Genomic DNA, 110158 nt, shown 5'->3' with positions numbered 1-110158 from the left:
GAAGCCCGTCAGGAAAGGCTGATGAAGTTGGCCGCCTGAGCTGCTAAGGCGTGTCCAAACAACCGGAGCCGGTACACTCGACGCTGCCGGAAGACCGCATTTGCGCGCCGCAACTCGAAGCAGCCGTCGCAGCGGTCATGGGATTGATGTCTGAGAAAGTCAACATCTTCGTTCAGACCGTGTCGCAAGACGAGGTCGACTTACACTTCGGTGTGTACGAAAGAATGCTCGCGGAGAAGTTCGGCACCATACCGCCGCTACAGTGACATAAGAGCGGATTTATGCCCGACCACACCGATTATTTCATTACGTTTATTGACTTGCTAACCAGGCGTTACTAAATTTTTTTCACGAAAGGCAGTAACGCCGCAACACCGTCGGACGGCTCATCGACTCAGTGGACGCAGCAGCTTGGGAAGGCAACACTGATATGGCCAGAACTCAGTCCGTTAGTAACCGCTCGTTACGGTTCAGGCGTGCATTCAACGAAGGGAATCGGTCCTCGGAGGCGCGAGGCGCCACTCAAGAACTTTATTGGAGGAACGGTTAGCGAGAGTGAAAGGGAAAACTGGTCGTCGAGGGCGTGACAGCGCCGACAAGCCGGTCGGCTAACTGCGATATCTTTCTTGAGCGTGAATCGGCGATATGGCCGAGGGAATTCCGGTACATACCGGTACGCAAAACGTACTGTCGCGTGGCCGCAGCATGCTGCGGCCTTCGCGTATTTACTGCCTCAAGAACCACCCGTAATGCTTAATCTTTGTTAAGGATACCTGCTCGTTTCATTTCGTCTTTGGGCCGCACGCACATGAACTCCTACGGGTATGCTTCGCTTACTGCGCGACACTTTGCTGTTGTCCTGCAATGTGAAGCGAGCAAGGCGGTTTGCGGCGACCGCTAATGCGAACGAGAAACGAGTCGGTCGTCTCTACACTCCGACTGTTGTCGGCGCTCTCGCCCCTTTCTCAGCCCGAGGAATGTCTAAGGTGGTGTGTTTCGGGTCGGCATGGTCTGCTACCCTCGTCGAGTCCAAATCGGTCGACTTTTGTACGCCCGCCTGCATAGCACAATGACGGTGTAGTGTATAGAATAAAAGCACGCGTACTGCTTTCAGCCTGCTTCCTAGAGCTAAACATGCAGGAGCCGTCCGAAATCTCTATCGTCGAGCGCACGCAGCGCGCGGGGGCGCTTATCACGTCGGAACTCGACTCCCGCTCTCGGCGCGCTCCCGACTACGCCGCTGAGAGCGCGGCGCTGCACGCACTGGCTAAAGCGTTTACTACGTCTCCCAGCGCGATGCTTCAGACGTTGGCCGACACCGCGCTTGCACTCTGTCGCGCCAGCAGCGCCGGAATCAGCCTTCGCGAACACCAGCCAGGTCAGCCGGAGAGTTTCCGTTGGATTGCCGTGTCCGGTCGATGCGCTCAGTTCGTCGGTCATGTCATCCCGACCGACGAGAGCCCCGCCGGCGTGGCACTTAGCTTAGGCGCACCTCAACTTATCGCTTTTCCGAAACAACATTTCCCGTGCCTCTCGGTCGTCGAGCCCGGCATATTCGAAGAACTCGTTGTACCTGTTCCCGGCGCGGCCGCCCCGCGCGGAGCGCTTTGGGTCATTTCTCATGATGCCGGCGTGCAGTTCGACAGCGAGCATCGTCGTATCCTGACGAGCCTGGCAGACTTCGCTTGCGCGGCATTGAGTGTCGCGGACGCGAAAGCCAGCGCAGAAGCGCGCGCCGACGAGGCCGAAGCGGCCAGAAGTTCGCTGTTGCAGGCCGAGGCGGACAAGGACAATTTCATCGCGACATTGGCTCATGAGCTACGTTGCCCCTTGGCACCCATAGACACGGCGCTGGAGGTGGCGCAGAAACTTGCGGCCGAAAATCCTGCAGTCCTTTCGGCCCTTGCCCTAGCGCACCGTCAGGTTCAGCAGATTAAACGTCTCGTGAGCGACTTGCTCGATGCATCGCGCGTCCGACACGGCAAGCTCTGTGTCAACCTCGATTACTGTCTGATTGGTGACATCGTCAAAGATGCCATCGCCGCTGTCGGCGAAGACGCGAGAAGGCGCAGACAACATTTGCGCGCGACCTTGCCGCCTTACCCCGTGACGGTGTATGCCGATTCGGCGCGGCTGACGCAGATTGTCTGCAACGTACTGTCGAATGCGGTGAAATATACCCCTCGGGGCGGCGAAATTAGTTTCCTCGTTGAGGCACCCGACCCAGACGTATTGGTCGGCGACGAGCTGTCGAGATGGGATGTAGTCATCTCGGTGACCGACACGGGTATCGGCATCGCACAGGACCTATTGCCGCAGGTTTTTGAGTTGTACGCGCAATCGCCCTACCTCGGGACGCGTGCTGACGGGGGCTTGGGTTTAGGTCTTTCAGTCGTTAAATATCTAGTCCAAGCACATCACGGAATCGTGACAATCGCGAGCGACGGTGAAGGCAAAGGAACCTGCGTCAAAATGCGCCTGCCCATCGTATGCAAGAGCGGCAACGGGCATTCTGCCCCGACCACACACGGCATTCCGCCTGCTCGAATCTTGCTCGTCGACGATAGCTGCGACGCGACCGAGGCGCTCTCGATGTTGTTGGCGCTCGATGGACATGAAGTGCGGCGCGCACAATGCGGCTCTGAGGCACTGGCCATTGTTGAGTCATTCACGCCGGACGTGGCATTGATTGACGTTCACATGCCGGGCATGGACGGTCCGACGCTCGCCGGTCTGCTCAAGCAGCATCCCCAATGTACGATGACTCGACTCGTGGCCCTTACCGGAGATACTGCCCCGACCGAGCGCCAAGACGCGGTGTTTGACTGCTACCTTGTCAAACCGCCGGCGCTGGAGGACCTGAAACATGTGTTGCAAGTCGAGCAGCCGCCGCGACCACCGGCTGACAGCACCTAATGGCCTTCTAAATTCGAACACGAGCGAGCGTTGCGACTAATCGGTTTGTAACGTACACCCGTCCTTGGCTAGCTTCTGGCAATGACGTAGGAGGTCGATGTTCGTGCGGTGCGCGATGAACCACGGGACGCCCGCGTACCGTAGTATCGGACGCCTTACGCGGAACTCGAACATCTTCGGGCCCACCTGCTTGAAGAGCACGGCGTCAGTCGCATGACCTACCGCATACTCGCCCGTGACCAGGCCGGTCTGCTGCGCCCCGCGCATCGTTAGCCTGCCATCAGCAGACAACTGGAAGCAGACACTCGAGAGGACGCAGTAGCCAATCGAAATGACGACAACGGGCTTTGCGACCACCTTCGCGTATTCTCGAACGGACTCGATTCGCCGTTTGGAGGCTAGTGCAGCGATGGGCATCACGGCGGTCACATAAGCGTTTACCTGCGACGGATATTACTCAACCGCTGAATCGGCCGCAATATTATCCGAACACCACCTACGGCTTTTTGATGCCTTGCAGTCAAATTGACCGACCAGCACCGCGGCGCACAACAACCGCCGTTAGCATTCTCATGAGACGACCTGCGGGCCGGGAGTCAGCGGCCCAAGAGCAGCCCATCGAGTCAGGTTGGGGCGCGGTCGCGAACCAACGAGCCGCAGCGCACGCGAGCCGTCTCTGAACGAGAGCCATTCGACTTCCATCCCCTCGCACGAATCGGCAGCATCGGCGAGGAGGCCGCGAAGTAAAGTGAATTCGAGTCCTCCCTCGCGTAGAAGGTCAAACGCCGAGACCAACCGTTCTGATTCGCCAGACTTCGCCTGCCAACGATTCAATAACGTCGCCGCTACTTCGGCGTCATGCACCATCTTCCTCTCCAAGTTCGTCCGCGGGGTGGCCCTCGCTGCAGGCCGCACGTATTGGGCATGGTAGCAAGTTTTGTGCAACGCAGCATGAGGTGCATCTACCTCCGGCTTCGGATTCGCCCGCGAGCGCTGGATACCGCACTTTTCGTGGCTGCCGCGTACCCCAGACCGGGACGAAGCCCACCTTGTCCGAGGGATAGCCGTTCCTGCACCTAACCATTCTCATGGCCGACGATGAGACGGAAATTCGGATGGTTCATTGCGCAGTTCTCACTGCACATGGCGACGACTTGTCTACAGCGATGGGGCGAAGCCGAGGCCCGGGCGAAACGGTCGCGTTTCGGAAAGGTTTGACACGCGCGTCTTTCGGGTTTCTTTAACTATGATTGGTACGACACCCAGGAGACGGGCATGGGGAGGCGAGCGGTTTTCCATAATCATCGGCTGGTTCAGCTTGACATGAACATAGCCATGACCGAGCGACTGATACATGAGCATCGGTCCCGAACCGCGCGTCGTCCCTCACACTGCTCCTCATCCCACGCAGCCTTAGCGGCTCTTCAAGATAGCCTTGATGCTCTCTTGTACTATAGAAACGTATTGCTGCAATTGAGTACCGCTGCAGAGCATGATGAAGGGTCTTGACCATCGATTCGACTGCTGCATTCAAATCCGTAGCCAAGAGCGCTGCGTCCTCTCGACGCTTCAACGGTGGTCCTCTTCCAATATTCGCCATGGAGCAAAAGCAGCAACGAGAGAACGCCCTTCAAAAGCCCATAACCAGCCAGGCCAAAGACGGCCGCGCCCAACAGGGTCAAAATTAGACCGGCAATCCGGTCGGCCATTGCCGTTTTCACGTATTCGCTCTCTTCTTTTCGCCGCATCAACGCGGAGCTTACGCCTCGCGTGCCGACTGAGCGATTTAGCGAATCGAGCATTGCCCCGTCCAGCGGCCGAAAGGCTAAGCGAAAAACGTGAGTTTGCACGGTGTCGCTTATTCGTCGGAACTTCCTCATTGAGCTTCTGGTGCGTAGCTGAAGCAATGCAGGTCGTCGTGCGCGACGGCACCGCGGCCCGTCGCTGCTGCTTTCCTCTCGACCTGCTCACGACTCCGCGTCTCCGCGCTTTCTTCGAACGGCCAACTCTATTGCATCGTTGAGCGCCGATACTGAAACAGGCTTGGTGACATGGGCATCAAATCCTGCATCCGCGGTTCTCTGCCTATCTTCCTCGAGTCCGAGGCCCGTTATAGCAACAATCGTTGCCTTCCTGCTTCTCGGTTTTGCCCTCAACAAAGCTATAGCTTCGTATCCTGACATTCCTGGCATCGACAGGTCGAGGAAAATTAGGTCGGGCTCTTGCGTTTCAGCGACCTCGACGCCGTCCTTGGCATTAAACGCCGTCGTCACCGAATGTCCGTCCACCTCTAGCAGTGCCGCTAGGCTCTGTGCTGACTCAGTGTTGTCATCAACAACGAGAATGCTCAAGGGGTGGACTCGGCCTAATGGCTGACAACTAACTGTGCAAGATTGCTGGACCACGGGTCCTGACAACAATGGGAGGTGAACTCTAAAAACGGTTCCTTGTCCCGGTCCGTCGCTCTCGGCGATGACGCTGCCACCGTGTAGGTCGAATATAGAGCGTGCGATTGTAAGACCGATACCCAGCCCGCTATCCTCCTCCTGGATAGTTCCGGGCTTTTGCTCCTGAAAGAAGAGCGCAAACACTGACTCGAGATTTTCTTTCGCAATGCCGCGTCCAGAGTCTGCGACGCTGAGCGTACACGAATGACGTTCAAGCGCCACTGATAGCTTTACCCTCGAACCAACCGAAGAAAACTTACTCGCGTTGTCCAAAAGGTTAAATACAGCTTGCGTCAGTCGCACCAAGTCTCCGGAGACCAGCAAAGGTGTATTTGGTAGCTCAACTACCAATGACTGACTTTTGGTATCAAGCATTGACACGACGTTCTCAGATGCGCGCTTCACGACCTCATGCAAGTCAAGCGGTTGCAAGTACACTCGAACTTTGCCCGTGGTCAGGCGCGCTACATCGAGTAGGTCATCGACCAGCCTGGTTAGATGCGACACCTGTGGTCCAAGCACACCTTTCGCATACTCGAAAATGTCTTTTGGTGGTAAATCAAAGCGCTCAAGCAAATTAACGATGTTTCGAATCGGTGCGAGCGGATTTCGAAGCTCGTGGCCTAACAGAGCAAGAAACTCGTACATGCGGTGGCGCGACGCCTCCAACTCCTCGAGCCGATGGCGCTCGGTCATGTCACGCGTCACCTTGGCGAAGCCAATAACCTTGCCGGTAGCATCTTTGACCACGGAAATTACTACGCTGGCCCAGAAGACGGAGCCGTCTTTGCGTACCCTCCAACCCTCTTCTAAGCAATGGCCCGACGCGCGTGCCTGAGCAAGGTTCGCCTCTGGAACGCCCTTTCGGACTTTGTCGTCTGGATAGAAAACCGAAAAATGCTTCCCAATAATCTCCTCGGCAGCGTAGCCTTTGAGGCGTTCGGCTCCTGTGTTCCAACTTGTAACGATGCCGTTCTGGTCCAGGCTGAAAATGGCGTAATCGACCACCGCGTCCACGAGCAGCGCAAACGTCACGCGCTCGGACGCAATATGGTCATGAGGCATCGCTGTATCATCTGAAGGAGAGTCTTTCGGCATCGCGGCGTCCTGCTGGTGCGCGTCGTCAACACCGCCGGAAGGCGTCACCATCCGGCACTAAAAACTACAGTCCAACCATATTGGCCAGCAATTTTTGTTCCGATTCGGCATCGGTTCGAGAACGGCGCCGGCGAACGTAGTCTCGCCTTGCCGGTTGGCTGATTGACCTATTGGTCCGCTGCCGCCGCCCCACACCCTGCTCCGGCTACGCACATGTGATGGACGCCACGCCCTGTATTGTGCGTACGAAAACTGCTGCCCAAGGGTTAGCCTGTCGTCGCTCTAGGTCGGTGCGGTATTTAAGTGCGGACCTCGCGGTGTGGGCGAACCAGACGGGGTGCCAGCCACGAATGCGCTGAGATGGAGGGTGAAATTGAAAAACATAAAAATCGAGCTACTTCGTCCGACACAGGTAACGCACGGACTACGCGAAATTCGTCAAAAGACGGAGGCCTATCTCAAGCTGCGAGGTCACGACTTGCAAATGGCTATTGCGGAGAAGCCGGTTCCCATCGTGATGGGTTCGGGAGACGTTCCGTATGCAATCGACCATCACCACGTTGCGACCGCTCTTTGGCTGGCGAAAGTAAAGAGCGTACCAGTGGTTCTCGTGAAAGACCTCTCGGCGCTTTCAACTGCCGACTTCTGGCTCACCTTGGAAAACAAACGCTGGACTCACCCGTACAACGCCCACGGCCAGCGTGTGCTCTTTTCTGACATGTCCAAACACATCTGGGACCTGGAAGACGACGAATTTCGCAGCCTGTCCGCCTCGGTTCGCGACGCCGGTGGATACGAAAAAACATCCGTTCCTCTCGAAGAGTTTAGATGGGCCGACTTCTTCCGACAGGCCTTACCCCCCCGAGAGCGACGCGGAGTTCGCATCGCTCGTCGAAAAGGCACTGAAAATGGCGAAGAGCAAACCTGCGATGGGACTTCCAGGTTATCTCGGGCCGACAGACTGAACGGCGGTCCCCACCCCGAGGAACGGTTTCGCTTATGCGTTCAGCCCACTGCGCATAGGGACATTCACACGCCGAGGAATGCAATTCGCGTCAACGATACCTCCTTGATGACGGTCGCGAATCACAGCTCGGGATTCAACAAATCGCCTCGCACTATGTCCTCGCCGAGTTTGACCGCGGCTTCTTTCGCCGCGTCTTTCGACGCATAGGGGCCAATGTCCTCTGCGCCCGAAAAGGGATAAAGCAGTCGAGCGTCTGCTTGGCGGATGACCTTCAGCGTGCCGATGAACCTACCTAGTGAAGGTCGATAAGACGCGTACACAGCGTAGTCGTCTCCACCCTTCTCGTTTTCTGAGGTGGCTTCAGACCATCGAAGGATGGCGCGTTTCGGGCGGTGCGACATTGTAAAAATGTGGTTCACATTTTGACGAGTCTTCCGCCCAAGCAATAACTATTCCAAACGTAAAGCCCAACCCTGCGAGCGCACCAACTTTGGGCATACATTTTGCTGACGAAACAAAGGGTAAGCTCACAAGGTTGCCCCTTCGCATTCCAGCAAATGGCAAGTTGCTCTCGGGTGGCTTGCCGGCACACATGGTAGGAGGCGTTATGGTGATTCACTTCATCAGATGCCAAAAGCTGTTCTACATGGACGGAGCCGTTTTCGAAGAACAGTGCCCTGTGTGCGGCTCTTCAGATGCCGCTCCAGTTTCATCAACTATTATTTTTGCTGCGCCGCCAAAACCTAGCCGCGCTATCCTTGAAACCGCAGACAGCCCAATCGTGGCAGACCCATGTCTGCAAGCAAGGCAAAGCATCGTCGGCCGCACGTGACCCGGCCGTGTTTCCGTGGGCGCCCATGTCTTTTTTTGGCCGCGGAAGGTCGCGATGTCGCCGAAGAATGCCCACGGTTGTACGTTCCTGCGCACGGTCAATCCCCGTCAAAGCAGCAGTCACTTCTAGAACGCGGCGCTTGCGGGACCCAACTCGTTTTATTTGGCGGTGGGACAGATAGCGTCGAGTTGTGTCGCCGGGGCGCTCGCTTCGAATGCTTCAGGCTACCGTAGGCGTTTCCGTGGCGTCGCCGACGTCGGCATGCTTCCAGGCTCGGGACCCGCGAGCTTCGCTCGCGAGATGCCCCCGACCCACGCAGTCGGTGAGCGTCCTTCACACGTCGTTAGCCCACTGCAACCGCCAAACATAAGTCAATCGCGTAAGATTGTTTGAGAAGTCTTTTGACGTGCACTGCGTAGGCAGACACACGCCCCATTCGCTCGGGAAACCGCCGCTTTACTGGTCTGGCTTGCTAATCTCATGACCCACGTCGTCAATGATGATTTGATAGAGTCGCTCTGGCGACAGCGGCTTTGTGCAGACTTCCGTAAATCCTTCGGCGATGAGTTTAGCCTGTGTATCGGTGCCGGAGGCGCCAGTCAGCGCAATCATCTTGGTCGCGCGAAGATTTGGACGAGTTCGAAGGTGCTGCAGCAGGTCTACGCCCGTCATTCCGGGCATACCGATGTCAATGAATGCAACCGCAGGGTCGAAGTTTTGCACAACCTGAAGCGCTGCGGGTCCGCTGAAAGCCGTACGTACTTCATGGCCGTCGAGCGTGAGTAACATCTCGAGCGCTTGCGCAGAGTCTGCGTCGTCATCGACGAGGAGAATCTGGGTGGGGGGAGCAACTCTCGATGCCACTGTAGTAGACGCCTCCACTGACACGGGCACCGATGGGAGAGTGACCCGAACCGTCGTACCTAGGCCCTCACCTGCGCTAGAGATAGTGACCGTCCCATCATGCCGCTCCACGAGATGTTTCACGACGGCGAGCCCGATGCCCAGGCCCCCATCGGCCTGTCGATGACGGTCCTCGGACTGCTTAAAAAGGTCGAACACGTGAGGCAGAACGCTTGAGTTGATGCCTACGCCTTCGTCTACCACCGTGATTGTGGCGGTCGAGGGAGCAACCGCGTTAGACGAGCCGTCCGAGCGCGGAGCCACTTCTACATTCAACGTTATCCCGCGCTCAGCAGGCGTGTACTTCACCGCGTTGGACAGAACATTGGCAATGACCTGCGTCAGCCTCGATGCATCTCCGAAGACCATGACAGGAGCATCGGGTTGATGCACAACGAGCCGTTGGCCGAGGCGCATAACGTCTGCTCGCACCGATGCGACGGCGTCTTCCACGATGGTGCCTAGATTTGCGTGCTCCTTTTTGACCGTAAGTTTTCCGTGACGAATCCGAGTCGTGTCCAGCAGGTCGTCGACAAGGCGCGACAAACGCCTCATCTGACGCTGTGCGACGCCGGTTGCGGCCAGCGCCGCCGTGTTACCCGTCGAAAGCCGTTCTATAGTCCGCAGGGCTGCATCAATGGGCGCCAACGGGTTGCGAAGTTCGTGGCTGAGCATCGCGATGAAGCTGTCCGTTCTCACCTCCGCCTCGTGAGCGAGCGTGACTTGGTGCTCTGCCGACTCGGCTCGCAACCCCAGTTCCTCGCGTGTCCGCTCGACTCTCAACGCTGAGCCAGCGACACTCGCCAAGGTCGCCAGAATTCGGCGGTCCTCCGCGTCGAAGTGATTCGTATCTCGTTGCGATACTACCCACAAGGTACCCAGCGGACCATTGACTCCCGGAATCGGGACGACAAGACTTTCGGTCGCGGCTGGGAATATATCGCTCAGCACCGGAAAGTACCGGTGTGGATAGCGGAAAAGTTGAGGCTTCCCTGATGCCAAGGTCATTCCGCACGGTGTATCAGCAACAGGTGAAGTCCGATTCGCCGCGTCGGCAAAGTGCCCCGCGGTTGCAACCAACTTGAAGACAACCGACTCTCCCGGAGCCGCCTCGAGAAGCGTGACGCCAGCGCAATCCGCACTGCACAAGTGCATGGCGTCTTTCGTGAGAAGAGTGAGTATCGAGGACTCACCGCGCGCCAGAGCGTCCGCGAGCTGTCTCAGGACATCAATTTCTTGTGCGAGGTCGGAAGGGCGACAGGCTCGGACCTCGAGCTCGGCGGTGATAATGGCATCTGCGTAGCGGGACCAGATGACCTCGGGTGTGGGAGGCGGGATGGTCATGTCGCGAATCAACGTCAAGGGAACCGGATTTGTCTTGCAACGGAATTTTGACCGCTTTTCGATGACAGAGCAATCATGGCCAACAGGCGGCATTCACGGCAACCCAGCGCGACATGAGTGGACTGATACCCACGTCCGCGTGCGCTCTGAACAGGCGAGGGTTCGCTAGCGACTCGACCGCGTGCGTTAGCCGAGCAAGCGACACAGGCTTTCTAAAGTACTGGGTCCACGGTGGATTGGGATGCTCCGGTTCGGGCCGGCCAGAGAGTAGGATAATCGGAACGCTTCGGAAGATAATCCTCTGGCGGAGCAGCGAACAAAACTCCACTCCGTCCATCAAGGGCATCTGCCAGTCGGTGACGATGACGTGCGGACAATGCGAGGCGAGCAACTCGAGCCCCTCTCGGCCGTTCGCCGCAGCAAGGACCGAATGCCCGGCATGCTCCAGCGCGACCTGCAAGCTCGGTAGGTTGGACTCGCTATCATCGAGCAGGAGGACGGTAGCCATGATTGAAATGAGGTTTGTCCACCCCACAGCAACGCTTGTGCCGAAGCGCCAGCGCATTTAACCGGCTTTGTGTTTGGGTGAGGTCCTTCCGCCTCCGGCGCTAACCGATAGCATCGCCGCCCCCCGAGCAGCGCCTCCGGTCCAAAATCATTCGGCCGCGGCTAGCCTTAGTCCACTTCTTGCGATTTACTCGTTGACCTCGCAATGCACCTTATTGCCGCCCAGCCTCTCTGCGCCTTACTCTTAGCTGTGAGCGCTGCAATATAACTACATTGAACGAAAGCTGGACAGCGCACGAACAATGTGACAAACAACGAGCGATGAGGACGCGAGTGAAGTGGCCGGCAAATTCTTATAACTGCTCTGGTTGGGAAGGCGAAATGGCGGAGCGTATCGCCGCCTTTGACTGGAGGGATACCGAGCTGGGTCCGATACAGCGTTGGTCGCATAGCCTGCAATCAGCGGTCAGATTCTTATTGGGCTCGCCGCTGCCCTTGGTCATGCTTTGGGGCAAGCGGGGGTCGATGATTTACAACGACGCGTACTCCCTATTCGCAGGCGGCCGACATCCATTCTTGCTGGGGAAGCCCGTCGAGGAAGGCTGGCCGGAGGTTGCGGAGTTCAACCGGAACGTCGTAGATACCTGCCTCGCTGGCGGAACGCTCTCATATAAAGATAAAGAACTCACTCTTCTGCGGAGCGGCGTCCCTGAGCAGGTATGGATGGATTTGCACTATTCGCCGGTGGCGGACGATGACGGCCGGCCAGCGGGCGTTATTGCAGTCGTCTTTGAGACCACCGAGAAAGTGCTGGCCGAGCGAGAGAGACGAGTTGCCGAAGAAAAGCTGCTGAAACTAACCCAAACGTTAGAAGAGCGCGTCGCTGAGGCGGTCACAGCACGCGTTGAAGCCGAGGAACGCTTCCGTCAAGTGCAGAAGCTGGAGGCCATAGGCAATTTGACCGGCGGAGTGGCACACGATTTCAACAACGTTCTGCAGATTCTGTCGTCGAACCTCGAACTCGTTCGACTGGCGACTCGACAAACGCCGAATCTCGAAGGCCGCTTTGGCGCCATGTCAGCCGCCATAGCTCGCGGCAGCAAGCTCGCCTCACAGATGCTCGCATTCGCGCGTCGGCAGCCGCTTAATCCAAGGACGACAAACCTCACCAAGTTGCTCGGGTCAATGTCAGAGCTGATGTTGCGAGCGCTTCCAGAGTCTATAACGTTGACTGTTGAAGTCGCGCCCGACGTCAACAACATCGACGTCGACCGAAATCAGCTTGAAAATGCGCTGCTGAATTTGGTCATCAACTCGAAAGACGCTATCGGCAAAGCCGGACGCATATTGGTCGATGTACGCAATTTCGCTGGGGGAAATCAACTGCCGGGCGGCCCCACCCTGCCCGTCGGCGATTATGTGAAGCTGTCCGTTACCGACAACGGCCAAGGGATGTCTGCGACTGTTCAAGCTCGCATGTTCGAGCCGTTCTATTCAACAAAGCCGGAGGGGCATGGAACTGGATTGGGACTGTCGATGGTGTTTGGTTTCGTCACGCAAAGCGCCGGGTTCATTGATGTAGAAACAGAGCTGGGGAAAGGAACAACGATTTCGCTCTATTTCCCGGCATGTGACGGCGACGAAAGCGTCGATGAGCGGGTCGCGAATCCGCACGCGCTGCATGGTGGAGAGACCATCCTTGTCGCAGAAGACGATTCGGCAGTGCGCCTCGCCGCCATCGACATGCTTGCGCAACTTGGCTACAAGGTCCTGTCGGCACACGATGGTGACTCTGCGCTTGCAGTGTTGCAAAAAGGTCCGCCCGTTGATTTGCTTTTCACCGACGTTGTAATGCCAGGAACAGTAAGGAGCAGCGAGCTCGCAGCCATCGCCAGCGCACCGCCGCATCGCGCCGCGGTCGTCTTCGCGTCCGGCTATTTACGCGACATCATTTCGCACGAGGGCAGGCTCGAGGAAGGCGTTACGCTACTGGCTAAACCCTACAGCCTCGATGAGCTCGCGAAGGCGGTACGGCTTGCACTCGACTCTCGCGACTGACTCGCGCCATGAACTGAAGCGGCACGCTCCATGCTCGTTCTCTGACACAGTGCGCTTTCGGGGGAAAGCGACTACGTGGGCACTGGTTCGCGCTGACACCATTGCTTATAAAACATCTAACCCGCGCCGTTCCTTTAAGATGCACGAAGACCACTACGCCATATGCAAATGACACGACCGGCCCATGAAGCTCGGAGATGGACCTCACGGACCTTCTTGGCTCGAGGCCGCTTACCGCGTATCCTTGTTGTCGATGACAACAGCAGTGGCGCCGACGCACTCGCTGCATACCTAGAGATGAGCAAGCATAAGGTAACTGCGGTGTATGGAAGCGCGGCCGCGATTGCAGCCGCGTGGGTATGGAAGCCGGACGTCGTTCTGCTCGATATTTCCATGCCGCGCATTGACGGCTTCGCCGTCGCTCGCGCCCTCAGAAGCAATCTGCGAACGACGGCTTCGGTGATTGTCGCTCTCACTGCACATGACGAGGGATTTGTGAGAAAGAGGTCGTCCCACGCGGACTTCGACGCATACTGCCAGAAGGGCCTGATGCTCGACTCGCTCTCAACCCTGCTCGCCAGCTTTATGCGAGACGTTCCTCCCTGAGCGGGAAACGCTGGGCATTTATAAACCACATCCCGGACACGGAACTGCATCCGAACTACGTTGGCCCCTCAGTCTTATAACGGCAAAAAAAGGCGACCCGGAAGTCATCGGAATGCGCGCATCAGATTGATTCTCGAAGTCTCGATAAGATATTACTACGGCAGGTTGAAATCGTTGGCGGCTAACCTGGAGGCACGCTTCCGCTAAAAGGCTCCGTTCGCTTGGTTTATTAAAGAAGCCCTATATCACGGAGTGAACTCTTTTCAAAGATATAGGGACGTCGTTTATACGTTTGCTTCGCTGGCTTTAGGAAACCGCCGTCGGTTCTATACTCCCCGGCTTTTCCATCCCTTGCTCGCGCCTCAAGGCCCGTTCCGTTTTCAACGGACCTTCTTTCTCGTAATCACTGAGCCAGCCTCGAGGGGCCAATTGCTAGCCCTTGAAGAGTGCAACGTTGCTTATCCACCGGACGTCAGTGCAGCAATCGGTCGTTCAAGGGTTGTATGACTGGGTGGTGCTCTTCTCGACCGATGCAATCCCTGTCCGGTTTGCCTACGGGAATGCCCGGTGGCGTATTTCAACTCGTGTGCGCTCCTTTGCCACTTCTTGTCGGAGGGAAATGCTCGCCTTCGACGCGCGTGCCCCAAAGATTCGTCCGCCGTCTTCATAAGCGACCAGATAGATGCTGGACTTCTTTTACTAACTCGCCTGGCTTATCAGCAGTATCGCCCGCATCGTTCTCTCTACAGGTGAACAGGACCGACGCCTGAAAAATCTTGTCGCGCACGGGAGCTGGTAGCCTATCAAAGTTCAGGGTCTTGCAAGTCGGCCTCAACAATTTCGCCGCCGAGCTTTGCTGCCGCCGCCTTCGCAGCGTCTTTCGATGGAAATGGGCCGATGTCGTCCGCCCCGTCGAACGGATAAAGCAGTCGGCTATCCGTTTGTCTGACGACCTTCAAGGTCCCGAAGAAGTTTCCAATATGCGGACGGTACGATGCGTAAATCATGTAATCTTCTTCGCTTTTCCCTGCCTTCGCCTCACGCATCGGCTTGCCTAAAAAAAGAACAAGTTTGGCTTTTCGGGAGACAGTATTTGGCATGATGCAGCGAGAAGAACTGACGCGGGTATTGCGAAGCGTTGTAGCAATCGGTATGCCAAGCCGCCAGTCGGCCAGTATGTGCAGGCGGAGCAATATGAACTTGGAGCCTTCCTCCTTTCCGGTCTCACGACGGCTCTCCACGCAGGGGAGCTGCCCTGCTAGCAATCAATCCGGCGCCAGTGCAGTGCACGACTTTCCGATGAGGCGCATTCCAAAGTGCATCGAAGAATCGAGAGCGATTGACATTTGAAGCCGCCCACGTTATCGCGCGCGGAGAATTGCGGGCAATCGGCATACATCGATTTGAGGATGTGAAAGTCGAGGCATTTCCACGTTTGTTCGCACAACCATCTCGGGTGTCGGTTCAGGTTGAACCAACTTTCTCGGCATGCGAGCTTCTCGGTAACTCGCTTGTCTTGTGCCGAGCAACCGCGGGCCTGCTGACTCCCCTGTAGTGGCTTAACGCTCGTGGCCTTTCACTTTGAGACAGGGAACGCATCCGCATGTCCATCTACGGCCATGCGGCTAATCAGATATTCAAGCACCTGCCGGATTTTAGGCAATGCTTCGCCAGAACAGTCTGGGATAATGAACTTGCCCGCGCAATCTCTGCGGACTTCAATTCCCTCAGCATCATACTCACTACTGCCGGGAAACAAGTCTGGATACTCGTTCACATGCTGGTCGATGGAGGGCCAACAACTACCGAGGTCGTCAGCTGGGTGAATCCACTGAAAATTCTCCTCGAGCGCCGAAAGTTTGAACACGAACTGCGAACTAAGAATATCCAGCGGGTCATCGGTGCTTTGCTCGAGAAAAGTCGGACTGCGCATGCTCTCACCTTCGTCAAACTGTCGCTCTGTAGGCACCTTGAGCATATCGAAGGCGAATGCTTTTCTCAACGAAACGCGTCGTCGAGCCATTACGACAGATGGTTAGGCACCTGGAGCCGCAGAGAAGTCGTGCGCTGTAATAGTAACCTTCATGACGGAACCAGAGCTAAGGGCTTTGGCTTACCTCAGCACCGTTTGGGCCAGGATGGCTAGTCGGCTGAATCCGTAGACTCAGCGTCGTCTGCGCCGGGCGCAGGCTTCGAAAGGTCGTCCTTGGGCGTCACGGCGGATTCATCACCGGGCAGAAGCCGAACGTCCGGATTCGGGCTCAACCGGCGCGCCAGTTCGAGCGCCGCACGTCGGTCGCTAACCCCGTCACGAAGGTTCTGCCTCCCCTGCGCGGAATTTCGATACGCCAGCCACCGCCGTTGTCCGGACGAATGGTGACTTCGGCGTCGTCCGCGCCTTCAGCTGTCAACATTGCACCTGCCCTCGTCTGGTCCAAGACTACAAGGCTCCCTCGTCAGCGACGTCATTGTGCCACCACGCGTCTGGCCAGCAACCGCTCGGGGCCGACGGCAGGATGACCACATGTCCTGCGTAAGCCTCAGCTTGAAATCTGTGGGAAGTTTTGCATTGTCTTGTCGTTTGTCGGTCCACTGGAGCGGCTCCGAAAATTCGCACCGCGAGAGCATTCAGCGAACGCGAGTGATTAGCGAAGTCCGCACCACGCCTTGCTACGTCCCCATTCGCTTGTAACTTTCGGGCGATAATCCTAAGACCGTGGCAACCTACCCTTCACATTTCGTTCTTGACCAAAGGGCAGCGGCAGGCCATAGGGCACGACGCTTGCGATTTTCGAGCATCGAAACAAGGGAACCAAAATGGTTGCGCGCAAAGCAGCGTCTTCCTCTCCCCTGCAGCGCTATCAAGAGAAGCGGAACTTCGAAGCCACTTCCGAGCCGTCTGCGCCCGCTCGCGCGAGAGCGCGCCGCGGCGCGAAGCTATTTGTCGTGCAGAAACACTGGGCCAGTCGGCTTCACTATGACTTTCGGCTCGAATTGGACGGCGTCTTGCTGTCATGGGCGGTACCAAAGGGGCCGTGCTACGACCCGGCAAAGAAGCAAATGGCGGTGCGCGTCGAGGACCATCCTGTCGACTATGCTGATTTCGAAGGGACGATTCCGCCCAAGCAATATGGCGCAGGCAAGGTCATCGTCTGGGACCGTGGGACCTGGGAACCAGTTGGCGACGCTGCCAAAGGAACGGAAGCGGGGAAGCTCGTTTTCAAGCTGCACGGTGAGAAACTCGCCGGGCTATGGGAGCTGGAGCGAATATCGAAGCCCGGCGACAAGCAACAGGCCTGGATGTTGTTCAAGAAGCGAGACGAATGGGCGCGCCCACTTGCCGAGTACGATGTCATCAAAGCGCTACCAGACAGTGTCGTCGCGCATCCCCTTGGGCTTATTGAACAGCGCGAGCGTCGAACCCGACCGACTCCACGCGCCAGTGCATCTGAGCTTGACTTGGCTGCCGCCGTCACCGCGCCATTGCCTGCAAAGCTTGAGCCCCAGCTTGCGACGCTCGCGAGCTCGTTGCCGACAAGTGGGAACTGGACAACCGAAGCGAAGCTCGATGGTTACCGACTGCTCGCTCAGGTCGACAAGAAGCGAGTGAAGTTGCTGACCCGCAATGGACACGATTGGACATATCGCTTCCCTCTGCTCGTAGGCGAGCTCAACCACCTGCCGCTCTCGAGCGCGTGGCTGGATGGCGAAATTGTTGTGCTGAAAGACGGCATTCCAAGTTTCTCTGCTCTTCAAAATGCTATTGACGGACGAGGAAACAAGGACATCGTGTTTTTCCTCTTTGACCTGATGTACCTCGATGGCAGAGACCTCCGGCAAGTGCCGCTGTCGACAAGGCGCGCGCTGCTCGCACCGCTTCTGGAGACTGCCGGAGAGCGTCTGATGTACAGCCAGGATTTTGACGTACCACCGGCGCAGCTATTCGAAGCTGCAACCGGGCTGGGTCTCGAAGGACTGATGCTCAAGCGACGCGACGCGCCCTACGAGTCGGGACGGACGCAGACTTGGTTGAAAGCAAAGGCAAGGTTGAGACAAGAGCTAGTTATTTGTGGCATGACCGCCCGCGCTGGTATTACTGGTGAAGTTGGCAGCCTGCTACTCGGTTATTACGACGGAAACAAGCTGAACGATGCTGGAAGTGTCGGCACCGGTTGGGATTCGAGAACCGCACGAGACCTCTGGAAGCGCCTCCTGCCGCTTGAAATCGACGCAGCGCCGTTCGACACGCCGCTCAAGAAGCCCGGTCGATGGTCGAGGCGCGCGGCCGGGAGCGAACGCTGGGTTCGACCAACTCTGGTGGCAGAGGTCGAGTTTGCAGAATGGACGGCCGACGATGTTGTTCGACAAGCGTCGTTTGTAGGTTTGCGTCTAGACAAGGACGCTCGCAGCGTCGTCCGCGAAGCGGGCACAACACAAGCCCCCGAAGCCGAACCACGACTGAAGATAAGCCACCCGGAGCGCGTCATTGACGCGTCAGCGTCGATTACGAAAGCAGACCTGGTTCGATACTATGCAAGCGTTGCGCAGTGGATGTTGCCTCATCTGAAAAATAGACCACTCGCCTTGTTGCGCGCACCTGAGGGCATTGGTGGTCAACTATTTTTCCAGAAACACGCCGAACGAACAGCAATGCCCGGCCTCACCGCTCACGACCGCGAACTGTGGCCCGGGCATCCTCCGTTGTTGACCGTAGACACGGCGGACGCTCTGTTGTCTGCAGCGCAGATGAACACCGTCGAGTTCCACACGTGGAACTCGACGGTGCCTCATGTGAGCAAACCCGATAGAATCATCTTCGACCTCGACCCCGGCGAGGGTGTGAAATGGTCACACGTTCAAGAGGCAGCTGTTTTAGTTCGCACCTTGCTGTCGGAGCTCGACCTGCAAGCATGGCTGAAAACTAGCGGTGGTAAAGGCCTGCATGTGGTCGTGCCGCTGGCCCCGCGCCTTGAGTACGCGACGGTGAAGTCGTTCTCTCAGTCTTTCGTTCGCCATCTTGCCCGCACAATTCCGGAGCGATTCTCCGCGGTATCAGGACCAGCCAATCGTGTAGGCAAGGTCTACGTCGACTACCTACGCAATGGGAAGGGGCAAACGACGGCTGCTGCATTCTCGGCGCGCGCCCGCCCGGGGATGGGTGTATCGATGCCAATCGCTTGGGAGCAGCTTTTCGACCTCAAGAGCGGTGCCCAATCGAACGTTCAGACCGCGCGTGAATATCTCAGTTTTCAGTCGCGCGACCCGTGGACAGAATTCTGGACTTCTGGTCATTCGCTTGCTGCGGCAATCAAGCGTCTGCCATAAGTGCCTCGACGATGCAGTCAGCGCTAACGTGAGCGAATCGTCGATTTCTAGGCGCCGGGCGCAAAGCCGTTGAGTTCGCCACAACCTACTGCATCAACGACTATTCCGATTTCTCGGTCGAACTCAAACGTATGTGCTGCCCGCTGCGGGTAACGCAATCGACCGTCTCCGATGCACGGTTTTGCCTTCGTTACGTAATAGCGCACTGCGCGCCTGGCTCGTGGAATAAGGTAAGCATGCGCAATTTCGGAAACAGAGAGGCAATGCAAACCAGCGCACTGGGCTGCAAGCACGACAACCTACCTCTGGCTCGGTGGAAGTTTGTCTGCAGTGAGCCCATCGAACGCGTCCCGCGCTGCCTGCAATTCGGACATCGCAGCGGTCAGTCTTGCCAACATCAATGCGGGTGCCGCACCGCCCGTATCTTGGAAGTGCCCCTCAAGTGCGGTCGAAGCAAGCTGAACCGCGCGAGCGGCGTCCGCGATACGCGAAACCGCCACGGCCTCTTCATCCCGTTTTTGGATTGGTTCCATGTGTTCTGTCTGCAATTTCGCCGGCAGGCGCCGAGCGACGCGTCCCGTAAATGCTACGCCACGCTGGGCGCCGTTGCTCGAAGAGGAACCGCAGCATAGAACTGCGTGCGCGGGCCGAAAGTTGGATGGCGCGCAAGTTCGAGCGAAATACGGCCAGACGTTTGAAATGACCTCGGGTGCGCCTTCCCAACATCGGACATCAGTGGGTGACCGGGCGGCCCGGCGGATAAACGGCGATGCTTACAAGGACGCATGGACCAATTCGACAACTACACGAAACTCGACTGCCGGTGCCAAAGCGCAATGACCTCGAAGGTCAGCCAGCTCCTCGAATTTTTAATCGCTGACGCGATGACCGATATTGAGGTGGTCGCAAAAGAGCTCGGCTTGGAAGATGAGATGCGCGACCGACTTCGGCGGTCGCTCGACGAATTGGCTTGCGCGCAGACCGTTGTCGAAGCCATGCGCATTGGATTCGCTGTGGATGCGCCCGACGACGGCAGTCGCGAGGAGGTCAACCCGATGGAGAGCATCTTGCGAGCGATGATAACGCTCGCAACCAGGTGGCCTCAAAACTACGGTGCCGACGCTGTCGAATGGCTCGTGCTCGGCGAGCTCCACTATTGAATCGCAATGCCCGCGAGCTTGAGACCTTCCGCCCCGCCTGCCTCCGAGAGATGAACCCCTCTCGGACCACGTCACCCGACCGCTTTCCCGCAAGACTAAGGTACAAGCGTTGTTTTTGGAGAAAAGAATGCGAGAAGTGCCTTGTTTTAAGACCCTTTCCAATTGCGCATTGCGAAACCGGCTGCTACGCTAGCCGCCAGCTTACGACGACGCATGTGCCGCGCGCTCGACGCCGGGGTGCTTCGTCTTAAGCAGCGTTTAATCTCTAGGAGAGCCTCAATGGCAACGAAGAAAGCTGCTGCTACGAAAACTGCTGCACCGGCTAAGAAAGCCGTAGTCGCGAAGAAGGTCGTGGCTGCAAAGAAAGCCTCCGCGCCCAAGAAGGTCGCTGCAACCAAGACCGCTCCGGCGAAGAAGGCTGTTGCGGGCACCACGCTCAAGCCGGTGAAAGACACGTTCACCAAGGCGTCGCTCGTCACTCATGTTGCTACGCAAGCAGGCGTCGAGCCGAAGCAGGCGAAGGCCGTGTTGGCAGCGCTCGAAGACACGATTCTGGGTGCTGTGAACAAGAAGGGCTTGGGCGAGTTTACGCTATCCGGCCTGCTCAAAATCAACGCGCAAAAAGTGGAAGCAAAGAAGCGTCGCTTCGGCAAGGACCCGTTCACGGGTCAGGAGCGTTGGTTTGACGCCAAGCCGGCGACCGTGAAGCTGAAGGTGCGTGCTCTCAAGAAGTTGAAGGACGCGGCTGCCTAAACGCCCACTTTTCGTGTTGTTCAGAAGCCCGCTTCGTGCGGGCTTCTTCGCATCTATTGCGACCTCGACTGTCTCAGCCAACAGCACGTGAGCAAGGCAAGCGCCAAGGACGGCAGAATTCGCGGCTACTCTCATCGCCTAGTACATAACTCACGACACCCATCACTACAAACGCCGAGAGACCGACGCATGACCGCTTTCCTTTACGAAGAGAAGAACGCCAGTTCGCCCGCAGCCTTGCAGCGCGTCGCGCTGTCTTCAACGACTGGACACAACGAGCGCTGGCTGCAGGAACGAATATTCGAGTTGCCGTCGTTGCTACCAATGACGGAGATGTTCGGCCAAGGCGAGAGCTTCGTACCGCTCTGTCGGGAGCTTCCTCTACGATACGGGTCCTCGAGTGTATTCCTCGACGTCTTGGGTGTCTCGTCCACGGGTAGGCTGGTGCTCGTGGAGTGCAAGCTCTGGCGCAACCCGGAAGCGCGACGCGAGGTAATCGCACAACTCTTCGAGTATGCATCGCTGCTTTCGGAGTGGACATATTCCGACCTGGAAGCTCGACTAAAGAAGGCACGTGGATTGGCCGGAGAAAATCCAATCTTCGCCGCGGTGAAAGCTGCACATCCTCAACTTGATGAGTCGACCTTCGTTGATTCCGTAAATCAGTCGCTCGAGCGCGGCGACTTTCTCTGCGCGATTGTAGGAGATGGTATCCGCAGCGACTTGCAGGCTTTACGGCGGCTGCTTGCCACACAAGCTGGCCTCCTGTCTCGACTTGCACTCGTTGAAATAAGGACATACACGGATGCCGAGAAGAGGACATTGCTTGTTCCTGCAGTTCCACTGCAGACGGAAGTCTTCAGGCGCGAGGTGCTGGTGCGCCAGGACGGGGCACCTTTTGAGCGCACGACCGTTGGCGATGAGGCAAACGCACAACAAGAGGCCGCTGCTCTACCCAAGGCGGCGAACGGTGCCCGGCTGGAAGCAAAGCTTGAAAACCGCGCGTTCTGGGATAGGTTTATTCAATCAGCGAGATTCGACCATCCGGACCAGGCGCCGCCTCGGCACGGCGGCAACAATTTCATCCGTCTGGACCTACCCGGGCCGGTTCAGGGACTTGTCGCATTCAGAGCGTTGCCTGCTACTGCTGGGCTCTTCGTCAAGTTCGTCGGAGCGGAAGGGCGCGAGGCGTTGCAAGCTCTTGTAGAAGACCAAGCGGCGCTCGAGCAGGAAGTCGGTGAACCTATTCGTTTCGAGATTGGAGACTGGAATGAATCGGAAAAAATCGCGGGAAGTCTTTCAGTTGAGTTGAAATCCGAGGGCAATCTTGAGATTCGGATTGACACACAGCTCGCCTGGCTACTACGTACTTCGAACGCGCTTGTGAATGCTTTGCGGCTTCGGCTCGGAGGGAGTGAGACGTAGACGCTAGGGCCACGCAGCAGTCGACCGAAATAGTGAACACAATATCGGGTTGAACCAAGGGAGTTCGGTCGACTCCGTTCGGGCGCTGCCAGAATGAGTCGTTCAGCGTCGAAGCTGGATGTTCGGCCCGCTTGTGGTCAGTCTCACATCGGCGCTAACAGCTAAGGGTTGGCCGAGAACTTCATGGTGCGAGGAACGCGCGAAGAGTTAAGCGAAAAATACCGCTTATCGAGTTCCATCTGTTCAATCCGAACGTGTGGTGCCATCTCGCGAACGATTGTCGTAACCTCATTTTTCCGGTCCATTGACATCTCCGCACCAAGACACACTACCCGGATTGCCGACGACTCAAACTCGTACTGCCCTGGACCGCCTTCCGACGCCAACACATTCGCTATCGCATCGGCCGACTGCGGGTCCTCTGCAAGCAGTTGTCGATAGTATTCCTTCTCGTCATCTGAAACTGGACGCTTGACAGCCCTCCATTCACGCTCATATTTCCAATGTGTCGACTTTGTCAACAGCGCGATTTGAACAAGTTGTTCATCATCGCTTCGATGGTCGTCGGAGATTGCGACGCGCTGCTCGGAGTATGAAACTTTGCGTGCGGTATCGAACGGCTCCGCTCCTGAATCGAAGCCGACGCAAACGCCTCGATGGTTCCCAGCGTAATGAGCCCACATCAGCACGTCGTCCTTCTTGTCGGTCAGACATAACACACCAAGTGACTCAATAAAATCCCGCTCGAGCGCGGCGGGCGCAGATGCTTGCATCCGCCGGAGATACGCGCGATATACCGTCCGGTGACTTGACGGTGAAGGCAGCGCGTCGGCGATTCCCACTTGAGAAAGGAAGGATTCGAAACCGGGGACAGTCAACGGAGCTCTTAGTGCGCTCATCTCGAAAGGGTCATTGAAATTCGCGGGAGATGAGAAGTAGATATGCCCCGTCAGAATCCGTCTGAACCGCGTCACATGCTCGTCTGATGCAATCGGAAGGTATTTGTAGAGCGTCTGCTGCAATTCACGGTCCATGCGTGAGGGAACCGCCGAGCATACCGCGGTTCGCTGCCTAGTTGGACTCAAGACGACAGAGCCACCGTGCCTTTATGGCTTGTAATCAAGTTGACAATACGCCGCATTACCTTTCATGTGAGGCTCGCTTCACATGAAATTCCTGTCTGGCCGTCGCGATTTCCAGGTCAACTCCAACGAGAAGTTGCTCAAAGTCTCCCTCAAACCGACAAGTCCGTGCGTTGGTCACAGGCCAGCGCAACTGGACGCCGCTGACGAGGCGCCTCGCGCGAAGGATGCGCCTGGTAGTCCTCCCGTCAGCTTGGAGCAGCCACCATGTTTCGCATCCGTCGGTCCTGTCAGTTCGATGAACAAGGAAAGGCCGTTGGTCAAGAAGAAGTTGTCGAACTTGTTCAAGGGTCATTGCGCGGATTAAGAAGGCGAAACATGGTCTTTTGCACCAGAAACATATCAGGGACTCACGACCTAGGTTAGAACAGCGTCCGCGAGCCCCGGAAAGACAGCGTTCCCGGGACGAATCGACGTAGCCGCCGTCCCCCCAATTTTTTACATTCAATGCCGTCAAGGCGACCCAAAGTAGACCAGTCTTACGCTCTTGCAACAGCGCCCGAACCGTCAGTTCGGCCCGCACCGGCATCGACCAACGCACCGGCCACAATAATCGGCTGGTCATCCTCCTTTGCCTTCTCCACAAGCGCTGCAGCCAAGGTTTTCGTCGGTTTAACGCCCAATTCACGAAGCATCTCGGCCTGTCGAATCGCATTTCCCCTACCGGATACCAGCTTGCCGCGCGCTGCCTCAAATGAAGACTGAGCCTGCTTGAGGCGATTACCCAAGCTTTCGAAATCTTCGACGAAGCCACAGAGCTTGTCATACAGCTCGGCTCCCCGACGCGCGATATCCTGAGCGTTGCGATTCTGCGCCTCTTGTCTCCAAAGATGCGCGACCGTGCGGACGACGAACAATAAGGTGGACGGACTCACAAGCAAAACATTGCGATTCAAGGCTTCCATGAAAATGTCTTTGTCGTTCGTGATAGCCAACATGAACGCCGGCTCAATGGGCACGAACGCGAGGACGAAGTCAAGCGACTTGCCATAGAGCGCGTGATATTGCTTTTCCGACAGAGACTTAATATGGCTACGAATCGAATCCACATGCTGCCGGAGGCTGATGGAGCGCTGCTCTTCGGACTCGGCCGATGCGTATGCTTCGTAGGCGACCAACGAAACCTTCGAGTCGACCACGAGCTTGCGCTCTTCCGGCAAAAGAATCACAACGTCCGGTTGAGCTCGGCTGCCGTCTTCGCGAGTCTGACTATCTTGCACAAGGTACTCGTGTCCCTTTCGAAGACCAGACGATTCAAGAACGCGCTCGAGAATCAGCTCGCCCCAGTTGCCTTGGGTCTTCGACGAACCCTTGAGTGCCGAAGTCAGGTTCTTCGCGTCTTCGCTCAGGGCTTGATTCAGTGCGTGCAATTGCTTGACTTGCTCGGCGAGCGCAGTGCGGTCCTTGCCCTCCTGAACATAAACTTCTTCGACCTTACCTTGGAACTCCTTGAGTCGAGTCTTCAGGGGTTCCAGCAACTGGTCGAGGTTCGACTTGTTTTGCTCCGTGAAACGCTTTGACTTCTCTTCAAGAATCTCGCTCGCAAGGGTCTTGAACTGCGCGCTCAATTCCTCCTTCGCGCGGGTCAGCAAAAGGAGCTTTTCTTCAGCGTGCTTCTGCTCCGCTTCGGAGCTTGTGCGGAGCTCAGTCAATTCGGAACTCAAGCGCGCTACCTCGCCTTCCGCTAGCACCCGAGCGTCAGTCTCGGCTGTACGCTGTTCGCGGGCTAACGCGTGCGCGCCCTGCTCAGCTGCAAGTTCTGCTGTCAACTTGCCGTTGGAGCGCCCGCTAGACTCTCTCAAGTCGCTAAGCTGCTTGCTAGTTTCCTCTAACTGGGTTTCTGTTGCTCCGAGCTTATCTTCAAGTGTCGGAATCAGTGCCGCTTGCTCTTCCAATGCAGCCTTTCGCTCGTTAGCTTCATTCAGCGCGTGTCTGCATTGAGATGCTTCTCTGCCCAGTCCCTCAACATCTTTAGCAAGTTCCGCGACTTTGGCGTCAAGGGAGGTTGCCAGTTGTCGCTGCTGCGCCTCACTTGTAGCGAGAGCGCGGCTCTCGTCTTCGCCCTCTTGAACTCGTTCAAGTAATCGCTTCAAGTCTGCCTCAAGCTGAGGGACGCGAGATGACCTCTCAGACAAACGCGCCTGGTCATTTCGACTCTGGTCCAGTTCAGAGCGAAGGTCACTGAATTCCTTCGCTGCAAGGTCTCGCGCGACCCGTAGTTTCGCGATTTCCTCGAGCGTCGCCCTGAGCCGCTCCTCTTTTTGTGCGAAGTCTATTTGCGATGCACTTTGTGTCTGAACCACTGCTGCTTGGACTTGAAGCTGAATGCGCCCACGCATCAACAGCCATGAGATTACTGCGCCAACCATAACCCCGACAGCGAGGAAGCCGATATATACGAAAGAATTCATTCCATCCCCGCGAAAACACGAAGTTTTTGGAGCTTTGTACAAGTTCGAGACGTCTCGACCTACCTCAAGGGCTCACTGGCTGACCGCCGGCGGCTTAGCCATCGTTCCCATACCGGCCACGCAAATCGGAGACTCTGGCGTCAAAGGCGTTTGTCAGGCACGGCATATCCGAACAGCTCTTCACGACCTGCTCAAGCCATTTTTCCTGTTCAATTCGCACACCGACGTCTTTCCCTCCAATTCGGGCCTGCGCCGACTCATACTCCCTGACTTCGAGGTCATAGGCGGCCGCCAGAGTACCGCTTCTGCAAACATTGGCGCCAAAAAACGACCCATCATCGACACATCCCACGCTTGAACCACGCATTCGCGGTTTCGTGTCGCGGGACTGCGCCGAGGCCACGCTCTGAGGAGCACTCGCGACTATCTGCGCGTCGACCGAAGCCACCACACGTTCATTCGACCCGAGGGTCACGCCACTGTCGTTCTTTTGCGCCGCCGCAGGCGCGGGGTCCAATTGAACTAACTCGCTAGATGCGGGCAAAGCTTCACTGGCGAGCGCCGGCCGGGACGGGGCGACTCCAACAGCGCTTGCTGACGATGTGGGTTGTTCGGACGGAGTGGACAAACTTAATGCCGCTGACCCGACAATACAGATACCAATGCCGTACAAGACGCGTTTCGCGGAACGTCTGAAATCACGGGTGTCAGGCTCGTTGTTTCGGTATCCGGTCTTGAACCGACGGTCAACCTTTCTGGTGTCGAAGAATCCGCCAAAACCCACTAAGCCCATCAAAATTCCAACCAAAAATAACCCGCCCCCAAGCATTCTCATCTTTTTCGCAACGACAATTAAGTCGGCGCGCCCCGGTATTTGATTATGATTGTTCGTATCGCTCGAGCTAGTTAGCCGAGGCCACGAATCGCTGTCCGCTTCGGTCATTCGCGCTCGTCGCCGCACCATTCGGCTGCCTTCACCTGACGACTCGTTTTGGCACTATCTTCCTTGACGTCACGAAGACAAAAAACTTTAGCCGTCCGGCGAAACTATTTTTCTTTGCTTACCGAAGTGATGACAGACGCGTCGCTGCGAAGCCTTCGAAACACTGAAAACGTTCCTGCGAAATCAATGGGTACTTTCCGCACTCGTCGCCTACAGATTGCTCGTACGCCTGCTCCGAAGTCGCGAGTTCAGGTGCAGCAGTTGGCCCGCCTGCCGCTTTTAGTCGTTTCAGATAGAGGCCGTGCTCCGCAGCCTGCGCACTTCCACGCTTGAACTCGCTCGAAGGATTGAGCTTTGACAAGGACGACACAATTCTTTGCGCCCCAGCGAGCGATTCGTCGTCGGTCGCCGCACAGTAGAGCAGGGTCGTTGGACGGTTCGCCGCCAGAAGAAAGGCGTACACACACGACCGCATCGTGGCCGACGGTGACTGAAATATCCCCGCCGCAGCGCCCCGGATAGCGAGTGCACCGGAGAGCTGCATCGGCGTGAGCAGCGCCGCGTTAGTGAATCCTGCTTTCGTGACCGAGTTGGCGTCGCCCCCTAATTGACGAATAACGTCGTCTGACTGCAACGCCCGGAGAAATTGAAGCGTGTTGTCAAACCACGACACCGGAACAAACCGGTCTCGCTGCGTAACGACACGAATTTGCCACGCACTGTCGCCCTCAGCGACCGCAGATTGACAGATTCCGACTTCGTCATCGGCCGGCCCTGGCATCGTGCAAGACGCGCTGTCGCGCGCCAACGGAAGCGTTGCTTTGAGATGCAACGGGCCGAAACCTAACGTTTGCGTCTTCCAAACCATCTCAGGTGCGGGTTTTGTCTCGGTCAATTGCGGTGCTGACGCGACTGGTGCGCTCGGACTCTCTAGAGACGAAGTTCCGCCTGACGGAGTGCTTCTGTTAGCCCCGGATATGAGAACGCCCGCCGCAACAGCGACCGCTAAGCTGAAATACGCTGGTGCTTTACTTGCGGACATGATTCTACGATTATTATCATCTTAAGATGAATACTAACGCGCGGTTCTGAGGTTAGCCAGCACCGCACAGCGAGAAGACCATGAGTGAACACAACGACTTCGCCACCCAGGTGGCTTTTGGCACGGACAACTTCGCGGAGAACCCGGAACAAAGGTGTCCGTGCGTACTGGTACTCGACCGGTCCGGCTCGATGAGTGGCGAACCGATTTCTGCACTGAACGCAGGTCTCGTAACGTTCAAAGACGAGCTCGCGGCAGACTCGCTGGCGATGAAGCGCGTCGACACCGCAATCGTCACGTTCGGCCCGGCAACCCTCGAAATGCCGTTTCATACGGCCCCGAATTTTTATCCGCCGACGTTGACCCCTCAAGGTGACACGCCGATGGGCTCGGCCATCAACCTGGCACTCGACACTCTCGAAGCCCGCAAAGCCGAGTACAAAGCGAACGGCATCTCCTATTACCGGCCATGGGTGTTCCTTATCACTGATGGAGGTCCGACGGACGCTTGGCAGTCCGCTGCCGCCCGTGTGCGTGAAGGTGAAGCGTCGAAGAAATTCGCATTCTTCGCTGTCGGAGTAGAAGGTGCCAACATGGACACGTTGGCGCAGATTTCGACGAGACAGCCGCTCTCGTTGAAGGGCCTGAAATTTCGAGAACTCTTCCAGTGGCTTTCCGCGTCGATGGCTGCGGTCTCGCGCTCTACCCCTGGGACAGAGGTACCGCTCGCTGCTCCGACTGGCTGGGCGTCGGTGTGAGCTGGAAGGTCATTGGAGCGTCTGCAGTAGGCACCTCGCACACTTCGAACTCGTCGCCCTGCCAAGACAGCTGCTTCTATCACGTTGCGTCAGACGCGACGGGAGCGAGCCTTTTGGTTGCTCTTGTTTCTGATGGAGCGGGAAGCGCACAGTTCGGCGAGGTCGGTTCCGAGCTTGCGTGTGAGGCCGCCGGAAAAATGCTTCTCGAAATCGCCGAAACGACTGGAGAAGACGGGTTGAAAGCGCACCTCGCGAGCGAACTGCTCGAGGTCGTCAGAGCGCGGATAAGCGAGGCTGCGCAAGCGCGAAGTGTCACCATGCGCGCGCTTGCCTGTACCTTGCTCGGCGCGGTTATTGGGCCGACCCGGGCGTTCTACTTCCAAGTCGGCGACGGCGCAATCGTGGCGCGCGACGCAGGAGCACTGGCGCCCGTTTTTTGGCCTGAATCGGGCGAGTACGCCAACATGACGTATTTCGTCACAGATGCGAACGCTGCAGAACATCTGAGAGTCGAGATTCGCGACACGTCGGACGAAGTATCGCTTTTCAGCGATGGAATCCAGCGGTTGGCCTTAGTGTTTGCTTCCGAGACCGCGTACGAGCCTTTCTTCGAGCCAATGTTCAAGGCGTTACGTGCGTCGTCGGACGACCAGACGGACTCGCTTTGTGCAGCCCTTGAGCGCTTCCTAAATAGCGATGCAATCAATGACCGAACCGACGACGACAAGACGTTGATTCTCGCAACGCGTTCGCTGGGGGAAAGCAGTGTCAGTAGCGTTTGATGAACTCGGAAATCAGCTCCAGCTGGGCAAGAAGCTAGGTGAAGGTGGTGAGGGCGCCGTATTCGATACAACGCACAACGGCGAAAACGTCGCCGCCAAAATTTACGCGCACGCTCTCCCACCTGAACGACAAGCGAAGCTACGGGCAATGGCGCAGGTAGGTGATACCTACCTCAAGGAAATCGCTGCATGGCCCATCAGTGTGTTACTGACAAAGCGACCAGGGCCCGTCGCCGGCTTCACCATGCCGAAGTTCTCCGGTTATCACGCGGTACACGAACTCTACGGTGTAGGCAGTCGTCGTCAGACTTTCCCGAAAGCGGATTTTGCCTTCTTGGTGGGAACCGCACGAAATATCGCAGCTGCATTTGATGCCATACATGCGCACGGCCACGCCATCGGTGACGTCAATGAGAACAACATCATTGTCAGTCGTCAAGGAACGGTTAAGTTGCTTGACTGCGATTCATTCCATGTCAACACTTCGGCCGCCAGCTTTCCGTGCACGGTGGGTGTGCCGCACTACACACCTCCCGAACTACAAGGGCTGGGTTCTTTCCACGGCGTCACGCGGACGGCAAATCACGACAACTTTGGGCTGGCCGTTCTCGTCTTTCAATTGTTGTTCATGGCAAGGCACCCGTTCTCCGGAATCCCGAAGACCACCGGAGATTTGCCATTGGAGCGCTCTATCAAGGAGTTCCGATTCGCCTATGGAGCGGACCGCCTCACGCGACTGATTGATATGCCGCCGAAGGCCTTGGGCCTGGATTACCTACCCGCCGGTTTCGGAGACCTGTTCTGGCGCGCGTTCACCGAAACGGGTGTAAAACACGGCCGACCCAAGGCAAAGGAATGGGTTGCCGCCCTAGACGGTCTCCTTCGTTCGTTGCGTTCGTGCAGCGCCGAACCACGACATAAATTTCCAGGCCAGCTACACACCTGTATTTGGTGCGAGCGCGACAAGCAAGGAACGCCCTACTTCACTCCAGCTTCCGCGACCGGACCAACCATAAACTTTCAGGCTGCGAGTGCGAATATCGCTGCGCTCTGGTCACAAATTCAGGCGCTCAGCGCAGTACCACAGATGCCTGCGTTCGCGGCCCCGTCCTTAGCTTTGTCGGGACGCCCCGCCCCCGCGTCTACCGGCCTATCCGTGACCAAGATGCGCTTGATGTATGCCGGCATCTGCTTCGTCGCTTTCTTGTTGTCAATTGGTGAGCCCAAACTCTGGTGGCTATGGCTAACGGTTGGGGGCTTTGCCACGCATGCCGTAAAGGCGGAATCGCCTGTCGAATTGAATACGCGCAAAAGCGCGGTTGCCGTCGCACAGCGCGGCTACGATGCCGCACTTTCCGAATATGACAGGGTGCGCGGGGAGCACCCAGTTTCCGATGCGTTCCGCAATCTTGGGCAAATCAAAGCTCAGCTGGACGACCTTCCTCAAGTCCTTGCGCTCGAGATGAAGCAACTGCAAGCCACGCTAGTCGCGCGTCAAATGCACGATTTCCTCGACCGGCACTTCATTCACGACGCGAAGATTTCTGGTGTCGGGGCGCAACGCAAGCAGACCCTGGCGTCCTTCGGCATCGAAACCGCCGCAGATATCACGTCCTCGGCAATCGGCGCCGTCCCCGGTTTCGGTGAGGGTCTCACAAACAACCTTCTGTCTTGGAAGAGGTCTATCGAGCGAAAGTTCGTGCCGTCCGCCAACATTACTCCCTCCCCTCAAGACGTCAACTCGGTGAACGCGCGGGTCGCATCGATGCGAGCAAAGCTTGAGCAGCAACTTCGGGATGGAGCGACATATCTTCAGACCGTGAGAAACGAGTTTATGCTCCGCCAGAACAAGGCGAAGGGAGCACTGGAAGCGGCTCATCACCATCTGGCCCAAGCACAAGCCGACTTTGCCGTTATGCAGAGGAAGCCGTGACAAGACTTCCCCAAATTCCTTCAACGGCGGTCCTCACGGGTTGCTTCGCTATTATCTTGGGCAGTCTCTCGATGTCAGGTCACGCGCAGGAAGCGCCGAATCCGGTGGGAGAATTTCTCAATGCCTTTCGAGGTAAGCCTGTGGGGCCCGTAGCCCCCCCTCTGTCTAGCTCTGCTCAAACTGTCAGCGGTCTATCGTCCGCCATGGTGAATGCGCCTCTGACGTCAACGACAGTTCCTCCAGCACCCGTGCCGGCGAGTGTGCCCTCCTGCCCTCCGGGTGTCGACCGACTAGGTTGCCCACGGCCGCTTCGTCAGCAGTCGCAAAGCAATTGCCCAGCGGGCATGACCGCCGGTCCAACGGGCTGTGTTCCGATGGCGATGCCTCCAAATGCCCACCGAGTCTCCACAGACGGGCAATGGCAGTGCGACGATGGCTACATGAGGTTCGGTGCTGTCTGCATGGCACTTCAATCGACCCCCGCCAACGCACACCTAATTGGCACTGGTGCCGACTGGGAGTGTAATTCGGGATTCAGACGGGTTGGAAACACATGCGAAGCCGTAAGCCTTCCACCCAATGCTCATCTGGCCAATACGGGGGACGGGTGGGAATGCGACGCCGGATTCCGGATGGTCGGTAACTTCTGCGTAGGACACTGAAGAGAGTCTAGGGAACATGGGGCTGAGCTATAGGAAGTCGATTTCCGCAGGACCGTTTCGCTTCAATGTTTCAGGGAGCGGCATTGGAGTTTCAGTGGGTGTCCCAGGATTTCGTGTCGGAACTGGTCCACGCGGGAACTACGTCTCGATATCGAAAGCTGGGTTCACCTATCGTGCGACCCTACCGTCCCCCGGAGGTAAGCCACAGGCTTACTCGCAGCCTCCGTCCAATCCGGCGGCAGTTCGCCCAGTGATTACTTCTCCTGGAACTGCAACGGTTGGCCCTATGACCAGCGTTGCCTCGGCGACCGCTCCCCAGCTAGCGTCGTCCTCCGCCGACTCCCTAGTTGATGAAATCAATCGCAAGGCGGAAATGACTCCACTTTGGCCATGGTGCGCAACGCTCGCGCTCATTGGAGTCATCTTCGCGGCACTCTCGTCAGATGGAGCGACACTTGTCGCCATCGTAAGCGGTGCCATCGCTGTCATTCTATCTGCCGCCGCGCTGTGGGTGTACTACTGGGATACAGCTCGCCGGGCAACCGTGCTCTTCTATGACCTCGACCCGACGTCCGAACAAGCGTTCTCCTCTGTGGTCAACGGACTGACGCAACTTGCTGCTTCCGCTGGAAAGTGGAGAATTGATGCGACCGGCACAGTGCTGGACAGAAAATATCATGCTGGTGCTCCGAACGTCGTTCAACGCAAGCCATTACAGATGGGTGTCGGACAATTCTGGAAGGTGAGGTGCAACCTCGATGTTCCGTACATTGTCACGGGAACGAACGCGCTCTACTTCTGTCCTGACCGCCTTTTCGTTATCACTGGACGCAAGGTCGCAGCCGTGCGTTACGCCGACCTGCATATGAGCGATGGCTCGACCCAATTCATTGAAGAGGATTTCGTCCCGACTGATGCAGTCCGAATCGGCAGCACCTGGAGGTATGTCAACAAATCGGGTGGCCCTGACCGAAGATTCAAGGACAACCGAGAACTACCTATTGTGCGCTACGAAGAACTCTCGCTCAACTCAGCCTCTGGCTTGAATGAGCTCTTTCAATTTTCCAAACCTGGTGCCGCAGCAGCGTTCCGTCAATCCGCCAAAAACCTAATGACCTTGCGTCCTGCGGCAAAACCGTAGCACGGCTATGAGCTACGGACTGACATGCGCGGATGTGACATCGAAAAATCGGCTCCGACGAGCACGGGTGGCGTCCTCAACGGACCTTCGACGGTTTCTCGTCGACTATCAGCAAATGCCTGACGGTGAGGTGAGACTCGAGTAGCGAAATCCCGCTTTCGCGGGCGTTTCGAAGCGACAACAGTTAGGAGCAGTAGCCGCCATTGTGATGCGAACCGGTACCACCGTGGGGATGCTCACCCTTTGGACAAGCGTGGGCGACATTGACAATGCACAGCAGTGCGACAACGACAGCAACGATTTTTTTCACGGAGTCTCCTAGTTTTCGTTCGCCGGCACCTTAGTTTCGACGGTCACAGTGTGACAAACCAGTTAACGGCAGTCTCCGTTTTCGCTTGAGTCGTGGCCGCGCTTTCGCCGCTCTACGCTTGTTGCGTCCGCCTCCATGCTCATATCGGGCGCGCAGGAACATCTTTGCTCTTCATGAGATAGCAATTCCTTGGTGGCCCTCAAAGGAAGTCTTGCGCTGACAAACAACAGGGGAAGTTCTCAATAGTTCCTGCTACCTGTGATGACGACGAGTTGCGGATAAGCTAGTTCGCCTCCGCGCAGAGCGTTCTGCAGTCTAAGTTGAGACAACGCGACATACCCTCAAGTTTTCAAAGTCGCCGCCGTTAGAGCCAACGTAGGCGCTGCGGTGGGAAAACCGCTGGCATCGAGACACCGACTAGATAAAAGCGAAGCGAGGGCATTGATGAAGGTCATTCTGGCGTTGGTAGCAGTTGCGAGCTTGGCAGGTTGCTCCACGTACGCGGTTCCGCGATATTCCATTAACGCGGACAACGTGGTTGCGATGAAGACCACCGTCGTCAACGGGGTGGGAGTTGGACAATTCACGCAGGCTCCCATCCCGAATGAGAGCCCAAATCAAATCATGTGCCGCGCGGTTGGTCCCATCAAGACGCCCGACGGTGAGTCCTTCGCCGAATTTGTGAAAGCTGGGTTCATCTCCGAACTCAAAATCGCCGGTGTTTATGCACCAGCTGCTCCCGTGCAACTCACAGGTCAGCTTGAAAACATAGGTTTCTCGTCCATGAGCGGCACATGGAACCTCGGACTCACCGTCAAATCGTCGAACGGACGCAGCATGAGCGTGGCCGAAGCTTATTCGTACACTTCCAGCTATTTCGGTGAGACCGCTTGTAATCAGACCGCTCAAGCGCTGATGCCAGCAGTGCAGGACCTCATCGCGAAGGTGGTGCAGTCGCCTGAATTCCCAACGCTGCTGAAGTGAAGGGCAACTAAAGGCGCGGAACCGTTGGGACGGATACAAAGGAACTCTCGAAGCCTTTCGTATTGAGGGGCTGATGCGAGTAATCGCTGGCGGTGCCCCAAAATAAGCACCGCCGAGTCTTCTCTCACCATCCTCGCTATTTATTACCTGCAGGCGGTGCGTTGCCGCGACCACCCCCGCACGGCTGACCTGTTGTGCTCGGCCAGTTTCCACCTGGAAATCCGGTCGACGGCCGTCCACGTCCGCTTGAGGAAGGTTGGATTGGGCCACGTTCTCCACCAGACTTTCCTCCAGCGCTGCTCCCCCTTCCAACGCCGCTTCCATTACCCTTGCTCATAGTGTCCTCCACGCCATCGCCGGCGACTCACCGACTCGCACAGTATGCGCGTAAGGCAACGGGCGTGCATGCACTGTGATTGCGACGAATAGCCTAGTCGGACGAAGAAGGGGAATCGGCGAGTGATTGATGAATGGCATCCCCTCGCGCACGAATGTCGCTCTTGCTGCTCCGTCGTTGATTTCAATATCGAGACGCATCGTGATGCTTGCCGTAGTCGCTCACGAAGACTGTCAGCGCGTCAGCGTGCGGGTATGGTCCTGAGGGCTTGACTGTCAGCAGAGCGCGAGCCGCACGCTCCCAGAGGTCTTCTCCCGGAATGGGCGTATACCGTCCCGTGGCGACAAGGGGCATCGCGGCAGCGAGGTCATGAGCGAGATAGACTCCCGCGTGTACTCGGACTTCAGTCACGTGACTTTCTCTTTTCGTATATGACGACGCGAGAGCCGACTTCTATTCGACGCGCTATCCGGCGCCGGCCGGTGCACACGACTGGCTCTACTGGGATTTGCGTCGTGCGGCCGCTGTTGTAGTCGCGAGCAGCACGCCCCGGCAAAACTTCGATTCTCAGCTTTCGGAAGGTGTCTGCCGCTATCTGCTCGAAAGTCGCGGCCGGCGTCAGAGCTCCGGTGAACTTGTTGACACGAGTCTTTGCGTACACGCCGATGCTCACGCGGATGAGCTTCTCTTCACCAACAAGCCTTGCGAGCACACGCCCAACCTGCGCGACACTTCCCAAGTGCGCGACTTCAATGCGCAGAATTACAACGTCACTATGCGCGAGGAACTGGGAGACTCGGTCGAACGTTGTCATTTATTTTCTTCCTCGCGGCGGCGAGCGTATCGCCAGGCGCCGTCTACCCTCATTACTTGAACACACGCGCTCTGATTCAACAGTCACGGAAGCTTTCGGCGGAGTTCGGGACTCGCTATGTCATCAATACTCCTGAAGGCAGAAGCGACCTTTTCGATGTCAATGGGGCCCACTCCGGAATGTTCGAAGTGCTGTCGCCAATCGCGAACTGTGTTCCACGCCTCAGCGACGTACTCGCAGGCGAGTTCCTCGGAAAGCCAGAACATTTGATGCCAAGAGAGAGCGTTGTCGAGCGTCGCCGCTCTTCCATACTCTCCGACTTGAAGATGCAAGAACCGGTCAAATGCGAAGCTTGGTCTCGGGACGACGTCGAAACAAGGACTCAGTTGCCACGTTCGAAACGCGCTGTTGTAAATGTAGCCGGTGTTGCGAAGATGCCCGTCGTCGTTGCTCACAAGGATGTCAATCAACATTCGCTTGTAAATCTGCGCGGCATCATCGACGCCGATAGCGGTGCGGCTGTGCACAAGCCCGGCAGCCGCTACATCCGCGTATGACGCGAAACGCGATTCTATCTCTGTGTAGCCTGTCATCGTGAGCGCGCTCGCGTAGAACACGCGTTGCTCGACTGTTCCGGCTTCTGGTCCGGCTTCTGGTCCGGCTCGGGGTCGTTTTTGACCCGCCGGATGCGATTTTGAATCGGTCGTCGGAGCCCGGAAACGGTCGAATCGCTGGGACAGTAAGACGCGGCGGTCGCCTATCGCGACTGTTTTGACTGCAGGCACATGAACACCGGTCTTTGCCGCCAATAGAAGCGTCGCGTATTCCACACTTGAAACGTCGAACGCGTCGCTCCTCGTTGGGAATTTCGCCACCCATGCAACGCCCTTATCGTCGCGAAACGAAGCTTTCGGCCGAGCGCCGCCCAGCCCTGCACCTTGAGCGAAAATTGCCTCCAGTTCTGGCGAGATAGGAAGGCCCTCGTCGATGCGCTCGACCGCTTCGGCAATTTTGTCTAGGTCGACGGAGTCATCGATTTGCGACGACGGTCCTATACTCGACTCGAGCCGAAAGTCAAGAGCTCCGACGCGATGCGGTCCTCCGTTCATTAGGTATTGCGCCTCGAGGAGGCCATTCAGAGGCGCTCCGAGTTTGCGCTCAATTACACGGCGGCCGAACGCATCGGGTGTTGCGTCGCGAAATGCGCCGAAGAGCGACAAAGCGTCCTTGGGTATTCTCTGCTTGCTCGGCGTGATAGGTTTTTCTGCAAGCGAAAGGCTGACCGGGTCCAGCTCGACCCTGTTCGAATGGGCGAGATAGCTCTCCTCGTATTCGAACGTCGACGACACTCGGCCGTCGGTCTGCTCGGTCATGACAAGCCTGCCGCAACAGGTCCAATTGCCGTCGAGATGAGCGAAAACGAGAAGATGCTTTGCGCCAGTCATACTGCCTTCCCGAAGGTAGCTTCGAGCATCGACTCGAGTTGGACGCGTACGGCCGGCTCCCCGATGCCGAACGTCTCATCTGTCTTCACAAGATTTTCACGGCACCACTCGGGCCACCCTTCGTCGTTGTCGTCGATTGCGAGCCATCGCTCGGGACGGCGTCTCAGCACGTCCGACCAAATCTGCATGCCTCGGGACGAAGACTGGAAAACCTCACGGTCCATTTCGCTATGGTACGTCGCGCCTATCACACGGTCACGAAGACCCGTGGGCAGATTCGATGACAGGCGAGGAATCCGTCCTCGATACCTGCTGACCCACGTTGTACTGAAGACGATTTTGACCGTGGGATAGTTTGCTAGTAATCGGTCGAGCAGCGGCGCTTGCTCGAAGAGCTCATGGCCCGGGCAGTTCAACAAGAAGGGCCCGACGCCGTGCTTCGTGTAGACCGCGCTGGGGTGCAGACATCCGTCGAAATCAACGTACAGAATGTGCCCGCCGACATGTTTGGGCAGCGGAAAATCGAAAGCAGAACCAAGAGCTCTTGTCATCATGTCACCGTCTAGAGCACGCGCACGAGCCGCGTGCCTGAAGACCGCACCCACCTTGCGTCGCGCGTTCGGTTAACCGCCGCGCGTGGGTTCGCTTCGCGCACATAGCATGATGCGATGAATCAACGTCAGCACATCGTCGTAGGGGTGAACGGCGACGCGCTTGACACTTTGCCTGAAACCGTCGTCGCAGTGCAACGTCGCATACGCTTGACCGTTGTCGACATTGACATCAAATCGCGCAAATGGAACAGCTTTCTCCGTCGAGCAGACTAAGACGAACACGGTCATAGATTCATCCGAGAGCGTGGGCACGGCGTATTTCTCGATGCTGATTTCAAGTAGCTTCGCAACTTCATCAAGTGTTTCCAATCGCGGCCTATCGAACACCTGGACGCCGCCTTCCAAGCTACAGAGGCGCTTCGAAGCATCAGTGTCGTCGAGCACTTTGCCGTCAGATATGTCGACTATGATGGTCGGGAATGGTCCCATCTCGTCATCGACATCGGAAGTCTGTGAGTTATCGTCGACCGGACGTCCAACGGAGTCAACTCGCATATCTAACGGACTATTCATCAAGATTGCGTCCCTTGTGATGGGGATGGCGCTCAGCTCGCGCTCAGTTTTTTGAGGCGCTCAAAGGCACACATGGCGACAGAGACAACGTCCTGCTCCTCGCACAAAATCGGCTCATTCATCTCTGACGAAACTGCCGGCCACACAGCCAGTATTCGCCACGTGTGGTCATCGCGATGAACGCAAACAGCGCCTTCCAACGCACCGTCCGACGTTCCTTCAAAGTGCATCTCGACAAAGGCGGTGAAAAGACTCGAGCTTGGATATGGCGCATAGGGGTACTGGTAACCAAATTCGCTCAAGGTTGCTCGAGCACGCGACCATAAAGGCCTGCGGGGGTCAATATCCGCTGCCGCGGTGTAGACCGGCTCTGCTTGCGGAAGCGAAGCGTGGCAACCCTGAAAGATTTTGACGAATGTTCTTGTGGACTCCTGCACCCGCACCGCCGCAGACTGACGAACCCTTCTATAGTCCTTCTCGTCGTCTAGCATCTCAATCGGACGACGGCCACCGAGGTGGCCCCACGCTGACAGCAGGAAGTCCAGCTTGCAAGTGTCTGAAATAGGCTGAAGCAGCCGACAGATTGACTGCAAGCGCTCGGCATTGACTCGTGGGTTCGCAAAAATGCTCGGGTAGTACGACGCTCCGTCGATGATGACGGCAAAGATGCGGCCTTGCCCTACGAGTATGTCCAACTGCTCGGGGGTGATGTCGAGAAGATGGAGAAGCGATTCACGCGAAATCAACCGACCGTCTTCAAGCATCTCTCGCCGGTTACGCAAAATTTCGCCATCGAGCCGTTCTTGACCTAACGTTCCACCATTGGACGCAAAGTCGTCGACATATACGTAGTCTAGATTGGCGTTGTACGCCGCAAGCAGCACGACCGGTCCATTCACCGTTCTGACGTATTCCTTATCGAAGCCCATGCTTTGACCGAAGGAGCTCGGTGCGTAGAGCGATTGCGAGAGCCCGTCGTCACGAAAATGGATTTCGCACCTCCATTCATCCTGCTGCTCAACGCGGCGCAGTTCGTCAGCGCCGGAGATGTCTGCTGGGCCAGAGAGCAGCAACACCTCCGCGTCGGGGTCGAGTTCGCTCAACTTTGAAATCAGCGCAGACACTTTCATCGAGGCTCCTTTGCTTTAGCGTCAGCCATGCTGCCGGAGGTCGGACGTGTCGACGACGCAGGCGAACTCGAAGTTCGGATTCTCCAATTTCACACCGCTTATTCTCGACAACTTCCGTCGGCCTCTGGCTTAGTCGGTCAACAGGGACGTCGCGATGGGCCTCTCCGACCCCTCAAGCACATCGACAAGATACGAGCCGTACGCCGCGTTCCCGGCGACATTTAGGATGCGCGCTTGACCGATGGTCTTTCGACCGTCCTCACGCCCCAGCGGCAATAGTTCGACTGTTACCAGAAGCATGGAGTGCTCCATATTCACGGGAAAAAGCACTGCACGCTCATCGCTTACCTTCCGAACCCATTCGTCTTCTGCGGCAGCCTCGTAGCAGAGATGCCCGCGCGAAGCGCATGAAAGGCGGTCAGCGCGCGACGTCTTCGCAGCTCAGGCAATACGAGCGGAAAGCGGTCACGGCTGCCTCGAATTTGCCTTGAGGGTACGCAACTGTTTCCAGCCAGGCGTGCTCTTCGTGCCTTATGGTCGACGGGTCGCCGTGTCGGTAACATCCGCGTATGCCGAAACCCGGTTTCGCACCCGCCAATTGCTCCAAACATAGTCCGCATCGGAGCTTTGACCAGGTGGCCCATCAAGGCGATAAACCCGACCTGAGATAGTGATGCCGACTCGCCGCTCAAAGTCAAACGTCACAATGGCGCTACTGACTCTTCCGGAACTGTGGTCAACTCTGTTGCCAACAAAATGTCGTTGCCCACGCTCCGTCTCCATGATTCGCCACTCAACGAGAGTTATCTCCGGCTCAATCGAGACCGGCATGCATCGCCAGTAGGCCATCTTCCCCCTCCATTAGAGGTCGAGCTTGCGAGACTGCTGCTGAATGACCGCTCGCTTCCATTCGTTCAGAAAGCAGGCAGGGTCGTGCAACGCTTCCCTTAAGTCGTCCTGCGTGGGACGAATACCGCGCCCCTTAAAATTGCTCAAAACCTCATGGACTTTCGATTCGAACGCCGCTCTTCGAAGGGCGGCAGACGCGGCGACGTACCTTGCATGGCGTTGGGAGACCTGCGAACACAAATCGGGACTACGACGCCACACCGTCGCTGCTTCCATGCGCAAGTCGACGGCAACCGCCTGAACGGACTTGGAGCCGTCCCCGCTCAACGCGGTTCGTAAGGCGTTTTCGATAGACTCCTGAGTGAAAACTCGCCTCGGTCGAGCTCTACGCAACTCAAACGTATGCGTCGAGGCAGAAATGTCTGTCGACTCAAACGCGTTGGTCACAAAAATCTCGCGCATAGACGCGCCGGTTACCGCCGCAGCACGCATGAAGAACGCGAGCGGCGCGGGAAACTCGCCCTTAATGTATCCATGTACCTGGCCAGGCAGTTCGCCAACAGCGCGCGCCATATCTGTGGCGCTTCCTCGAAAGAAGACGTCGCGCAGCGCTTGGACTACAAGGTTTGACGGCAGAAGATGGGCCCCTGGTGGCAACATCGCGGGAAGTGAAATCAGTTCCTCGCACTTCTCGGCCACAAAGACGTCGAAGTCGGTCACGTCCTGCGCAACGTCTCCAGGCGGCTGCCCCATCCAGGAACCGCAGTACCTACAACACCCAACGCGGGCATTGGCAACAAAGGGGTATTGGCCACCCTTTGCGCACTTCGGACACACGTCCACGAGGGGACGCCGGTGCCAGCCACAATGCTTCATTTCGTCCAGCCTCCAGACGAGTGGTTCGAAGACAGCGTGGCGGCCTCGCTCCGCCATCTCATCGAGGCACTGCGGGCACCACCGTCGCGACAACGTCACGATACGTCGTGCCGCGATAACGCCGGTGAAAGGCAGCAAGGTACAGCGAGCAGCGTTCTCGATAGACGCTATCGATTCGAGAGCTTGAGACCAATCGTTCGCTGTCTTTGTGATGCCATCAATGACCATCGCAGGGGGAATCTTTACCTGCGTGACCCGAGTGCTCTCAGGGAACAGAAGTGGATACAGCAGGCCGCGGTAGAACTCGATGAACCGGACAGCCATGTGCTCCGCGTACCTGACAGCGAAACTCGACAGGCTCTCGACCCTTCCTGTCCCTATCTCAGACGGCGATATTCTGAACATTGAAACCCTCGTAGTGGAGACGTTCAGCTTGATAGCAACGTGCGTGACCTCGCTTTCGTGCCGTGTTTTCTCGTTCCTCCGGAAAAAATGTACTCCAAAGTATGTATGGTGCAAACAAGCGTTTACCATAGTTTGCAGTACATATTCGTTGCCTCTATCGTTGCGCGTCTTCCGATTTCGCTCAGAACTTTGATGAGGTTCGAATAACGAAGTCGGGCTGAGCAATTTCAAACGGAGCCACCATGCGGTTTCAGATAGCATCTGACTTGCACTTTGAGTGCATGAAGGATGACAAGAGGCTGTTTGGACCTCTCGTTTCAGTGCCATCCGATGCGTTGATTCTTGCCGGCGACATTGACCGAATCGACCGGGTACGCGAACGCTTTCTCGCCTGGCCTACTCGAGTCCTGTATGTGCGCGGCAACCACGACTCGTTTTTTACCGGGTACGAGCCTGAGATTGGGCGGTTGGCGAACGCATCCTCGGACGAACAGTTCAGCTTTCTGAACAAGAGCTGTTGGACACACAACGGGGTGCGAGTCATCGGATGCTGCCTATGGACGGATTTTGCGCTCCTGGGGCGACGCGACGACGCGATGCTGCTGGCGCAGTCTGGAGCCGCGGATTACCGATGTATCCGGCGCATGGATGGTAGGCCTCTCACTCCAGAAGACACTCGGTTTGAACATGAACTGACGGTCCAGTGGCTGAGCAAGCAACTCAGGACACCGTTCGATGGGAAAACAGTGGTGGTCACGCATCATGCTCCCCACGCGAGGTCACTCGACCGTCGATTCGGGCGCCAACGGTATGACTCAGGGTTCGCGAGCGACCTATCGGCTTTGACGAAATTGGTACATCTCTGGGTTCATGGGCACGTCCATCACAGCTGCGATTACAAGCTCAAACGCTGCCGCGTTGTTTGCAATCCAGCAGGTGTAGAGCGGAGGCCAAACCCCGATTTCAACCCAACATTTGTCGTCGAAGTATGAGCCGTCTCAGCGTTGTAAAAATTGCAAACTATCTGAGTTCACACTCTCTCGAGTCGCCCGGTCAGCCTGCGTTCAACATGTGCGGCCTGCACGTCGACTTCTAACAAAAGGACTTCGAACGGAGCCGGGGACCGCGAGGTTGGCGGCGACGAGAACGACCAACCCAGCGCGGAGCCGGATTGGCATGTCCCCTCGAAACGCTGAAATTTGCCGGAAACGCTTACGCTCGATATCTCAAAATAAGTTGCGCAAAAGCTCCAAATTCGACGGCATTTGCAAAATTTTAGGTCGAGCTCAAACTTTTAAAAAAAGGGACAGAAGTACCTTCGACGCCAAAACAAGGGTTGAGCGGGCCTCGGCAAAAGTCTCAGAGGTAAATCTGAAGTCTCTTAAGGTCTCGTCGACACAGTTGGCAGAGTTGGCAAAGGCAATCGCATCTATATTTTGTCGATACAGTGGGTATAGTTGGATATAGCAACTGTATCTGCCGTTCTAGCTGGCTCGCGCGACGGTCATCCACTCGGCTGAGCGACATTGCAACTTTCGCTTCGGTCGCCGAGCGAGGCGCGACAGGGCGCGAATTCGGCCTAAGAATCCCGGGTTAGATGGTCACATGCCACACTGCCACTAGCTCTCAGTTCGATGGTCTTATATATGACTGACGTTGGTTGAATGTTGTAATTTTTACAGGATGCACGTTGACATTTTGCCCCGAACCGATAAGGATAGGGACACGCAAACACTTTGCCTTGGACCAGCTGCGGAGCGTACAGATGTCGAAAGACGACCAATACATGATTGGCGCAAAGAACATCCTTCGGGGTGTAATGGTGACCAAAGGTGTTAGCTTCATTCGGCTCTCCGAACTACTCAGTGCCGACGGCGTCGACGAGGCGCCAAGGTCGATTGCCGCGAAGGTCAATCGCGGCAAGTTCACCTTCGCCTATTTTCTGAGATGTATGTCCGTGCTAGGAATGGACGGTGGTTTCTTTCTCATCCCAACGGCGGAAGAGATGCTGGCAATGGAGGGAACTGGCCTAACTACCAGGCCAGAGGAGCGGTTGAGAAAGCTCGAAACCTCCAAGAAGTCTTCTGGACATAAGCCAGCAAAATCAACGAAGACAATCGACACCGACGTGGAAGACGAGGCGGACGCAGCGTGAGCACTGCTCACTTCACGGCGAAATACGCGTCATTGGTAGTGCGGTAAGACCGAATGAAGCGGATTCGAACGAGGATGCTCTTCGCTCCCGGAGTCTGTGAAGCGCCCTCCGTTGTACCAGCATCCGGATGGCTAGGAGCGAAGGGCCTTCTCTCCAAGGTCTTAGTCGGACATTGGTTTGCTCGTATGCCATTGCAATCGTCGACGAGGTGACAGTTTCGGGGTTCGCGTTCCTCACGAGGCGGGACTGCTCCCTGAGTCAGCGACGCCACGCTTTTGAATGGCGCGCCTCGCGACACCAAATTTGGAATCGCTGAGTGGGACTTCGAGACTTTGCCACTTGGCAGTTCAATTTCGACGGTTCAGCAATACTCCCCGGATGTACTGCCTGCAGAAGCTGCGCACTTGAATGTCTCGACGATGTTCGATAGATGCGAGGCGGCGCAGGGCGGCCTCATGTGCCCGATGCCGCTAGGGCTCAAACTCGCGGCCGTCAACAGGGACCGTCGTTGGTGTCTCCCGTCCTCGTATCGATTCCCCAAACGTACCTCGGGCCTACACTGCACAGTTCGCGAATGGCCGTATCGGTCTTGTATTTTCGAGCAGAGTCAGCCGCGAGAGACACCTACTCCACGACCCATTCATCGTCTCGTCGTCACTCCTGTCACGAACCTCACGAGGAAGACCCAAATGCGCAAGTTCGGCGTTCCATCCATCGTCAAAACGAAACGCCCGACCTTCCGTAGCAAATGCCTTCCGCGCACCCCAGAACCCGATAGCGAGCAAACCGCTTGAACGAGACCTCTTGGACATTCGTCACGAGCGAGAGAGTAGTAGTCACGGCGCGAGCTCGTTCGAGGGACACCGTTCGATACACCGTTCGATGCACCTGACGCACTCTAAGTACCTGAGGACGCGCATGGCGACCGCGCCTCCGTGTTCCTGACGACCTAGACACGGGACCGCGGAGAGGTTGGAAGTCTGCCCACGCGACCGGGCCAATCGGTATCCTGATTCGGCGTTCGCCTTGCTAGAGCATTGCGGTTCGCCGAGGTGTGACAGCCACCTCACTCAATCGTCGAAATTTATTATTATCTTTTTGCAGCAATAGATTTTTTTGATTCATCCAACCCCTCAACATTAGAGGTTTTATTCTAATACTTGTAATATTTACTTTCCACAGTGCAATGCTGCTCGTCCACGAACTGGTTCTTCGACCTCCGATGCAAGCTCCGGAAATCCCGGACAAGCTCTGTCCATGAGGCTAAGCGACGGCCTCCACGGCTTCTATGAAGAGTTCACCCATGACGTCACCAACTTGTAGATTCTTCTCAAGGAGGATTTGACGCGCGGCCACCAAAGCCTTTTCTTGTAACGGAGAAGGAGCTCGTCCTTTGCCTGTCAAACCCAACGACTCGAGGGTTGCTGCATAGAGCTTGCGATGTTCGAGACATAGATGGGCACCTAAAATTTCTGCCAGCCGTCGGTTTGTCGGAAACTCGTGGCCAAGGACCAGCGTCGAGATGGCGTTAAACATCAGCTTGCTGTTGCGTTCCGCCCTTCTGTTCGACTTCGCCCTTCGTGACGCCAAATACCTGTCGACAATCCGTTGAGCGAGTTCCGGAAAGTGTTTACGGAGACTCCGCGTATTACGTTTAGTGAGATTGACCCGCAAAAACGGACGCCTATCCTTTTGAAGAGGAGGTGCCGAAATGGGCAAGCATCGTACGCCGTACCCGGCGGAATTCCGGGCGCAAATGGTTGAGCTGGTGAAGGCCGGGCGCACGCCGGAGGAACTGGAAAAGGAGTTCGAGCCGACCGCGCAGACGATCTATAACTGGGTGGCGCAGGCCGGGCGTGACGCGGGCACGCGCCACGACGGGCTGACCACGGCCGAGCGGCAGGAGCTTTCGCGGCTGCGTCGTGAGAATCGGCAACTGAAGATGGAAAGAGACATCCTCTCTCACGCAGCGGCCTGGTTTGCCCGGGAGACGGGAGCCGTATCGCCGAAGGATACGGATTCATGAGAGCGAACCGGGTCCGCTGGCCCATTGCCACGATGGCACGGCTGCTCAGGGTCTCCACGAGCGGCTATTACGGGTGGCTGGCAAGAGAGCCATCGGCGCACGCATGCAGTGACGCGCAGCTGCTGGCGCGCATCCGCACCCTACATGCGAGCTCGCGCGGCACATACGGTGCGCCCCGTATTCATGCGCAGCTCGCGCGCGAGGGCGTGCATGTCGCACGCAAGCGCGTAGCGCGCCTGATGCGCCTGGCGGGGCTGCGCGGTGCAAGCCGGCGGCGCTGGCCCCACACCACGCGGCAACGCGCGGGGGCCCGCCGTGCCCCCGACCTGGTGCGTCGGCACTTTAGCGCCGATGCTTGCGATGTACTGTGGGTGGCAGATGCCACATACCTGCCCACCGGTGAAGGGTTCCTGTATCTGGCGGTGGTGCTCGATGTGTTTAGCCGACGCGTCGTCGGCTGGGCAATGTCAAACCATCTGTACACCGAACTGATGCTGCGGGCATTGGACATGGCGTTGAGCCAACGGCGTCATGAAGGTGTGATCCTGCACTCCGACCAGGGGTCCCAGTACACGTCCATTGCCTTCGGGCGGCGTTGCCGCGAGGCGGGCGTGCAACCATCGATGGGTACCGCAGGCGATGCCTATGACAATGCGATGTGTGAGTCGTTCTTCGGCACGCTCGAAGCAGAACTGCTGATGCGTGAACACTTCGCGACCCACGAGCAGGCCCGCACACGTATCTTCTGGTTCCTCGAAGGATGGTACAACGTGCGCCGCCTGCACAGCAGCATCGGTTACTGTTCGCCGCTGGAATTCGAAAACCTGCATTCGAAAAATGAAATGTCATCGCCGCGCGGGTTGCCCACCGCCGGGCAGCGTCGTGGTCGAGACAGGCGACCCGCTACCCGGCCATGGACAACCCGCGACTCAACGCTTAACGGAGGATCAATACCGTACTAAACCCAACTGCAAATCTGGCCGCTGAAGCGGGTCAACCTCATAGCCTCTCCGAAACCTCCGTGAGAGAAGGTGTTCTTCTGCCTCGAAGAAGACGGCGCAACTCCGCTTCGACCGCATCGAAATCCATGGCTGAACGCCTCGTATTTTCCCCGTCTGGGGCCGGCCTCTCTACTGGTTCTGTAAGTAGATTCCTGCTGAATCGCCGGCCGGACAACGAACCGAATACTAGATGTTTGACCGGGACACCTGTAACCACCGATAACGTCGCTACTGTATCAATCAGAGGCTTGGTGCGACGGCTAAGCTGCACTGAAAGAGTGTTCTTCGGCATTCCTATCGCTCTGGCCATTTCCGCGAAATTTCCGTCGAAGCAGTGCTTAGCCGCGTATTTCAATATCTCCGTGCCGTCCACGCTTGCGATTCTTCGGTCGTCGAGAAGACTCACCATGTCGCGGAGGGCTTCGCTAGTGGCGAGTTGATATCGACTCGATTCGGTGACCGTATCGGCCTGAAAGGCATCACTTCCCATCCATACACCGCATTTGCCACAGCAGCCGACACGTGACGCGGGCCTGGCAATCGCTATATCTTCGGTTCCACAGGATGCACACGTCTCAGTTTGCCGCACGTAGTGCCTAGTGCAGATTTCGTATTCGGTGAGGGTCCAAATCAATGGGTCATAGCAAGGGCGCCCCTTGTCAATCATCTCTCTGACGCACTCAACGCACCTTGCTCCTCTGTGCCGCAAAACGCCCTCAAGTCGCATTACGTTCGCCAATGGAAGAAACGTGAACCGCGCGAGGTCCGTTCGGCCGGTCAGCTTTTCCAGTACAGACACCCAATTACTCGCCGTCTGACCGGCACCAGCGACAAATCCCAGTATGCCGAATCCCGCGAGCGGCTTGCGATTATTTTCAGGCCATCCCGATGCGGGCCATATCACTTCCCTAATCATGTCACCCAGCAAGACACTGTGGTACTCCGCGGTGCGCTGTGCTACGCTGAATAGACTCTCTCGTCCCCAAGGAGCGTTGTCGATTGCCTCAATCGCATGAAGCCTCATCTGTTGTCCTCTCACTAAATTTCCGGTTTTGCACGCCATGGTCAAACGACAATCACCCACCTACTGCTGGACACGGCGTGACGCTGCATTACTAATTTATATCGAAAAAGTCACGCCGTGTCCGACCAACAGGTTATGACAGGGTTTCCTCCTCAACCGTGTCCGTGGAATATTCATTCAAGCGAACATTCTCGGGCTTCGTCGGATGCAGACCGCGCGTACCAGACTGCTCCGTCTTGCGCTCCCTCTGCGTATTCCTGCCCGCGTTACCCTCGCCCGAGTTCGGCTTGTTGGTTTTAGGCTCGTCTTTGACCACCTTCCCACGCGTCACCACCGGCAAAATCAAGCCAGTGCCGAGTTCTCCAGCAGCAGCTTCCATCCCCCAATACTGCCGGCGCAAGCTCTCATGCTTGATACCTGCCCACAACGCCTGCTCCCGGTCCACTTGGTTGCCAATCTCCTCCATCCGCTTGTCAACTGCCGCATCGAGACCCTCCCATTTCAACGGCGCCTCACCGGCAAGCAGCGCGCTGTGTACAGCGAAGACGGTGATGTCGAGCGCAATACCGAAAGTCCCACGGACTTTGCGCATCACGGTCTTCGCGTTGTCACCATCCAAAGTCCCGCGTTCGATGAAATCCTCCCCCAACTTCGTCTCAATCTCCCTCAATGCTTTGTTGAATTCCTTGACATCATTCTTTTCACTAAAACCATAGGAATCCAGAGAAACTAGCCTGATTCGTGCCGCGAGTTGCCCCGATTCCCAAAGCATCGGGCCAATTTCCGGGCCGCTTCCTAGGACAACGTTAGAACCTCCAATATCTGCCATCTGCTTGAACATATTCACCGTCTCCCTCAAGGTCGTAACTTTCAGTGACTGAGGAAGCTCCCCCGCCTCATCGAAAAAAACGGCTAGATGCCCCGCTTTGATTCGATTCATCAGCGCCTGCCACAAGGCCGCATGAGTCGGAGGTCTTTTTGCCTGAGGCATGGTTCGCCGAGGCAATGCTCCTTCCCTGACGTCCGGATACGCGACCTTGTGCTCTAAGAGCGGCTCCTCTAGGGCGTATAGCGTTCTTCGATATGTCTCACCTTGGTCAAACCGCGCTCGTACGGGCGAAGGAAGCCGACAATACGTCGAACCCCAAACCGGCAAGCCCCTCTTCTGCGCGTCAGCGACCAACATCTGGTCCATCGCTTTCAATAGCCGAGTCTTGCCGGCGTTGGTAGGCCCGCAGAGCACAATCAGCTGCCCCGGCTTTCCGACCTGCATGATTTCGTCCAGCTCGCTGAACGCTGTTCTCATGTTCCGATGAACGATGAGCGTATCCCACAAGACTTTCCTCAACCGCTCCATCTTCTCAACCGGAACAGACTTCCGCTTCTCCAACAGCTTTTCAATCTCCAAATTTGGACTCCTACTCGATTACGGGATGAAAAACGGAGTTGATACGAGAATGTGTTCATGGAAATCTCCGATTGAGTGTTTGAGTACAGGAGGGAGCGTTATAGCTACGCTTTAGATAATCGCACGCTCTTCGACACCTCTTCCGCAAGCCGGCTGCGAATCGGCACGACCCGTGACGCCGAACGCGGGCGTTTGGAAGATTCCGTCGCTTCTTCTGAGTCTTGGTGTTCGCACCTTTGTCCCGCCGTGGTCTGCCTTTCGCTAGCGTGTGCATGCGCCGATGATAAATGAGTGTGCAAAGTGCTCAAGGCCATCGATGCGCTGTTGGATTGCAGTCCTTCGATGAACATCTCAAACCAGTCAGGCCGCACCCGTCCTTCTTCAAGCAACTCGGGACTGACGTATCCATCAAGCGCAAGATTGAATCGTTCGAGCCAACCATCGAAAACCGACTGGATAGTCTCCACCGAAAATCTATGACTTGCAGACAGTCTGCGCCCGATATTCACCAGGTCATTCATAGCCGCGCGGAGCTCCTGCAACGGTGCGCACCATGCGACGCTCGCCATCTGCGGCAGGCTAGAAGCCACGGTAACCAACGCACCGCATAGCGCCGACCGGTCGGTCATCAGCATCGAGGGCGCCTTTTTACGGTACGCCAATCGGTGAACGCATGTGTACACACCAGCCGAACCGTTGCGAACGAAGTTGAGCGCAAGACACTTACAGTCCGAGCGCCAAACCGTGACTAACCGATAAGTCGGGTGTGTCGATACCAGCCCATCAAGCGCCGAGACAAACCAGTTCTCCTGTCGAGCTAACCCAACAGGCGGCCTTACTTCTTCAAAGTGTTCCAAATCCATTCGTGACTCCCGTTAGTGTTGGCACTGGAATGACAAGAATTCCCATACCTTATTTCGCAGACCTATATATCTGCCGTCGCATTGTCGACATCGGTAAAGCCAACAGAGCGCCGCCTCATTCTTCGAGACTCTTCTCCTCAGCAACAGACCTACATCAGACTAGACGACGTTTGGGATAATTCAAGCAATTTCTTGACAAATATCTATGTTTGCATATCTTTCAACGACACAAACGAAGACTTCGCTTTTCGAGATTTCAACCCTCGCTCGAGCCAAGGAAGCATAGGTGAACAAAATAAAAAAGCAAGCTTTTCTTGACTAATGACAATCTTTATGTATTCTTCAGCGCCACATATGAAGCTAATGAGGGTAAGCGCTGTGGGCGTTAGCGAGTAAGAGTATCACTTCTCTAGGGTGAAAGCTTCCCGCCAATTCGCTCAACGCCGGGGAACCCTCAGATGGAGATGAATGTAGGCCAGGTCCCCCCTTTGATGAATTGAACAGCGCGTGACGGGCCGCAAATCGGGAAACCGCAGTCGTCGCCTCGTTGGCGTAGGCGGCCGAGAGAGTCTAGTTGCTCGCGACCATGGCAGTTCAACTTGGAGAAGTTTATGAAGTCAGAGGACGAAGAAGGTCAGCCCACGGTACAGACCGCGCCAAGAGCAATGGGCACTTCCATCTTCGGACCATTCAAGCGAGCAAAGCGGACCGACCGTCGACGACGACGTCCACGCGTAAGAAGGAAGTGGACCTCGGAAATGCCGTACAACATTCAGGTGGTGAGCCCGTCGGATGCTTTCAGAAGAGTGTTGGCGCCGGGCCCGAATCGACCAGCCACCCTGCTCTTCTGGCCCGTCGGGGGCACCAAAAATCCGGGAGGAATAGGGTCAGTAATCACGAGGCATCGATGCAGCATTACGTTGCACGCAGTCCAGTGAGCGGCACAGAGGCAAACGCGCGACGAAATCAGAAATTCGAGTTCGATTTGAGGCGGATTGCCTCAACGCTGATTTCGCATAATCGGCTGTCCGAGTACAGCCTGGATAAGCAAATGAAGGAGGCTAAGATGCTTAGTTATACGAATCTCGGAAACGCCGTTTTTCATCGACGTGGGACGTACATCTTGTTCATTTCATTGTGGGGTACTCGATGGTTGCAAGTAGATTGGGACGATTGAAGGAGGAGGAACTCCAGATTCTGCTGGCTCGATGCAGCGTAACGCCGCTAGGGCAGGCATTAGTTCGCAGCATTCGCGAGGGTGACCCGGCGACTGCACCGCGAGCAGACCGTGAGCGTGGTAACACGACGGGCTTGTACCCCAGCCGGACCATGCGAATGGGCGTGCAGATTGCGAGCGTCGTGCCGGACCTCGCTCTTTTTACGGAGTTGGACAGCAAGGCGCAACATCCGGATTTGCTCGAGTACTGGCCGCGGCCTACAACCATTCGAAACGTCACTGTTTTGAAGGCTGACGGCACACGGTCAACAAAGACAAGTCGAACGCCGAAAGTTTTATGCCTGTACAAAGACCGCATCGTTTTTCGCGATGTGGTCGATGACGGGAAGCTTCTGGAATCGGAGGCTAAAGGGCATAGCCTGTACAGGCAGTTGCCTGATGGACAATGGATTTCACCGGCGGTCGCAGAGGCCTTGGCCCCTTTCGGAATCGGCTATGAAGTGTGGCCTTGCAGTCACTTTGGGAAACATTACACTGCGAACATCTCTTACCTATCCGGCGTGTTCAAGCCCGGCGCGGAGTTGCCAGACCCCGCAACGGTAAAGCAGCTCGTGTCCCGAGTGATGAAAGAAGGCGTCGTCTATCGCCGCGTTTTAGTGGCGGAGGGAGTAGACCCTGACCTCATCAAGTTTTGCATCGCACATCAGTTGGTTTTTTTCCCGCTTGCAGATGAGGACCTGACAAGCGTGGAATCGTGTCGACTCTATGCCGATGATGCAGCTTATCTTCATTACCGCGATAGTCGATTAGCAGATGGGGCCGGCGCCCCTCTTTCAATTCATACCATTCTTCCTCGAACTGGGCAAAAGTTCAATTGGGATGGTCAGGAGTGGCACGTCATCAACGCGGGAACGAAGTTCAGCATTGCCAGCGAAGGTGGAGTGTTCCAGGAGCTAGACCTCGTTCACGTACATCGGCTTTGCGACGCGCAAACGTGGAAGTACGTCACCGAGCCGGAGCCGACCGCGGTCAATCTCTCGCCAAAACGCATCGCAGAGGCGGCAGAGAAACTTGAAATCCTCGGGATGCCACCTGGTCAGCAAAGGTGGAGGACGGGCCCCAAACGCGGGCAAGATGTTTCCCCTGCAACACTCGCTCGTTGGAAGGCGGTCGTAGCAAAAGCAGATGCCGCTGGCACATCTCGCCTTCTTGCACTGGCGAACGCGTACGACAACTGCGGAGGAGGCACGGCTCACGATTCAGCAGAAGTGGCTATCTGGCGCGAAAGTCTCGACGAAGACTACAAGGCAAGTCACCGCCCGCATTACGCGTCTTGTTACGGCCAATATCTGTCTAGATGCCGCGCGGCCAATGTTCTTCCTGTTAGCGAATCGACAGCTCGTAAGCGACTGGCTCAAGAAGAGAAGTCTGTCATCGTCGAGGCCCGCTCCGGAAAATTTGCGGCATATAAGTATGGCAGCTTCGTGCCAAAGGACAAGGTCAATCGGCTAGTTAAAGGCCGCATTCCGTGGGAAGTAGCTCACGTGGACCACGCTCGGATTGAGGTCGCTGTTCGGTCATGCATTACCGGCGAGCCCTTAAACCGCGAAATGTGGCGGACCGTCCTTCGCGATGCAAAGACTTTTCGAGTTTTGGCATGTGTCGTGTTCTTCGGGGCCCCGTCCTATGTCGCACTTTATCGGCTGATTCTTGACTGCTCACGACGATGGGGTCGATTACCGCAATACATCATCAGTGACCGCGGCTTGGACTTCCTTGCGTGGCAATTCGAAGCCGTGCTTGCCGACCTTGGAGTCTGCAAATTGAGCCGTCCAGCGAAGACCCCGCGTGCAGGGCAGGTAGCTGAGTCAGGCAACAGAAAGGACGACAATTTGGTAATCAGTAACCTTCCGGGTAACCGACTGAATATCGAGGAGTATCGGGCCCTGAGCAAAGGGTTTCGTCCCGAGGATAACGAAGTTCTCTCTCTCGGCACTATTCGCTTACTCTTGGAACGAATCTATTTCGAAGTCGAACCGAAGCACGCCACATCACGAACGAACGGAGAAACTCTCGAAAACTACGAAGCGCGACTGCTGAACGAGGCGGGCACCTCTCATATTCCACGGGTGCCTTACACCAACCACCTTCGGCTCCTGTGCATGCCAAAGGTTCAAGGGCGCAGTGGTAATCGTATCGTGACCGTGGAGGGTGGCGTGGAATGTCAGACGCTCACCTACTTCTCGCCGGCTCTTCTCAAACCCGGCATGGCTGGAAGGTCCGTTGAGGTGCGATATGACCCTGACAACGTGGCCCATGTTTTCGTTTGGCTGCGTCGCGAAGGCGGGTGGGTCGAATGCTTCTGTAACGAATATGAGGTGTTGAGTCAATTCACGCCCGTGGAACTGGATGAGTACACGGCATACCTCACTGAACGAGGAGTTGTTAATAAAGTTCTCAGGCGGCGAAACCGTGCTGAGGATTATGCAAATGCGCTTCAAGAAGCGAAGTTTTCCGGCGTTTTGAAACAGATACACGAGGTCGCCCGTGAAAATGCACACGGCCTTCCCGGATTTACCATCATCAACGGAGAACCTGCAGTGTACGTAGGGGGGGAGCAAGAGTGGTGGGAAATGAAGGATGCAGAGGACGACGTTCAAGACGTCGACAACATTGCCAATGAATTGGATGACGAAGATGAAGTAGTGTATGTTATCGACTAAGCATGACTAATCAATATTCATACTTTGGAAAGGGTCAACGGGACGGAGGACGTGCTGGCCCTTCTCTGACTGCTTCTTACCGAGCGTTCTCGAGTCTATGCAATCGATTCACAACCTTACCAACTCGACACCGAGGTCATTGAATGTTCACGCTCGAAGACGATGAGTTTGAATGCTACTCCTGTGGCACCGTCTTTAAAGGGATTGTTCTTGGCGTCACAGTCCAATGGGAGAGAGTCTATTACATGCGGGACACCCGCATGGTCGCAGCAAAGAACAGTTTCCGATGGGAGTGCTACTGCTCAACTAAATGCCGGGAAGCTCGTCTCAAGCAGGCTATGAGAGCACTGGAGGTACCGATTCCTGCCGTACCCCCTGGCCTTGGGCCGATTGAAGTTTGCGCGAGATGCAGAGGTCCGGTCGACATGACTCAATTTCACAGGGCATACGTGGAGGACGAAGTGGAAACAGACGGGGTCAACTCGAACCCAATCGACGTCAATTATCTTGCAGTGGTATGTAAAGCGTGCGACCCGTGGAATGACGACAAGGTTCAGAAATGGCCGGAAGTCACGCCGATGGAAGAGGTCCCGCCCAAGTCGAATCCATTTGTCACCCCAGAGGGTGCCTTTACGCCTACGTCGTACCTCGATTTTCGTATTCGCGCGATGCGACTTCGGCGCGCGGTCGGCAATGGGTTGCTCTCTCGCACGCGAGCGTACCAGCTCTTTTCTCAAATTTGCGGCTACCAGTCCTTTCAACAGCTTCGACGAGTTCTCGTGTCGGGCAATGTTCCAGAGCCGGTCTGGGATTCGCAATTGAGCGATATTCAGTTGGCGATGCGTAGGCAAGCCCAAATCGCTGTTTTGGTCAGTACTTTGCCCACGAGCGAGGCGGAAGCAGCGAACCTCATCGACATCGGTGGGTTCAGCAGCCGGCCGCAGCAGAGGTTTCGGCCGAAACGCCGACCGTTGCACGACCTTCCCGGCACGGAGAGGATTGTTCTAGGGCGAGGCTCATCCGTTTCGACCGCACTGATGCCTCCAGCGGCTGAGGCTCATAGTGCAGGCGCGTGGTCCAGCATACGCTCTCCGACTGCCAGCAGCTTTGCCGAGGGATGGTGCGGTGGCAATGGCGTGACAGTCGCGTATCGAAAGCGCAGAAAGGTACAGCTACGTGCTCAGCTGCAAGGCGACTCCGTGTCAGTCGGTGGGAGGCGGCGTCTCGAATCTACTTTGCGGCTTAAACGGAGGTTCGCAACCATTGGAATGGTACTCGATGTCGACGAAACCGAAGTCATGACATAAGGAAAATGGTGGCCGCATAAAGTGCGGCCATCTTCTTTTTAGCACGCGAACGCAAATATCTTTGCTGAGTGCGGTCAAGGGCGTTGGCAGGATTTTAAGTGCTCGGTCGCTCCGCCGACCGTCATACGACAACACTCGAGGTCTGGCGGATGAGGCAGCCCGGCTGCATATCCGTCAGCATCAGTTCCCAACTCACCACAGTAAAAAGGGGCACATGGATGCCTGCACGTTCGCCTGCGAGTGGATGGATTGGCCTGGTGTCGCTCGCTCATCGCAAAAAGACCAGAAGATTCCTTATGTGGGGCAGTTTCGAGGACGCGAGGTTGCAGGCGTTCGCTTAACTACTCTGCCGATAGGTCGAGCGGGGGTGGTTTCGGCCCCGCCGATAAGACGCTCCTTGCCAGAATTCGCCGAAAACGAGGCCTTGTTGGGCTTGAATTAGCGCGTGGTCAGCCATGTACAACGCTCAAACTTACTTCGAGTAAGTGCAACCAATCAAACTTCCAGGACATAGGAAAGCCGGAAATCGTCGATTTCGGCAAATTTTCCATGTGCAACCAATCAAACTCTGCAGCTTCTCAAACTCAAATTAGGCCGTTGTCAGCACAAAGGGCGCGCGCGCGGCGATGAGGATGCCGTGCGCGCGCCATGAGCGCCTACCTCTTCTCGCTGTCGAGGTGCGCCATCTGCACGGCCTCGTAGCGATCGCCCGCCGCCGCGTCCTTCGGCACCGCAGCTTCGATCGCGGCGAGTTCGTCCTTCGTGAACTTCACGTCGAGCGCGCCGAGCGATTCCGTCAAACGATCGCGACGGCGCGCGCCGATGACGGGCACGATGTCATCGCCCTGCGCGAGCACCCATGCAATCGCGATCTGCGCGACGCTCACGCGCTTCGCATCGGCGATCCTGCGCAATGCATCGACGAGCGCGAGATTGCGTTCCACATTGCCTTGCTGAAAGCGCGGACTGTTCGCGCGCCAGTCGCCCGATTGCGCGGCGTCCCTGCTCCAGTGTCCGCTGATGAGTCCGCGCGACAGCACGCCATACGCCGTGATGCCGATACCGAGTTCGCGGCACGCGGGCAGAATCGCATCTTCGATGCCGCGCGAAATCAGCGAATACTCGATCTGCACATCGCATACGGGATGCACCGCCGCGGCCTTGCGGATCGTCGCCGCGCCGACCTCCGACAGCCCGACATGACGCACATAGCCCGCCTCGATCATGTCGGCGATGGCGCCCACGGTGTCTTCTATCGGCACGTTCGCGTCGAGCCGCGCGGGGCGATAGATGTCGATATGCTCGACGCCCAGCCGCTGCAACGTGTAAGCGAGCGCGTTCTTCACGGCAACGGGACGCCCGTCGAACGCGATGAAATTGCCCGCCGGATCGCGCATGCCGCCGAACTTCACGCTGAGAATCGCCGCATCGCGGCGCGACGGCGGCGCACTTCTCAACGCCTCGCCGATCAGCATCTCGTTGTGGCCCATGCCGTAGAAGTCGCCGGTATCGAGCAGCGTGACGCCCGCTTCGAGCGCGGCGTGAATCGTCGCGATGCTCTCGGCGCGATCCGACGGCCCATACATGCCCGACATGCCCATGCATCCGAGCCCGATCACCGACGATTGCGGTCCGGTCTTTCCGAGTCTGCGTTGTTCCATGTTCGTTCTCTCCTGAAGGACGTGCGCCGCGAATCCCGGCGATGGAGAGGATTATGTGAGCAAAGTACGCGTGCGATAATCCGCCTCAATGCGAATGGGCTGTGCGCCGAGGCGAACAATGAGCGAACCGGACCTGTCGGATCTCCACGCGTTTCTGGCTGTCGCGCGCACGCGCGGCTTCAGGCAGGCGGCGCTGTTGCGCGGCGTGTCGGCGTCATCGTTGAGCGAGGCGGTGCGCAGGCTCGAAACGCGTCTGGGCGTGCGCCTGCTGAATCGCACGACGCGCAGCGTCACGCCGACGGAAGCCGGCGAAAGACTGATCGAGCGCCTCGCGCCCGCGTTCGCGGAGATCGCGGGCGCGCTCGATGCCGTCAACGGCTTTCGCGACAGCCCGACCGGCACGCTGCGCCTGAACGTGCCGACCATCGTGTCGCGCGAAGTGCTGCCGCCGATCATCGCGCGCTTTCTCGCGGCGCATCCGGGCATCACGCTGGAATTGAGCGCGAGCGATAACTTCATCGACGTGCTCGCCGCCGGTTTCGATGCGGGCATCCGCTACGACGAGCGCATCGAGCGCGACATGATCGCGGTTCCGATCGGGCCGCGCACGCAGCGCTTCGTCGCGGCTGCCGCGCCATCCTATCTCGCGATGCACGGCGAGCCGAAGCATCCGCGCGAGCTCGTGAATCACGCGTGCATCGGGCATCGCTTCGAAAGCGGCGTGCTGGCGGTATGGGAATTCATGCGCGGCAAGGACGTGATACGCATCGTGCCGCAAGGGCCGCTCGTGACGTCGTCGATCGAGACGAGCCGCGCGTGCGCCGTCGCCGGACTGGGTCTCGTCTATACATTCGATGAGTTCGTGCGCGAGGCCATCGACAACGGCGCGCTCGTGCCGGTGCTCAAGCCGTGGTGGCAAAGCTTCACCGGCCCCAGGCTCTACTATCCGAGCCGCGCGCATATGCCCGGGCCGTTGCGCGCGTTCATCGATTTCATTCGCGCCGGAAACGACGCAGAGCATTGACCGCTGCTCATTGCTGCACGCCCCAGCGGCGCACCGTGACGCGCTCGACGGTATCGAACACGAGATGCTCGACCGCCAGCCCGATCACGATGACCGCAGCCAGCCCCGCGAACACGCGGTCCGTGTAAAGCTCGTTGCGATTCTGGAAGATGTACCAGCCGAGGCCGCCCTTGCCCGAGCTCGCGCCGAACACGAGCTCCGCCGCGATCAGCGTGCGCCACGCGAACGCCCAGCCCACACGCAGGCCCGCGAGTATCGACGGCAGCGCGGCGGGCACGAGAATCAGCATCACATGACGCATGCCGTTCAGGCCGTAGTTGCGGCCCGTCATGCGCAGGGTCGCGGGCACCGCCTGAAAACCGGCATACGTGTTGAGCGCAAGCGGCCACAACACCGAATGCACGAGCACGAACAAGAGGCTGCCGGTGCCGAGGCCGAACCACAGCAGCGCAAGCGGCAGAAGCGCGATGGACGGCAGCGGATTGAACATCGCAGTGAGCATCGAGAGAATGTCGCGGCCGATGCGCGTCGATACCGCGAGCGATGTCAGCACGAACGCGAGCGCCGCGCCGAGCGCATAGCCGCGCAGCAGCACCGACATCGATATGCCGATCTTCTCGATCAGCTCGCCCGACGCGATGCCCTGCGCAAACGCGACGAAGGTCGCGGTGAAGGTCGGCAGCAGAAGATCGTTATCGACGGCGCGGGCGGCGATTTCCCACAACGCGATCAGCACGAAGGCGATGATCGTCTTGCGCAGCCACGAGCGATCCGCGAGCCGCTTCGAAAGCGGCAGCGGCGCGTCATGTTCGATACCGGCGGGCGCCGCGGGCGTGACTTCATATTCGGGCCGCACCGGCGGCACGATCAGATGCGGCGTGCTCAAAGCGCGGCCTCCTCTTCAAACAACAATCGATGAATGCGGGCCACGCTCTGCTGAAACTCGCCGCGCCCCAGGCTTTCCTGCGTGTATTGATGACTGTTCAGCTCCGCGCGCACGCGTCCGGGATGCGGTGTCAGCAGCAAGATGCGATTGCCGACGATGAGCGCTTCCTCGATCGAATGCGTGACGAACAACAGCGTGAAGCGCTCGTCGCTCCACAGACGCAGAAGCTCTTCCTGCATGCGGCGTCGCGTGAGCGCATCGAGCGCAGCGAAGGGTTCGTCCATCAGCAGCACGCGCGGCTGCATCGCGAGCGCGCGCGCAATAGCGACGCGCTGCTTCATGCCGCCTGACAGCGTGTGCGGATAGGCATCGGCGAATTTGGCGAGACCGACCTTGTCGAGATAATGCAGCGCGCGCTCGCGTGCTTCGGCGCGGCCGAGCTTGCGCGCGGCGCGCAGCGGAAAGGCCACGTTCTGCGCGACGGTCTTCCACGGCGGCAGCTGATCGAATTCCTGAAACACGACGATGCGATCCGCGCCCGGCCCGCGCACACGCTCGCCGCCGATCTCGATGCTGCCCGCCACGGGCTCGATGAAACCCGCGACGGCCTTGAGCAGGGTCGACTTGCCGCAACCCGAAGGCCCGAGCAGTACGAAGCGGTCGGCGCCGTAGACATCGAAGCTGACATCGTGCGTCGCGCGCACGAGGCGCTCCGGCGTGCGGTATTCGAGCGTGACGTTCTTCGCGCTGAGTAGCTTGCCGCTCGTCGCGACGTGGCTGTCGGCATCGCGCGAATAAAGCGTTTGGGGATTGGCGGCCATGTTCTATGTGCTGAATTGCAAACGCTCACGATACCGGCGCGCGGCGCGCGGGCGAACCAATCAATGCGCATATCCAATTCGCGCTCGCCGATAAGCGCCGTCCCCGATTCAGCGATTCAGCTGCCGTCCTTCGTCGCCGGATCGCTGAAGAAGTAGTCCTGCCACGACTTCGGCTCGTTTTTGATGACGCCGACGCGATGCATGAATTGCGCGAGCGCGAACGTGTTCTGCGGCGCGACCTTGAATTGCACCGACGGGTCCTTGATCACCTTGACGAGCAGATCGCGATCTATCTTCGCGTTGTTCACGCGCAGATAGATATCGGCGGCCTGCTCGGGATGCTGCGTGATATAGCGCGCGGCATCGGCGAGCCCCGCGACGAACGCGCGATACGTCTTCGGATTCTCGCTGCGGAACTTCTCGGTCGCATAGAGCACCGTCGCGGAGCTGGGGCCGCCGAGCACGTCGTATGAATTGAGCACGATATGCGCCTTCGGATTGCCCGCGAGCTCCTGCTGCTGGAACGGCGGATTGCCGAAGTGCGCGTTGATCTCCGTGCCGCCCGCGATGAGCGCCGCGGTCGCATCGGGATGCGGCACCGCTTGCGTGAGCTTGTCGAGGCGGTTGTATTCCTTGTCGCCCCATTGCTTCGCCGCCGCGTATTGCAGGATGCGCGACTGCACCGACACGCCGACCGCCGGCACCGCGATGCGGTCCTTGTCGGTGAAATCGGCGATGGTCTTCACGCGCGGATCGTTCGATACGAGGTAATACGGAAAATTGCCGAGCGACGCGACGCCCTTCACGTTCTGCCGCCCGTGCGTGCGATCCCAGATCGTCAGCAAAGGTCCGACGCCCGCAGCCGCGATATCGACCGAGCCTGACAACAACGCATCGTTGACGCTGGAGCCGCCCGAGAGCTTGGCCCAGTCGACCTTGATATCGAGCCCTTCCTTCTTGCCTTCCTGCTCGATGAACTTCTGATCGCGCGCCACATTGAGCAGCAGATACACGACACCGAATTGCTCGGCGATGCGCAGTGTGCCTTCGGCATGCGCGCTCGCCGATGTAATGCCAAGCGACACCGCGAGCGCGGCGACGAGCGCGCGTGCGGCGCCCTTCCCTGTTCGAGAATGCATCGAAAAACCCCGTGAATTAAGGAATATTGTGCGGTTTAGAAAGGCGCGTCGCCTTCGATGGTCGTGCGATACAGCTTGCGGCGCTGATCGTCGGGCGTGCCCGCCGCGAGATGCATGACCGAGCGGTTGTCCCAGAACACCATGTCGCGCTCGCGCCATTGATGGCGATAGACGAACTCGGGCCGCGTGCTGTGCGCGAACAGTTCCGCGAGCAAGGCGCGGCTCTCGTCTTCGGGCAGGCCGATCACGCGCGTCGTGAAATGCTCGCTGACGAAGAGCGCGCGGCGCTTCGTCTTCGGATGCGTTCGCACGATCGGATGCGTGACGGGCTTGACCTGCGCGATCTGCTCCGCCGAAAGATTGGGCCGCCACGGACTGCGCTTTTGCAGTTCGGCATATTTGGCGAGATACGTATGCTCCGCGACGCGGCCTTCGACCGCATCGCGCAAATGCGCGGGCAACGTGTCCCACGCGAGATGCTGGTTCGCAAACAGCGTGTCGCCGCCAATAGCGGGCAACTCCTGCGCGTGCAGCATCGAGCCGAGGCTCGGCGTCTCTTTGTATGAGAGGTCCGAGTGCCAGAAATGACCCGCGTCGCCGAGGCCGATCGGCTTGCCGTTCTCGACGATGTTCGACACGATCAGCACTTCCGGATGCCCCGCGAGCCCGAACTGATGCAGCACGTGAATCTGCAGCGGGCCGAAGCGTTTGCTGAACGCCACCTGCTCGTCGGGCGTGATGCGCTGATCGCGGAACACGAGCACGTGATGATCGAGATGCGCGCGATGAATGCGCGCGAAATCGGCTTGCGAAAGCGGCTGCGACAGATCGAGGCCGATCACTTCGGCACCGAGCGGCGCGTCGAACTTGCGAATCTCGATGGATTGATCGGCGGCTTCTTCGGTTGAAGCGGGTGCGGGATGGGGAGCGGTCTGAATCGTCACGGTCGAATCGATAGCATCGATAGCTTCGGGGAAGCGATCAATCTAACGCGCGGCGGTTCGGGCAGCAACGAAGCATCTGATCTTTGGTTATGTGCCGAAGCGATAAAGGCGGATCAAAACCGTGAAGCAGACATGACAGCTCATTCGCCCGCGATATCGAACGGCAATTCGACCTGCACCGGCTCGACGAACCCGCTCTCATCGCGCCCGGCGAGCGCGCTCACTCTCACGCCGAGCAGCCTGATGCGCCGGTCGAGCACGATGCGCTTCAGGCATTCCGTCGCGGCGCGGCGAATCTCGACGGGATCGGCCGTCGCAACGGGAATCGTCAGATCGCGCGTCACGGTGCGGAAGTCGTCGAAGCGCAGCTTGATGCCCACCGTGCGCCCGACATAACCCTTGCGCTGCAAATCTTCGGCAACGCGCGTGCACAGCCCCGTGAACTCGGCGGACAAGGTCGCGCGATCCTGCTTCGGATGAAAGTCGCGCTCGAACGTCGTCTCGCGGCTCATCGACTTGGGTGTGGAACTCACGACGACCGGCCGCTCGTCCTGCCCCTGCGCGATGCGCGCGAGCCACGCGGCATAGGTGCCGCCGAAGTGCGTCTGCAGGAGGCCCGGATCGGCGGCGGCGATATCCCCCACCGTCACGATGCCGAGCGCCGCCAGCTTCTCGTTCGCCTTCGGCCCGATGCCATTGACCTTGCGCGCGGCGAGCGGCCAGATGCGCGTGGGCAGGTCTTCCATCGTGAGGATGGTGAGGCCGTCGGGTTTGTCGAGCTCGGAGCCGATCTTCGCGAGCAGCTTGTTCGGCGCGATGCAGATGGAGCACGTGAGCCCGGTCGCATCGCGCACGGCGTCCTTCATCCTCTTGCCGATGTCGGCGGGCTCGCCGGGCAGATCGCTCACATCGATATAAATCTCGTCGATGCCGCGGTTCTCGATCTGCGCCGTGAAGGTCGCGATGGCGGCCTTGAAGAGACGCGAGTAGTGGCGGTACGAATCGAAATCGGTAGGCAGGAGGATCGCGTCGGGCGCGAGCTGTGCGGCCTTCATCATGCCCATCGCGGAGAAGACGCCGAACTTGCGCGCCTCGTAGGTGGAAGTGGTCACGACGCCGCGGCCCGCGTAGTCGCGCAGGCGCCTGAAGCGGCGCGTGCCGTCGGCGAGCATGTCGGGCGTTGCGTCGCGCCCGCCGCCGACCACGACCGGCTGGCCGCGCAGTTCCGGGTAACGCAGCAATTCGACAGACGCGAAGAACGCATCCATGTCGAGATGCGCGATGCGGCGCGGTAGGGATGGCGAAGACGGCGCGTCCATCGGGGCGATCAGAACGCCGCCGCGCGAACGGGCGCGCTCAAGGCGAACTCGACGGGAATGAACGCACCAAACATGCTGAGCCGTGCCGCCAGGCGAAGAAAAATGGCTTACTGTACATCCATACAGTAATTCGCGCTAGAGCCTGCGCGCGCACGCGATGGCCGCCTCACTCAGGCGTGCGCTTTTCCGCGAGCGCGCGGCGGCAATCGTCGAAGACTTGCCGCACGACATCCGATTGATAGTTGAGATCTTCGCTGTCGAGAATTTCCTCGACGGCAGCGCGCGCCCAGTCCGCTTCGAGCAGCGCGCAATGCTGCGTGGCGATCTCGCGCGCGATGGCCGCGAGCTTCGCGACCGTGAGCCAGTCCGCGAACCGCTGATGCCGGTCGAGCCATTTGTGCGCGGCCTGCACATGGAACGCGGGCGCCGGCCAGTCGCCATTCAGGTAGTACGCGCCAAGGCTGCCGCACGTGAGCCAGCAGAGCAACTCGACGCGGTCGCGGGCACTGAGGGTACGAGATACATCGTTCATGGCGGCCTTCGAAGACGATCGACGAATGCGGCGAATAACGCAGGGCGTTCCGTATGAAACCCGTATGAAACAAAGATAGCACGGGATGGTGCGGCGCGGCACTGCCTACCCGCGGCGGGTTCCATTGCACGGTGCGTTGGCGAACGCTTCGTCATGCCGAAGACGAGCATTGCGCATGCCGCGAGTCTGCGCGAGGCGCTCATTCGCCTCTAATTCACGCGGCATAACCTGATTTCCGTCGGCCCCATGCACAGATGCACAGGCCATCTTTCAATGACGGGAGCACATCATGTTTGAACGTCTTTCGAAATCTTTCGGCAGCTTCTTTTCCACGCACGATGCCAACGACGACTACCTCGCCTCGTCGAGCGATCTCGCCGATCTCGAGCGCCGCATGCGTCAGGTCGAAACGGAGGATCACGACTACAGCATGCACTTTTGCGGCGCGCTCGGCAGGCATCATGATGTGCGATAAGCCGCGCCGCCCCTGCACCGTGCGTGGCTTCGCCCGCGCTACTTCGTTTCCTCGCGGCCCGCCTGCCCGAGCATCACGGTCCAGCCGAGTCCGCGCACGTTGCGAATCACGCCCGCGCCGAATTTCTTGCGCACCGAATGGATGAGCACGTCGACCGCGTTGCTCTCCACTTCCTTGCCCCAGCCGTACAGACGGTCTTCCAGCTGATCGCGCGAGAAGATCGTGCCGGGCCGTTCGAGCAGCGCATGCATCAGCGCGAACTCGCGCGCGGACAGCACGCCCGAATTCTCCCCGCACGTGAGCGTGCGCTGATCGAGGTTGAGGCTGAGCGAATCGTCGCCGAGACGCGAGACCGCGTAGCCCGCCTTGCGCCGCAGCACCGCGCGGATGCGCGCGAGCAGCTCGGGCATGTCGAAGGGCTTCAGCAGATAGTCGTCCGCGCCGAGATCGAGGCCTTGCACGCGCGTGTCGAGATCGTCGCGCGCGGTGAGGATCAACACGGGCGTCGCGTTGCCCGCCGAACGCGCCTGCCGCAAAAGCTCGATGCCGGTCATGCCCGGCAAGCCGAGATCGAGCAGCACGACGGTGTACTCGGCGGCGCCGATCGCCTCGCGGCCCGCGCTGCCGTCGCGGACCCAGTCGACGGCGTAATCGGCATCCTTGAGCGCACGCATGAGGCTCGTGCCGATCTGCACGTCGTCTTCGATCAGAAGAATTCGCATGTTCCACCCCGCACCCGGCGAGAATGGCGCGCGCCACGCGCCCGGAATGCGGCGCCGAGCGAATGAAACGCACGGCCGGTCTTTTTATCTCTTCGATTGACCGGCGATGATCGCTTTGCGCCACGCAGCGAATGCATTGTAGTCGGCGCAAAACCGCGCGCAAATACAAATGCCGAGGTGTTTCATGCAGACGCGGATGCCGCTTCCGCCGCGCTTTCCTTCACTTCCTCGACGGGAAAGCCGATCGAGGCGACGATGCCCGAGCGGCCGTCGCCGCGATTTTTGAGCGTGACGTCGCCGCCGTAGCGCGCGGCGATCGCCTTCACGATCGACAAGCCGAGCCCGCTGCCCTCCACATCCGGGTTCGCGCGAAAGAAGCGGTCGAACACGCGCGGCAACAGCGCCTCGTCGATGCCCGGGCCATCGTCGATGACATCGACCCAGACCATGCCGCCGTCGCGCCGCATGCGCAGATCGATGGTGCCGCCATCGGGCGTGTAGCGCACCGCGTTCGACACGAGGTTCTTCACCGCCATGCCGATATCCGTTTCCACGGCGCGCACGTGCGCGCTCACCATTTCCTCCGCGCCGATGTCCATGCCGCGCGCGATCGCGATCGGCAATACATCGGCGACGGCGCCCGTCACCACCTCCGCGAGATCCACGCGCGAAAGCGGCGCGCCGTTCATGGGCGCATCGGCGCGGGCGAGCCGCAACAACTGCACGATGAGCTTGCCGCTGCGCGCGATGCCCTTGCGCAATTCCTGAAAGCGCTCCTGATTGCCGGGCGCGATGTGCGGCGCGAGATTGTCGGCCTGGAGCTGCAGCGCGGTGAGCGGCGTGCGCAACTCGTGCGCGGCGTCGGCGATGAATTTGCGCTCCTTCTCGATCGATGTCGCGAGGCGCTCGATCATCGTGTTGATCGAATGAATGAAGGGCGCGATCTCCGTGGGCACGCCGACGGTCGGCAGCGGCTGCAGATGCCCCATGTCGATGGCGCGCACTTCCGCGCCGAGCTGGTTCAACTGACGCAGCGAGCGCCGCACGACGAACACGACCGCGATCCACACGAGCGGCAGCAGCACGGCGATCGGCCAGAGCGTGAGCGTCGCGGCTTCCGTCGTCAGATCGCGGCGCACCGACGAACGCTGCGCAACCTGGATCGTCATCGTCGGCTCCTGGCGCGTGAAGAGGCGCCAGTCTTCGTCGTTGACCACGACGCCGGAAAAGCCCGGCTTCGCGTCGCGCGGAAAATGCAGCGAAGGGTCGGTCGTGCGGAACGGCAGCGGATCATTCGGCTTCCACACCACGGCGACCACGTCGCGGTCGTCCTGCGTGCCCCGCGCGGGATTTTTCGGGAGAGCATAGGCGAGGCCATCGCGCAGGCGCGCGGCCACCTGTTCGAGCCGCATGTCGAGCAGCGCGCTCATGCCGGTCTTGCTCAACTGATACGAACTGATGCCCTGCGCGACGCCGATCACGCTGACGAGCAGACCCAGCGCGACGACCAGTTGATTTCTCAGTGATTTGATCATTCGAGTCCGCCGCATCGGAAAGGAGACGGGCGAAGCGGGAGACGAGCCATTCGCCGGTTCGATTCTAGGCGACATTCCCGGAGATTTCGTTCTGAAAGACGACATGTGCGTGACCGGTACGCGTTGCGCGCCGGGAAAAAAATGCGCCGGTCCGGTCACGGCCGGCGCCAGGGGCTGAGGCGTTGCCAAACGTGCAACGAACCGCGGCGCAAGGAGAAAGCGCGCCGTCCGTCCACGAAATGAAGCGTAGCCGCGAAGAATTAGCGTTGAATGAGCGCGCGCGGATGCACGCCGGGGGGCGTCGAGCAGCGTTTCGCGCGGCGGGATAACATTGCATCCGGCGCCATCCTGATCGGCGGCATTGCACTGGCTGCAAGCCATCTGCAAGCTGTCGCATCTCCATTCTTCATGCACAGCGCGCTCGCGCAGCATTCATCGGCTGCCGCGAGCGGCCGGCCTTTGATAATCGAATGTCACAGACAAGAAAAACCGCTCGTCCCCTCGTCATCGCAGCGGTGATGGCCTCCATGGCCATGGTCGCGATCGAGGCCACCATCGTCTCGACCGCGATGCCGCAGATCGCCACGCAGCTCGGCGGCCTCAATCTCTACAGCTGGGTGTTCTCGTCGTTTCTGCTCACGCAGACTGCGCTCACCGTCGTGTTCGGCAAGCTCGCGGATCTGTACGGCCGCAAGCCGGCGATCCTCGCGGGCATCGCAATCTTTCTGATCGGCTCGGTGCTCGCGGGCTTCGCGTGGTCCATGCCCGCGATGATCGTCTTCCGGCTCGTTCAGGGCGTGGGCGCGGGCGCGATCCTGCCGGTCGCGCTGACGGTCGTCGGCGATCTCTATCCGGCCCGCGAGCGCGGCAAGGTGCAGGGCTATCTCGCGAGCGTGTGGGCCGTGTCCGCCGTGCTCGGGCCGATGGCCGGCGGCCTTCTGATCCGCGAGCTCTCGTGGGCGTGGATCTTCTGGATCAACGTGCCGATCGGCATTCTGGCGGCCATTCTCTTCACGCTCTTCCTGCACGAGGAAAAGCGCCACGACCGCCCGGCGATCGATCTCGCGGGCGCGTTCTTCTTCACGGCCGCCGTCGCCTCGCTGATGATGGCGCTCACCGACGCGGGCCACGCGAGCAATGCGCGCGTCGGCGTGGAGATCGCCGTGCTCGTGCTCGCCGTCGTGTGCTTCGTGGTGCAGGAGCGCCGCGCCGCCGATCCGATGATCTCGTTTCGCCTGTGGTCGCATCGGCCGATTGCGGCGAGCAATGTCGCGACCCTGCTCGCCGGCATGGCGATGATGGGCCTCACCACCTTCCTGCCGATGTACGTGCAGGGCGTGATGCATCGCACGCCGGTGGAAGCGGGCCTCGCGCTCACGATGATGATGATCGGCTGGCCGAGCGGCGCCACCTTCACGTCGCGCTCGTTCAGCCGCATCGGCCTGAGGCGTCTGTTGATGATCGGCCCGGTGTTCATTCCGCTCGGGGCGTTGCCGTTCGTGCTGCTCGGGCCGCAATCGAGCCCGGTCTGGGCGGGCGTCGGCTCGGCGGTGCTCGGCTTCGGCATGGGCATCACGAGCGTGTCGTGCCTCATCCTGATCCAGGAGATCGTGCAGCCGCAGGAACGCGGCAGCGCCACGGCATCGAACCTGTTCTCGCGCAATCTCGGCAACACGCTCGGCGCGGCGGTGTTCGGCGCGGTGCAGAACTACGGCCTCACGCACACGGACGGCCTGCCGCCCGTGCATGCCGATCAGCTCAAGCAACTGCTTTCGGCCGTGCCCGGCGACCTCGCGACCAGCAGCGAGATTCGCCTCGTGCTGCATCACTCGCTGCATATGACCTTCACGGCGATGTTCGTGATCGCGCTCGGCACGGTCATCTCGATGATGTTCATGCCGAAGATCGAGATCGGGCGCGCGAGGGAAACCGTTGGAAAAGCCGGCGCGGGCGATGCGCAGAACGCCGCGAAAAATGCGGCGAACGAGGCGTTCCACTAGACGCCCATCGATGCGCTCGACTCGGTGCGTCGTATGTTGCGCACGCTTCCCGACGACGAGCGCTGAACGCGTCCCGCCGATATCACCGGCGGGACGCGACACTACTCCGCTCAATCCTGCGCCTGAATGAGCGGGCTGCCCTGCTTCGCATTGTCGGCGCTCGCTTCGGTGGCCGGCTGCGCATCCTGCGCGATGGTCTGCATGTTCATGCCTTGCTGCGACGCGGGCGCGCCGGCCATCGGCGAATAGTACGGCGCGGGGCCGTAGCCGCTCGCCATTGCATAGGAAGCGCCCGCGAGCGCCGCGACGAAGACGATGCCTTTGAGATTGCCGATCATGATAGTGCTCCTGAGGGTTTCACATGGTCACTTCATCGGCCTCATTGCACTGCCTGCCAGCAACCGGACCTTCTGAAATGTGCACGCAGTCTACGTGCGCGGACCGGCGTTGAAATCCCCTCAAAAGCAAGGATACGAATGGATGGGTGCTTCATCCGTGTATGAAGCGCATTGCGCATTCATAGGTTGTCCTCGACGACGACGGCCACCGCGCCCGCGTTGATCGTGAGGCGCGTGCGCTTGGCGAGCGGCGCTTGCGGCGCGCTGCCGTCGGGATTGAGAAACTTGACCTTGTTGAAGATCGCGATGAACTGCGTCGGCGTGAGCGTCGCCGATGCATAGCCGATGCCGTCGTGATCCGCATAATGCATGTCCGGATTGTTCCGCTGGATGAACGCATCCAGCACCGCCGGCGAACTGATCAGCGACGCGAGCGGCATGCCCGCCGAATAGGTCTTCACGTCCTCGAAGAAAGGCCGGCTGCTGATGCCCGCAGACATCAGGTCGACCAGCACGGGCGTGCCCTTCGCGGGCTCGGGCACGTCGCGCACGACGCCCGCCTGGAACGCGTGCAGGTCGCCCGTGATCGCGACGAGATTCGTGATGTTCTGCGTCTTCACGAACGAAAGAAGATCCGCCTTGTGCGACGGATAGCCGTCCCATGCGTCGCAATCGAGCACGAAGACCGTGTTGGCGGGCGCGGGCGCGATCGACGAGAGATCGAGCCACAGGCGGTTCATCATCACTTCGTTGCCCCACACCTTCCATATCGACGTGGACGCCTTCAGCGTGTCCTTCCACCATTGCGTCTGCGTGGGACCGAGGATCGACGGCACGCGTCCGAGGCGCTGCGTATCGGCGGCTTCGAATCGCGCGAGCACCTGTTGCTGCACGAAGTAGCGCGAGCCGACGAGATCGTTGCCGTTCACCGGATCGTGCCCGAGCAACTGCGCGATCGACGCTTCGCTGACGACGTGATCGTCGCGATAGAGACGTTCGTCGGTCATCACGAGATGCATCAGCGAGCCGAAGTGGAAGTCGCGATAGATGCGGATGTTGTCGTAGGCCGCGTTGTTGAGATCGAACGACACGTCGCCCCAGTCGACCGGCAGATATTCCGCCCACGCCTGATTCGCGTTGCGGCGCCGCGCGGTCTGCTGGAGGTTCGCGTTCGTGTAGGTCTGATGGTCCTGCCAGCAGTCGTCGGAGAACTCGTGATCGTCCCAGATCGCGATGACCGGAAAACGCGCATGCACGTTCTGCAGGCGCGCATCGCCGCGATACGTGCGATAGAGCGTGCGATAGTCGTCGAGCGTGCTCGCATAGAGGCCGCCGCCCGGCAGCGTGATCGTCGGATGCGCGGGCTCGACCGTGCCCGGCGGCGCGACGAACCCGGCCTCGTAGATGTAGTCGCCCAGATGCACGACGAAATCGAGATCGGTCTCGGCGGCCAGCAACGACATCGCCTGCCAGTGGTTCGCGCTCCAGTTCTGGCACACGAACCACGCGAAGCGCAGACGCGCAATCGCATCGTTCGCGGCGGCCGCGGTGCGCGTCGTGCCCGTCACGCTGACATCGCCGCCCGCGACGAAGCGGTAATAGTACGTCGTCTTCGCGGCGAGACCGGTCACTTTGGCGCGCACGGTGAAGTCGTAGGCCGGCACGGCGGTCAGGGGCACGCTCGCCACGAGCTGCGCGAAGCTCTGCTGCGTCGATACCTGCAAGGTCACGGGCACGGAGGCAGCGGACGCGCCGCTGCCGTTCGCGACACAGCGGGTCCAGAACACGGCGGACACGTCGCGCGGGTCGCCGCTCGCCACGCCTTGCGGGAACGCGAATGCGCCCGCGGGCGGCGGCGTGGAACCATTGCCGCCCTGATCGTTGTCGTTGTCGTCGCCCGAATGGCAGGCGGCGAGCGTGCCGGTAGCGGCGGCCACCGTATAGAACGCGGATAGCGAAAGAAAACGTCGACGGTCCATGAGAGCCTCCGATGCGGGCGTCAAGGCGATGCGCGATGGGCGGGAGTTCGCTGGATGCGTCGACCGGGCGATCCGACGGATAAGCGCGGCTCTCTTCGGAACTGACACGACTAAAGCTATAAACCGCGCCGCGCCCTGTCAAGGGACGTTTCAATGACGGCGCGCCGTGCGATTGCCCATCAGCGGCTAAACTGTGGGCTGCGATTTTGTCCAGGAAGCGTCCTCCTCCAGGCATCGGCGTCCGCTTCACGCATGACCCGCTGCACTGAGCATCGACACCATGAACAGACCGGAACCAGCCGTCTCCCCACCCGACGCCGCGCGCACGGCGCCGAACGCGCCCGCGATGAGCGACGCGCAATATCACGCGCTCGTCGACGCCATCGAAGACTGCGCGATCTTCATGCTCGACCTGAACGGCCGCATCACGAGCTGGAACAAGGGTGCGCGCAGGATCAAGGGCTATGAGGCGCACGAGATCATCGGCCAGCATCTGTCGCGCTTCTATACGGCGGAATCGGTTGCGCGCGGCTGGCCCGAGTACGAGCTGAAGCAGGCGTATGCCACCGGCCGCTTCGAGGACGAAGGCTGGCGCGTGCGCAAGGACGGCACGCTGTTCTGGGCGAACGTCGTGATCACGGCGGCGCGCAACCGGAAGGGCGAGATCATCGGCTACGCGAAGTACACGCGCGATCTCACCGCGAAGCGGGCCGAGGAAGAAAAGCTGCGTCTTTCCGAGGAACGCTTTCGCCTGCTCGTGGAAAGCGTGAGCGATTACGCGATCTTCATGCTGGACCCGGGCGGCCATATCGCGAGCTGGAACACGGGCGCGATGCGCATCAAGGGCTATCAGCCTTCGGAGATTCTCGGCAAGCACTTCTCGACCTTCTATTGCCCCGAGGATCTCGCCGCGAACATTCCCGAGATCGAACTGCAGACCGCGATCCGCGCGGGGCGCGTCGAGAACGAAGGCTGGCGCGTGCGCAAGGACGGTTCGCTCTTCTGGGCGAACGTCGTGATCACGGCGGTGTACGACGAGCATCGCGTGCTGCGCGGCTTCGCCAAAGTCACGCGCGACATGAGCGAGCGCAAGCGCCTCGAGCAACTCGAAGTCTCGTCGCGGCGCATCAGCGAATTTCTCGCGACGCTCGCGCACGAATTGCGCAATCCGCTCGCGCCGGTGCGCAACGCGATCGGCGTGATGCAGATGGAAACGGACATGCCGCCGCACGTCGCCGCGTGCCGCGACATCATCGACAGGCAGACTTCGCATCTCGGCCGTCTCGTCGACGATCTCCTCGACATGGGCCGCATCACGACCGGCAAGATCGATTTGCGCATGGCGCGCGTGGATGTGAGCGACATCGTCGCGCGCAGCATCGAGCTCGTGCATCCGTTCATCGACGAGCGCGCGCAGCGCGTCGTGACGAAGCTGCCGAACGAGCCGGTTCATGTGACGGGCGACAGCACGCGGCTCGTGCAGATCGTGCAGAACCTGCTGAACAACGCGTCGAAGTTTTCGCCGCGCGCGAGCACGATCAGGGTCGAAGTCGAATGCGAGGCGAGCGCGTTGCTGCTGAAGGTGATCGACACCGGGCGTGGGATCTCGCAGAAGGGCCTCACGTCCATCTTCGACCTGTTCGTGCAGGAAGATCACTATCTCAATCCCGGCGAGGCGGGGCTCGGCATCGGCCTCACGCTGTGCCGGTCGATCGTCGAGATGCACGGCGGCTCGGTGTCCGCAGCGAGCGGCGGCCCGAACCAGGGCAGCACGTTCACCGTGCGCCTGCCTTATGCATCGGACACGGATGCGCCGCGTCCGCATCGCGTGCTGGCGCAGAGCGCGGCGCAGGCGGCCGATGCGGGCTTGCGCATCGTCGTGATCGACGATAACCGCGATTCCGCCGACAGCCTCGCGATGCTGCTGCAGATGAAGGGGCACGACGTGCGCATCGCGTATCACGGCAAGGAAGGGCTCGACGTGATCCGGCATTTTCCGCCGGAGCTGATTCTGCTCGATCTGGCGCTGCCGGATATCGACGGCTATGCGGTGCTGCGCACGCTGCGTTCGCAAAGGCTCATCGGGCGCGCGATGGTGGTCGCGATGACCGGCTTCGGACAGGAAAGCGACAAGGAACGCTCCGCGCAGGCGGGTTTCGATGCGCATCTGGTGAAGCCGGTGGATTTCGAGGCGCTGGATCGGTTGCTGGAGCGGGTGACGGGCGCTTGAGGCCTTACTCCCTCACCACCCGCAACGGAAAGATGACGCGCGACGCAAGCAGCCCGAGCGCCCCGCCGAGCAGCGTCTCCCAGGCCCGCGCCGCGAGCAGCGACACCGAATGCACGCCGCTGGCCGCCAGCGTCACGATCAGCACGAAAGCGAACGCGCCGCAGGCGATGTCATACCGCTCCGGCAGCGCCATCGCATAGACGATCATCGCGAACGCGGACAAGGCCCAGACGACGAGCGGCCAATGCTCCGCGAGCGGCAGGCACACGATCCCGATCGGCACGCCGACGAGCGTCCCGTAGATGCGCCGCCGCACGCGCTCGGCCGTGCCCACCGCCGACGTCGCCACGACATACACGCACGCCGTGATCGCCCACGCCGATTCCGCGAGCCCGAACACGCGATTGAGCATCACGACGACGAGCGCGCCGCACGCCGCCTGCAAACCCATCGCGAACGCGGGCGATATCGCGTGCCGCCCATACGCGGGCTCCGACGCCAGCGCCGGCAGCACCGCGGGATGTTCCGCCGGTCCGCTCAGCACGCGCGGCACGATGGCCGCGAGCATGCCGATGGCAAGCGCGAGCAGGATCGCCCACGAATCGCCGGGCGCGAGATTCATCCCATAAGCGAGAAGCTGCCCGATATAAAGCTGCGAGCCGACGCCCGCGCCGATCAAGCCGAAACGCTTCAGATAGCCCGTGAGGAACGCGCCCGTTACGAGCAGGAGTTCGGCGCCGCCGCGGCCGAAGCCGCGAAACACCGGCTCGAACCACGCGAACATGAGCGCACCGAAGGCGGCGGCCAAACACAGGATGACGAGATCGCGGCTCGATTCGAAACGTGTCGTGCGCGCTTCGGACACGCTCGCCCACAACGCGAAGCCGCCCGCGAGCGCACCGACGGACACGCCCGCCGGCACGCTTTGCGTCACGTCCTGCAACGCGCCGAGCGCGGCCGCGAGTCCGTACGCGGTGACGAGCCGCAAGCCCTTGATGCGCCGATGCGTACCCGGATCGACACGATCCAGCCACGCGAGCGCCGCCTGCACGCGAGTTGCGCCCGACCGCGCGAGCGCCGACGCGGAATCTGCGAGACGCGCTTTCGCGTCGCCGATGTGCTGCTCGTCATCCATTGAGACCGCCTTGGGAGAACGCGCCTGCAACGCATTCTAGGCGATGCCGCGCCCCGCGTTCCGGCTTCGTGCGCGCCTGACGGGCGCCTGCGGCCCGCGCGCGCCGCGCTGCGCCGCCTCGACGATGCAGCCCGCAAGCCGCGCCGCCGCATCCGGCTCTTCGGTGTGCACGCGCCGCACACGCTCGATGAGACCGATCTCGCGATGAAACGTATCGTCGCCGAGTTCGAGCGCCACCGCGCCGCGCGGCCATGGGCCGATGCCGTCGGCGACCGGCACGAGCGCCACGCCGAGCCCGCGCGCGACCAGTTGCGCGATGCCGGGCAACTCGTCGACCTCGATCGAATCGCGCACCGCGATGCGGCGCTTCCTCAAAAACGTGTCCACTTGCCGGCCGCCGAACGAGCGCCGGTCGTAACGAATGAACGGCTCCGACTCGATCAGCTCGCGCCAGTGCGCGCCTTTTTTCGCGGCGGGCGCGAGCAGCACGAACGGCTCGGCAACGAGCGTGCGCCATTGCAGCTCCGCCGGCAGCGAAAACGGCGGACGGATGATGACGGCCATATCCATTTCGCCCGCATCGACGCTCGCGAGCAGATTGAGCGACACGCCCGGCACGAGCCGGATGCGCCACGCGGGCAGCGCGCGCCGGAACGCGCCGATCGCATCGGGCAAAAGCGCCGCATGCGCCGACGCGATCGCGCCCACCGCGAGCGAGCCGCCGCGCCCGTCCTCGCTATCCGGTTCCGCGAGACGCGCGTAGAGCGCGATCAGTTCGTCGGCGAGTTCGAGCGTGCGCTTGCCCGCCTTGTTGAGCGTGGCGGAGCGGCCGGTGCGGTCGAAGAGCGCGAAGCCGAGATGCGCTTCGAGGCGCTGCATCTGCGCGCTCACGGCCGATTGCGTGAGGCCGATCTGCGCGCCCGCGCCCGCGAATGTGCCGTGGCGCGCCACCGCGATGAAAGTCTGGAGTTCGCGCAGCATGTCGATTCATCGAAAATATTGTGGCTGACTCCCGCAATATATCGTTTTTCAACACATTTATTTATCAATACACTGTGGTCTTCGTTCCCGCACACGTCGAAGAAAGGACTCGTCAACATGAGCACGACCCAGCACGCCATCCCGCCGTTTCACCTCGCATTCCCTGTCCACAGCCTCGCCGCCGCGCGCGAGTTCTACGGCGAGCTGCTCGGCTGCCCGGAAGGCCGCAGCTCCGACGCATGGGTCGATTTCGACTTCTACGGGCATCAGATCGTCGCGCATCTCGCGCCGGAGGAAGCGGGACATCGCTCGACGAGCGCCGTCGACGGCGACGCGGTGCCGGTGCGTCACTTCGGCGTCGTGCTGTCCATTCCGCAATGGGAAGAACTCGCGGAGAAGCCGCGCGCCGCGGGCACGCGCTTCATCATCGAGCCGCATATCCGCTTCAAGGGCGAAGTCGGCGAGCAGGCGACGATGTTCTTCCTCGATCCGTCGGGCAATGCCGTCGAGATCAAGGCATTCGCCGATATGTCGTCGCTGTTCGCGAAGTAACACGGCCCGCGATATCCGCTTCCCTTTCGTTCGCACGACGCGCGTCTGACGGATCGTTTCCCAGATAGAATCCGTCGAGCGCGCCGTGCGCGACATCGGGGAGACGGGAATGAGACCTTCAGAGGGACGCCGCCGCTTTCTCGGCGCGGCGCTGTGCAGCACGATCGCCGCGTGCGGCGGCTCGGATTCCGATGATTCCAACGCAGCGAATCCATCCGGCGGATCGCAAACCGGCCCCGTGCCGGACGCGCAAGTCAACGCCGCCCTCTCCCAGCTCGATACCCTCGCCAGCAACCTGCTGAGCAGCACCGGCGTGCCCGGCATGGCCGTCGCAGTCGTGCGCGGCACGCAGACCGTTTATGCCAAAGGCTTCGGCACGCGGCTCGTCGGCTCGGGGCAGACGGTCGATGCCGATACCGTGTTTCAGCTCGCATCGGTGTCGAAGTCGGTGGGAGCGGCGGTGGTCGCGCATCAGGTCGGCGCGGGCGGCATCGCGTGGAATACGCCCGTGCGCGCGCATCTGCCGTGGTTCACGCTGTCCGATGCCGATGTCAGCGCGGCCGTGACCATCGGCGATCTCTATTCGCATCAGTCCGGCTTGCCCGATCACGCCGGCGACACGCTCGAAGACATGGGCTACGGGCAAACGGAAGTGCTCCAACGCCTGCGCTTTCTGCCGCTGCATCCGTTCCGTCATTCGTACTTCTATACGAACTTCGGGCTCACGGCGGCGGCGGAATCGGTGGCGGCGGCCGCGGGCATCGACTGGGCGACCCTCTCCGACAACGTGCTCTACAAGCCGCTCGGCATGACGAGCACGAGCTCGCGCTATGCCGATTTCATCGCGCGACCGAACCGCGCGGCCGGACACGTGAAGCGCGGCGGTCAGTGGGTGCAGGGCATGGGCACGATGCCCGACGCGCAGTCGCCCGCAGGCGGCGTGAGCGCCTCGGTGAACGACATGGCGAAGTGGCTCGCGATGATGCTCGGCGCGGGCGTCTTCGACGGCAGGCGCATCGTCGATGCCACCGCGCTCGCCGCCGCGACCAGCGCGCAGGCGCAAAGCTCGCCGCCCGGCGACGGCAGGCCTGCGGGCTTCTACGGCTACGGCTTCAACGTGGGACAGACGGAAACAGGGCGGCCGTCGTACAGCCATTCGGGCGCGTTCGCCGTGGGCGCGGCGACGAACTTCATGGTGGTGCCATCGACGAATCTCGCGATCGTCGCGCTGACGAACGGCTATCCGATCGGCGTGCCGGAGACGCTCAATCAGCAGTTCTTCGACATCGTGCAATTCGGCTCGATCCAGCACGACTGGTTCAAGCGCTATAACGATGCGCTGCTGCCGCTTTCGAAGCCGGCGGGCTCGCTCGTCGGCGCGCAGCCGCCCGCATCGCCGCTGCCGGCGCGGGCGCTGTCGACTTACATCGGCACCTACAAGAACGACTATTTCGGCCCGATCCAGGTCGTCGATCAGGGCGGCGCGCTCGCGATTCTCATCGGACCGCGTCCGATGACCCTGCCGCTCGCGCACTGGGACGGCGATATCTTCACGTTCACGCTCGTCAACGAGAACGCGAGTCCCGGCACGATTTCGAAGGCATCGTTTCTGAGCGACCGCGTGACGCTGGAGTATTACGACGCCGACGGCCTCGGCACTTTCGTGCGTTGAATTTCGTGCTTTGCATTTCGTGCGTTGAAGGCAAAACAAACGGGACACCGCGAGGGCGTCCCGTTGCTGACGGCAAGGTGCGTTACTGGCCGGAGCCGCTCGCGCTGACCGGCGCGCCCGGACCGCTCGGCGACGCGGTGCCGCCCGGCGACATGGACGGGCCCGAGTTCATCGGGCTCTTGTGCATCTGCTTCGAATGCGTGGACTTGTGCGTCGATTTCGACTGCGCGGGCTGCGTCGTGGTTTGCGCGTTGTCGCCGGCCTGCAAGCCCGTGTTCGAGCTCGGCGGATTGTCTTGCGCGAAAGCGGACGCACAGACGAGAGCGAAAGCGCCGGCAGCGGCGGAAATGGCGAAGCGTTTCATGTCGGACACTCCAATTAGCGGTTGGCGAAATGCGATGCGTGCGGCGGGTTCTGCCTGCCGGCCGCCTGCGTGGCGCGAGGCAGCCGGTTCGCACGGTACGAGTCAGCACGCCCCATGCCACGGTCTGACGATTCGCCGGACACCGGTGTCATCGATGAAAGCTGCGTCCCGGTCCGAAAGTTCAGGTTTTGAACACCGCGACCGCGCGCTTCAGTTCTTCCGCCTGGACCGCGAGCGCGGACGCGGCGGCGGTCGCCTGTTCGACGAGCGCGGCGTTCTGCTGCGTGACGGCGTCCATCTGCGTGATCGCGACGCCCACCTGCTCGATGCCCTGCGTCTGCTGCGACGACGCCGACGAAATCTCGTTCATGATGTCCGACACGCGCGAGACGGACGTGAGGATCTGCTTCATCGTGTCGCCGGATTGCTGCGCGAGATCCTGCCCCGCCGTCACGTTCGTCACGGATTCGTCGATCAGCGTCTTCACATCCTTCGCCGCCGCCGCGCAACGCTGCGCGAGCGCGCGCACTTCCGATGCGACCACCGCGAAGCCGCGGCCATGCTCGCCCGCGCGCGCCGCTTCGACGGCCGCGTTCAACGCGAGAATATTGGTCTGGAACGCGATGCCTTCGATCACGCCGATGATGTCGACGATCTTCTCCGAGCTGCCCGCGATCTTGTCCATCGTCGCGACGACGCCGAGCACGACGCCGCTGCCGCTTTCCACCGTCGACGATGCGCTCGCCGCGAACTCGCTCGCCTGCTCCGCGTTGTCGGAGTTGAGACGCACGGTCGACGTGAGCTCTTCCATGCTCGATGCCGTCTCGGCCAGCGACGCCGCCTGCTCTTCCGTGCGCGATGACAGATCGTGATGACCGTCCGCGATTTCGCGCGATGCCGCCGTGATGCCGTCCGCGACGAGCTTGATCTGCGCGATCGTCTGCGTGAGGCGCGATTGCATCGCGTGCATCGAATGCATGAGGCTCGAATCGTCGCCGTTCTTCACGGGCACGACCTGCGCGAGATCGCCGGCCGCGATGCGCTGGCAGACGATCGCCGCATCGCGCGGATCGCCGCCGATGCTCTTCAGCACGCCGCGAATGATGAGCGCCATCGCAAGCGTGAGCGCCGCGCCGATCACGCCGATGAGCAGCAGCGACTTGAGCACGATCGCGTGGAAGGCGGCGTCGATATCGTCGATATAGGCGCCCGTGTAGACGTGCCAGTCCCATTCGCGCACATAGTCGCCGTAGGTGATCTTGGGAAGCGGCTCCTGCTCGCCCGGCTTCGGATAGAGATAGGTCGTGACGTGCGAGCCGTCCTGACCGTGCTTGACGATTTCGGCGGTGAAATGCTTGCCGGTGCTGTCGACGAAATCGTTGATCTTGTTTTCCGTATCGGGCCGCACCGGGTTCAGGATCTGGAACAACTTCGAATCGAGGATGCCGAGATAGCCGCTCTTGCCGTAACGGATCGCGCGCACGCTGGCGACGGCCAGCTTCTTCGCTTCTTCCTCGGGCAGCGCGCCGCTTTGCGCCTGCTTCACATAGAACCTGACGACGCTCGTCGCCGACTGGACCTGTTCGGCGAGCGCGTCTTCACGATTGCGCATCAGCGAGTGTTTCGTGGAGATCGCGTTGAGCGCGCACAGAAGAATGAGACTGAGCCACACGAAGCCCACGGTGCTCATGAGCTTGGTCTTGAAAGAAAGTTTATTCACGATCTGGTTGAAAGAGCCGATGGATGCGCCCGGGTCAGGCGCGCTTTGCGGCTTCCGATCGTGAACCGTTTTACGTTTGCGCGCGCGAGTGCGACGCGGACTCGATATCGAAAGCTGCCGGCAATTTAACGGCAGCAGGCTGCGTATCTTTAGCGGCGGGAAGCGCCTCGCGAAGATCCGGCGCCGGCTCGAAGATGGACGAGAAGCGGGGCGCCGCGCCGAGCGCCAATAGCAGAATCGCGGGAAACGCCAGCGACAGCCCGCGCACTTCGTCGCCGAAACCGAAGCACGCATACAGCGGAAGAAGCGGCAGGAAAGCCGCGAGGAAATAGCGTCGATAACGCGGCGACGCCGATTTCCATGCTTCACGGAAGAAGACGAAGAGCGGAAGCGAGAGGAGCGGATTTTGCAGGCTCGGCGTGAAAACGCCCTTGGCAACTAGATTGTAGAAGCTGAAGTACGAACCCGGCTTTATCCAGAAGCGCAGATTGTCGAGTATATGCACTTCGACGAAGCCGCCCGCGTTGTGCGCGTATCCGCTCATGATGCACTGACGCCCGATCAGGCAGCACGCAAGCTGCAGCGCAAGCCAGCCAATGCGTGGACGCAGCGCGATGCTCCTGTCGTGCAGGAAGAACAGCGCTACCGGAACGAGAAAGAAGGTCTCCTTGTTGAACGACGCCAGCGCGACGAACAAGGTGCAGACGACCATCCGGCGCTTCAGCAGGAAGTACATCGCGCCGAACACGCCGAGCATCTCGGCGAAGTCGTAGAAATAGCCGCCCTGCTGGAACGTGAGCGGATAGATGAAGCTGAAAGCCGCCGTGAATCCCAGCGCGGCGCCGAACCGATAGCCGTGCATCCGCGCGAGCCTGTAGACGATCAATACGATGAAGATCGTCGCGAGCACGATCGCGAGGTACATCAGGTGATAGGCGATTGCGACGCCGGGCGTCCATCGCGCGTCGGGCACGCCGCTGAAGTATGCGTTGCGCAGCGAGTCGTATTTTCTGATCGATCGAAAGAGCTTCTGCTGCACGGAAGGCTCGATGTCATCGGCGACACGCTTCGCGATTTTCGCGAGCGTCGAGCGATATACATAGGGTTTCGGCGCAGTCCCGTTCATCATGCCGATGAGGCTGAACGTCTCGTCGTAATGCTCGAGTTGCTGGGTGTCGCGAAAACCATACTTCAACAACACGCTGTTGGTGATATTGCCCGCGCAGATCAGCAGCATCACGAGGACGATGCAAAACCGGCAGAAGCGCAGAACATATTGCTTTCTCGATGCGTTCATCTCGCAGCGCCCCCGTCAGAACTGCGCCATCATCTGAAAGCCGAACGTGACGCGCGCGGTCGTCAGCGCGGACGGCTTGTAGATGGGTGTGCCGACGAACATGTCGTAGCTCAATCCGGCCAGCTTGGTCGGCATGCCGCCGCGCACGCCGATGACCGCGCCCGCGAGCTGCGTGCCCCCGAGAAACGCGGTGTTGGGCCCGAACACGCGGCCATAGTCGATGCCCGCATAGAGCGATTGCCCGGTCTGACCGAGCGGCGCCTGCAACTCGTTGCGCCAGTAGAAGCCCTTTTCGGCTGCGAGCATCTGCTCGCCGTCGAAGCCGCGCACCGTGTAGCGGCTGCCGATGCTCAGGTCGTCGATGTAGTACAGCGTGTCGTTGGTGTATTGACCGTGCACCGTGCCCACATAACGAAAGTTCTGCTTGCCGATCGCGAACGGCACGGAGAGGTTCAGATCGAGCACCGCCATGTGAAAGCGATAGGTCGGATCGTATGGCTTGGTCGGATCGGTTTGCGCGATATTCGGATTCGGCGCGAGCGTGGGGTCCGGCAGCGCGCCGAACGCGCCGATACCTTGCCGGTAAGCCAGCGTGCCGTCGAGTTGCGCATTGCCGAAGTAGTGACGATCGGTGAGTCCGAGTTCGAGGAAGGTGTTGTTGCGGTGCTGCAGTTCGATTTCCGTGTCCTCCATGAAGCTCGCGCCAAAGCGTTTCGACAGTTGCACGTAGCTCCCGAGCACATCGTTCTGCCCGCGCGACAGGACGCGCTGCAGCTTGATGCCGCCTGTCTGCGCATTGCCGCTCGATACGAAGGTCTCATTCGCGCCGGCGAGCAACTGATAGTAGGTGTTCGTATAACCGAAGAGCGACGCGGTCCAGTAGCCCCAGGGAATCGAGTAGGAACCGTTGAAGCCGTGCGAGCCGAGACTTTTGTCGAACAGATAGAGATCCTGATTCACGCCGGCGCTGAAGACGTCGTTCAGTCCGAGCGGATTGTCGATGCCGACGCTCAGGTTGCCTTGCAGCTTGCCGGTCGCGCGGCTGCCCGAGTTGTCGATCGAAGCGACCGCGCTCCACGGCTTCGCGCGCTTCACGTCGATGACGACATCGCTTTCGCCGGGCGTGCTCGTCGGCTCGATTTTCATGTCGACGTCCTGGCTCGCGACCCGCTTCATCTGTTCGAGACCTTGCTCGAGGTCGCGCAGATTCAGCACATCGCCGGGGCGCGCGGGAAACGCGGACTTCCAGGTGCCGGTCGTCGTGGCATCGGCAAAGCGCAGATCGCGGATCAGGCCGGGCAGCAGCGCAAATTCGAGCTTGCCGGCGGCGAGATTCTGCTCCGGCAGAAGCACGCGCGTGGTGACCATGCCTCGGCTGAGAATCGCTTGCTGCAGCCCTTTGGCGAGCACATTCACCCCTTCCTTGCCGACGCATTGGCCCTTGTAGTGTTCGAGCCATTCGCGCGCGAAAGCGAAGCGATCGAGCGGCAGCGACGACGCGCCCTGCTCGCGTGCGGTGTCCGACAAGGTCGCGGGCACGACGAGAGCGAAATCGTCGATGCGGAAACACGGGCTTTCGGAGGGAAGAAGCGGAAAGCCTTGGGAGTCGGGGACGTCGGAACGAACCGCCGGGGCTTCGATCGTTGCATCGCGTTGGCGGGCGTCGCGCTGTTGTTGAACTTGCTGGTCCTGCTGGGTGTTGGCGCGAGCTGCCGCGGCTTCGTCGGCTCGTGTGATGGCTTGTTGCGCGTGAACGGAAAACGACAACAGGACAGCGAGCGACAGGGCCGCGTCGCGGCGGGTGAACTTCATCTGCACTTTTGATTATTTTGTGACAGGCCGCGAAGGGTGACGCGCCGGACGAATCGGCGGCGGGCCTTTGCACTGCCGAAGCGGCAGCAATATGTCAGGTTCGGCTGATTATTAGCATGGGAAGATTCTCAGTTTTTTGGTCTTTTTGTGGGCGAGAGGGGGCGGGGGTTGTCGCTGTTTGATGAATTTCGGCTCATACACTTAAGAACGACCGAACATTTTCCAACGTTTAATGGCCTGCGAGGCCGCATTGCGTGAGTGCGAATCGTCGCTGCCCCATTGAACATCGCATTACTCGGCACATACCCCGGCGTTCCCGGCGTTGCAATCGCCGGCGTAGCCACGCACTGCCCGCCCGGCGAACATACCATCAGCGGCGGCGTAACCACTGCGCCTCCCGTGGCTGGCGGCTGAGTCCCGTTGTGCGCATCTACAAGCGGGTTCGCGTTGGCCGGTGTTCATCCTTGCTCTTCGGGTAAATCGAGCGGGCTGACTTGCAAACGGAATCTGCTGCCCGGCAACGGTTAAGAAAACCGGGCATTCTCAAACGTCTATCGAAATCGAAATAGGCGAAAATCCTAAAAAGCACGGCGCGCCGGAAGCGCGCTCAAAAAAGAAAAACGCCCCGTGTGACCATCGTCACACGGGGCGTCATACGACCACGACAACTCGAATCAATGCCCGACCGGCTCCGTCGCCTTGAGATCGCTGGCCATGGCCGTCTGCGGATGCGCGGCCTGCTTGATCAGCAGCGCGATCGCCGAGACGATCCCGGCCACCGCGATCGTCGCGAAGATGCCGCCGAAGGTGAAGTGCAGACGCGTCAGTTCCGCGACGAGGAACGATCCCGCGATGCCGCCGAAGCGCCCGATGCCGAGCATCCACGCGACGCCCGTGCCGCGCCCTTGCGTCGGATAGAACGCGGCGGCGAGCGCGGGCATCGACGATTGCGCGGTGTTCATCAGCACGCCCGCGAGGAACACGACGAGCACGAGCATGCCCACGTTACCGGCCGCCTGGCCGATCAGATACACGCTCACGGCGGTGAGCGCGTAGCACGCGGCGATGATGCGGTTCGCGTTGAACTTGTCCATCAGCACGCCGCACACCACCGCGCCGACGCCGCCGAGCGGGAACAGCGCGGAGATGAGCGTCGCCTTTTGCGGCGGCAGGCCGGATTCCCTGAGCAGGATCGGCATCCAGTTGATCGACGCATAGAAGATCACGAGGCCCATGAAGTACGTAAGCCACAGCATCACCGAGCCGACGATATACGAGCGCGACAGCACCACGCTCATGCCGCTTTGCCCCGTCGCGGCGGGCGCGGCTTCGGTCATGAAGAACGAGCCCGCCTGCATCGCATCGGACGAAATGCGCGCGAGCGTCGCGCGAATCTTCTCGACGGGCTTCGCCTTCGCCACCATGTAGCGCACCGATTCCGGCATCGTGGCGATCAGCAGCACCGACAACACCAGCGGCGCGATACCGCCGAGCAGCAGCACGCTGCGCCAGCCGAAGTGCGGAATCATCCACGCCGCGAGAAAGCCGCCGAACGCAGCGCCCAGCGGAAAGCCGCAGAACATCAGGTTGATGAGCGTCGCGCGGCGGTTGTCGGGGCAGAACTCGCTCATCATCGTGACGGCGTTCGGCATCGCGGCGCCGAGGCCGACGCCCGTGATGAAGCGCAGCGTCGTCAGTTGCGTGAGGTCGGCGGAGAATGACGACGCGAGACACGCGACGCCGAAGAGCAGCACCGACGTCAGCAGCAATGCGCGGCGGCCGAGCTTGTCCGACAGCGGCCCGGACAGCAGCGCGCCTGCGGCGAGCCCGAATAGCGCGGCGCTCAGCACGGGCGCGAGCGCCGGACGGCTGATCTGCCATTCGGCGACGAGCGAAGGCGCAATGAAGCCGATCGCGGCGGTATCGAAACCGTCCAGCAGGACGATGACGAAGCACATCACGAAGATGAGCCACTGAAACGGCGAAAACGGATGCTCGTTGATGAACGTCTGTACGTTCACGGCAGGACTTCTACTCACTTCATTCCCTTTTCGGTGATGGGCGCGCGCACAGCGAGGCAAAGTGCGCATCCCGGAACTGAAACCGCTTCCCGCTGGCGTTCTTGTTGTTGTCACGCGAGTTGCAGACCCGGTCGACGCTTGCGAACCGGTGAAAATGTTCGATATACGAACACCGATTCACATAGCGAACTCGCGAGTGAGGGTACGAAGAAGCTTGCGCTCCGTCAACGCGGGCTTACCCGCGTATGACGAAGCACTGACGTGTGGCTATCGGAAGGGATGGAAACGATGCGCGCGGCGTCAGGAAACGCGCCGTCCCGCGCGCCAGGTCTCGCGCGGCACCTGCACGCCGTCCACCGACGCGACGCGCACGAAGTCGGCGCGCAGTCCGGTGGCGATGGCGCCGCGATCGGTCAGGCCGGCCGCGTGCGCGGGGGCCCACGATACCGTGGCGACCGCGCGCGGCAGCGTCCAGCCCGCCTTCGCGACGAGATCGAACACGGCGATCAACAGGCTCGACGGCACGTAATCGGACGACAAAATATCGAGCAGGCCTTCATGCGCCAGCTCCAGCGCCGACACGTTGCCCGAATGCGAGCCGCCGCGCACCACGTTCGGCGCGCCCATGATCGTCGCGATGCCGTGCGTGCGCGCGGCGCGGGCGGCTTCGAGCGTCGTCGGAAATTCGGCGAGCGCGATGCCGTCGCGCGCCGCTTCCTCGACGTGCTCGACGAGCGTGTCGTCGTGGCTCGCGAGCGCGATGTTCAGCCCCTTGCAGCGCGCGACGATATCCGCGCGATGCTTCGCCGCATAGCGCGCCTGATGATCGGCGAGCTCGGCGAGGATCTTGTTCGTGTGCTCGTCGCTCCATTTGCCGTGACGCTCCTGATACTTGCGCCACTTCTCGTGGTCCTGCCATTGGCGCTGCCCGGGCGTGTGATCCATCACCGAAGCAAGCCTGAAGAGCGGATGCGCGCTCAACGAATCGAACACTTCGACGACATCCGTCGTGCCCACTTCGCAACGCAGATGCAGAAAGTGATCGGCGCGCAGGAGATCGCGCTCGACGAACTTGCCGATCGACTTCGCGCATTGCACCTGAAGCTCGCGGCCGCGCACGCCGTCTTCGGGACGCGAGCCCACGCCCAGTGCATCGAACACGGTCGTGATGCCCGCTGCCGCCACTTGCGCGTCATGGACGATGATCGCCGCTTCGTGATTCCACAGCACGCCCGGACGCGGCGCGAGATGCTTCTCGATGTTGTCCGTATGCAGCTCGACGAAGCCCGGCAGCAGATAGTCACCGCCCCAGTCCTCGGCTTCGCGCGCCGATGTATTGCCCGGCGCGATCTCCGCGATGCGTGCGCCCTCGACGCGCACGGTGCCCACGAAATCCTCGTCGCGCGTCACGATGCGCGCATTCTTGATCAGCATGTCTGCAACACTCCGGAATCGGTTTGTACGTATGCGGCGTTAGCGCTCGCGAGCCGCACGATGCGGGTCGCGACGCGCTCGCGCGTGTCTTCGTCGTGAAAGATGCCGACGATCGCCGCGCCCTTCTCGCGCGCCTCGACGATCAGATCGGCGACCACGTCGCGATTCCCGGCATCGAGCGATGCGGTGGGTTCATCGAGCAAGAGAAGCGGATGCGCCGCGATCAGTCCGCGCGCGATATTCACGCGCTGCTGCTCGCCGCCGGAGAACGTCGCGGGCGCGAGCGTCCACAAGCGGCGCGGCACGTTGAGGCGTTCGAGCAGGCGGCTCGCACGTTCGCGCGCTTCGTCTTCATCGACGCCGCGCGACACGAGCGGCTCCGCGACGAGATCGAGCGACGACACACGCGGAATCGCGCGCAGAAACTGGCTCACGTAGCCCATCGTCGTGTTGCGCAGACGGATGATCTCGTGCGGCGCGGCTTCGGTCAGCATCACATGACGCTGCGGCTTGCTGTCGTCGCGAATGGCGATGGTCCCGCGCGTCGCGAGATAGTTGCCGTACATGCAGCGCAGGAACGTGCTCTTGCCCGCCCCCGATGCGCCCGCGAGCACGACGCATTCGCCGCGCTCCACATCGAGCGATACGCCCGACAGCGCCGCGATGCGCGCCCCGCCCTGCTGATGCAGTGTGAATGTCTTCTCGATGCCGCGTGCCTGCAGCATCAGCGCGTCGTTGGTGACAAAGGAGTTCATGGTCATCGGTCGCACCTCAAACGGGCAGCACGGACGCAACGAGCGTCTGCGTATAAGGATGTTGTGGATCGTCGAGCACCTGATCCGTCAGTCCGCTTTCGACGACGCGCCCGTCCTTCATCACCATCAGCCGATGCGCGAGCAGACGCGCCACGCCGATATCGTGCGTGACGATCACCGCCGCGAGATGCAGCTTGCTCGTCAGCGTGCGCAGGAGATCGAGCAGACGCGCCTGCACCGATACATCGAGGCCGGCGGTAGGCTCATCCATGAACACGAGGCGCGGCCCGGTCACCAGATTACGCGCGATCTGCAAGCGCTGTTGCATGCCGCCCGAAAACGCCGAAGGCAATTCGTCGATGCGCGCGGCATCGAGTTCGACGCGGCTCATCCAGTCGGCCGCCGTTTCGCGCAGACGCCCGTAATGACGCGCGCCGATCGCCATCAACGGTTCGCCGATGTTCGCGCCCGCCGATACGTTGCGTCGCAATCCGTCACGCGCGTTCTGATGCACGAAGCCCCATTCGGTGCGTGACAGAAGGCGTTTGCGCGGCTCGGCCAGCGTCAGCAGATCGAGCGTTTCGCCTTCGCGTGTCGTATAGGCGAGCGCGCCGCCGTCGATTTCGCCGCGCAATGCAAGCGCGTTCAGCAAGGTCGATTTCCCCGAACCCGATTCCCCGACGATGCACAGCACTTCGCCCGGAAAGACATCGAGATCGACATCGACGCAGCCGCCGCGTCCGTCATAGCGCTTCGTGAGGCGCGTCGCTTTGAGCAATGCGTTCATCGCGCCACCTCTTCGTCATCGCGACGGCTATGGCAGTAGTCGCTGTCGGAGCACACGAACAGGCGCGTGCCCTGATCGTCGACGATCATCTCGTCGAGAAAGCTGTCGTGCGAGCCGCATAGCGCGCAAGCATGCTCCCACTTCTGCACGCTGAAGGGATGATCCTCGAAATCCAGGCTCTTCACTTTCGTATAAGGCGGAATCGCATAGATGCGCCGCTCGCGGCCCGCGCCGAAGAGTTGCAATGCGGGGTTCATGTGCATCTTCGGATTGTCGAACTTCGGGATCGGCGATGGCGACGTCAGATAGCGGTCGTTCACCAGCACCGGATAATCGTAGGTCGTGGCGATGCTGCCGTGCTGCACGATATCCTCATAGTATTTCACGTTGATGAGGCCGTAGTCCGCGAGCGCGTGCAGCTTTCTGCACTCCGTCACGCGCGGTTCGAGGCGAAACAATGGCTCGGGCATTGGCACCTGATAGACGATGATCTGCTTGTCCGTCAGCGGCGTCTCGGGAATACGGTGACGCGTCTGCACGATGCTCGCATCGGCGGTGCGTGTGGTGGTCGCGACGCCCGCCGTGCGCGCGAAGAAGCGTCGAATGTTCACGGCGTTCGTCGTTTCATCGGAACCTTGATCGATAACCTTCAGCGTATCGCTCTCGCCGATGATCGCCGATGTCACCTGCAAGCCGCCCGTGCCCCATCCGTAAGGCAGCGGCATTTCGCGCGATGCGAACGGCACCTGATAGCCCGGCACCGCAACAGCCTTGAGCAGCGCGCGACGGATCATGCGCTTGGTCTGCTCGTCGAGATACGCGAAGTTATAACCTTCCGTGAGTGCGTTCATGCCGCGTTCTCCTCGTCATTGTCCGCGACATGCGCCGCGCGCAGGCGGCGCAGCAGTTCCAGCTCGGATTGGAAGTCGACGTAATGCGGCAATTTCAGGTGTTGCACGAAACCGGACGCTTCGACGTTATCGCTGTGATACAGCACGAACTCGGGGTCCTGCGTGGGCGAGCCGACGGTTTCACCGAGTTCTTCCGCACGCAAGGCGCGGTCCACGAGCGCCATCGCCATTGCCTTGCGCTCCGAATGACCGAACGCGAGGCCGTAGCCCTGCGTGAATGTCGGCGGCACGTCGCCGCTGCCTGCGAACTGATTGATCATCTGGCACTCGGTGATGCCGATATCGCCGATCTCGACCGCGAAACCCAGTTCGTCGATATGCATTTCCACCGCCACTTCGCCGTGACGAATCTCGCCCGCGAACGGATGGCTGTGCGCATAGCCGCGCTGCGTTGCATAGCCGACCGCGAGCAGAAAGCCTTCGTCGCCGCGCGCGAGGTTTTGCAGGCGCGTCGAGCGATCAGCGGGAAATGACAGCGGCTCGCGCGAGAGATCGCCCGGTTCCGGCGCGTTGTCATGTGCGCGCTCCTGTTCGATCAGGCCTTCCTTGTCGAGCATGGAAAGCACGCGCGGCATCGCGCCCGCTTCGGGCTCCTTCGCCGCGATAGTTGCATCGCGAACTTGTTCGCCTTCCGCAAGCAGCGTGAAATCGAGCAGACGCTGCGTGTAATCGTAGGTGCCGCCGAGCATCTGTCCGCCGGGAATATCCTTGAACGCCGCCGAGATGCGCCGCTCGACGCACATCGTTTCCGTATCGATCGGCAATGTGTAGCCGAAGCGCGGCAGCGTCGTGCGATACGCGCGCAGCAGAAAGATCGCTTCGACGAGATCGCCCGCCGCCTGCTTGATCGCGAGCGCGGCGAGGTCTTCATCGTAGACGGAGCCTTCCGTCATCACGCGCGCGACGGCAAGACGCATCTGCTCGCGAATCTGCGCGACGGAAAGCTCCGGCACGGCGACATCGCCGCGACGCTTCTTCGCGAGCACATCCCATGAACGTTCGATGGCGCGTTCGCCACCCTTGACCGCGACGTACATCAGTTCACCTCCACGTGCGTCGTGCGCGGCAGGCCGACGAGCGAGCCGCCCGCGACGAAATAGCAGTCGATGCCGCAAGGAAAGCGCGCGGTGAGCGCCGCACGCTCGCGCCAGAACTCGCGCGACACTCCCGCGATGCCGACCGTGCGCGACTCCGCAATGCCGGGACCGCTCCACACGAGCGGCTCGCCTTCGGTAAGCGACGGCACGCGAATGAAGAGCGTGGCCGCATCCTCGGGCGATTCGGGATCGCCGTGCGAGAACGCATCGAGCGAAGGCATGTTGCGCGCATCGTCGATATAGGCGAACGCGGCCTCGCGTCGCTCGCGCGTCAAAGGCGCGCTCGCGTGGAAGCGCAGCGCATCGCCGAGCACGTTGTCGTCGCGTTCGATGAACACCGGCGTCGAATAATCCGTCAGCGCGAGCAGCGACGCGAACGCCGCGAGCGGCACGCGGCCGGCGAGCGCATCGCGCATCGCGTGATTGTTGGGCAACGCGGCATCGATCGCGACGATGCTGCCCGGCCGCGACAGCGCATCGAGCAGCGCGCGGAACACACGCTGCGCGTCGTGCACCGTATCGTTGAAGCCGGGCACGAGCGTGGTCATGTCGATCTGCATCATTCCCCTCTCACCATCGTGAAGAATTCGACCTTGGTCGCGGCCGCTTCCGCTTCCTTGCGACGCCGTTCATCGGCGATGCGCGCGGCCAGCGGCGCGATCAGTTGCGTCTGCAACGTGTCGGCATAACGCGGCATTTGCAGAAGCGCGTCCGCGAGCGCGGCGAGCGTCGCGCGCTCCTTGTCGCGACCCATGTGCACCGCGACGCCGACGGGCGCGCTGCCGTCATCCGTGCGCAGACGCAGCGTGGCGCGCGTGACGGTCGCTTCGCCGAGATTGAACGCATCGCCCGTGCCGCCGATGCGCCCGCGCACCATCGCAAGCCCGATGTCCGGCGCGCGCAGCCATTCGTAATCGGGCGTCTTCGCGCCGTCGAGCGCGGTGTCGAGCGCCTGCTTCAGCGCGTCGCGCGGCGTGCGGGCAAGCACCGCCATCCATTCGCGGCGGCCCGGCACGTCGCCCTGCTCCATTGAAGTACTCATCGCTTTCCCTTTGTCTGAAAGGATTCGGTCGTCGTCATGCTACTCGTTGTCTTATCTAGTCGTCTAGACGTTTGGTCGTGTAATGGTGCTTTCACATTTCCATCACGAGTTGCGCACTACAATCCGGGAGATCGATATTCAAACCGACAGGAATGACAGCGCAATGACATCCAACGAAAATGCGGCGCCTCATGCGGTCGAGCGCGGCGCGGGGGTCGCGGTGTGGCGGCAGATCGAGCAGATCCTCGCCGCCGAGATCGCCGCGAAGAGCTTCGGCGAGGAAGGACGCCTGCCGAGCGAAGCCGAACTGGCGAAGCGCTTCGACGTGAACCGCCATACCGTGCGACGCGCGATGCTGCGGCTCGCGGCGACGGGCCTCGTGAGCGTCGAGCAGGGGCGCGGCACGTTCGTCCAGCCGGGCGCGATCGACTATCAGATCGGCCGGCGCACGCGCTTCACCGAAAATCTGCGCCGCCAGAAGCACACGTCGGCGGGTGTCGTGCTGAGCTCCGAGCGCGTAAAGGCCGATCCCACGGTCGCGAAGGCGCTCGGCGTGCGCGCGGGCACGCTCGTCTATCAGATCGAGACGCGCCACGATTCCGACGGCATCCCCATGACGTATGCGCGCAACTGGTATCCGGCCGCGCGCTTCAGCGATCTGCCCGCGGCCATCGAGGCGGCGGGCGGCGTGAGCGCCGCGCTCGAACGATTCGGCGTAAAGGATTACACGCGCAAATGGAGCCGCATCGGCAGTGTGCTGCCTTCGTCGGATGTGGCGCGGCGCTTGCAGATCAACCGGCAGCAGCCGGTGCTGTGGGTCGAGAACGTCGATGTCGACGAGGACGGCGTGCCCATCAAGTACGGCATCACGCACTTCGCGGCGGACCGCGTGCAATTGATGGTCGAGCACGATTTATGAGCGCCGCCGGCAATCCGCGTGTAGCGCTTTATTACGCGCCGCCCGCTTCGTCCGCATGGTGGCGCGAAGGCTGCGAATGGCTCGGGCGCGATCCCGAGAACGGCCTCGAAACCGCGACGCCCGCGCATGAGCTCACGCATGCGCCGCGCCGATACGGCTGGCATGCCACGCTCATCGCACCGTTTCATACGGCACCGGGCGTGACACTGGCGGACGTGCTGGCATGTGCGCGCGCCTGGGCGAGTTCGGTGCCGCGCTTCGAGATTCGCATGCAGCCTGCGGAAATGGGTCGCTTCGTCGCGCTGCGACCGGCCGAAACCGGGGACGACAAAACCCTTCGCACACTAGCGGCTAGCGCACTGAACGCGCTATCCGCGCTGCGCACAATGCCATCACGGACCAGCATCGAGCGGCGCATCGTCGACGGCATGAGCGCGCGGCAGATCGAGCTTCTGCGCGAATGGGGCTATCCCTATGTGCTCGACGAATATCGCTTTCATATGACGCTTTCCGATTCGCTCGACGACGCGAACGCGCGCGCATCGATCATGTCGGACTGGAGGCGGCGCGTCGACACGCTCGGCCCGCTGCCGATACACGGCGCGGCGCTGTTCATCGAGCCCGAGCCGGGCGCGCCCTTCAGGCTGTGGCAGCGCCTTCCGTTCAACAACGCACAGGATGTCGTGGCATGAGCAGCATCGACAGCGCCAAACTGATCTACGTGATGGGGCCATCGGGCGCGGGCAAGGACTCGCTGCTCGGCTTCGCGCGCGAACGCGTCGGCGCGCAGGTGATGTTCGCGCATCGCTACATCACGCGCCCGGTCGCGGACGGCGAGAACCATATCGCGCTTTCGCATGACGAATTCGCATCGCGCCTTTCCTTCGGCCTCTTCGCGATGCATTGGGAGAGCCTCGGCTTGCGCTACGGCATCGGCATCGAGCTGGATGCGTGGCTCGCGCGCGGCATGCCGGTCGTCGTGAACGGCTCGCGGCAGCATGCGGAGCGCGCGCTCGAGCGTTATCCCGATGCCCGCTTCGTGCATATCGATGCAACGCCCTCGGTGCTCGCCGCCCGCCTCGCACGTCGTGGCCGCGAAGATGCCCGGCAGATCGAAGCGCGTCTCGCGCGCCGCCCTGCTTTCGAGCTGCCGTCGCATGCGCAGGTCGTGAACATCGACAACTCCGGCATGCTCGCCGATGCCGGCACGCAACTCCTCGACGTGCTCACGCTCGCGGAACGCGCTTAAGTCCTTCTCGATCCGCGCCCGGTTCAGCGGCGCGGATTCATTCCCTCTCGGTATAAACCCCTAGTTGCAACTGGATTTTCGTTCGCCGACACTTCGCAAATAGATTTGCGTTGTTGGAAGAAAAGCAAATCTGCTTGCAACCACTTCGACAAGGGGTCGATCATGAAATTCGCAGCAAAACTCGCCGTGGCCGCCGTCGCCGCGTTCTCCCTCGTCAGCGGCGCCGCGCGCGCCGAGACGCTGCTCGTCGCGTGCGACACCGCGTTCGTCCCGTTCGAGTTCAAGCAGGGCAACGAATATGTCGGCTTCGACATCGACTTGTGGAAGGAAATCGCGAAGGATCTGAAGATCGACTACAAGCTGCAGCCGATGGACTTCAGCGGCATCCTGCCTGCGCTGCAGACACATAACGTCGATGTCGCGCTCGCGGGCATCACGATCAAGGACGAGCGCAAGAAGGTCATCGACTTCTCGGACGGCTACTACGACAGCGGCTTCACGCTGATGGTGCCGGCGGACAGCACGATCAAGGGACCGGACGACCTGAAGGGCAAGACGCTCGCGGTCAAGACCGGAACGTCGTCCTTCGATTACGCGAAGGCGAACTTCAAGAACACGGACCTGCGCGCGTTCCCGAACATCGACAACGCATATCTCGAACTCGCCACCGGCCGCGTCGATGCCGCGATGCACGACACGCCGAACGTCCTCTACTACATCCACACCGCGGGCAAGTCGCGCGTGAAGGCGGTCGGCCCGCAGATGATGGCGCAGCAATACGGCATCGCGTTTCCGAAGGGCAGCCCGCTGGTCGCGAAGGTCAACGCGGAGATCGCGAAGATCAAGGCGGACGGACGCTATGCGGCCATCTACAAGAAGTGGTTCGGCGTCGAGCCGGCGAAGTCCTGATCGCGCGCGCTCTGGAGAATGACAATGCAGTTCGATCTGTCGGTCATCATGGACGCCGTGCCCGCGCTCATGCACGGCGCGCGCCTCACGGTGCTGATCACCCTCGCGGGGCTTGTGGGCGGCATGCTCGTCGGCCTGTTGTTCGGGTTGATGCGCGCGTATGGCAATGCGCTGTGCCAGAAGATCGCGTTCGCGTATATCGAGTTCGTGCGCGGCACGCCGATCGTCGTGCAGGTGATGTTCATCTACTTCGCCCTGCCCTTGCTGCTGCACGTGCGCGTCGATGCGATGACGGCGGCCATCGCGTCGATCATCATCAACTCGGGCGCGTATATCGCGGAGATCGTGCGCGGCGCGTTTCTTTCCGTGCCGCGCGGCCTCACCGAGGCGGGCCTCGCGCTCGGCATGCCCGGCTGGCGCGTGCTCGCGTTCGTGGTCGGCCCGGTCGCGATACGGCGCATGACACCCGCGCTCGGCAACCAGTTCATCGTGAGCCTCAAGGACACGTCGCTGTTCATCGTGATCGGTGTCGGCGAGCTCACGCGGCAAGGTCAGGAAATCATGGCGTCGAATTTTCGCGCGGTGGAAATCTGGACGGCCGTGGCCATCATCTATCTCTGCATGATCGGCGCGCTGACCTTCGGGCTGCGCACGATGGAAAAGCGGATGCGCATCCTATGAATACGATGAATCACAACGGTCACGTGAACGGCCACATGGTGCAGTTCAAGGGCGTGACGAAACGCTTCGGCAAGACGGTCGTGCTCGATGAAGTCGATCTCAACATCAACGCGGGCGAAGTCGTCGTGCTGATCGGGCCGTCGGGCTCGGGCAAGTCCACGCTACTGCGCTGCATCAACGCGCTGGAACAGATCGATGGCGGCGATCTCGTCGTCGATGGCATCAGCGTGCTCGGCGGCTCGAAGAAGGTGCGCGAGATCCGCCAGGAAGCGGGCATGGTGTTCCAGCAGTTCAACCTGTTCCCGCAGATGACGGCGCTCGAAAACGTCGCGTTCGGCCCGCGTCAGGTGCGCGGCATGAGCAAGCCCGATGCGGAATCGCTTGCGCGCGATCTGCTGACGAAGGTCGGGCTCGGCGCGCGCGTCGGGCACTATGCGAGCGAGTTGTCGGGCGGGCAGCAACAGCGCGTCGCGATTGCGCGGGCGCTCGCGGTGAAGCCCAAACTCATGCTCTTCGACGAGCCCACGTCCGCGCTCGATCCCGAGTTGCGCCAGGAAGTGCTGCGCGTGATGCAGTCGCTCGCGGAAGAAGGCATGACGATGGTCGTCGTCACGCACGAGATGGCGTTCGCGCGCAAGGTCGGCACGCGGCTCATCTTCATGGAGCACGGGCACATCACCGTAGATGGCCCGCCCGCCGAATTGCTCGATAATCCGCCTAATCAGCGTTTGCGCGATTTCCTGCAACACGTCGAATAACTTTTGCGAATCACCTCGAATATGGCGGCACTTGGATTTATCGAAATCTCCGGCTCCCCGCGCGACGCGGGCGAAGCACTCGGCCGCTTCGGCGCGCACCCGGCGCATACGTACTTGCTGAAGACGCGAGCATGGCAAACGATCATGCAATGGCGCGGCAGCGATACATCGAAGACGATGGCCGCGCTCGTGCAAGAGCGCTTTCCCCGCGTGTGGAAGGAGCTCGAAGGGCTGGCCATCGGTCTCGGCCTGCCCTTCGAGGATGTCTTCCTCTGGAACTGCCGCGGCGATCTCTGGGCGATGTCGCCGGATGGCTGCACGACCGTGCAGCTTCCCGGTGCGGATGCGCGGCGCATCAGCCATAACGAGGACGGCCTTCCGGGTTTCGCGGGGCATTGCGCGATCGCCGAATGCAAGGTCGATGGCAGCGCGGGCTTCGCGGCCTTCGTGTATCCGGCCTCGCTGCCGGGGCATACGTTCGCCGTCACGAACGGCGGCCTCGCCGTGACCGTGAACAATCTGCGTCAGCGCGAAGTCGTCGCGGGCGTGCCGCGCATGGTGCTCACGCGCGCAATTCTCGACGCGGGCAATCTCGATGAAGCCGTGTCCGTCGTGCGTGACAATCCGCGTGCGGGCGGTTTTCATCTGACGCTCGGCGCGTGCAGCAGTCCCGCGCTGTTGAGTGTCGAATTCAGCGCTCACGATTGCTCGGTCGTCGAAGTGAAAGCGCCGTCGCTGCATGCGAATCACGCGATTCATCCTGCGATGCACGGCTTCTCGCAGATCATCACGGACTCGTCGCGTCATCGGCAGGCACGCGGCGACGCGATGCTCGCATCCGGCAAAGCAATCGATCCTCTCGCGATCCTCGCGGATCATGAAGATGCCGCACTGCCGATTCATCGCACGCATCCGGACGATCCCGACGATGAAAACACCCTCGCCACCGCCGACATGGCCATTCGCGCATCTCACATAGAATGGCAGGTTCACGAACATCCCGGGCAGCCCGCCCGGTACCGGATGATCAATGGACACAGGCAAACAGAAGGGACATCGCGCGAGCGAAGCTGAAGCAGGCACGCAGATGCCGCCACGCAGCGTCGATGGCTTGCGCGACCTCGTGATACGCATCGGCCGCGAGGAGGCCGATGTCTCGCTCGGCGGCAAGGCCCACACGGTGCTCGCGAAGCTGCTCGAACGCCCCGAGGAAGTGGCGGTGCGCACGATCACCGATCTCGCGGCATCGCTCGATGTCAATGCGTCCACGCTCACGCGCCTGTCGACCAAGCTCGGTTATGCGGGCTTCGCCGATTTTCAGAGCGTGTTTCGCGACAGTCTCGCAGAGCGTCATCGGCACTTCTATAGCCAGCAGGCGGAGCGGCTCGTCGCGAGCAGCAGAACGCACGCGCACGATGCCGCGCCCGAAGTCGACATGGTCGTGAAGCTCGCGCGCGAATCGATCGGCAATGTGGAAGGCTTCATCGCGCAGCTTTCGCCCGCCGATTTGCGCGGCGCCGCCCGCCTCATCGCCGATGCGAAGCGCGTGCGCGTTCACGGCTTGCGCCAGTTCAGCGCGCTCGCGAGCTTCGTCTGCTACGGCCTCGGCATGATCCGCGCGGACGTTGCCCTGCTCGATGCGCAAGGGCTCGGCGTCGCGGAAGGGCTCGCGCAGTTGCAGCCCGGCGACGTCGTGCTCGTCACGAGCGTCGCGCCCTATACGCGCAGCGTCGCCGATGCCGCCATCGCCGCAAAGGAAGCCGGGCTCGATGTCATCGCGATCACCGATACGCTCGCCTCGCCGCTCGTGCCGCCCGCGCGACACGCGTTCCTGATTCCGCACGAGAGCAGCTTCTTCAGCAACAGCATGGGCGCCTATCTCGTGTTCTGCGAGGGCTTGCTGAATCTCGTCGCGGCGCATCTCGGCAAGCGCTCGCTGCAGGCGCTCGAACGGCGCGAGCGTCTCATCACGACGCTGGGCATCGAGATGTCGTGACGCGCTTCAGATCACGCGCTCGCGCACCCAGCCCGACGCCAGATCGATCAGCGACACGATCACGATGACGATCAGCATCACCGCCGCCGTCTGCGCATAATTGAACGAGCGGATCGCCTCGTACAGCACGACGCCGATCCCGCCCGCGCCCACCATGCCGACGACCATCGCGGAGCGCACGTTCGATTCGAAGCGATAGAGCGCGAACGAAATCCACAGCGGCAACACTTGCGGCAGCACGCCGTAGATGATTTCATCGAGACTGCTCGCGCCGGTCGCGCGCACGCCTTCCGCGGGACGCGCATCGACGGCTTCGACCGCTTCTGCGAAGAGCTTCGCGAGCACGCCCGTCGTGTGCACCCACAATGCAAGTACGCCCGCGAACGGCCCGAGGCCGACCGCGACGATAAAGAGCATCGCGAAGACCATCTCGTTGATTGCGCGGCATGCGTCCATCAGCCGGCGCACCGGCTGCGCGATCCACACCGGCGCGATGTTCTGCGCCGACAGCAGGCCGCACGGTACCGCGCAGATCAGCGCGAGCGCCGTGCCCCATACCGCGACCGCCAGCGTCACGATCATTTCCTGCACATACGTGCGCCATTCCGTGAAGTCGGGCGGAAAGAAGTCGCGCGCGAACTGGCTCATGTTGCCCGATGCGCCGAGCAGATCGAGCGGGCGCATGTCCGCGCTCTTCCATGACAAACCCAGCACCGCGATCACGACGATCCAGCCGAGCATCGACGTCCAGCTGCGTTTGGGCACCGTCGCGTGCACGGGCCGGACGATGCCGGCCTCGAACGTGGTTACGTCGAGCGGCTTCATTTACTTCGCCGACGTGCTGTCGAGCGCGGCGATCTTCTGATCGAGCGCGGCGATCTGCGCCTTCTTGTCGGCGTCGTCGAGATGCGCGTCGTTCTGGATCTGCTGCTTCTTCTGGAACAAGGCCATCTGACGGATCGGCACGAGTTGCGCGTTCGACGAATCCGCGAAACCCGAATAGCCCGAGATCGACGCCATCACCGCCTGTTCGCGCGGGTCTTTTTCCGCGTAGTGATCGAAGAAATTGCGCAGTTTGGCCCTGGTCGCCTGCGGCAGATCGCGGCGCCACACGAGCGGGTCCGACGGAATCAGCGGCGACTTCCACAGCACGCGCACCTTCGCATATAGCTCGGGATGCTGCGTCTTGATGGTGTCGAGCATGTCGGTGTTGTTCGTCGCGACATCCACCTTGTCGTTCACGACGGCAAGCATGTTCGCTTCATGGCTCGACGGCAGCACGCTCTTGAACGCGGTCCTCGCGTTGATGCCGTTCTTCGCGAACAGATAGTACGAAGGCACGAGCGTGCCCGAGGTCGAGTTCGGATCGCCGAAACCGAGATTGATGTCCTTCGTGTTCTTCAGCACCTGATCGAGCGACTTCCACTTGCTGTTCGCGTTCGTGATGAGCAGCGAGTAATAGCCCGCCTCGCCGTTCTTGTACTTCACCTTCGCGAAGACTTCGCCATTCGAGCGGTCGACGGCTTCGATCGCCGATGCATTGCCGAAGAAGCCGATCTGCACCTTGTTGAAACGCATCGCTTCGATGATGCCCGCGTAGTCGGTCGCAAAGTACGCTTTCACGTCGAGACCGGTCTGCTTGTTGAGATCGTCGATGAGCGGCTGCCAGCGCTGCTTGAGCGCGGCGGATGAATCCGTCGAGATGATGCCGAAGTTGATCGTCTCGGCAAGAACGGTCTGCGTCATAAGGCAGGACGCGAGCGCGGCGCCAGCCAGGAAGAAACGGGCTGTTTTCATGAAGCGATCCAGGGTTGATGTTGGTTTGACTCAGGCGCTTGCAGCGGATGCGAAAGCCGGCTCCGGCTGCGAGCGCGTGTTGTGCGCGGTGTGATGCGTGAGCAGTTCCTCCGCCGACGAGCCGTACAGTTCACGCAACACGGCGGGCGTGAGACGCTCGCTCGCGCCATCGAAGACGACGCGGCCATCGCGCAGGGCGATCGTGCGCGGGCAATACTTCATCGCGACATCGATCTGATGCAGCGACACGACGACCGTCAGCTTGCGTTCGCGATTGAGCGTCTGCATCAGCTCCATCACGCGGCGCGCCGATTCGGGATCGAGCGATGCGATCGGTTCGTCCGCGAGCACGATGCGCGCACGCTGCACGAGCGCGCGGGCCAGCGCCGCGCGCTGCTGCTGTCCGCCCGAGAGATTGCTCGCGCGTTCGAATGCGTGTTCGCCGATGCCCATCGCGGTGAGCGAATCCATCGCGAGCGTGCGCTCGCCGCGCGGAAAACGTCCCGCGAGACGCCGCCACAGCGACACGCGCGACAGCGCACCGATCAGCACATTCGTCATGACCGACAACCGGCCGACGAGATTGAACTGCTGAAACACGAAAGCGACATCACGGCGAATCGAGCGCACTTCGCGCACGATCCTGCCGTTCTGCTGAATCGGGCGGCCGAGCAGCGTGACATGCGACGGCGCGGGGTCGGATGCCGTAAAGCCCGCGATATGCCGCAAGAGCGTCGACTTGCCCGATCCCGACGCGCCGATGAGCGCGACCATTTCGCCCTCTTCCACACGCAGATCGACGGAGTCGAGCGCCTTGCGGCCGTTCCTGAACGTCTTGGTGAGACGCTCGATGCGAATTGCGTCCATAGCTTCCCTCGATGGGCGCGCGCCAATGGCGCGCTGAAACGTTCGGGAGATTCTAGGAAGCCAACATGACGAGAAAGTGACGCGCATGAGACGTCTAGATGAATACATGACTTCGCTTGAGACGATCGAGCAGGAAATCGATCCGCACGAGCATTCACGTTCTCGACGCGGCGCTCCATGATGGTTGCAAATGCATCGACCTTTCGGGACACCATCATGAACACGATCAATACGGATGTCGCCATCATCGGCGCGGGCAGCGCGGGACTTTCCGCGTATCGCGCGGCGAAGGCGGCGGGCGCTTCGGCAATCCTCATCGAAGGCGGCGCGCATGGGACGACATGTGCGCGCGTCGGCTGTATGCCGTCCAAGCTGCTGATCGCGGCAGCGGACGCCGCGTATCACGCGACACATGCGGGCGCATTCGGCGTGCATATCGACGGCGCGGTGCGCATCGACGGGCGCGAGGTCATGGCGCGCGTGAAGCGCGAGCGCGATCGCTTCGTGGGCTTCGTCGTCGCGGGCGTCGATGCGATGCCCGACGCCGACAAGCTCAGCGGCTACGCACGTTTCATCGACGATAGCGTGCTGATGGTCGGCGAGCACACGAAGGTGCATGCGAAGAGCGTCGTCATCGCGACGGGATCGAGCGCGGTCATGCCCGCGATGTATCGCGCGCTCGGCGATCGCGCGATCATCAACGACGATGTATTCGCATGGGACGATTTGCCGAAGCGTGTTGCGGTGATCGGTGCGGGTGTCATCGGGCTGGAACTCGGTCAGGCGTTGGCGCGGCTCGGCGTGCGGGTTTCGGTGCTCGGCGCGCGCGGGCGTGTGGGGCCTCTGAGCGATCCGGACATTCGTGACTATGCACAGCGCGTATTCAGCGAGGCGTTTCACTTCGAGCCGCGCGCGCAAGTGCAAGCCGCCACGCGCGAAGGCGATGAAGTGCGCCTGCGTTATGTATCCGGCGCGGGCGATGTGATCGAAGATACCTTCGACTACGTGCTGGTCGCAGCCGGTCGCAAGCCGAATATCGGCGGGCTCGGGTTGAAGGACACATCGCTGCAACTCGACGACGATGGCTTGCCCGTCTACGATCCGCTGACCCTGCAAGCGGGCGCGCATCCCGTGTTCGTCGCGGGCGACGCGAACGGCGTGCTGCCGCTATTGCACGAAGCCGCCGACGAAGGCCGCGCAGCAGGGACGAACGCGGCGCGTTATCCGCATGTCGCGCCGGTCGAGCGTCGCGCGCCCATCGCGATTGCATTCACCGATCCGGGCATCGCGATGGTCGGTGCGCGTCATGCGGACCTGATGCCGGAATCGTTCGTGACGGGCGAAGTGAGCTTCGAGGATCAGGGACGCAGCCGCGTGATGCTCAGGAATCGCGGGCTCATGCATGTGTATGCCGATCGCGCGAGCCGCCGCTTCGTCGGCGCGGAATGGATCGGGCCGGATGCGGAGCATATCGCGCATCTGCTCGCGTGGGCTTTGCAGATGAAGCTCACCGTCGATGACATGCTGCGGATGCCGTTCTATCATCCGGTGGTCGAGGAAGGCTTGAGGACGGCGTTGCGCGATGCAGCCGTGAAGCTCGCGTGAACGTCGCGCACGCCGGTCGAACCGCGCATCGACCGGCGTGCGCTATCCCTCCAGAAACCACGTCCCCGCACACTCATTGCGAATGAAATCCGCGAGCCACCTGACGCGCGCGACATCCCTCGTCTCGGCCAGCGTCACGAGCCAGTAAGACCGCGACAACGCAATCTCATCGGGGAACAGACGCACGAGATTCGAATCGGTACGCGCGATGAAACACGGCAGCACGCCGAGCCCCACGCCGCCCGACACCGCCGCCGCCTGACTGATCACATTGGAAATACGAATCGTCGGCACGAGCGCGTTCGAAATCTGCGGCAGATAGTTCAGCTCCGCCGACCACATCTGATCCTCGACATAACCGACCCACGGATGCTTCAGCAGATCGCGCCGCGATGCGATCCTGCAATGCCGCTCCACATAATCGCGCGATGCATAAACCCCCAATGCGTAATCCGTGAGCTTGTGCGCGTAGACGCGCCCTTGCGCAGGCCGCGTCATGCTCACCGCGAGATCGGCTTCGCGCTTCGACAGACTGAACATGCGCGGATTCGCGATCAGCTCGATTTCGAGTTGCGGATGCACCGCCGATATCTGCGCGATGCGCGGCGCCAGAAAGTACGTGCCGAAGCCCTCCGGCGTGCCGATGCGCACACTACCCGTCAGACCAATGGACGCATCTTCGAGCCGATGCCGCATACGCATCGCGAGGCTCTCCATGGCTTCCGCGTCGCTCAGCACGCGCTCGCCCTCGGGCGTGAGCACGAAGCCCAGCGAACTGCGATCGAAAAGCCTCACGCCCAGGGCAGTTTCCAGCGCGGCGACGCGCCGGCTCAAGGTCGAATGATCGACGCCCATCTGCTGCGCCGCGACCGTGAGCCGGCCCGCGCGAGAGATGGCGAGGAAAGCCTGGATGTCGTCCCAGTCGAAGCCGCGCATGGGGATTTGTGCACAGGGCGATTGTCGATTTGCCCATTCTATTGCAAGAAACGGCCTGTTATCTTTTTCTCGACTCTGCAGACGCAGAGCACGCAGCCGCGAAATAATCAGGAGACACACAGCATGTCGCTCATCGCGAAACTCAAGGCCCGTGCGCAGGAAGGCAAACCGGTCAAGGTCGGTCTGATCGGCGCGGGGAAGTTCGGCTCCATGTATCTGTCGCAGGCGCCGCGCACGCCGGGCATTCATCTTGTCGGCGTCGCGGATTTGTCGCCGGATCGCGCGCGCGCAGCATTGCAGCGCGTGGGTTGGGAAGAAGCCCGCTATTCGGCGCGCTCGTGGACCGAAGCGAGAACCAGCGGCTCGACCTTCATCACCGACGACGCCGACGCGATGATCGCGAGCGATCACGTCGATATCGTCATCGACGCGACAGGCAGCCCCGCCGCGGGCATTCATCACGCGCTCCTGTGCTGCAAGCATCGCAAGCACATCGTGATGGTCAACGTCGAAGCGGACGTGCTCGCCGGCCCGCTGCTCGCGCGGCGCGCCGAGGAAGCCGGCATCATCTATTCGATGGCGTCGGGCGATCAGCCTGCGCTCATTGCGGAGATCGTCGACTGGGCGCGCACCATCGGCTTCGATGTGATCTGCGCGGGCAAGGGCACGAAGTATCTGCCGATCTATCATCAATCGACGCCCGATACCGTCTGGGGCCATTACGGCTTCACCGAAGAGCAGGTCGGCTCCGGCGACTTCAACGCGCAGATGTTCAACTCGTTCCTCGACGGCACGAAATCCGCGCTCGAAATGGCGGCGGTTTCGAATGCCTGCGATCTGCGCCCGCCCGCCGATGGCCTCGCGTTCCCCGCATGCGGCGTCGACGATCTGCCGACCTTGCTGCGGCCCGCATCGGAAGGCGGCATTCTTCCGCATCGCGGCAGCGTGGAAGTGGTGTCGTCGCTGGAGCGCGACGGCCGTCCCGTGTTCCGCGATCTGCGCTGGGGCGTGTACGCGGTCTTCGAAGCGCCGACCGATTACGTGCGCGACTGCTTCGCGCAATACGGCCTCAAGACCGACAGCACGGGCCGCTTCGCCGCGATGTACAAGCCGTATCACCTGATCGGCCTCGAACTCGGGCACTCGATTGCGAGCATCGCCGTGCGCGGCGAAGCGACCGGCGCGACCTCGGGCTTTCATGGCGATGTCGCCGCCACCGCGAAGCGCGATCTGCGCGCGGGCGAGCGTCTCGACGGCGAAGGCGGCCACACCGTCTACGGCAAGCTGATGCCCGCCGCCGATTCGCTGATTCACGGCGCATTGCCGATCGGCCTCGCGCATAACGTCGTGCTGCAACGTCCGGTCGCGGCGGGGCAACCCGTGCGCTGGAGCGATGTCGCGTTCGATGCGAGCAAGGAATCGGTGCGCGTGCGGCGCGAAATGGAAGATCTCTTCCGCGCCGAACTGAAGCTGGAGGTGCCGGCGCAAAAGCTCGCCAGCTAACGCAATGAACGCGAATTGATCCCTTTCGCGCCCGGCTCATTCGATGGCCCGGGCGCTTCGCACTCTCAACGCCCGGCAAAGGGCGACGGAGGAGACATGAGCCAAATCAGCGAAACGCTAGGCGTCGCACAGTCGGGCACGTCGGACGTGTACCGCAAGATCACGTGGCGCATCATGCCGTTCATCGTGCTGTGCTATCTCTGCAATTATCTGGACCGCGTGAATGTCGGCTTTGCGAAGCTGCAAATGCTGTCCGATCTCGGCTTTTCCGATGCGGTCTATGGACTGGGCGCGGGCATCTTCTTCATCGGCTATTTCATCTTCGAGGTGCCGAGCAATCTCATCCTGCATCGCGTGGGCGCACGTCGCTGGATCGCGCGCATCATGATCACGTGGGCGATCATCTCGGCGCTCACGCTCTTCGTGAAGACGCCGTTTCAGTTCTATCTCGTGCGCTTTCTGCTGGGCGTCGCCGAAGCGGGCTTCTCGCCGGGCATCATGCTCTATCTCACGTACTGGTTCCCCGCGAAGAAGCGCGGCTTCGCCTACGGCGTGTATTACATCGCGATTCCGCTCGCGGGTATCGTCGGCGGGCCGCTGTCGGGCTGGATTCTCTCGGCGTTCACGCATTCGGGCGTCATGGCCGCGTGGCAATGGCTGTTCCTGATCGAAGCGATTCCGGCGCTCGTCGTCGGCATCATGGTGCTCTGGCTCATGGTCGACAAGCCGAGTCAGGCGAAGTGGCTCACCGATGACGAAAAGCGCCTCGTCACGCATGCGGTCGAGCGCGAGGAAGCCGACAAGACCGCGCATCACAACGCGCGCGCGTTCCTCTCCGACGTCAACATCTGGAAGCTGTGCGGCGTGTATTTCTGCCAGATCATCGGGCTTTATGGCATCAGCTTCTGGCTGCCGTCGATCATCAAGGACAGCGGGCTCACCAATGTCGAAGTGATCGGCTGGCTCTCGGCGGTGCCGTATGTGGTCGCGATTCCCGCGATCATCCTCACGGGCATCAGCGCCGACAGGTTCCGCTCGCGACGCATGCACTTCTCGGTGGCGCTCGTGATCGGCGCAATCGGCTTCGCGGCCAGCGGGTACGTGGGGCATCAGCCGGTGCTCGCGGTGATCGCGTTGAGCGTCGCGGCGGCGGGCATTCTGTCGGCGCTGTCCTTGTTCTGGGGCATTCCCGCCGCGTTTCTCGCGGGCACGTCCGCGGCGGCGGGCATCGCGGGCATCAATTGCGTCGGCAATCTCGCGGGCTTCGTGTCGCCCTACATGGTCGGCTGGCTCAACGTGACGACGCATAACAACAGCATCGGCCTCTATGCGGTCGCGGCGTTCATGGTCGTCGGCGCGTTCGCGGTGCGCGCGATTTCGGGCAAGCTCGCCGACCGGTAATGCAGCTTCAGCACGAAAGCGCCCATTTTTCCGGGCGCTTTCGTTGCATCGATCATGGTGGCCATGCACGTAAAATGGCTTCATGTCGATGCAATCTCCGAACCCTTCCCGGCAAGAACCCGAATTGCCGCTGCATACGCCGAGCACCGCGTCGATCGCGGTGGCGGCGGCCATCGCGATGATCGCGTGGCTCGCGTTCGCCGCGCAGACCGATATCACCATCGCGCGTCTCGTCGATCGCGGCTTCACGGTCATCGACGGCCTTGCCCGCATGAGCAGCTATCTGACGAATCTGACCGTGCTGCTCACGGCGCTCTGCTTCACGTGCGTCGCGACACGCGCGCAAACGCCGATCGCGCGCTTCTTTCGCAGGCCGACCGTGGTGACGGCGATCGTCGTGTATATCGTCTTCGTCGGGATCGCGTATAACGCGTTGCTGCGCTATCTATGGACGCCCTCGGGCTATCGCGCGCTCGTCAACGAATCGCTGCATACCGTCGTGCCCGCGCTCGCGGCCTTGTACTGGTTTCTGTTCGTGCCGCGCTTTCATCTGTCATTGCGGCGCTGTGCGCTCTGGCTCGTGTATCCGCTGACGTATCTGTGCATCACGCTATGGCGCGGGCAGCTCTCCGACTTCTATCCTTATCCGTTCATCAACGTCACGAAGCTCGGCTATGAGCGCGTGTTCATCAATGCCGCGATGCTCGTCATCGCGTTCATCGTGTTGATGAGCGTGTTTCTCGTCATCAATCACCGGCGCGACGATCTGAGCGTGGCCGATCCGGAGGTCGAATCCGGCGATTCTTCCTCCGGACGGATCGATTAGGCGTCTTCGCGATCGAACATCAGCAGCTCGACGCCGGCCTGCGCGAAGTTGGCGAGATCCGCGGCGGTTTTCTGGCCTTCGGGCGAGCCGAGCGCAGTCTGGATCGCGTCGAGCGAATCGAATTGCAGCAACGCGACGAGGTGATACGGCGAATCCCCGGACGCCGCCACGACCGGTCCCGTGCTGATCTCATAACGGCGCAGACCCGGCAGCGTCTTCGCAAGCGGCACGTGGGTCGAAGCGTAGTAATCGTCGAATGCGTTCGTGTCGGTCGGATGCTTGTATAGCGCTACGAGCTGGGCCATCGTCGAGTCTCCTGGTGGTTGTACGGCTTCAGAGGGAAAAACGTGTCATTGCTTTTCGAGTTGGAGATAGACGCGCTGCACGTTCTGCGGCTGCGCGATCGCATAGAGCTTGTCGTTCCTGAATGCGGGCACCTGGACGGTATGCATCGCTTCGGTGAGGCCGATGCCGCTCTTGTACGCGCGCTTCACCGATGCATCGAGTTCGCGCAGATACACGCCCGTCTGCATGATGCCGTCGCCGCGCAAGGGCGCACCGAAGCCGGGGACGACCATCTTGAGGTCGAGCGCGCGCAGGCTTTCCAGCGCGGCGAGCCAGCCGGGAATCTGCTCGTTGCGCAGTTCGGGGATGCGTCCGTTCGAGACGAGCCCGCCCGCGAAGAGCACGCCGGTTTGCGTGTCGAGCACGGCGAGATCGCCCGGCGTGCTCGCGGGCCCGAAGTGCAGCAGTTGCAGCTTGCGTCCGCCGCTTTCTATTTCCGTCGTGCCGTTCACGGTTTTATCGGGCACGGTCACGCGCGAGCCGGCCATCTCGTCTTCGCCGAGCGTCTTGCGCAGATTCGCGAGGCAGATCGAGCAGCGCTCGCGAATCAGTTGCGCGGCGCGTGCATGCGCGAGAATCGGCACGTCGTCGTCACGAAACGCGGCCGCGCCGAACACGAACTCGGGCGCCTGATGCGTGATGATCACGAGCTTCACCGGCAGCGGCGTGACCTTGCGGATCGCTTCGATCATCGCGCGGCCATAGCGATACGACGGCCCGCTATCGATCACCGTCACGCCATCCGTCCCGACGATAAAGCCGTTGTTCGCAACCATGCCGTGATTCTTCGGCGCGACGGCATCGTTATCGCCGATGAACGCATACACGCCCGGCGCAATGGCGACGGGCGCGGGCATGCCGCTCATCGCCGCGTGCGCGAGCGTGCCTGACGCGAAGAGCAGCATGCAAAACAGCGCCCGCAAGCAGCGCGCCGTCATTTCATCGCCGATGTCGTTTGTGAGCCCGGCCGCGCGCTTACCGCCACGGCGCCATCCCACTGCTTGTTCTTCGTATCCTCGATATGCGCCTTCAGCTCACCGCTTGCGCCCGGCACGAAGTAGAAGCGGAAATTCGGGTTCTCGCTGATCGAGAAGTTGACGTTCGCCGTCATCACCGGCTTGTCCGCATACGTGACCGTGACCTTGCGGATGAAGTACGCCGTCGCGTAGTTGCGCGTGATCTGGTTCATCGCCATGCCGGTACGGTTCGGATGGCGCACCATCAACTGTGCGAGTTCGGGCTTGCCTGCAACGGCCTGCCCTTCGGCCTGCAGCCTGACCTGTCCCGCGGCGCGCTCGGCGACGTCATCGTCCTTGTCGGCGGGCGCGGAGCAGCCGCCCGATGCCTTCACGAAACGCACCGCGCTATAGAGCTTGCCGTCGTTGGTCTCCGCGATCGCGCGCATGAACGTGTAGTCTTCCACGCGCACACGCGTTTCGATCGTCGCCAGTCCCGACTCGGGCGTGAACTCGAACGAGCCCGCATACGGCTCGGGATTCTCGTCGATGAAGAGATGAACCTTCTTGATGTAATGCGCGGGCGTCTGCGGGAATTGCGCGTTGATCGCGATCGGCACGACAGCGGCATCGGCCGCGCGCGCGGGGGCATCGAGCTTGATGACCGCGTCGCCGTGCGGGTCGATCGTGCGGCCCTTGAACGCGCCTTCCTTGAAGTCGAGCCAGCGCGCGACCTTGTCGGGATCGTCGTCGGGCTGCGCCGCCTGCGCGGCATACGGCGCGAGCGCCGCCGCGGCGAGGGCCGCGAACGTCATCGCGCGAACGCCGGACCATGCTGTCTTCATGATGTCCCTCCAATGCTGCGCTACTGCTCCCACTCCAGCTCCGCGTAGGCGGCCGTCACATTGCGACGGTGATAGATGTCGAAGAGGAGCCACTTGTCCTTCTCGTCGAGGCCGATGCTGTCGACGGCCTGCCGGATCGTCTCGCCCTTCCTGATGGCCGCACGCACATCGCGCGCCAGATCGGCGAGATAACGCGCTTCGGCGTCGAGCGATTGCGGCCACGGCGGATCGAGCGGGCCGTGTCCGGGCACGACGTGACGCGGATTCATCTGGCGAATGCGCGCGATATCGTCGAGCCATCCGACGACGCTCCCATCGACGACAGGCATGCAGCGCACGAACAAGAGATCGCCCGTCCACAACGTGCCGCTCTTCTCATCGTATACCGTCAAATCGTTGTTGGTATGCGCGGTTTTCCATGTGCGCAGCGTGAGCATTCGTCCGCCGATATCGAGCGTGCCGGTGCCGTCGATCGTCTTCGTCGGCGCGACGATTTCGCTGCCCGCCGCCGCATTGCCCAGCTCGCGATTCAGCGCGCGCAGATAGTTGTCGGCGCGCGCGGCTTCTGCTTGCGCGAGCGTCGCGCTGCCGACGAATTGCGGGTCATCTTCCTTGAAAGCCGCATTGCCGAAGATGTGATCCGGATGCATGTGCGTGTTGATGACATAGCAAACCGGCAACGATGTCACCGCGCGTATCGCGGCGCGCAACGCGCGGCCTTCGGCGAGCGTGCCGCCCGTGTCGATCACGGCGACGCAACGCGTGCCGACGATGAAGCCCACGTTTGCGATATCGCCGCCGTTTTCCGGCGTCGCGACATCGTCATGGCCGCGATGCGCGTAGTTGCCGGGCGCGATTTGCGTCATCGAAAGCGCGGTCTCACCGTGGGCGATCGTTGCACATGCAATCAGTATGACGAAGACGACATGACGCCACGCCGACGCGACGATCATCGGACGCCGCCCGTTTCGGCAAGACGCCTGGGTCTGCGCAGGCCGAACTGCGCGTACTCGCGTTCGAGAAACGGCTCGGCGTTTTCGAGCAGGAAGCGGCGAAACGCGAGACAGGTCGGCGAGAGCTGTTTCGAGCGCGAATGCACGAGCTGCCAGGTTCGTTCGACGGGCGTGCCGTTGACGTCGAGCACGGCGATTTCGCCGGTGCGCAGTTCGAGCGATAGCGTGTGCAGCGAGATGAGGCTCACGCCCATGCCGGCCATCACTGCCTGCTTGATGGTTTCGTTGCTGCCGAGCGTGACGCTGCGCGCGGGCACGAAGAGGTTCTGCCGGAATACGTGCTCGGCGACGGCGCGTGTGCCTGATCCTGGCTCGCGCAGGAGGAATGTGTCGCTGGCGAGTTCCTGCAGATCGAAGTCTTTTGCATCACGTAACGGATGCGTGAGCGGCGCGATGATCACATGCGGATGATAGGCGAGTGGCTCGGCTGTGGTGCCCAGTTCGGGGGGCGGGCGGCCCATGATCGCCAGATCGGTGGCGTTGTCTTGCAGCAGGCGCAGAAGCGTTTCGCGGTTCCCGACGGAGAAATGCACATCGACTTTTGGGTACTGCTGCGAGTACAGCGCGAGGAGCTTCGGCGCGAAGTACGTCGCCGAGCTGACGATGCTCACCGCGATCGAGCCGCTGTCGGCTTGCGTGAGGGACATCATCGCGTCTTCGGCATCCTTTATTTCGCCGAGGATGCGGCTTGCATGGTGCGATAGCCTTTCGCCCGCTTCGGTCAGCGCGAGACGGCGTGCTACTCGTTCGAATAGTGGAAGTCCTATTGCTTCTTCTAATTGACGGATTTGCATCGATACCGCAGGTTGCGTTAGGTGCAGCTCCTCGGCTGCGCGGGCGAAGCTCGGACAGCGGCTCGCTATCACGAAGATTTGTAGCTGGCGCAGGGTTAGGGAGCGGATGAAATTCACGGTGGGGTTGAGGGTCGGTTTGGGGTCGCTTGCCTGGGCTTCTATGGACTTCCTGGTTTCGTGTCGGTCTATTGGCACTGCCCGTGCGCGGGGCGGTAGTCGCCTGGTTTGTTTTCGGGTGCGGGCGTGAAATCCTGTTTTCGCGTCGGTCTATTGGCGTTGCCCCTGTGCGGGGCGGCAGTCACTTTCTTTGCTGCTGCTAACTTTGCGTTCGGCTTCTATGGACTTCCTGGTTTCGTGTCGGTCTATTAGCTCTGCCCCTGTGCGGGGCGGCAGTCACTTTCTTTGCTGCTGCAAAGAAAGTAACCAAAGAAACAGCTATCCCCATCCAAAGTACTTC

92 protein-coding genes and 4 pseudogenes are annotated in these 110158 nt (G+C 60.5%); 39 read left to right on the top strand and 57 right to left on the bottom strand.

The features are described from left to right. Nucleotides 1–71: 71 nt before the first annotated feature. Nucleotides 72–266 (top strand): annotated as a pseudogene (locus AWB78_RS24310) (hypothetical protein); the annotation flags it as partial. 868 nt (nucleotides 267–1134) lie between these two features. Beyond that, nucleotides 1135–2916 carry a hybrid sensor histidine kinase/response regulator gene (locus tag AWB78_RS24305; protein WP_062608544.1) on the top strand — a complete coding sequence of 594 codons (1782 nt, stop codon included), beginning with the start codon at nucleotides 1135–1137 and terminating at the stop codon, nucleotides 2914–2916. A 570-nt stretch (nucleotides 2917–3486) separates the two neighbouring features. Here AWB78_RS24305 and AWB78_RS47710 read toward each other — a convergent pair. The 3 genes from AWB78_RS47710 to AWB78_RS24295 all read right to left on the bottom strand — a co-directional run bounded on the left by AWB78_RS47710 (nucleotide 3487) and on the right by AWB78_RS24295 (nucleotide 6512). Then, the gene (locus AWB78_RS47710) at nucleotides 3487–3783 is read right to left on the bottom strand and encodes a hypothetical protein (protein WP_198399337.1); all 297 of its coding nucleotides are present in this window, start codon (nucleotides 3781–3783) and stop codon (nucleotides 3487–3489) included. Between the two features lie 584 nt (nucleotides 3784–4367). Beyond that, a complete protein-coding gene (locus AWB78_RS46715; protein ID WP_157697617.1) occupies nucleotides 4368–4718 on the bottom strand; it encodes a hypothetical protein in 351 nt (116 codons plus the stop codon). A gap of 165 nt (nucleotides 4719–4883) precedes the next feature. Beyond that, nucleotides 4884–6512 carry a hybrid sensor histidine kinase/response regulator gene (locus AWB78_RS24295; protein ID WP_062608542.1) on the bottom strand — a complete coding sequence of 543 codons (1629 nt, stop codon included), beginning with the start codon at nucleotides 6510–6512 and terminating at the stop codon, nucleotides 4884–4886. A gap of 322 nt (nucleotides 6513–6834) precedes the next feature. Between AWB78_RS24295 and AWB78_RS24290 the strand changes: the two are divergent. Further along, nucleotides 6835–7426, top strand: a pseudogene (locus AWB78_RS24290) (ParB-like protein). 121 nt (nucleotides 7427–7547) lie between these two features. Here AWB78_RS24290 and AWB78_RS24285 read toward each other — a convergent pair. The 3 genes from AWB78_RS24285 to AWB78_RS49805 form a co-directional block, all read right to left on the bottom strand. Then, a complete protein-coding gene (locus tag AWB78_RS24285) occupies nucleotides 7548–7829 on the bottom strand; it encodes a DUF6723 family protein (protein WP_062608541.1) in 282 nt (93 codons plus the stop codon). An 887-nt stretch (nucleotides 7830–8716) separates the two neighbouring features. Further along, nucleotides 8717–10507: a hybrid sensor histidine kinase/response regulator gene (locus AWB78_RS24280; protein ID WP_062608540.1), complete on the bottom strand. Its 1791-nt coding sequence runs from the start codon at nucleotides 10505–10507 to the stop codon at nucleotides 8717–8719. Nucleotides 10508–10580: 73 nt separating this feature from the next. Further along, nucleotides 10581–11015, bottom strand: a complete 435-nt coding sequence (locus tag AWB78_RS49805) for a response regulator (protein WP_198399336.1) — start codon at nucleotides 11013–11015, stop codon at nucleotides 10581–10583. Nucleotides 11016–11395: 380 nt separating this feature from the next. Here AWB78_RS49805 and AWB78_RS24270 point away from each other — a divergent pair, with 380 nt between their 5' ends. Both AWB78_RS24270 and AWB78_RS24265 read left to right on the top strand, forming a co-directional pair. Further along, complete coding sequence (locus AWB78_RS24270) at nucleotides 11396–13072, top strand: ATP-binding protein (RefSeq protein WP_082883414.1); 1677 nt, start codon at nucleotides 11396–11398, stop codon at nucleotides 13070–13072. 162 nt (nucleotides 13073–13234) lie between these two features. After that, nucleotides 13235–13678 carry a response regulator gene (locus tag AWB78_RS24265; protein WP_062608537.1) on the top strand — a complete coding sequence of 148 codons (444 nt, stop codon included), beginning with the start codon at nucleotides 13235–13237 and terminating at the stop codon, nucleotides 13676–13678. An 803-nt stretch (nucleotides 13679–14481) separates the two neighbouring features. Here the strand turns inward: AWB78_RS24265 and AWB78_RS24260 are convergent. The 3 genes from AWB78_RS24260 to AWB78_RS46710 form a co-directional block, all read right to left on the bottom strand. Then, nucleotides 14482–14919 (bottom strand): DUF6723 family protein, encoded by a 438-nt coding sequence (locus AWB78_RS24260; RefSeq protein WP_232477846.1) that lies wholly within the window; start codon nucleotides 14917–14919, stop codon nucleotides 14482–14484. A gap of 335 nt (nucleotides 14920–15254) precedes the next feature. Then, nucleotides 15255–15680, bottom strand: a complete 426-nt coding sequence (locus tag AWB78_RS24255; protein WP_157697615.1) for a hypothetical protein — start codon at nucleotides 15678–15680, stop codon at nucleotides 15255–15257. 259 nt (nucleotides 15681–15939) lie between these two features. Further along, complete coding sequence (locus AWB78_RS46710) at nucleotides 15940–16092, bottom strand: hypothetical protein (RefSeq protein WP_157697614.1); 153 nt, start codon at nucleotides 16090–16092, stop codon at nucleotides 15940–15942. A 403-nt stretch (nucleotides 16093–16495) separates the two neighbouring features. Between AWB78_RS46710 and ligD the strand changes: the two genes are divergently transcribed. The 4 genes from ligD (at nucleotide 16496) to AWB78_RS24230 (ending at nucleotide 22341) form a co-directional block, all read left to right on the top strand. Beyond that, nucleotides 16496–19003: a DNA ligase D gene (gene ligD / locus AWB78_RS24250; RefSeq protein ID WP_062608534.1), complete on the top strand. Its 2508-nt coding sequence runs from the start codon at nucleotides 16496–16498 to the stop codon at nucleotides 19001–19003. Between the two features lie 785 nt (nucleotides 19004–19788). Beyond that, nucleotides 19789–20163 carry a hypothetical protein gene (locus AWB78_RS24240; RefSeq protein ID WP_062608532.1) on the top strand — a complete coding sequence of 125 codons (375 nt, stop codon included), beginning with the start codon at nucleotides 19789–19791 and terminating at the stop codon, nucleotides 20161–20163. A 279-nt stretch (nucleotides 20164–20442) separates the two neighbouring features. Then, the gene (locus AWB78_RS24235; RefSeq protein WP_062608531.1) at nucleotides 20443–20916 is read left to right on the top strand and encodes an HU family DNA-binding protein; all 474 of its coding nucleotides are present in this window, start codon (nucleotides 20443–20445) and stop codon (nucleotides 20914–20916) included. Nucleotides 20917–21105: 189 nt separating this feature from the next. Beyond that, on the top strand, nucleotides 21106–22341 hold the full coding sequence (locus AWB78_RS24230) for a PDDEXK family nuclease (RefSeq protein ID WP_062608530.1): 1236 nt from the start codon (nucleotides 21106–21108) through the stop codon (nucleotides 22339–22341). Nucleotides 22342–22502: 161 nt separating this feature from the next. On the opposite strand, the gene AWB78_RS24225 is transcribed toward AWB78_RS24230, so the two are convergent. From AWB78_RS24225 to AWB78_RS24210, 4 genes are all read right to left on the bottom strand, one after another. Then, nucleotides 22503–23375: a DUF2971 domain-containing protein gene (locus AWB78_RS24225; protein WP_062608529.1), complete on the bottom strand. Its 873-nt coding sequence runs from the start codon at nucleotides 23373–23375 to the stop codon at nucleotides 22503–22505. Between the two features lie 587 nt (nucleotides 23376–23962). After that, nucleotides 23963–25894: a DNA recombination protein RmuC gene (locus AWB78_RS24220; protein ID WP_063959015.1), complete on the bottom strand. Its 1932-nt coding sequence runs from the start codon at nucleotides 25892–25894 to the stop codon at nucleotides 23963–23965. 94 nt (nucleotides 25895–25988) lie between these two features. After that, nucleotides 25989–26837: a hypothetical protein gene (locus AWB78_RS24215; protein ID WP_062608528.1), complete on the bottom strand. Its 849-nt coding sequence runs from the start codon at nucleotides 26835–26837 to the stop codon at nucleotides 25989–25991. 118 nt (nucleotides 26838–26955) lie between these two features. Continuing rightward, nucleotides 26956–27732: a hypothetical protein gene (locus AWB78_RS24210; RefSeq protein ID WP_232477845.1), complete on the bottom strand. Its 777-nt coding sequence runs from the start codon at nucleotides 27730–27732 to the stop codon at nucleotides 26956–26958. A 227-nt stretch (nucleotides 27733–27959) separates the two neighbouring features. Here AWB78_RS24210 and AWB78_RS24205 point away from each other — a divergent pair, with 227 nt between their 5' ends. The 6 genes and pseudogenes from AWB78_RS24205 (at nucleotide 27960) to AWB78_RS24185 (ending at nucleotide 34449) form a co-directional block, all read left to right on the top strand. Then, the gene (locus AWB78_RS24205) at nucleotides 27960–28637 is read left to right on the top strand and encodes a vWA domain-containing protein (protein WP_062608526.1); all 678 of its coding nucleotides are present in this window, start codon (nucleotides 27960–27962) and stop codon (nucleotides 28635–28637) included. Next, entirely contained in the window at nucleotides 28634–29419 is a 786-nt protein-coding gene (locus AWB78_RS24200; RefSeq protein WP_062608525.1) for a PP2C family serine/threonine-protein phosphatase, read from the top strand. Before AWB78_RS24205 ends, AWB78_RS24200 begins: the two co-directional genes overlap by 4 nt. Beyond that, the gene (locus AWB78_RS24195) at nucleotides 29403–31352 is read left to right on the top strand and encodes a helix-hairpin-helix domain-containing protein (RefSeq protein ID WP_062608524.1); all 1950 of its coding nucleotides are present in this window, start codon (nucleotides 29403–29405) and stop codon (nucleotides 31350–31352) included. Before AWB78_RS24200 ends, AWB78_RS24195 begins: the two co-directional genes overlap by 17 nt. Nucleotides 31353–32030: 678 nt before the next feature. Beyond that, a pseudogene (locus AWB78_RS49800) lies at nucleotides 32031–32177 on the top strand (DUF4236 domain-containing protein); the annotation flags it as partial. A gap of 123 nt (nucleotides 32178–32300) precedes the next feature. After that, nucleotides 32301–33155, top strand: a complete 855-nt coding sequence (locus tag AWB78_RS24190) for a hypothetical protein (RefSeq protein ID WP_062608523.1) — start codon at nucleotides 32301–32303, stop codon at nucleotides 33153–33155. Between the two features lie 754 nt (nucleotides 33156–33909). Further along, nucleotides 33910–34449 (top strand): hypothetical protein, encoded by a 540-nt coding sequence (locus AWB78_RS24185; RefSeq protein ID WP_062608522.1) that lies wholly within the window; start codon nucleotides 33910–33912, stop codon nucleotides 34447–34449. A 740-nt stretch (nucleotides 34450–35189) separates the two neighbouring features. Here the strand turns inward: AWB78_RS24185 and AWB78_RS24180 are convergent. From AWB78_RS24180 to AWB78_RS50265, 6 genes are all read right to left on the bottom strand, one after another. Beyond that, complete coding sequence (locus tag AWB78_RS24180; RefSeq protein WP_062608521.1) at nucleotides 35190–35600, bottom strand: DUF6088 family protein; 411 nt, start codon at nucleotides 35598–35600, stop codon at nucleotides 35190–35192. Between the two features lie 83 nt (nucleotides 35601–35683). Then, complete coding sequence (locus tag AWB78_RS24175) at nucleotides 35684–36973, bottom strand: type II toxin-antitoxin system HipA family toxin (RefSeq protein WP_198399335.1); 1290 nt, start codon at nucleotides 36971–36973, stop codon at nucleotides 35684–35686. A gap of 68 nt (nucleotides 36974–37041) precedes the next feature. Continuing rightward, nucleotides 37042–37599 carry an HAD domain-containing protein gene (locus AWB78_RS24170; RefSeq protein WP_096031833.1) on the bottom strand — a complete coding sequence of 186 codons (558 nt, stop codon included), beginning with the start codon at nucleotides 37597–37599 and terminating at the stop codon, nucleotides 37042–37044. Nucleotides 37600–37668: 69 nt separating this feature from the next. Continuing rightward, complete coding sequence (locus AWB78_RS24165; RefSeq protein WP_198399334.1) at nucleotides 37669–38172, bottom strand: hypothetical protein; 504 nt, start codon at nucleotides 38170–38172, stop codon at nucleotides 37669–37671. Nucleotides 38173–38204: 32 nt separating this feature from the next. Then, the gene (locus AWB78_RS24160) at nucleotides 38205–39302 is read right to left on the bottom strand and encodes a hypothetical protein (RefSeq protein ID WP_062608518.1); all 1098 of its coding nucleotides are present in this window, start codon (nucleotides 39300–39302) and stop codon (nucleotides 38205–38207) included. An 861-nt stretch (nucleotides 39303–40163) separates the two neighbouring features. Beyond that, a complete protein-coding gene (locus AWB78_RS50265; protein WP_062608517.1) occupies nucleotides 40164–41432 on the bottom strand; it encodes a TniQ family protein in 1269 nt (422 codons plus the stop codon). Between the two features lie 242 nt (nucleotides 41433–41674). On the opposite strand from AWB78_RS50265, the gene AWB78_RS49790 reads away from it, so the two are divergent. Both AWB78_RS49790 and AWB78_RS24145 read left to right on the top strand, forming a co-directional pair. Further along, complete coding sequence (locus AWB78_RS49790; protein WP_062608516.1) at nucleotides 41675–42424, top strand: metallophosphoesterase family protein; 750 nt, start codon at nucleotides 41675–41677, stop codon at nucleotides 42422–42424. A 773-nt stretch (nucleotides 42425–43197) separates the two neighbouring features. After that, nucleotides 43198–43587 carry a DUF6471 domain-containing protein gene (locus AWB78_RS24145; RefSeq protein WP_157697610.1) on the top strand — a complete coding sequence of 130 codons (390 nt, stop codon included), beginning with the start codon at nucleotides 43198–43200 and terminating at the stop codon, nucleotides 43585–43587. Nucleotides 43588–44850: 1263 nt separating this feature from the next. Here AWB78_RS24145 and AWB78_RS24140 read toward each other — a convergent pair. Further along, nucleotides 44851–45123: a hypothetical protein gene (locus tag AWB78_RS24140; RefSeq protein ID WP_062608514.1), complete on the bottom strand. Its 273-nt coding sequence runs from the start codon at nucleotides 45121–45123 to the stop codon at nucleotides 44851–44853. A 175-nt stretch (nucleotides 45124–45298) separates the two neighbouring features. Here AWB78_RS24140 and AWB78_RS24130 point away from each other — a divergent pair. Next, nucleotides 45299–46443, top strand: a pseudogene (locus tag AWB78_RS24130) (IS3 family transposase); the annotation flags it as partial. Nucleotides 46444–46612: 169 nt separating this feature from the next. On the opposite strand, the gene AWB78_RS49785 reads toward AWB78_RS24130, so the two are convergent. From AWB78_RS49785 to AWB78_RS24115, 3 genes are all read right to left on the bottom strand, one after another. Further along, the gene (locus tag AWB78_RS49785) at nucleotides 46613–47638 is read right to left on the bottom strand and encodes a TniQ family protein (RefSeq protein ID WP_062608512.1); all 1026 of its coding nucleotides are present in this window, start codon (nucleotides 47636–47638) and stop codon (nucleotides 46613–46615) included. Between the two features lie 133 nt (nucleotides 47639–47771). Further along, nucleotides 47772–49046, bottom strand: a complete 1275-nt coding sequence (locus AWB78_RS24120) for a hypothetical protein (RefSeq protein ID WP_062608511.1) — start codon at nucleotides 49044–49046, stop codon at nucleotides 47772–47774. A gap of 104 nt (nucleotides 49047–49150) precedes the next feature. Then, nucleotides 49151–49909, bottom strand: coding sequence for a hypothetical protein (locus tag AWB78_RS24115; protein WP_157697609.1), 759 nt, complete (start codon nucleotides 49907–49909; stop codon nucleotides 49151–49153). Between the two features lie 1335 nt (nucleotides 49910–51244). On the opposite strand from AWB78_RS24115, the gene AWB78_RS24105 reads away from it, so the two are divergent. Both AWB78_RS24105 and AWB78_RS24100 read left to right on the top strand, forming a co-directional pair. Then, the gene (locus tag AWB78_RS24105; protein ID WP_157697608.1) at nucleotides 51245–53809 is read left to right on the top strand and encodes a Mu transposase C-terminal domain-containing protein; all 2565 of its coding nucleotides are present in this window, start codon (nucleotides 51245–51247) and stop codon (nucleotides 53807–53809) included. A 143-nt stretch (nucleotides 53810–53952) separates the two neighbouring features. Continuing rightward, nucleotides 53953–55116, top strand: a complete 1164-nt coding sequence (locus AWB78_RS24100) for a hypothetical protein (protein ID WP_062608507.1) — start codon at nucleotides 53953–53955, stop codon at nucleotides 55114–55116. Between the two features lie 656 nt (nucleotides 55117–55772). Here AWB78_RS24100 and AWB78_RS24095 read toward each other — a convergent pair. Continuing rightward, nucleotides 55773–56777, bottom strand: a complete 1005-nt coding sequence (locus AWB78_RS24095; protein WP_062608506.1) for an aldo/keto reductase — start codon at nucleotides 56775–56777, stop codon at nucleotides 55773–55775. A gap of 118 nt (nucleotides 56778–56895) precedes the next feature. On the opposite strand from AWB78_RS24095, the gene AWB78_RS24090 reads away from it, so the two are divergent. Next, a complete protein-coding gene (locus AWB78_RS24090; RefSeq protein ID WP_062608505.1) occupies nucleotides 56896–57801 on the top strand; it encodes a LysR family transcriptional regulator in 906 nt (301 codons plus the stop codon). Between the two features lie 7 nt (nucleotides 57802–57808). Here AWB78_RS24090 and AWB78_RS24085 read toward each other — a convergent pair whose 3' ends face one another. The 6 genes from AWB78_RS24085 to AWB78_RS24060 form a co-directional block, all read right to left on the bottom strand. Beyond that, nucleotides 57809–58687, bottom strand: a complete 879-nt coding sequence (locus tag AWB78_RS24085; protein WP_062608504.1) for an ABC transporter permease — start codon at nucleotides 58685–58687, stop codon at nucleotides 57809–57811. Then, the gene (locus tag AWB78_RS24080) at nucleotides 58684–59508 is read right to left on the bottom strand and encodes an ABC transporter ATP-binding protein (protein ID WP_062608503.1); all 825 of its coding nucleotides are present in this window, start codon (nucleotides 59506–59508) and stop codon (nucleotides 58684–58686) included. The genes AWB78_RS24085 and AWB78_RS24080 overlap by 4 nt, the downstream gene beginning before the upstream one ends. Nucleotides 59509–59624: 116 nt before the next feature. After that, on the bottom strand, nucleotides 59625–60647 hold the full coding sequence (locus AWB78_RS24075; protein WP_062608502.1) for an ABC transporter substrate-binding protein: 1023 nt from the start codon (nucleotides 60645–60647) through the stop codon (nucleotides 59625–59627). A 35-nt stretch (nucleotides 60648–60682) separates the two neighbouring features. Beyond that, nucleotides 60683–61591 carry a TauD/TfdA dioxygenase family protein gene (locus AWB78_RS24070; protein WP_374729489.1) on the bottom strand — a complete coding sequence of 303 codons (909 nt, stop codon included), beginning with the start codon at nucleotides 61589–61591 and terminating at the stop codon, nucleotides 60683–60685. A 140-nt stretch (nucleotides 61592–61731) separates the two neighbouring features. Beyond that, nucleotides 61732–62910, bottom strand: coding sequence for a DNA polymerase IV (dinB, locus tag AWB78_RS24065; RefSeq protein WP_062608501.1), 1179 nt, complete (start codon nucleotides 62908–62910; stop codon nucleotides 61732–61734). A 166-nt stretch (nucleotides 62911–63076) separates the two neighbouring features. Continuing rightward, nucleotides 63077–63442: a hypothetical protein gene (locus AWB78_RS24060; RefSeq protein ID WP_062608500.1), complete on the bottom strand. Its 366-nt coding sequence runs from the start codon at nucleotides 63440–63442 to the stop codon at nucleotides 63077–63079. A 289-nt stretch (nucleotides 63443–63731) separates the two neighbouring features. Here AWB78_RS24060 and AWB78_RS24055 point away from each other — a divergent pair, with 289 nt between their 5' ends. Next, nucleotides 63732–63917: a DUF3563 family protein gene (locus AWB78_RS24055; RefSeq protein ID WP_062608499.1), complete on the top strand. Its 186-nt coding sequence runs from the start codon at nucleotides 63732–63734 to the stop codon at nucleotides 63915–63917. A 38-nt stretch (nucleotides 63918–63955) separates the two neighbouring features. Here the strand turns inward: AWB78_RS24055 and AWB78_RS24050 are convergent, their stop codons facing one another. Together AWB78_RS24050 and AWB78_RS24045 are read right to left on the bottom strand one after the other, a co-directional pair. After that, entirely contained in the window at nucleotides 63956–64639 is a 684-nt protein-coding gene (locus tag AWB78_RS24050; RefSeq protein WP_062608498.1) for a response regulator transcription factor, read from the bottom strand. Nucleotides 64640–64821: 182 nt separating this feature from the next. Then, complete coding sequence (locus AWB78_RS24045) at nucleotides 64822–66174, bottom strand: ATP-binding protein (protein ID WP_062608497.1); 1353 nt, start codon at nucleotides 66172–66174, stop codon at nucleotides 64822–64824. 270 nt (nucleotides 66175–66444) lie between these two features. Here AWB78_RS24045 and AWB78_RS47705 point away from each other — a divergent pair, with 270 nt between their 5' ends. Together AWB78_RS47705 and AWB78_RS24040 are read left to right on the top strand one after the other, a co-directional pair. After that, nucleotides 66445–66693 (top strand): hypothetical protein, encoded by a 249-nt coding sequence (locus AWB78_RS47705; protein WP_198399339.1) that lies wholly within the window; start codon nucleotides 66445–66447, stop codon nucleotides 66691–66693. Continuing rightward, nucleotides 66645–68174, top strand: a complete 1530-nt coding sequence (locus tag AWB78_RS24040) for an MDR family MFS transporter (RefSeq protein ID WP_062608496.1) — start codon at nucleotides 66645–66647, stop codon at nucleotides 68172–68174. The genes AWB78_RS47705 and AWB78_RS24040 overlap by 49 nt, the downstream gene beginning before the upstream one ends. Before the next feature lie 110 nt (nucleotides 68175–68284). Here the strand turns inward: AWB78_RS24040 and AWB78_RS24035 are convergent, their stop codons facing one another. Together AWB78_RS24035 and AWB78_RS24030 are read right to left on the bottom strand one after the other, a co-directional pair. After that, nucleotides 68285–68512 (bottom strand): hypothetical protein, encoded by a 228-nt coding sequence (locus tag AWB78_RS24035; RefSeq protein ID WP_062608495.1) that lies wholly within the window; start codon nucleotides 68510–68512, stop codon nucleotides 68285–68287. A gap of 179 nt (nucleotides 68513–68691) precedes the next feature. Further along, nucleotides 68692–70491, bottom strand: coding sequence for an alkaline phosphatase D family protein (locus AWB78_RS24030; protein ID WP_062608494.1), 1800 nt, complete (start codon nucleotides 70489–70491; stop codon nucleotides 68692–68694). Nucleotides 70492–70771: 280 nt separating this feature from the next. Between AWB78_RS24030 and AWB78_RS24025 the strand changes: the two genes are divergently transcribed. Continuing rightward, nucleotides 70772–72721, top strand: a complete 1950-nt coding sequence (locus tag AWB78_RS24025; RefSeq protein WP_374729488.1) for a PAS domain-containing hybrid sensor histidine kinase/response regulator — start codon at nucleotides 70772–70774, stop codon at nucleotides 72719–72721. A 4-nt stretch (nucleotides 72722–72725) separates the two neighbouring features. Here the strand turns inward: AWB78_RS24025 and AWB78_RS24020 are convergent, their stop codons facing one another. Further along, nucleotides 72726–73856 (bottom strand): FUSC family protein, encoded by a 1131-nt coding sequence (locus AWB78_RS24020; RefSeq protein WP_062608492.1) that lies wholly within the window; start codon nucleotides 73854–73856, stop codon nucleotides 72726–72728. A gap of 36 nt (nucleotides 73857–73892) precedes the next feature. Next, nucleotides 73893–74837, bottom strand: coding sequence for a LysR family transcriptional regulator (locus AWB78_RS24015; protein WP_062608491.1), 945 nt, complete (start codon nucleotides 74835–74837; stop codon nucleotides 73893–73895). Nucleotides 74838–74954: 117 nt separating this feature from the next. Here AWB78_RS24015 and AWB78_RS24010 point away from each other — a divergent pair, with 117 nt between their 5' ends. Continuing rightward, entirely contained in the window at nucleotides 74955–75389 is a 435-nt protein-coding gene (locus AWB78_RS24010; RefSeq protein ID WP_062608490.1) for a VOC family protein, read from the top strand. A gap of 109 nt (nucleotides 75390–75498) precedes the next feature. Continuing rightward, entirely contained in the window at nucleotides 75499–77061 is a 1563-nt protein-coding gene (locus AWB78_RS24005; RefSeq protein ID WP_062608489.1) for a serine hydrolase, read from the top strand. Nucleotides 77062–77143: 82 nt separating this feature from the next. Here the strand turns inward: AWB78_RS24005 and AWB78_RS24000 are convergent, their stop codons facing one another. The 12 genes from AWB78_RS24000 to phnG all read right to left on the bottom strand — a co-directional run bounded on the left by AWB78_RS24000 (nucleotide 77144) and on the right by phnG (nucleotide 90301). Next, complete coding sequence (locus AWB78_RS24000; RefSeq protein ID WP_062608488.1) at nucleotides 77144–77425, bottom strand: hypothetical protein; 282 nt, start codon at nucleotides 77423–77425, stop codon at nucleotides 77144–77146. Nucleotides 77426–77606: 181 nt separating this feature from the next. Next, a complete protein-coding gene (locus tag AWB78_RS23995) occupies nucleotides 77607–79145 on the bottom strand; it encodes a methyl-accepting chemotaxis protein (RefSeq protein ID WP_062608487.1) in 1539 nt (512 codons plus the stop codon). Between the two features lie 70 nt (nucleotides 79146–79215). Further along, nucleotides 79216–80442 (bottom strand): hypothetical protein, encoded by a 1227-nt coding sequence (locus tag AWB78_RS23990; protein WP_062608486.1) that lies wholly within the window; start codon nucleotides 80440–80442, stop codon nucleotides 79216–79218. A gap of 15 nt (nucleotides 80443–80457) precedes the next feature. Beyond that, the gene (locus AWB78_RS23985) at nucleotides 80458–82254 is read right to left on the bottom strand and encodes a ShlB/FhaC/HecB family hemolysin secretion/activation protein (RefSeq protein ID WP_062608485.1); all 1797 of its coding nucleotides are present in this window, start codon (nucleotides 82252–82254) and stop codon (nucleotides 80458–80460) included. Nucleotides 82255–82928: 674 nt separating this feature from the next. After that, complete coding sequence (locus AWB78_RS23980) at nucleotides 82929–84293, bottom strand: MFS transporter (RefSeq protein WP_062608484.1); 1365 nt, start codon at nucleotides 84291–84293, stop codon at nucleotides 82929–82931. Between the two features lie 282 nt (nucleotides 84294–84575). Continuing rightward, nucleotides 84576–85709, bottom strand: coding sequence for an alpha-D-ribose 1-methylphosphonate 5-triphosphate diphosphatase (locus tag AWB78_RS23975; RefSeq protein ID WP_062608483.1), 1134 nt, complete (start codon nucleotides 85707–85709; stop codon nucleotides 84576–84578). Next, complete coding sequence (gene phnL, locus AWB78_RS23970) at nucleotides 85703–86470, bottom strand: phosphonate C-P lyase system protein PhnL (protein ID WP_062608482.1); 768 nt, start codon at nucleotides 86468–86470, stop codon at nucleotides 85703–85705. Before phnL ends, AWB78_RS23975 begins: the two co-directional genes overlap by 7 nt. Nucleotides 86471–86480: 10 nt before the next feature. Further along, entirely contained in the window at nucleotides 86481–87251 is a 771-nt protein-coding gene (phnK, locus tag AWB78_RS23965) for a phosphonate C-P lyase system protein PhnK (RefSeq protein ID WP_062608481.1), read from the bottom strand. Continuing rightward, nucleotides 87248–88102, bottom strand: coding sequence for an alpha-D-ribose 1-methylphosphonate 5-phosphate C-P-lyase PhnJ (locus tag AWB78_RS23960; RefSeq protein WP_062608480.1), 855 nt, complete (start codon nucleotides 88100–88102; stop codon nucleotides 87248–87250). The genes phnK and AWB78_RS23960 overlap by 4 nt, the downstream gene beginning before the upstream one ends. Beyond that, the gene (locus AWB78_RS23955; RefSeq protein WP_062608479.1) at nucleotides 88099–89199 is read right to left on the bottom strand and encodes a carbon-phosphorus lyase complex subunit; all 1101 of its coding nucleotides are present in this window, start codon (nucleotides 89197–89199) and stop codon (nucleotides 88099–88101) included. The genes AWB78_RS23960 and AWB78_RS23955 overlap by 4 nt, the downstream gene beginning before the upstream one ends. After that, nucleotides 89199–89822 carry a phosphonate C-P lyase system protein PhnH gene (phnH, locus tag AWB78_RS23950; protein ID WP_062608478.1) on the bottom strand — a complete coding sequence of 208 codons (624 nt, stop codon included), beginning with the start codon at nucleotides 89820–89822 and terminating at the stop codon, nucleotides 89199–89201. The genes AWB78_RS23955 and phnH overlap by 1 nt, the downstream gene beginning before the upstream one ends. Continuing rightward, nucleotides 89819–90301 (bottom strand): phosphonate C-P lyase system protein PhnG, encoded by a 483-nt coding sequence (phnG, locus tag AWB78_RS23945; protein ID WP_062608477.1) that lies wholly within the window; start codon nucleotides 90299–90301, stop codon nucleotides 89819–89821. The genes phnH and phnG overlap by 4 nt, the downstream gene beginning before the upstream one ends. 163 nt (nucleotides 90302–90464) lie before the next feature. Here phnG and phnF point away from each other — a divergent pair, with 163 nt between their 5' ends. The 8 genes from phnF (at nucleotide 90465) to AWB78_RS23905 (ending at nucleotide 96813) form a co-directional block, all read left to right on the top strand. Further along, nucleotides 90465–91220 (top strand): phosphonate metabolism transcriptional regulator PhnF, encoded by a 756-nt coding sequence (gene phnF / locus AWB78_RS23940; protein WP_062608476.1) that lies wholly within the window; start codon nucleotides 90465–90467, stop codon nucleotides 91218–91220. After that, nucleotides 91217–91912: a DUF1045 domain-containing protein gene (locus AWB78_RS23935; protein WP_062608475.1), complete on the top strand. Its 696-nt coding sequence runs from the start codon at nucleotides 91217–91219 to the stop codon at nucleotides 91910–91912. Before phnF ends, AWB78_RS23935 begins: the two co-directional genes overlap by 4 nt. Beyond that, nucleotides 91909–92469 carry a phosphonate metabolism protein/1,5-bisphosphokinase (PRPP-forming) PhnN gene (gene phnN / locus AWB78_RS23930; RefSeq protein ID WP_062608474.1) on the top strand — a complete coding sequence of 187 codons (561 nt, stop codon included), beginning with the start codon at nucleotides 91909–91911 and terminating at the stop codon, nucleotides 92467–92469. The genes AWB78_RS23935 and phnN overlap by 4 nt, the downstream gene beginning before the upstream one ends. Before the next feature lie 162 nt (nucleotides 92470–92631). After that, a complete protein-coding gene (gene glnH, locus AWB78_RS23925) occupies nucleotides 92632–93378 on the top strand; it encodes a glutamine ABC transporter substrate-binding protein GlnH (protein WP_062608473.1) in 747 nt (248 codons plus the stop codon). Nucleotides 93379–93402: 24 nt separating this feature from the next. Further along, on the top strand, nucleotides 93403–94059 hold the full coding sequence (gene glnP / locus AWB78_RS23920) for a glutamine ABC transporter permease GlnP (RefSeq protein ID WP_062608472.1): 657 nt from the start codon (nucleotides 93403–93405) through the stop codon (nucleotides 94057–94059). Further along, the gene (glnQ, locus tag AWB78_RS23915) at nucleotides 94056–94817 is read left to right on the top strand and encodes a glutamine ABC transporter ATP-binding protein GlnQ (RefSeq protein ID WP_062608471.1); all 762 of its coding nucleotides are present in this window, start codon (nucleotides 94056–94058) and stop codon (nucleotides 94815–94817) included. The genes glnP and glnQ overlap by 4 nt, the downstream gene beginning before the upstream one ends. 21 nt (nucleotides 94818–94838) lie before the next feature. After that, the gene (locus AWB78_RS23910; protein WP_062608470.1) at nucleotides 94839–95891 is read left to right on the top strand and encodes a C45 family autoproteolytic acyltransferase/hydrolase; all 1053 of its coding nucleotides are present in this window, start codon (nucleotides 94839–94841) and stop codon (nucleotides 95889–95891) included. Next, nucleotides 95848–96813: a MurR/RpiR family transcriptional regulator gene (locus tag AWB78_RS23905; protein WP_062608469.1), complete on the top strand. Its 966-nt coding sequence runs from the start codon at nucleotides 95848–95850 to the stop codon at nucleotides 96811–96813. Before AWB78_RS23910 ends, AWB78_RS23905 begins: the two co-directional genes overlap by 44 nt. A gap of 6 nt (nucleotides 96814–96819) precedes the next feature. Here AWB78_RS23905 and phnE read toward each other — a convergent pair whose 3' ends face one another. From phnE to phnC, 3 genes are all read right to left on the bottom strand, one after another. Beyond that, nucleotides 96820–97554, bottom strand: a complete 735-nt coding sequence (gene phnE, locus AWB78_RS23900; protein WP_232477849.1) for a phosphonate ABC transporter, permease protein PhnE — start codon at nucleotides 97552–97554, stop codon at nucleotides 96820–96822. Between the two features lie 84 nt (nucleotides 97555–97638). Further along, the gene (phnD, locus tag AWB78_RS23895; protein WP_062608467.1) at nucleotides 97639–98610 is read right to left on the bottom strand and encodes a phosphonate ABC transporter substrate-binding protein; all 972 of its coding nucleotides are present in this window, start codon (nucleotides 98608–98610) and stop codon (nucleotides 97639–97641) included. Nucleotides 98611–98640: 30 nt separating this feature from the next. After that, nucleotides 98641–99477: a phosphonate ABC transporter ATP-binding protein gene (phnC, locus tag AWB78_RS23890; RefSeq protein ID WP_062608466.1), complete on the bottom strand. Its 837-nt coding sequence runs from the start codon at nucleotides 99475–99477 to the stop codon at nucleotides 98641–98643. Nucleotides 99478–99693: 216 nt separating this feature from the next. Here phnC and AWB78_RS23885 point away from each other — a divergent pair, with 216 nt between their 5' ends. After that, entirely contained in the window at nucleotides 99694–101082 is a 1389-nt protein-coding gene (locus AWB78_RS23885) for a dihydrolipoyl dehydrogenase (protein WP_062608546.1), read from the top strand. 42 nt (nucleotides 101083–101124) lie between these two features. Here AWB78_RS23885 and AWB78_RS23880 read toward each other — a convergent pair whose 3' ends face one another. Beyond that, nucleotides 101125–102018 (bottom strand): LysR family transcriptional regulator, encoded by an 894-nt coding sequence (locus AWB78_RS23880; protein ID WP_062608465.1) that lies wholly within the window; start codon nucleotides 102016–102018, stop codon nucleotides 101125–101127. 123 nt (nucleotides 102019–102141) lie between these two features. Between AWB78_RS23880 and AWB78_RS23875 the strand changes: the two genes are divergently transcribed. From AWB78_RS23875 to AWB78_RS23865, 3 genes are all read left to right on the top strand, one after another. After that, the gene (locus AWB78_RS23875) at nucleotides 102142–103521 is read left to right on the top strand and encodes an NAD(P)H-dependent oxidoreductase (protein ID WP_062608464.1); all 1380 of its coding nucleotides are present in this window, start codon (nucleotides 102142–102144) and stop codon (nucleotides 103519–103521) included. A 96-nt stretch (nucleotides 103522–103617) separates the two neighbouring features. Further along, a complete protein-coding gene (locus AWB78_RS23870) occupies nucleotides 103618–104922 on the top strand; it encodes an MFS transporter (RefSeq protein WP_062608463.1) in 1305 nt (434 codons plus the stop codon). A gap of 88 nt (nucleotides 104923–105010) precedes the next feature. Next, nucleotides 105011–105748 carry a Pr6Pr family membrane protein gene (locus AWB78_RS23865; protein WP_062608545.1) on the top strand — a complete coding sequence of 246 codons (738 nt, stop codon included), beginning with the start codon at nucleotides 105011–105013 and terminating at the stop codon, nucleotides 105746–105748. On the opposite strand, the gene AWB78_RS23860 is transcribed toward AWB78_RS23865, so the two are convergent. From AWB78_RS23860 to AWB78_RS23840, 5 genes are all read right to left on the bottom strand, one after another. Beyond that, a complete protein-coding gene (locus tag AWB78_RS23860; RefSeq protein WP_062608462.1) occupies nucleotides 105745–106053 on the bottom strand; it encodes an EthD family reductase in 309 nt (102 codons plus the stop codon). The two genes, AWB78_RS23865 and AWB78_RS23860, sit on opposite strands and share 4 nt — an antisense overlap. A 45-nt stretch (nucleotides 106054–106098) precedes the next feature. Beyond that, entirely contained in the window at nucleotides 106099–107031 is a 933-nt protein-coding gene (locus AWB78_RS23855) for an MBL fold metallo-hydrolase (protein WP_062608461.1), read from the bottom strand. Next, nucleotides 107028–107894: a quinoprotein dehydrogenase-associated SoxYZ-like carrier gene (locus tag AWB78_RS23850; RefSeq protein ID WP_062608460.1), complete on the bottom strand. Its 867-nt coding sequence runs from the start codon at nucleotides 107892–107894 to the stop codon at nucleotides 107028–107030. The genes AWB78_RS23855 and AWB78_RS23850 overlap by 4 nt, the downstream gene beginning before the upstream one ends. A gap of 20 nt (nucleotides 107895–107914) precedes the next feature. Next, complete coding sequence (locus tag AWB78_RS23845; RefSeq protein WP_232477843.1) at nucleotides 107915–108760, bottom strand: quinoprotein relay system zinc metallohydrolase 2; 846 nt, start codon at nucleotides 108758–108760, stop codon at nucleotides 107915–107917. Nucleotides 108761–108843: 83 nt separating this feature from the next. Beyond that, entirely contained in the window at nucleotides 108844–109818 is a 975-nt protein-coding gene (locus AWB78_RS23840; RefSeq protein ID WP_062608458.1) for a LysR family transcriptional regulator, read from the bottom strand. Between the last annotated feature and the right edge of the window lie 340 nt (nucleotides 109819–110158).

The sequence above is a fragment of the Caballeronia calidae genome, from assembly GCF_900044055.2.
Taxonomy (GTDB): domain Bacteria; phylum Pseudomonadota; class Gammaproteobacteria; order Burkholderiales; family Burkholderiaceae; genus Caballeronia; species Caballeronia calidae.
This window is presented reverse-complemented; position numbering and strand designations above follow the sequence as displayed.

Coding starts and splice junctions, on each gene's coding strand:
- AWB78_RS24305 (WP_062608544.1), top strand. CDS start 1,135: ATGCAGGAGCCGTCCGAAATCTCTATCGTCGAGCGCACGCAGCGCGCG.
- AWB78_RS47710 (WP_198399337.1), bottom strand. CDS start 3,783: ATGGTGCATGACGCCGAAGTAGCGGCGACGTTATTGAATCGTTGGCAG.
- AWB78_RS46715 (WP_157697617.1), bottom strand. CDS start 4,718: ATGCTCGATTCGCTAAATCGCTCAGTCGGCACGCGAGGCGTAAGCTCC.
- AWB78_RS24295 (WP_062608542.1), bottom strand. CDS start 6,512: ATGGTGACGCCTTCCGGCGGTGTTGACGACGCGCACCAGCAGGACGCC.
- AWB78_RS24285 (WP_062608541.1), bottom strand. CDS start 7,829: ATGTCGCACCGCCCGAAACGCGCCATCCTTCGATGGTCTGAAGCCACC.
- AWB78_RS24280 (WP_062608540.1), bottom strand. CDS start 10,507: ATGACCATCCCGCCTCCCACACCCGAGGTCATCTGGTCCCGCTACGCA.
- AWB78_RS49805 (WP_198399336.1), bottom strand. CDS start 11,015: ATGGCTACCGTCCTCCTGCTCGATGATAGCGAGTCCAACCTACCGAGC.
- AWB78_RS24270 (WP_082883414.1), top strand. CDS start 11,396: ATGGCGGAGCGTATCGCCGCCTTTGACTGGAGGGATACCGAGCTGGGT.
- AWB78_RS24265 (WP_062608537.1), top strand. CDS start 13,235: ATGCAAATGACACGACCGGCCCATGAAGCTCGGAGATGGACCTCACGG.
- AWB78_RS46710 (WP_157697614.1), bottom strand. CDS start 16,092: ATGTTGACAGCTGAAGGCGCGGACGACGCCGAAGTCACCATTCGTCCG.
- ligD (WP_062608534.1), top strand. CDS start 16,496: ATGGTTGCGCGCAAAGCAGCGTCTTCCTCTCCCCTGCAGCGCTATCAA.
- AWB78_RS24240 (WP_062608532.1), top strand. CDS start 19,789: ATGGACCAATTCGACAACTACACGAAACTCGACTGCCGGTGCCAAAGC.
- AWB78_RS24235 (WP_062608531.1), top strand. CDS start 20,443: ATGGCAACGAAGAAAGCTGCTGCTACGAAAACTGCTGCACCGGCTAAG.
- AWB78_RS24230 (WP_062608530.1), top strand. CDS start 21,106: ATGACCGCTTTCCTTTACGAAGAGAAGAACGCCAGTTCGCCCGCAGCC.
- AWB78_RS24225 (WP_062608529.1), bottom strand. CDS start 23,375: ATGGACCGTGAATTGCAGCAGACGCTCTACAAATACCTTCCGATTGCA.
- AWB78_RS24220 (WP_063959015.1), bottom strand. CDS start 25,894: ATGAATTCTTTCGTATATATCGGCTTCCTCGCTGTCGGGGTTATGGTT.
- AWB78_RS24215 (WP_062608528.1), bottom strand. CDS start 26,837: ATGACCGAAGCGGACAGCGATTCGTGGCCTCGGCTAACTAGCTCGAGC.
- AWB78_RS24205 (WP_062608526.1), top strand. CDS start 27,960: ATGAGTGAACACAACGACTTCGCCACCCAGGTGGCTTTTGGCACGGAC.
- AWB78_RS24190 (WP_062608523.1), top strand. CDS start 32,301: ATGACCAGCGTTGCCTCGGCGACCGCTCCCCAGCTAGCGTCGTCCTCC.
- AWB78_RS24185 (WP_062608522.1), top strand. CDS start 33,910: ATGAAGGTCATTCTGGCGTTGGTAGCAGTTGCGAGCTTGGCAGGTTGC.
- AWB78_RS24180 (WP_062608521.1), bottom strand. CDS start 35,600: ATGACAACGTTCGACCGAGTCTCCCAGTTCCTCGCGCATAGTGACGTT.
- AWB78_RS24175 (WP_198399335.1), bottom strand. CDS start 36,973: ATGACCGAGCAGACCGACGGCCGAGTGTCGTCGACGTTCGAATACGAG.
- AWB78_RS24170 (WP_096031833.1), bottom strand. CDS start 37,599: ATGATGACAAGAGCTCTTGGTTCTGCTTTCGATTTTCCGCTGCCCAAA.
- AWB78_RS24165 (WP_198399334.1), bottom strand. CDS start 38,172: ATGAATAGTCCGTTAGATATGCGAGTTGACTCCGTTGGACGTCCGGTC.
- AWB78_RS24160 (WP_062608518.1), bottom strand. CDS start 39,302: ATGAAAGTGTCTGCGCTGATTTCAAAGTTGAGCGAACTCGACCCCGAC.
- AWB78_RS50265 (WP_062608517.1), bottom strand. CDS start 41,432: ATGTTCAGAATATCGCCGTCTGAGATAGGGACAGGAAGGGTCGAGAGC.
- AWB78_RS49790 (WP_062608516.1), top strand. CDS start 41,675: ATGCGGTTTCAGATAGCATCTGACTTGCACTTTGAGTGCATGAAGGAT.
- AWB78_RS24145 (WP_157697610.1), top strand. CDS start 43,198: ATGTCGAAAGACGACCAATACATGATTGGCGCAAAGAACATCCTTCGG.
- AWB78_RS24140 (WP_062608514.1), bottom strand. CDS start 45,123: ATGTTTAACGCCATCTCGACGCTGGTCCTTGGCCACGAGTTTCCGACA.
- AWB78_RS49785 (WP_062608512.1), bottom strand. CDS start 47,638: ATGAGGCTTCATGCGATTGAGGCAATCGACAACGCTCCTTGGGGACGA.
- AWB78_RS24115 (WP_157697609.1), bottom strand. CDS start 49,909: ATGGATTTGGAACACTTTGAAGAAGTAAGGCCGCCTGTTGGGTTAGCT.
- AWB78_RS24105 (WP_157697608.1), top strand. CDS start 51,245: ATGGGCGTGCAGATTGCGAGCGTCGTGCCGGACCTCGCTCTTTTTACG.
- AWB78_RS24100 (WP_062608507.1), top strand. CDS start 53,953: ATGTTCACGCTCGAAGACGATGAGTTTGAATGCTACTCCTGTGGCACC.
- AWB78_RS24095 (WP_062608506.1), bottom strand. CDS start 56,777: ATGGAACAACGCAGACTCGGAAAGACCGGACCGCAATCGTCGGTGATC.
- AWB78_RS24090 (WP_062608505.1), top strand. CDS start 56,896: ATGAGCGAACCGGACCTGTCGGATCTCCACGCGTTTCTGGCTGTCGCG.
- AWB78_RS24080 (WP_062608503.1), bottom strand. CDS start 59,508: ATGGCCGCCAATCCCCAAACGCTTTATTCGCGCGATGCCGACAGCCAC.
- AWB78_RS24075 (WP_062608502.1), bottom strand. CDS start 60,647: ATGCATTCTCGAACAGGGAAGGGCGCCGCACGCGCGCTCGTCGCCGCG.
- dinB (WP_062608501.1), bottom strand. CDS start 62,910: ATGGACGCGCCGTCTTCGCCATCCCTACCGCGCCGCATCGCGCATCTC.
- AWB78_RS24060 (WP_062608500.1), bottom strand. CDS start 63,442: ATGAACGATGTATCTCGTACCCTCAGTGCCCGCGACCGCGTCGAGTTG.
- AWB78_RS24055 (WP_062608499.1), top strand. CDS start 63,732: ATGTTTGAACGTCTTTCGAAATCTTTCGGCAGCTTCTTTTCCACGCAC.
- AWB78_RS24050 (WP_062608498.1), bottom strand. CDS start 64,639: ATGCGAATTCTTCTGATCGAAGACGACGTGCAGATCGGCACGAGCCTC.
- AWB78_RS24045 (WP_062608497.1), bottom strand. CDS start 66,174: ATGATCAAATCACTGAGAAATCAACTGGTCGTCGCGCTGGGTCTGCTC.
- AWB78_RS47705 (WP_198399339.1), top strand. CDS start 66,445: ATGAGCGCGCGCGGATGCACGCCGGGGGGCGTCGAGCAGCGTTTCGCG.
- AWB78_RS24040 (WP_062608496.1), top strand. CDS start 66,645: ATGTCACAGACAAGAAAAACCGCTCGTCCCCTCGTCATCGCAGCGGTG.
- AWB78_RS24035 (WP_062608495.1), bottom strand. CDS start 68,512: ATGATCGGCAATCTCAAAGGCATCGTCTTCGTCGCGGCGCTCGCGGGC.
- AWB78_RS24030 (WP_062608494.1), bottom strand. CDS start 70,491: ATGGACCGTCGACGTTTTCTTTCGCTATCCGCGTTCTATACGGTGGCC.
- AWB78_RS24025 (WP_374729488.1), top strand. CDS start 70,772: ATGAACAGACCGGAACCAGCCGTCTCCCCACCCGACGCCGCGCGCACG.
- AWB78_RS24020 (WP_062608492.1), bottom strand. CDS start 73,856: ATGGATGACGAGCAGCACATCGGCGACGCGAAAGCGCGTCTCGCAGAT.
- AWB78_RS24015 (WP_062608491.1), bottom strand. CDS start 74,837: ATGCTGCGCGAACTCCAGACTTTCATCGCGGTGGCGCGCCACGGCACA.
- AWB78_RS24010 (WP_062608490.1), top strand. CDS start 74,955: ATGAGCACGACCCAGCACGCCATCCCGCCGTTTCACCTCGCATTCCCT.
- AWB78_RS24005 (WP_062608489.1), top strand. CDS start 75,499: ATGAGACCTTCAGAGGGACGCCGCCGCTTTCTCGGCGCGGCGCTGTGC.
- AWB78_RS24000 (WP_062608488.1), bottom strand. CDS start 77,425: ATGAAACGCTTCGCCATTTCCGCCGCTGCCGGCGCTTTCGCTCTCGTC.
- AWB78_RS23990 (WP_062608486.1), bottom strand. CDS start 80,442: ATGAACGCATCGAGAAAGCAATATGTTCTGCGCTTCTGCCGGTTTTGC.
- AWB78_RS23985 (WP_062608485.1), bottom strand. CDS start 82,254: ATGAAGTTCACCCGCCGCGACGCGGCCCTGTCGCTCGCTGTCCTGTTG.
- AWB78_RS23975 (WP_062608483.1), bottom strand. CDS start 85,709: ATGCTGATCAAGAATGCGCGCATCGTGACGCGCGACGAGGATTTCGTG.
- phnL (WP_062608482.1), bottom strand. CDS start 86,470: ATGACCATGAACTCCTTTGTCACCAACGACGCGCTGATGCTGCAGGCA.
- phnK (WP_062608481.1), bottom strand. CDS start 87,251: ATGAACGCATTGCTCAAAGCGACGCGCCTCACGAAGCGCTATGACGGA.
- AWB78_RS23960 (WP_062608480.1), bottom strand. CDS start 88,102: ATGAACGCACTCACGGAAGGTTATAACTTCGCGTATCTCGACGAGCAG.
- AWB78_RS23955 (WP_062608479.1), bottom strand. CDS start 89,199: ATGTACGTCGCGGTCAAGGGTGGCGAACGCGCCATCGAACGTTCATGG.
- phnH (WP_062608478.1), bottom strand. CDS start 89,822: ATGATGCAGATCGACATGACCACGCTCGTGCCCGGCTTCAACGATACG.
- phnG (WP_062608477.1), bottom strand. CDS start 90,301: ATGAGTACTTCAATGGAGCAGGGCGACGTGCCGGGCCGCCGCGAATGG.
- phnF (WP_062608476.1), top strand. CDS start 90,465: ATGACATCCAACGAAAATGCGGCGCCTCATGCGGTCGAGCGCGGCGCG.
- AWB78_RS23935 (WP_062608475.1), top strand. CDS start 91,217: ATGAGCGCCGCCGGCAATCCGCGTGTAGCGCTTTATTACGCGCCGCCC.
- phnN (WP_062608474.1), top strand. CDS start 91,909: ATGAGCAGCATCGACAGCGCCAAACTGATCTACGTGATGGGGCCATCG.
- glnH (WP_062608473.1), top strand. CDS start 92,632: ATGAAATTCGCAGCAAAACTCGCCGTGGCCGCCGTCGCCGCGTTCTCC.
- glnP (WP_062608472.1), top strand. CDS start 93,403: ATGCAGTTCGATCTGTCGGTCATCATGGACGCCGTGCCCGCGCTCATG.
- glnQ (WP_062608471.1), top strand. CDS start 94,056: ATGAATACGATGAATCACAACGGTCACGTGAACGGCCACATGGTGCAG.
- AWB78_RS23910 (WP_062608470.1), top strand. CDS start 94,839: ATGGCGGCACTTGGATTTATCGAAATCTCCGGCTCCCCGCGCGACGCG.
- AWB78_RS23905 (WP_062608469.1), top strand. CDS start 95,848: ATGGACACAGGCAAACAGAAGGGACATCGCGCGAGCGAAGCTGAAGCA.
- phnE (WP_232477849.1), bottom strand. CDS start 97,554: ATGCTCGGCTGGATCGTCGTGATCGCGGTGCTGGGTTTGTCATGGAAG.
- phnD (WP_062608467.1), bottom strand. CDS start 98,610: ATGAAAACAGCCCGTTTCTTCCTGGCTGGCGCCGCGCTCGCGTCCTGC.
- phnC (WP_062608466.1), bottom strand. CDS start 99,477: ATGGACGCAATTCGCATCGAGCGTCTCACCAAGACGTTCAGGAACGGC.
- AWB78_RS23885 (WP_062608546.1), top strand. CDS start 99,694: ATGAACACGATCAATACGGATGTCGCCATCATCGGCGCGGGCAGCGCG.
- AWB78_RS23880 (WP_062608465.1), bottom strand. CDS start 102,018: ATGCGCGGCTTCGACTGGGACGACATCCAGGCTTTCCTCGCCATCTCT.
- AWB78_RS23875 (WP_062608464.1), top strand. CDS start 102,142: ATGTCGCTCATCGCGAAACTCAAGGCCCGTGCGCAGGAAGGCAAACCG.
- AWB78_RS23870 (WP_062608463.1), top strand. CDS start 103,618: ATGAGCCAAATCAGCGAAACGCTAGGCGTCGCACAGTCGGGCACGTCG.
- AWB78_RS23865 (WP_062608545.1), top strand. CDS start 105,011: ATGCAATCTCCGAACCCTTCCCGGCAAGAACCCGAATTGCCGCTGCAT.
- AWB78_RS23860 (WP_062608462.1), bottom strand. CDS start 106,053: ATGGCCCAGCTCGTAGCGCTATACAAGCATCCGACCGACACGAACGCA.
- AWB78_RS23855 (WP_062608461.1), bottom strand. CDS start 107,031: ATGACGGCGCGCTGCTTGCGGGCGCTGTTTTGCATGCTGCTCTTCGCG.
- AWB78_RS23850 (WP_062608460.1), bottom strand. CDS start 107,894: ATGAAGACAGCATGGTCCGGCGTTCGCGCGATGACGTTCGCGGCCCTC.
- AWB78_RS23845 (WP_232477843.1), bottom strand. CDS start 108,760: ATGACGCAAATCGCGCCCGGCAACTACGCGCATCGCGGCCATGACGAT.